This is a genomic window from Rhodococcus sp. A14 (assembly GCF_011603105.1).
In the GTDB taxonomy this organism is placed as follows: Bacteria; Actinomycetota; Actinomycetes; order Mycobacteriales; family Mycobacteriaceae; genus Rhodococcus_F; species Rhodococcus_F opacus.
Window position 1 is genome coordinate 1 of sequence record NZ_JAAOQS010000019.1, and the last position, 103273, is coordinate 103273.

General features: G+C 66.7%; 83 protein-coding genes, 6 pseudogenes and 1 riboswitch. Of the genes and pseudogenes, 48 read left to right on the forward strand and 41 right to left on the reverse strand.

Features of this window, described 5'->3' with window-relative positions; translation table 11 throughout:
• Positions 1–437: 437 nt before the first annotated feature.
• Both G9373_RS12895 and G9373_RS12900 read left to right on the forward strand, forming a co-directional pair.
• Entirely contained in the window at positions 438–1838 is a 1401-nt protein-coding gene (locus G9373_RS12895) for an ammonium transporter (protein ID WP_005566461.1), read from the forward strand.
• A gap of 389 nt (positions 1839–2227) precedes the next feature.
• Positions 2228–2485 (forward strand): annotated as a pseudogene (locus G9373_RS12900) (transposase); the annotation flags it as partial.
• A gap of 191 nt (positions 2486–2676) precedes the next feature.
• Here the strand turns inward: G9373_RS12900 and G9373_RS12905 are convergent.
• Together G9373_RS12905 and G9373_RS12915 are read right to left on the reverse strand one after the other, a co-directional pair.
• The gene (locus tag G9373_RS12905) at positions 2677–5967 is read right to left on the reverse strand and encodes a protein kinase (protein ID WP_054246263.1); all 3291 of its coding nucleotides are present in this window, start codon (positions 5965–5967) and stop codon (positions 2677–2679) included.
• Between the two features lie 713 nt (positions 5968–6680).
• Positions 6681–7052: a hypothetical protein gene (locus G9373_RS12915; RefSeq protein WP_037208140.1), complete on the reverse strand. Its 372-nt coding sequence runs from the start codon at positions 7050–7052 to the stop codon at positions 6681–6683.
• A gap of 211 nt (positions 7053–7263) precedes the next feature.
• Between G9373_RS12915 and G9373_RS12920 the strand changes: the two genes are divergently transcribed.
• Positions 7264–7746 carry an SRPBCC family protein gene (locus G9373_RS12920; protein WP_005265147.1) on the forward strand — a complete coding sequence of 161 codons (483 nt, stop codon included), beginning with the start codon at positions 7264–7266 and terminating at the stop codon, positions 7744–7746.
• A 17-nt stretch (positions 7747–7763) separates the two neighbouring features.
• Here the strand turns inward: G9373_RS12920 and G9373_RS12925 are convergent, their stop codons facing one another.
• The gene (locus G9373_RS12925; RefSeq protein WP_043789763.1) at positions 7764–8306 is read right to left on the reverse strand and encodes a hypothetical protein; all 543 of its coding nucleotides are present in this window, start codon (positions 8304–8306) and stop codon (positions 7764–7766) included.
• A 327-nt stretch (positions 8307–8633) separates the two neighbouring features.
• Between G9373_RS12925 and G9373_RS12930 the strand changes: the two genes are divergently transcribed.
• The 9 genes and pseudogenes from G9373_RS12930 (at position 8634) to G9373_RS12970 (ending at position 16542) form a co-directional block, all read left to right on the forward strand.
• A complete protein-coding gene (locus G9373_RS12930) occupies positions 8634–9251 on the forward strand; it encodes a hypothetical protein (RefSeq protein ID WP_005566469.1) in 618 nt (205 codons plus the stop codon).
• A gap of 128 nt (positions 9252–9379) precedes the next feature.
• Positions 9380–9769: a decarboxylase gene (locus tag G9373_RS12935; protein WP_167115372.1), complete on the forward strand. Its 390-nt coding sequence runs from the start codon at positions 9380–9382 to the stop codon at positions 9767–9769.
• A 48-nt stretch (positions 9770–9817) separates the two neighbouring features.
• Positions 9818–10519 carry a TetR family transcriptional regulator gene (locus tag G9373_RS12940; RefSeq protein ID WP_005563603.1) on the forward strand — a complete coding sequence of 234 codons (702 nt, stop codon included), beginning with the start codon at positions 9818–9820 and terminating at the stop codon, positions 10517–10519.
• Positions 10520–10527: 8 nt separating this feature from the next.
• A pseudogene (locus G9373_RS12945) lies at positions 10528–11454 on the forward strand (ABC transporter ATP-binding protein).
• A complete protein-coding gene (locus G9373_RS12950) occupies positions 11451–13088 on the forward strand; it encodes a hypothetical protein (RefSeq protein ID WP_054246260.1) in 1638 nt (545 codons plus the stop codon). The pseudogene G9373_RS12945 and the gene G9373_RS12950 overlap by 4 nt, the downstream one beginning before the upstream one ends.
• Positions 13089–13115: 27 nt before the next feature.
• Entirely contained in the window at positions 13116–13868 is a 753-nt protein-coding gene (locus tag G9373_RS12955; RefSeq protein WP_005574635.1) for an IclR family transcriptional regulator, read from the forward strand.
• 155 nt (positions 13869–14023) lie between these two features.
• A complete protein-coding gene (locus G9373_RS12960; RefSeq protein ID WP_005256569.1) occupies positions 14024–14176 on the forward strand; it encodes a hypothetical protein in 153 nt (50 codons plus the stop codon).
• A 155-nt stretch (positions 14177–14331) separates the two neighbouring features.
• Positions 14332–15309: a PDR/VanB family oxidoreductase gene (locus G9373_RS12965; protein WP_005574634.1), complete on the forward strand. Its 978-nt coding sequence runs from the start codon at positions 14332–14334 to the stop codon at positions 15307–15309.
• A 30-nt stretch (positions 15310–15339) separates the two neighbouring features.
• A complete protein-coding gene (locus G9373_RS12970; protein ID WP_054246267.1) occupies positions 15340–16542 on the forward strand; it encodes a cytochrome P450 in 1203 nt (400 codons plus the stop codon).
• A gap of 112 nt (positions 16543–16654) precedes the next feature.
• Here the strand turns inward: G9373_RS12970 and G9373_RS12975 are convergent, their stop codons facing one another.
• Complete coding sequence (locus G9373_RS12975; RefSeq protein WP_005250515.1) at positions 16655–17338, reverse strand: GntR family transcriptional regulator; 684 nt, start codon at positions 17336–17338, stop codon at positions 16655–16657.
• Between the two features lie 118 nt (positions 17339–17456).
• A complete protein-coding gene (locus tag G9373_RS12980) occupies positions 17457–18851 on the reverse strand; it encodes a dicarboxylate/amino acid:cation symporter (RefSeq protein WP_167115375.1) in 1395 nt (464 codons plus the stop codon).
• Positions 18852–18968: 117 nt separating this feature from the next.
• Here G9373_RS12980 and G9373_RS12985 point away from each other — a divergent pair, with 117 nt between their 5' ends.
• Together G9373_RS12985 and G9373_RS12990 are read left to right on the forward strand one after the other, a co-directional pair.
• Positions 18969–20417, forward strand: coding sequence for an aspartate ammonia-lyase (locus tag G9373_RS12985; protein WP_133986759.1), 1449 nt, complete (start codon positions 18969–18971; stop codon positions 20415–20417).
• Positions 20418–20504: 87 nt separating this feature from the next.
• The gene (locus G9373_RS12990; RefSeq protein ID WP_167115378.1) at positions 20505–21344 is read left to right on the forward strand and encodes an aldolase/citrate lyase family protein; all 840 of its coding nucleotides are present in this window, start codon (positions 20505–20507) and stop codon (positions 21342–21344) included.
• Positions 21345–21363: 19 nt separating this feature from the next.
• Here G9373_RS12990 and G9373_RS12995 read toward each other — a convergent pair whose 3' ends face one another.
• Positions 21364–22254, reverse strand: coding sequence for a LysR substrate-binding domain-containing protein (locus tag G9373_RS12995; RefSeq protein WP_005250530.1), 891 nt, complete (start codon positions 22252–22254; stop codon positions 21364–21366).
• A 141-nt stretch (positions 22255–22395) separates the two neighbouring features.
• Between G9373_RS12995 and G9373_RS13000 the strand changes: the two genes are divergently transcribed.
• From G9373_RS13000 to G9373_RS13010, 3 genes are read left to right on the forward strand one after another with little or no spacing between them, the layout of a single operon-like run.
• Complete coding sequence (locus tag G9373_RS13000; RefSeq protein WP_167115381.1) at positions 22396–23763, forward strand: MFS transporter; 1368 nt, start codon at positions 22396–22398, stop codon at positions 23761–23763.
• The gene (locus tag G9373_RS13005) at positions 23760–25475 is read left to right on the forward strand and encodes an acyl-CoA dehydrogenase family protein (protein WP_167115384.1); all 1716 of its coding nucleotides are present in this window, start codon (positions 23760–23762) and stop codon (positions 25473–25475) included. Before G9373_RS13000 ends, G9373_RS13005 begins: the two co-directional genes overlap by 4 nt.
• Positions 25472–26653 (forward strand): CoA transferase, encoded by a 1182-nt coding sequence (locus G9373_RS13010; RefSeq protein ID WP_167115387.1) that lies wholly within the window; start codon positions 25472–25474, stop codon positions 26651–26653. The genes G9373_RS13005 and G9373_RS13010 overlap by 4 nt, the downstream gene beginning before the upstream one ends.
• A 6-nt stretch (positions 26654–26659) precedes the next feature.
• Here the strand turns inward: G9373_RS13010 and G9373_RS13015 are convergent, their stop codons facing one another.
• Positions 26660–27355, reverse strand: a complete 696-nt coding sequence (locus G9373_RS13015) for a FadR/GntR family transcriptional regulator (protein WP_005574626.1) — start codon at positions 27353–27355, stop codon at positions 26660–26662.
• A gap of 197 nt (positions 27356–27552) precedes the next feature.
• Between G9373_RS13015 and G9373_RS13020 the strand changes: the two genes are divergently transcribed.
• The 3 genes from G9373_RS13020 (at position 27553) to G9373_RS13030 (ending at position 31790) form a co-directional block, all read left to right on the forward strand.
• Entirely contained in the window at positions 27553–28917 is a 1365-nt protein-coding gene (locus G9373_RS13020; RefSeq protein ID WP_005574625.1) for an SLC13 family permease, read from the forward strand.
• A 168-nt stretch (positions 28918–29085) separates the two neighbouring features.
• The gene (locus G9373_RS13025; RefSeq protein WP_167115390.1) at positions 29086–30282 is read left to right on the forward strand and encodes a CoA transferase; all 1197 of its coding nucleotides are present in this window, start codon (positions 29086–29088) and stop codon (positions 30280–30282) included.
• Positions 30282–31790 carry a carboxyl transferase domain-containing protein gene (locus G9373_RS13030; protein WP_043793979.1) on the forward strand — a complete coding sequence of 503 codons (1509 nt, stop codon included), beginning with the start codon at positions 30282–30284 and terminating at the stop codon, positions 31788–31790. The genes G9373_RS13025 and G9373_RS13030 overlap by 1 nt, the downstream gene beginning before the upstream one ends.
• A gap of 68 nt (positions 31791–31858) precedes the next feature.
• Here G9373_RS13030 and G9373_RS13035 read toward each other — a convergent pair whose 3' ends face one another.
• From G9373_RS13035 to G9373_RS48170, 3 genes and pseudogenes are all read right to left on the reverse strand, one after another.
• Entirely contained in the window at positions 31859–33241 is a 1383-nt protein-coding gene (locus G9373_RS13035) for an L-serine ammonia-lyase (RefSeq protein WP_167115393.1), read from the reverse strand.
• 99 nt (positions 33242–33340) lie between these two features.
• Positions 33341–34609, reverse strand: coding sequence for a serine hydroxymethyltransferase (gene glyA, locus G9373_RS13040; RefSeq protein ID WP_167115396.1), 1269 nt, complete (start codon positions 34607–34609; stop codon positions 33341–33343).
• Positions 34606–34785 (reverse strand): annotated as a pseudogene (locus G9373_RS48170) (hypothetical protein); the annotation flags it as partial. The pseudogene G9373_RS48170 and the gene glyA, both read right to left, overlap by 4 nt.
• A gap of 78 nt (positions 34786–34863) precedes the next feature.
• Here G9373_RS48170 and G9373_RS13045 point away from each other — a divergent pair.
• Positions 34864–36114, forward strand: coding sequence for an IS110 family transposase (locus G9373_RS13045; RefSeq protein ID WP_167115399.1), 1251 nt, complete (start codon positions 34864–34866; stop codon positions 36112–36114).
• 11 nt (positions 36115–36125) lie between these two features.
• Here G9373_RS13045 and gcvH read toward each other — a convergent pair whose 3' ends face one another.
• The 3 genes from gcvH to gcvP are packed head-to-tail and all read right to left on the reverse strand — an operon-like array spanning position 36126 to position 40592.
• Positions 36126–36530, reverse strand: coding sequence for a glycine cleavage system protein GcvH (gcvH, locus tag G9373_RS13050; protein WP_005256602.1), 405 nt, complete (start codon positions 36528–36530; stop codon positions 36126–36128).
• A gap of 37 nt (positions 36531–36567) precedes the next feature.
• Positions 36568–37683 carry a glycine cleavage system aminomethyltransferase GcvT gene (gene gcvT, locus G9373_RS13055; RefSeq protein ID WP_167115402.1) on the reverse strand — a complete coding sequence of 372 codons (1116 nt, stop codon included), beginning with the start codon at positions 37681–37683 and terminating at the stop codon, positions 36568–36570.
• The gene (gcvP, locus tag G9373_RS13060) at positions 37680–40592 is read right to left on the reverse strand and encodes an aminomethyl-transferring glycine dehydrogenase (protein ID WP_167115405.1); all 2913 of its coding nucleotides are present in this window, start codon (positions 40590–40592) and stop codon (positions 37680–37682) included. Before gcvP ends, gcvT begins: the two co-directional genes overlap by 4 nt.
• A 164-nt stretch (positions 40593–40756) precedes the next feature.
• Positions 40757–40848, reverse strand: a riboswitch (glycine riboswitch).
• 285 nt (positions 40849–41133) lie between these two features.
• On the opposite strand from gcvP, the gene lipA reads away from it, so the two are divergent.
• From lipA to G9373_RS13075, 3 genes and pseudogenes are all read left to right on the forward strand, one after another.
• On the forward strand, positions 41134–42081 hold the full coding sequence (gene lipA, locus G9373_RS13065; RefSeq protein WP_167115407.1) for a lipoyl synthase: 948 nt from the start codon (positions 41134–41136) through the stop codon (positions 42079–42081).
• A 34-nt stretch (positions 42082–42115) separates the two neighbouring features.
• Positions 42116–43489 carry a dihydrolipoyl dehydrogenase gene (gene lpdA / locus G9373_RS13070; protein ID WP_167115409.1) on the forward strand — a complete coding sequence of 458 codons (1374 nt, stop codon included), beginning with the start codon at positions 42116–42118 and terminating at the stop codon, positions 43487–43489.
• A 146-nt stretch (positions 43490–43635) separates the two neighbouring features.
• Positions 43636–44370 (forward strand): annotated as a pseudogene (locus G9373_RS13075) (amidohydrolase); the annotation flags it as partial.
• Positions 44371–44589: 219 nt separating this feature from the next.
• On the opposite strand, the gene G9373_RS13080 reads toward G9373_RS13075, so the two are convergent.
• Entirely contained in the window at positions 44590–45945 is a 1356-nt protein-coding gene (locus G9373_RS13080) for an MFS transporter (protein ID WP_005574522.1), read from the reverse strand.
• 197 nt (positions 45946–46142) lie between these two features.
• On the opposite strand from G9373_RS13080, the gene G9373_RS13085 reads away from it, so the two are divergent.
• Positions 46143–48584: a response regulator gene (locus G9373_RS13085; RefSeq protein ID WP_167115412.1), complete on the forward strand. Its 2442-nt coding sequence runs from the start codon at positions 46143–46145 to the stop codon at positions 48582–48584.
• A 54-nt stretch (positions 48585–48638) separates the two neighbouring features.
• Positions 48639–49682, forward strand: coding sequence for a YihY/virulence factor BrkB family protein (locus tag G9373_RS13090; protein ID WP_133985356.1), 1044 nt, complete (start codon positions 48639–48641; stop codon positions 49680–49682).
• A 32-nt stretch (positions 49683–49714) separates the two neighbouring features.
• Here G9373_RS13090 and G9373_RS13095 read toward each other — a convergent pair whose 3' ends face one another.
• Together G9373_RS13095 and G9373_RS13100 are read right to left on the reverse strand one after the other, a co-directional pair.
• Entirely contained in the window at positions 49715–51208 is a 1494-nt protein-coding gene (locus G9373_RS13095) for an NAD(P)/FAD-dependent oxidoreductase (RefSeq protein ID WP_064080357.1), read from the reverse strand.
• A gap of 40 nt (positions 51209–51248) precedes the next feature.
• Positions 51249–52142, reverse strand: a complete 894-nt coding sequence (locus G9373_RS13100) for an SDR family oxidoreductase (protein ID WP_005575361.1) — start codon at positions 52140–52142, stop codon at positions 51249–51251.
• A 76-nt stretch (positions 52143–52218) separates the two neighbouring features.
• Between G9373_RS13100 and G9373_RS13105 the strand changes: the two genes are divergently transcribed.
• The 7 genes from G9373_RS13105 to G9373_RS13135 all read left to right on the forward strand — a co-directional run bounded on the left by G9373_RS13105 (position 52219) and on the right by G9373_RS13135 (position 59487).
• A complete protein-coding gene (locus G9373_RS13105; RefSeq protein ID WP_005575360.1) occupies positions 52219–52872 on the forward strand; it encodes a TetR/AcrR family transcriptional regulator in 654 nt (217 codons plus the stop codon).
• Positions 52873–52992: 120 nt separating this feature from the next.
• Positions 52993–54270 (forward strand): hypothetical protein, encoded by a 1278-nt coding sequence (locus tag G9373_RS13110; protein ID WP_043794390.1) that lies wholly within the window; start codon positions 52993–52995, stop codon positions 54268–54270.
• 119 nt (positions 54271–54389) lie between these two features.
• A complete protein-coding gene (locus G9373_RS13115) occupies positions 54390–55742 on the forward strand; it encodes an MFS transporter (RefSeq protein WP_167115415.1) in 1353 nt (450 codons plus the stop codon).
• 18 nt (positions 55743–55760) lie between these two features.
• Positions 55761–56522 carry an IclR family transcriptional regulator gene (locus G9373_RS13120; RefSeq protein WP_005575358.1) on the forward strand — a complete coding sequence of 254 codons (762 nt, stop codon included), beginning with the start codon at positions 55761–55763 and terminating at the stop codon, positions 56520–56522.
• Positions 56523–56694: 172 nt separating this feature from the next.
• Positions 56695–58428, forward strand: a complete 1734-nt coding sequence (locus G9373_RS13125) for an FAD-dependent oxidoreductase (protein ID WP_064080352.1) — start codon at positions 56695–56697, stop codon at positions 58426–58428.
• Between the two features lies 1 nt (position 58429).
• Positions 58430–58738, forward strand: coding sequence for a YciI family protein (locus G9373_RS13130; protein WP_005563107.1), 309 nt, complete (start codon positions 58430–58432; stop codon positions 58736–58738).
• The gene (locus tag G9373_RS13135) at positions 58735–59487 is read left to right on the forward strand and encodes an SDR family oxidoreductase (protein WP_005563106.1); all 753 of its coding nucleotides are present in this window, start codon (positions 58735–58737) and stop codon (positions 59485–59487) included. Before G9373_RS13130 ends, G9373_RS13135 begins: the two co-directional genes overlap by 4 nt.
• 67 nt (positions 59488–59554) lie before the next feature.
• On the opposite strand, the gene G9373_RS13140 is transcribed toward G9373_RS13135, so the two are convergent.
• A complete protein-coding gene (locus G9373_RS13140; protein WP_005563105.1) occupies positions 59555–60013 on the reverse strand; it encodes a hypothetical protein in 459 nt (152 codons plus the stop codon).
• A gap of 405 nt (positions 60014–60418) precedes the next feature.
• Between G9373_RS13140 and G9373_RS13145 the strand changes: the two genes are divergently transcribed.
• The 3 genes and pseudogenes from G9373_RS13145 to G9373_RS13155 all read left to right on the forward strand — a co-directional run bounded on the left by G9373_RS13145 (position 60419) and on the right by G9373_RS13155 (position 64449).
• Entirely contained in the window at positions 60419–61651 is a 1233-nt protein-coding gene (locus tag G9373_RS13145) for an acyl-CoA dehydrogenase family protein (protein WP_167115418.1), read from the forward strand.
• Positions 61648–63062 (forward strand): annotated as a pseudogene (locus G9373_RS13150) (LLM class flavin-dependent oxidoreductase). Before G9373_RS13145 ends, G9373_RS13150 begins: the two are co-directional and overlap by 4 nt.
• A 28-nt stretch (positions 63063–63090) precedes the next feature.
• Positions 63091–64449, forward strand: coding sequence for a styrene monooxygenase/indole monooxygenase family protein (locus G9373_RS13155; protein WP_005563102.1), 1359 nt, complete (start codon positions 63091–63093; stop codon positions 64447–64449).
• A 67-nt stretch (positions 64450–64516) separates the two neighbouring features.
• On the opposite strand, the gene G9373_RS13160 is transcribed toward G9373_RS13155, so the two are convergent.
• Positions 64517–65119 (reverse strand): CGNR zinc finger domain-containing protein, encoded by a 603-nt coding sequence (locus tag G9373_RS13160; protein ID WP_005563101.1) that lies wholly within the window; start codon positions 65117–65119, stop codon positions 64517–64519.
• 69 nt (positions 65120–65188) lie between these two features.
• On the opposite strand from G9373_RS13160, the gene G9373_RS13165 reads away from it, so the two are divergent.
• Positions 65189–66043, forward strand: coding sequence for an alpha/beta hydrolase (locus G9373_RS13165; protein ID WP_043788017.1), 855 nt, complete (start codon positions 65189–65191; stop codon positions 66041–66043).
• Between the two features lie 9 nt (positions 66044–66052).
• On the opposite strand, the gene G9373_RS13170 is transcribed toward G9373_RS13165, so the two are convergent.
• Complete coding sequence (locus G9373_RS13170) at positions 66053–66664, reverse strand: LysR family transcriptional regulator substrate-binding protein (protein ID WP_005563098.1); 612 nt, start codon at positions 66662–66664, stop codon at positions 66053–66055.
• Between the two features lie 151 nt (positions 66665–66815).
• Between G9373_RS13170 and G9373_RS13175 the strand changes: the two genes are divergently transcribed.
• The 3 genes from G9373_RS13175 to G9373_RS13185 all read left to right on the forward strand — a co-directional run bounded on the left by G9373_RS13175 (position 66816) and on the right by G9373_RS13185 (position 70336).
• Entirely contained in the window at positions 66816–68342 is a 1527-nt protein-coding gene (locus G9373_RS13175; RefSeq protein WP_167115421.1) for an AMP-binding protein, read from the forward strand.
• Between the two features lie 108 nt (positions 68343–68450).
• Entirely contained in the window at positions 68451–69062 is a 612-nt protein-coding gene (locus tag G9373_RS13180) for a TetR/AcrR family transcriptional regulator (RefSeq protein WP_248949798.1), read from the forward strand.
• 431 nt (positions 69063–69493) lie between these two features.
• The gene (locus G9373_RS13185) at positions 69494–70336 is read left to right on the forward strand and encodes a mycofactocin-coupled SDR family oxidoreductase (protein ID WP_005250628.1); all 843 of its coding nucleotides are present in this window, start codon (positions 69494–69496) and stop codon (positions 70334–70336) included.
• Between the two features lie 376 nt (positions 70337–70712).
• On the opposite strand, the pseudogene G9373_RS13190 reads toward G9373_RS13185, so the two are convergent.
• The 5 genes and pseudogenes from G9373_RS13190 to G9373_RS13210 all read right to left on the reverse strand — a co-directional run.
• A pseudogene (locus G9373_RS13190) lies at positions 70713–71003 on the reverse strand (WhiB family transcriptional regulator); the annotation flags it as partial.
• Positions 71004–71125: 122 nt separating this feature from the next.
• Positions 71126–71884 carry an SDR family oxidoreductase gene (locus G9373_RS13195; RefSeq protein WP_167115424.1) on the reverse strand — a complete coding sequence of 253 codons (759 nt, stop codon included), beginning with the start codon at positions 71882–71884 and terminating at the stop codon, positions 71126–71128.
• Entirely contained in the window at positions 71881–73446 is a 1566-nt protein-coding gene (locus G9373_RS13200; protein WP_064080349.1) for an acyl-CoA carboxylase subunit beta, read from the reverse strand. The genes G9373_RS13195 and G9373_RS13200 overlap by 4 nt, the downstream gene beginning before the upstream one ends.
• Before the next feature lie 53 nt (positions 73447–73499).
• Positions 73500–74249 (reverse strand): SDR family oxidoreductase, encoded by a 750-nt coding sequence (locus tag G9373_RS13205; RefSeq protein WP_064080348.1) that lies wholly within the window; start codon positions 74247–74249, stop codon positions 73500–73502.
• A gap of 1 nt (position 74250) precedes the next feature.
• Positions 74251–76041 (reverse strand): acetyl-CoA carboxylase biotin carboxylase subunit, encoded by a 1791-nt coding sequence (locus G9373_RS13210; protein ID WP_064080347.1) that lies wholly within the window; start codon positions 76039–76041, stop codon positions 74251–74253.
• A gap of 188 nt (positions 76042–76229) precedes the next feature.
• Here G9373_RS13210 and G9373_RS13215 point away from each other — a divergent pair, with 188 nt between their 5' ends.
• Entirely contained in the window at positions 76230–77093 is an 864-nt protein-coding gene (locus tag G9373_RS13215; RefSeq protein ID WP_064080346.1) for an acyl-CoA thioesterase domain-containing protein, read from the forward strand.
• A 15-nt stretch (positions 77094–77108) separates the two neighbouring features.
• On the opposite strand, the gene G9373_RS13220 is transcribed toward G9373_RS13215, so the two are convergent.
• From G9373_RS13220 to G9373_RS13230, 3 genes are all read right to left on the reverse strand, one after another.
• A complete protein-coding gene (locus tag G9373_RS13220; protein ID WP_005565859.1) occupies positions 77109–77426 on the reverse strand; it encodes an EthD family reductase in 318 nt (105 codons plus the stop codon).
• 114 nt (positions 77427–77540) lie between these two features.
• Positions 77541–79127 (reverse strand): cation acetate symporter, encoded by a 1587-nt coding sequence (locus G9373_RS13225; protein WP_005565857.1) that lies wholly within the window; start codon positions 79125–79127, stop codon positions 77541–77543.
• Complete coding sequence (locus G9373_RS13230; protein WP_005565855.1) at positions 79120–79461, reverse strand: DUF485 domain-containing protein; 342 nt, start codon at positions 79459–79461, stop codon at positions 79120–79122. Before G9373_RS13230 ends, G9373_RS13225 begins: the two co-directional genes overlap by 8 nt.
• A gap of 294 nt (positions 79462–79755) precedes the next feature.
• On the opposite strand from G9373_RS13230, the gene G9373_RS13235 reads away from it, so the two are divergent.
• The 5 genes from G9373_RS13235 (at position 79756) to G9373_RS13255 (ending at position 85777) form a co-directional block, all read left to right on the forward strand.
• Positions 79756–80928, forward strand: coding sequence for an acyl-CoA dehydrogenase family protein (locus G9373_RS13235; protein WP_005565854.1), 1173 nt, complete (start codon positions 79756–79758; stop codon positions 80926–80928).
• A 41-nt stretch (positions 80929–80969) separates the two neighbouring features.
• Entirely contained in the window at positions 80970–81371 is a 402-nt protein-coding gene (locus G9373_RS13240; protein WP_005250650.1) for a cupin domain-containing protein, read from the forward strand.
• Positions 81372–81399: 28 nt separating this feature from the next.
• Complete coding sequence (locus G9373_RS13245; RefSeq protein WP_064080356.1) at positions 81400–82503, forward strand: NADH:flavin oxidoreductase/NADH oxidase; 1104 nt, start codon at positions 81400–81402, stop codon at positions 82501–82503.
• Between the two features lie 187 nt (positions 82504–82690).
• Positions 82691–84154: an aldehyde dehydrogenase family protein gene (locus G9373_RS13250; RefSeq protein ID WP_005565851.1), complete on the forward strand. Its 1464-nt coding sequence runs from the start codon at positions 82691–82693 to the stop codon at positions 84152–84154.
• 339 nt (positions 84155–84493) lie between these two features.
• Positions 84494–85777, forward strand: coding sequence for an MFS transporter (locus G9373_RS13255; RefSeq protein WP_167115427.1), 1284 nt, complete (start codon positions 84494–84496; stop codon positions 85775–85777).
• 269 nt (positions 85778–86046) lie between these two features.
• Here G9373_RS13255 and G9373_RS47665 read toward each other — a convergent pair whose 3' ends face one another.
• The 11 genes from G9373_RS47665 to G9373_RS13310 all read right to left on the reverse strand — a co-directional run bounded on the left by G9373_RS47665 (position 86047) and on the right by G9373_RS13310 (position 96503).
• On the reverse strand, positions 86047–86328 hold the full coding sequence (locus G9373_RS47665; protein WP_275948820.1) for an SDR family NAD(P)-dependent oxidoreductase: 282 nt from the start codon (positions 86326–86328) through the stop codon (positions 86047–86049).
• 80 nt (positions 86329–86408) lie between these two features.
• Positions 86409–86921, reverse strand: a complete 513-nt coding sequence (locus tag G9373_RS13265; RefSeq protein WP_169694588.1) for a nuclear transport factor 2 family protein — start codon at positions 86919–86921, stop codon at positions 86409–86411.
• Between the two features lie 44 nt (positions 86922–86965).
• Positions 86966–87826, reverse strand: a complete 861-nt coding sequence (locus G9373_RS13270) for an LLM class F420-dependent oxidoreductase (RefSeq protein WP_005565846.1) — start codon at positions 87824–87826, stop codon at positions 86966–86968.
• Positions 87827–87873: 47 nt separating this feature from the next.
• The gene (locus G9373_RS13275; protein ID WP_005565844.1) at positions 87874–88227 is read right to left on the reverse strand and encodes an EthD family reductase; all 354 of its coding nucleotides are present in this window, start codon (positions 88225–88227) and stop codon (positions 87874–87876) included.
• A gap of 46 nt (positions 88228–88273) precedes the next feature.
• On the reverse strand, positions 88274–89125 hold the full coding sequence (locus tag G9373_RS13280; RefSeq protein ID WP_005565841.1) for a mycofactocin-coupled SDR family oxidoreductase: 852 nt from the start codon (positions 89123–89125) through the stop codon (positions 88274–88276).
• Entirely contained in the window at positions 89122–90147 is a 1026-nt protein-coding gene (locus G9373_RS13285; RefSeq protein ID WP_005565840.1) for an ABC transporter permease, read from the reverse strand. The genes G9373_RS13280 and G9373_RS13285 overlap by 4 nt, the downstream gene beginning before the upstream one ends.
• 3 nt (positions 90148–90150) lie before the next feature.
• Positions 90151–92691, reverse strand: a complete 2541-nt coding sequence (locus tag G9373_RS13290; protein WP_005565839.1) for an ATP-binding cassette domain-containing protein — start codon at positions 92689–92691, stop codon at positions 90151–90153.
• A gap of 63 nt (positions 92692–92754) precedes the next feature.
• Positions 92755–93879, reverse strand: coding sequence for a substrate-binding domain-containing protein (locus G9373_RS13295; protein WP_005565836.1), 1125 nt, complete (start codon positions 93877–93879; stop codon positions 92755–92757).
• Between the two features lie 393 nt (positions 93880–94272).
• On the reverse strand, positions 94273–95109 hold the full coding sequence (locus G9373_RS13300; RefSeq protein ID WP_005565832.1) for a fumarylacetoacetate hydrolase family protein: 837 nt from the start codon (positions 95107–95109) through the stop codon (positions 94273–94275).
• Positions 95106–95573 (reverse strand): MaoC family dehydratase, encoded by a 468-nt coding sequence (locus tag G9373_RS13305; RefSeq protein WP_005565830.1) that lies wholly within the window; start codon positions 95571–95573, stop codon positions 95106–95108. The genes G9373_RS13300 and G9373_RS13305 overlap by 4 nt, the downstream gene beginning before the upstream one ends.
• A 39-nt stretch (positions 95574–95612) precedes the next feature.
• Positions 95613–96503 carry a CoA ester lyase gene (locus G9373_RS13310; protein WP_043789338.1) on the reverse strand — a complete coding sequence of 297 codons (891 nt, stop codon included), beginning with the start codon at positions 96501–96503 and terminating at the stop codon, positions 95613–95615.
• A 283-nt stretch (positions 96504–96786) separates the two neighbouring features.
• Here G9373_RS13310 and G9373_RS13315 point away from each other — a divergent pair, with 283 nt between their 5' ends.
• Positions 96787–97284, forward strand: a complete 498-nt coding sequence (locus G9373_RS13315; protein WP_052023967.1) for a MaoC/PaaZ C-terminal domain-containing protein — start codon at positions 96787–96789, stop codon at positions 97282–97284.
• Between the two features lie 105 nt (positions 97285–97389).
• The gene (locus tag G9373_RS13320) at positions 97390–97836 is read left to right on the forward strand and encodes a cupin domain-containing protein (RefSeq protein ID WP_005565825.1); all 447 of its coding nucleotides are present in this window, start codon (positions 97390–97392) and stop codon (positions 97834–97836) included.
• 166 nt (positions 97837–98002) lie between these two features.
• Here G9373_RS13320 and G9373_RS47670 read toward each other — a convergent pair whose 3' ends face one another.
• The 3 genes from G9373_RS47670 to G9373_RS13335 form a co-directional block, all read right to left on the reverse strand.
• A complete protein-coding gene (locus G9373_RS47670; RefSeq protein ID WP_346842823.1) occupies positions 98003–98332 on the reverse strand; it encodes a helix-turn-helix transcriptional regulator in 330 nt (109 codons plus the stop codon).
• 382 nt (positions 98333–98714) lie between these two features.
• Positions 98715–99788 (reverse strand): alkene reductase, encoded by a 1074-nt coding sequence (locus G9373_RS13330; RefSeq protein ID WP_005565823.1) that lies wholly within the window; start codon positions 99786–99788, stop codon positions 98715–98717.
• Between the two features lie 1016 nt (positions 99789–100804).
• The coding region (locus G9373_RS13335) for an AAA family ATPase (RefSeq protein ID WP_167115430.1) at positions 100805–103273 on the reverse strand (2469 nt) is incomplete at its 5' end.

A 103273-nucleotide genomic window follows, 5' to 3' on the forward strand; every position in this document is an offset into this window, starting at 1 on the left:
CGAATGTGACGATGGGCGGGTACGGTGCCTCGTTCTACGGTGACCTGCATGTGTGTGGTGCTGCGCCGTTGGATTTCTTCACCGATCAGAAGCTGGTCGTCACACGATGGTGAGCACTATGCGGCGAACCAGTGGGAACGCGACATGAACTCCGCAGTCGTCATCGAAACAGATCTCTAAGGTCGAGGACGAAACTCACTCGAAAAATCGCTCTATCCAAGATCAAACGAAGTTGCGCGGTAATCGTTGCACTCGAGGTCACCGCGCATCCAGTGGGGGAACAGACTCAGAAACGTCTCACACATCGTGAGAAATTTGAGCGGCACGCCGTACAGGGCTGGCCTGATTCGTATAGATGGTTCCTTTGGCAAGGAATCTCTTATGGAATCACGAGGCAACCGCGTCTTACCGCTCCACTCTCAGGTAGAAGGATGCCAATGTACCTTGATCAAGTTTCTATGGCGGCGCAGTTTCCGACGGTGGTCTACATTATCGGGCTGATCGCCATCTTGCTGGCCATAGCCGGGATACTTCTATTCGACGCAGGCCTCAGTCGTGCAGGAAACGTGATGCACACGTTGACGCAAAAGCTTGTCGCTGCATTCGTTGCTGCGGCGGGTATGTCACTGATCGGATTCGCCATCTGGGTCACGCAGTTCAACCAGGCTTTCGGTGTTGCAAATCCGCTCGGCCAGGCGATCAAGTCGTGGTGGCTCGGAGGAACGGGCATCAACACCCTACCCCAGGATCTCGACCCAGCGGTCGTGCCGAATGCTGACTCCTTCCAGGCCTTTTACGCGCTCTTCATTCTCTTCGCCGCCTTCTTCGCGGCGCTGTTGGCCGGGTCTGTGATCGAACGGGTCAAAACAAGTTCCTTGGCGTTGATCGCATTACTCTTCGGGGCTGTAGTCATCCCGGTCGCTGGGTACCTGGTCTACGGCTCTGTCGGGCCGCTGTCCAACGCCGGTACCCACGACTTCGGCGGTGCATTCTTCTATATATTGCTTGGGTGTTGGGCGTTCATATTGGTGTGGCGAGCCAGGCCAAGGGTGGGTGTTTTCGACGGCACCACGACCGAGCCTGCGATTCCGCACAACATGTTGTACGTAGTGGTCGGAATGGTACTCTTCCTTGCCGGAATCTGCGGCTACGCGCTTACCAACGGGTACCTGGTACCCGGATCGGGATACTTCGGGATCACCCTCAACGAGAGCGGCATGGGGCTGATTGTCACGAATCTCATGATGGCATTCGCGGCCTCGGCGATCGGCGGCCTGCTGGTCTGGAAGATAGGGAAACACCCGTACTTCTTCTTGGTGTCACCGGTGGCCGGCTGGATTTCGGTGTCGGGGCTGATCGACGTCGTCAAGCCCTGGCAGGCAGGTCTGACCGCCGTGTTTGCGCCCTTCATCCTGCTCGGCGGTTACAAACTGATGATCAGGCTCCGGCTGGACGACGTCAAAGTTGTACCACTTACGCTGGGCCCGGGCATCTACAGCGCTTTGATGACCGCGGTGTTGGCAGGTGGCGTCAAGCAGGGTGGCTACTTTGGAATTACCCAGGGTGAGTATGCCTTCCAGCACGCCTCGATCAACATCGGACATCAATTGTACGGAGTTATCGTTTTCCTGGCGTTCGGTCTCGCGTCGGCGCTTCTCGTGGTCTTCGTGGTCGAGAAGACCATCGGGCTGCGTGACGGGCGAGTCGATGAAGGCCTGGAGGCGAAACTGGATCGCGCAGTCATTGGCGAGGTCGCATATCCTGACCGGACACCTGCAGGGCTACAACAAGCTGACGTATCCGACGAACCGGCTGCCGAGGTCAGCTTAGTGCCTTGACGGCACGCTAGAACTATCCATTCGCCTGAGCTGAATGAACGCGTCACCAGGATGCGAGGTTGGGATCGCCAACAGATCGCCAACACGACGCGTTCATCGCCGATCCGGTGCTGTTCAGCGCACCTGATGGAAGTCGATCAACGAGCCTTCGACAGGTCACGGATTGTCCCGGGAAAGGTGATCACTGAGCCGCCGGCCGGTGAGCACTGTTTGCGCCCGGAGTGAGCGTCGATTGCCAGGGTTGGATCGTGCCCTGGCCGGTCGGTGAGGTCGCCTGTAGCGCTGATGGGGTGTGGTGTCGTGTGAGCTTTGATCCGTTAGGTTGTCGCCGGGTGCCTCTGGGCTCGAACAGCTTTCACCCATCCTAGGAGAACTGAAAGAGGCGATCGATGATCTTCGTCGGAGACGACTGGGCGAAGACCATCACGACGTTCACCTGATGGATGACGTCGACCGGCGGCCGTCGTCGCGTTCGGCTGCCGGAAGGGCTGGCCGGCAGCCGTGAACTGCACGAACTGGTAGCCACCCGTCCCGAAGAGACAGGGCAGGTCGTGGTCGGCTTCGAAACCGACCGCGGCCTGCGGGTGCAGGCGCTGACGGCGGCCGGATACCAGGTGTACGCGGTCAACCCACTCGCGGTCGCTCGTCGAGTGACTCGAGACGGTCTCTCGAATAGTCACGCAATGGCCGCCTTCGTGGGCTACGAGGCGCTGGTGAGACTTGGATCCAGTTCGTCGCACCATCCGCGTGATGCTGCGACGAGGAACGCTTCCGGTGCCAGCCTCGTCGTCATGGGCGACCTCGGGGGCGGAGACCGAACCTTCCCCCTACAACACGCTCACGCGTTCTCGGTCACGAACCATGCCGCGATCTGGGCGCGCGAGTTGAATCCGAGTTTGGTGAGGAGGTGTTCCACATGACCCTGTGCGGTCCGCGGCGATATGGTCAGTCTGGTCGCGATCTGGCGATTGGTTAGCCCTTCGGCGACGAGCGCAGCGACTTCGCGTTCACGTTTGGTCAACCGGACAGACGGCTGGCCGGATTGTGACGAGTGCGGTCGTTGCGTTGACTCCACAGCCTCCTCCTCGAGCGCGTAGGTGATTGCGCCATCCGCGTCGAACTGGCTGCCCTTGCTACGAGCTGCGCTGAAGGTGCTGGAGCCGAGTTCGCGAGAGGCGTCGGTCACACATCGATCGTGTTGCTCGTTGAGGGCGGTGAACAGCAGTGGGCTACTCCCGACGGAATGCGCGAAGTTCTCCGCGGCGCCCAAAAGTGTGGCGGATCGTTGAAACTGTCGCTCCTCGCCCGCTGTCCACGCGAGCGCCTCGAGGCACACCGCCGCGGCCAAGCGGTCGTCCACACGTCGAACCAGTACCAACGCTTCTTTCAGAAGTCTGCTCGCCAGTTCCAACTCGCCTCGGCGAATGATGGCCACGCCCATCGCCCACAGGGTGTACGACCGGTACATGGTCTCGTCGTGAGCTTCCGTAATGGAAAGAGCATCGTTGAAACACGCGATCGCCTGATTAGACTCTCCGAGTAGATCGTAACCCACACCTAGCATCACGAGGATCCAAACATGTTGTGTGAGATCATGATCGGTGGACAATGCGGCGCGCGCCTTTTCGAGTTCGGCGCACGCAGGCGTGAGGTCGCCCTTGTAGACTCCGACCACGCCTTCGGCGCGGGCGAGAAAAATGTCGGCAACGGGGTTTGTCGTTTCCTCGGCCAGCGAGCGTGCCTCCTCCAATACGGTCGACGCAGTGTCGAAGTCTCGCTGTACCGCGGCGAGCGAGCTCGCAGCGTAGAGCGCTTTGATCCTGGTGGCGGGATACTGCCCTGTCTCGCACGCCAGTAGACGGTCGAGCCAGTATCTGCCCTCGTTGAACAGGCTGTGGGAGAACCAGAACGCGAATAGAGAAGACGCGATATCGAGACCCTTTTCGGGGGCGTCGCCCACGGAAAACTCCATTGCCTCACGTAGGTTCGACTGCTCACGGGTCAGTTGCGTGATCCACTCGAGTTGACGAGGGCTGATCCAATCGGCTGCCGCGCCAGCGGACAGCTGCCGACACCATTCTCGATGCTCACGGCGCAGTTGCTGAAGTTCGCCCGACGCCTGCGCCTTCTCTTTGCCGTAGACGCGCAGGATCTCGAGCATCCGGAATCGCACATCCCGGCCTACCTCTTCCCGCATCAGGATCGACTTGTCCACCAGAGAGGTAAGCGTGTCCAGGAACTCGTCGGACGAGATGTCGCGGCTGCAGATAGTCTCGGCCGCGGTGAGTTCGAAGTGACCAGCGAACACCGACAACCGGGACCACACCAGTCGTTCCTGCGGTGAGCACAGCTCGTAGCTCCAGTCGATACACAATCGCATCGTTCGCTGTCTCGGCGGTCCGGCCCAGTGCCCGCGGGACAACACTTCGTAGCGGTCCCTCAGCCGATCCCGAATCTGCTCGGGGGACATCGCCCGCAATCGTGCGGCCGCCAACTCGATCGGTAGGGGCAGACCGTCCAGTTGCCGGCAGATCTGCGCGATCGTGCTCGTGTTGTCTTCGGTCAGAGCGAAGGTGGGAACGGCAGCAGCGGCCCGGTCGGCGAACAGCCTTACGGCGTCGAACTGGGGAAGGCCTTCCGGTGTCGTCGGGCGGCTGTCGATGGGGACGCTGAGTGGTGGAACGCGAAGAACGGCTTCCCCGCTGATTCCCAGTGGCTCGCGGCTGGTGGTGAGGACATAGAGGTTGGGACAGAAGTGCAAAAGTTGGTCGACGACTTCTGCCGTCTTCTCCAGCACTTGCTCACAATTATCGAGCACCAAAAGCAACTTCTGCGAGCCCAGAAACTCTTGAAGAATCTCGATGAGCGGTCGCGCCGTCTGATTGCGTAGCCCGAGTTCGGATGCGACGACGACCACGACGAGCGAGTCGTCCTCGACGGCACCGAGCTTGACGATCCGCACACCGTCAGTGAACGCTGCCTGTACCTTCGCCGCCACACGCAGCGCCAGCCGAGTCTTGCCGACCCCACCGATACCGGTGAGGGTGACAAGGCGCGACACCCCGAGCAGTCGTCGTGCCTGAGCGAGTTCGTGACGACGACCGACGAAGCTGGTCAACTCCAGAGGAAGATCACCCTGCGCGGACTTGCCGACACCGGGCATGGAGTGCGATCGATGCTCTCTCGTGCCGGCGTGCGACCCGGCGGACCCACCTCCCGCTTCGACGCGGACCGCCATCACATCCATCGGAAATCCGTAGCGTGCCTGGATGCCCCGAAGTTCGTCACCGAACGCAGCAGCAGTGGGCTGGCGCTGGTGTGGCTCGGCAGACATTGCACGTTCGATAATGGTGCTGACGTCATCGGGGATTCCGGCGATCCGTGGGTCTGGGACCGGATCGGTCGTGACCCGCAGAAACTGCGCGATCATGTTCTCTCCGCTGCGACGTTCGAATGCGGCATGACCAGTGAGGGCGCAGAATACGGTGGCGCCGAGACCGTAGATGTCGGACGCCGCGCTCGGCTCGTCCCCCCGCAACACTTCAGGTGCGGTGAAGGCGGGCGATCCGGTGATTACACGCTTGGTGGTGGTGAATCCGCCAGGTATATGTGCAATGCCGAAATCGGTTAATGCAGGCTCGGCATAGTCGGTGAGCAGGATGTTCGCAGGTTTGACGTCGCGGTGAATGATCCCGAGGCGGTGGGCGCTCTCCAATGCTCCGGCGATACGTATCCCGATCCGGAGAGCCTCGTCCAGTGGAAGTGAACCCTGACGGCTAATCCATGCTTGCAGTGAGCCCTGGGCATGGAATTGCATCACCAGGTACGGCCGCCCACTTCCCGTGGTGCCCACCTGCAGCACGTTCACGATGTTGGGGTTGCCGGTGAGTCGTCCCATCGCCCGCTGTTCCCGGAAAAACCGGGCGCGGTTCTCGTCGTCCAGTTCCGAGGTCATCACCTTCACGGCAATCGTGCGATCGAGGGAACGCTGCCGGCACCGGAACACGACACCGAACCCGCCGCGGCCGATCTCTCGGGGGTCGTCGAATCCGGCGTCTCGGAGCTCCGTAGCGACGACGTGCACTTCGTCGCGTTGGGTCGATAACGGATCGTTCTCAGCCGGCGGCATGGTTCACTCCGTCGGCATATCTATCACGTAACGCCCGAACGTACCTGCCACCTCAATCACCTCTGCAGAGTCCTCCAAGGATATCGCGCATGATCGGAACCTTTGAGCGAACAATCACCGATTCCTCGCAGCATCTCGGTCACGCATCGCCGCGTCACGAACAATCGCGGTGGCCGGACGCCGCGGCGTTGCGGAACCTCCTCAGCGACTTCCTGGACAGCATCCGGGACAATTTCCGAACCTCGCCCCGAACCGGTCTTACTCCACCGATCGAAAACGGCATTTGCCGTATTGTCTGGACAAGCGAGGCGGTGCCCGGTGTAGAGGCTAGGACGAGTGGGTCGGCCTCGGTGGTAGGCCACATCCAGGGCACTTCGGGATCGAGTGGGTGGGAGATCACTCCGTCGTCGGGCTCGAAGGGGTAGTTGACCTGGTGGATGGTGGCGACCTGCTGGGAGCTGACGGTTGCGGGGGCGGGACCGTAGAGGGTTGTGCCGCCGGGCTCGACCAGGGTGGTGCCAGGTTCGACGCGGGTGACTGGTCGGGAACGTCCTCGTCTGGCGCGTCGCAGGCGACCATGGGCCATGCGTTTGCGCAGCCGATACGGTCTCTGACCTCGATCTTGTACGGGGGGAGCCCGGATTCAGGGGAGACATCCGCGGCTTCCGGGAGCTGACCAGGCCGTGGGCCCACGCTCCCGGCGACCCCGGCGCTCAGAGTTCGATGTACAGGAAGTTGTCGGCCCAATTCGTTTCGCCGCTCGTCGTCGCGAAGTAGAAGATGCGCTCCGAGAATCCGCAATCGAAGTATTCGGCGATCTTCGATTCGCCGGGGGCGAGCGTGCCGAGGTTCCTGCTCTCGTAAACGAGCGGAGTGTGGACCGTGACTCCGGTGGCGGTCCGGTCGCCCTCGTTCGTGACACGCACGGCGCATGCGTTGACACCCTCGGCGTTCGCCTGCGTGATCACGAGGTCGGGTCCGTCGCCGAGGGAGCCGAACGGAGCGGCGGACGCCGTTGCCGCCCCGGCAGTCATCAGTCCCGCGATCATGGCTCCCGCCACTGCCGTACGTCGAAAATTGCCCATGGTTGTGCCCTTTCCCTGGTTGTCTGGACTGTCCCGATCGGCGACGCTACTGTCGCCCACCCGCACGAAGCGTGCAGCCGAATGAAACCGCACTGCCGTGTCGTCTCGTCGAGGCCGGCCGGCACGAGTCCGCTGATCGACATCGACTTGCCGAGTGCGCAACGAGGCATGGTGCTCGAGATCTGGCGACTCGTCATGGTTTGATCGAGTTATGACCGAGGAGAATGGGATTCCCACCGTCGTGACTGCCAGCCGCATCATCGCGGCCCCGGCGCGGACGGTCTTCGAACTGATTGCCGACCCGGCGCAACAGCCGCGGTGGGACGGCAACGACAATCTGGCCGAGGCCGCGGCCGGGCAGCGGGTGCGCGCCGTCGGTGACGTGTTCACCATGACGCTCACGAACGGCGGCATCCGCGACAACCACGTGGTGGAATTCGCGGAGGGGCAACTGATTGCCTGGCTGCCCTCGGTGCAGGGCGATCAGCCACCGGGGCATCTGTGGCGCTGGGAACTCGACCGAGTCGACGAGGCGCACGTCCGTGTCACGCATACCTACGAATGGTCGCGATTGACCGACGAGAAACGCCTCGCGCGGGCCCGGGCCACCACGTCGGACAAGCTTCTGGCCTCTGTCGAGAGGCTCGCCGAACTCGCCGAGGCGAACGGTGAACGTCCCTCGCCTGACCTGTAGCCGAGGGACGTCCGATGTCACCGACCGGGCACGACGGAAATCGTTCCCTGGCAAACGGCGTTTTGCGAATTGACGAACCACCATCCCGCGCCGGTCTGGACGGTGACGGTGAACGCCACCGTCCCGGTTCCCGTCCAGGTTCGGTTGATCGGGATGCCGGGCTTCTGCTGCCAGGCCGCCTCATCGCTGACGCTGTGTCCGGTCGCGCCGGTTGTCGTGTTGTGCCAGTCGACCGACACCCGCGTGCCGTACCAGTTGACGCCGATGCTCGGGATGAGGCCGCCGGGCGGCGTCGGAAGTTCGTTGCCGCCGCTGAGCAGGATTGCCGGCTCCAGTGCAGACCCACCCGGTCGCAGCGACTCCCCGGACGCGGCGTTGATGGTCCACGTGAACGGCGGTGCCCAGACGAGGGGATTCGCGCTCGAGCACGTCATTGTCGTCGATGTCGGTGGCGCGGGCTGAGCACTCGCGACAGCGCCTCCTCCGGTCGCCACTGCGGTTCCCAGTCCGACAGCAGTCAGTGCCGCAGCACAGACCCGTCGTCCCAGCTGCTTGTTCATGAGCGCTCCATTCCTTCGTGACCGCGAGAATTGAGACGTCTGTCGCCCCCCAACTCCATTTCGGAAGTGGGACGGGATCTGTTACAGACGGTGCGAGCTGGACGCCACTCACACAGCCGTATTCGGCCGTCACCGATTACCGCGGCGTCTGGATCTACAACCCGTTCTGACATCGACCCCGGTGAGCTTGCGGAACGGCCGAACGTAGCGAGGTGATTGTCCACGGCATCCGGATCGGCGAGAATTGGTGCCGTGCGAGTTCCGGTCGGTCAGCTACCAATTGGCCACACGACGAGGCATTGTCCCGAGCAACAGGGGGTATCGAGCATGGTGCAATCAGCGGAGCGGTACCGCGTGGAAAGGATCGGCAGTAGCGCCCCTCTCGCCATCCTCGTGACCATCCTGGCCGGAGTCCTGTTCGCGGGTGGGTGTGGGCAGCAGGACACGCAGTCTGATGCCGAATCGCAGCCGGAGGCGTCGACATCCGAGGCGATCCTGTTGCCTCAGGAGGCTCTGGTGGGATTGGACGTCGTACAGACGTACTTCCCGGAGATAGAACAGCAGACGGCGACGAGCGAGAACTCCACTGCGTCCGGCACCCCCGACGCGACGAGAATGGTGATCTACGAAGGGGGCGACGGCAGAAGGGTAACCGTCTCCGTCGATCGATATCCCAGCCCCGACGCGGCCGCGACCGCATTCGAGCAGGCGATCGACAACAGTGAAGTCGTCCCGGGTTTCGCGGCGCTACCGGCGCCGGCCGACGTCGGCGACAAGGCATTCGCCGGTTCCGTGACGCAGGGAGACGACACGCACATCGGGTACGGCGCGCTCGCCGGCGAGTACGTCATCGGGGTCACTTCGGCCGGCTATCCGGCTACCACCGAGAATGTCGAGAAGCTGGCCGGCCTCACGCGCGACGCGGTCGAGAAGGCAACGGCATAGGGACGGCGACCCCCGCGGCGCCAACACCGCGTCAGGATCGCGGCCCGCGGAGTCATGGTGCCGTCAAGAACGGCCGCGACCTCGCGTGTCGGGGGTAGATCTGGAACTGAATCCCCGAGGAGGTTCCGATGACGCTTCATCTTCCCCACCGGTTCGTGCACGAGCAGCCACGGCAGAACACGGTGCTCGACCTCTCGGCACTCGGCACGGATAACTCGAGCATCGAGGACGCGCTGCGTGCGGTGTTGGAGCAGCCGCAACTGCGGCTGATCGGTTTCCGCTGCTCTGCCGGTTCCGGGGCCATCGACGACGCGATCGGGCTGATGGAACAGGTCCGGCGCGACTACGGGGTGATCCTGACGGAACTGGTCCTGCAGGACGACGATCGGGCCGATCTGAGGGAGGTCGTCGACGAGGCGCTGGACGAGGCCTGTGCCCGCAACCGGTATCCCCGCCCGAGCGTCGCGTTCACCGGGCGCCCGGCCGAGCCGGGTCTTCCCGCCTTGACGAAATCTTGACGCCCTCACCCCTTGCGTGCGGTTGAACGCGCGTTTAGCGTATTAAACATGCGTTCAACCAGTGCTGGTTCCGAGGTCCCGCAACCCGATCTGACCACGCGCGCCCGAGTGCGCGACGCGGCCATCACGGTGTTCGGCAATCACGGCTTCAGCACCGGGGTACGGGCGATCGCCACCGCAGCCGGAGTGTCACCTGGTCTGGTGATCCACCATTTCGGTTCGAAGGACGGCCTGCGCGCCGAATGCGACGAGCACGTCCTGCGGATCATCCGGGAGCAGAAGACGGAGGCGATTTCGACGCCCGGGCCGGCGGGCGCAATGCACGCCCTCGCCGAGATCGAGCAGTACGCCCCGCTCGTCGCGTACATCGTGCGGAGTTTTCAGGCGGGCGGAGGCCTCGGCGAATCCCTCTTCGAGCACATGGTGGAGGACACCGAGCAGTATCTCGCGTTGGGAGTGGCAGCCGGAACTGTCCGGCCCAGCCGCAACCCGAAGGCGCGGGCGCGCTACCTCACCCTCTACAACGTGGGCGCCATGCTGCTCTACCTGCAGATGCGCGCCGACAAGGAAGCTCCGCTCGACTACGCCACGGCCATCCGCGACCTCGCCACCGACGTCACGCTGCCCGCCCTCGAGATGTACACCGAAGGCCTGCTGCCGGATTCGTCGACGCTCGAGGCGTACCTGGCCACCGAAGACGGTGCCGCGCAGGCGGCGGCTCCCGCAGAACATACCGACTCCCCGAACTAGGAGCAGCTATGAGTGCGATCATCGAAGTGCGCAACCTGGTGAAGACGTTCGGACGAACCCGGGCGTTGGACGGACTCGACCTCGAGGTCGGCGAAGGGGAGGTGCACGGGTTCCTCGGGCCGAACGGCGCCGGAAAATCCACCACCATCCGCGTCCTCCTCGGCAGCCTCCATTCCGACAGCGGTGAGGCGGCCGTCTTCGGACGCGATCCCTGGCGCGATGCCGTCGCCCTGCATCTCGAGATGGCGTACGTCCCGGGCGACGTGACGCTGTGGCCGTCGTTGTCCGGCGGCGAGACCATCGACCTCCTCGCCCGGATGCGCGGCGGGCTGGACGAAACCCGCAAACAGGAGTTGATCGAGCGTTTCGACCTCGACCCCCGGAAGAAAGGCCGCGCGTACTCGAAGGGCAATCGTCAGAAGGTGGCGTTGGTGTCGGCGTTCTCCTCGAACGCGCGCCTGCTGCTGCTCGACGAACCCACGTCGGGCCTGGACCCGTTGATGGAACAGGTCTTCCGGGAATGCGTCGCCGAGGCCCGCGACCGCGGGGTGACGGTGCTGCTGTCCAGCCACATCCTGTCCGAGGTGGAGGCGCTGTGTGAGCGGGTCACCATCATCAGGTCGGGACGTACGGTCGAATCCGGGACACTGGCGTCGATGCGGCATCTCAGCCGTACGTCGATCACTGCCGAACTTCTCGGTGACCCCGGCGATCTGAGCCGCATCGACGGCGTGGCGGACATCGAGTTCGACGGGTCGACGCTGCACTGCCAGGTCGACAGCGAACATCTCGGCGAGCTCATCCGGGTGCTCGGCGACACCTGAGTACGCAGCCTCGTCAGTCAGCCGCCGACCCTCGAAGAACTCTTCCTGCGGCACTACGAGATCGACGACGGTACGACGTCGTCCGACACGGTGGAGAAGGTGCGGGCATGAGTACCGCCACGGTGTCCCGGTACCGGCCCGTGGAGCCGGCGCCGGTGTCTTCCTCGGATTTCACGGGGACACGGCACTTTCTGCGGTTGTTCCTGCGCCGGGATCGGATCGCGCTGCCGCTGTGGATCCTGATCTTCGCGTTCGCGCCCGCGCTGTACGTCGCGAGCATCGCCGACATCTACACCTCCGACGCTCAGCTGGCAGAGTTCGCGGCCACCACGGCGGCCAGCCCCGCGCAGATCGCCATGTACGGCCCGATCTTCAACTCCAGCCTCGGCTCGGTGGGGGTCTGGAAGGCCGGTATCTACTACACGCTGATCGGGCTGGTGGTGATTTTGACGGTCATCCGGCACACCCGCGCGGAGGAGGAGACCGGCCGGGCGGAGCTTCTCGACTCGACCTCCGTCGGACGGTACTCGGGCCTGACCGCGGCGCTGCTCCTCGCCGGCGGCGCCTCCGTCGTCACCGGGATTCTCTGTGCGGCAGCGTTGCTCGCCCGGGACCTTCCGGTGGGCGGCTCGGTCGCGTTCGGGACGTCACTGGCCTGCTCCGGTCTGGTGTTCACGGCGGTCGCAGCCGTTGCGGCGCAGGTGAGTACCGGCGCCCGCGTCGCGCGCGGCGTCGCGTTGACGGTGCTCGGGGTCGCGTTCGCGTTGCGCGCGGTCGGTGACGCCGGGTCCGGCACCCTGTCGTGGTTGTCACCGCTCGGCTGGGACCTGCAGATCCGTCCGTATGCCGACGAACGCTGGTGGGTGGTCGTCCCCAGCCTCGTCACGGCAGTCGTACTCACCTGGGCGGCATACGCTCTCCTGCGCCGACGCGATGTCGGCGCCGGCCTGATCGCCGAACGCCCCGGCCCCACGGACGCGTCGCCGGCGCTCGCCGGAACTCTGGGACTGGCGTGGCGGATGCACCGCGGCACGCTCGCGGCCTGGACCGCCGGGCTCGGACTGTACGGCCTGCTGATCGGCAGCGCCGCGAAGGGGATCGGTGGCCAGGTCGGCGACAGCCAGACGATCCGGGACATCATCACGCGGATGGGCGGTTCGCAGTCGCTGGAGGAATCGTTCATCGGTTACGCGTTCACGATGCTCGCGGTCGCCGCCGCGGCCTACGCGATCTCCGCGTCGTTGCGGCTGTATTCCGAGGAGAACGCCCAGCGCCTCGAACCCGTGACGGCCGGTTCCGTCGGCCGCGTCCGGTGGGCGTCGAGCCACATCCTGTTCGCGTTGCTCGGGCCTGCGGTCGCGATGATCGTGGCCGGAGTGGCCGCCGGACTCACATACGGCGCATCCATCGGCGACGTGGGGGGAGCCCTGCCCGACGTGATCGGGGCGGCGCTCGTGCAGCTTCCCGCGATCTGGATGCTCGCCGGAGTGACGGTCCTGCTGTTCGGTGTGGTCCCGCGGTTCACGCCGGTGGCGTGGGGCGTGCTCGTCGCGTTCCTCCTGATCTTCATGGTCGGGTCGATCGCGCAGTTCCCGCAGACGGTGCTGAATCTGGAGCCGTTCAGCCACGCCCCGAAGCTGCCGGGCGGGCAGTTCGAGGCGACGCCGATCGTGTGGCTGCTCCTGATCACGGTCGTGCTGATCGGGGTGGGCGTCGCGGCGTTCCGGCGGCGCGACCTACGGTGAGCGCCGGCCGGTGTGCACACTGAAGGCATGGCACGTGTGCACACCGGTGAGTCCGTCCTGGCCCGGACGGTGCGGATAGTCGAATCGTTCCGTTCGGACGATTCGTTGCTCACGGTGTCCGAGATCGCGCGACGGTCGGGTCTCCACATCTCCACGACGTCGCGGTTGATCGACGAACTGGTGGGGTGCGGCTGGCTCGAGCGTGAGGAACGCAAGGTGCGGATCGGGGTCCGCCTGTGGGAGGTCGCGTCGCGGGCGTCCCCGACTCTCGGGCTCAGGGAAGCGGCGATGCCGTTCATGGAGGACCTGCACGCCGTCGTCGGGCAGCACACCCAGCTCGGTGTCCTCGAAGGTGACGAGGTGTTGTTCATCGAGCGGCTCACGGCACCGGGTGCCGTGGTCAATTACACGCGCATCGCGGGCCGGATGCCGCTCCACGTGTCTTCGTCCGGGCTGGTCCTGCTCGCGCACGGACCGTCGGAGCTTCAGGAGCGCATCCTGAACGAGCCGTTGAAGGTGTACACCGACAACACGATTCGCACTGCACGGCAGCTGCGAGGAGTCCTGGCCGACGTGCGTCGGCACGGCTACATCCTCTGCGCCGGCCACCTCTACCCGGACACCACGGGCGTCGCGGTCCCGGTGCGGGACGGCCACGGCAAGGTGGTCGCCGCGCTGTCGGTCATCGTGCCGAACGACGAGAAGGCGTACGCGCAGATCCCCGTACTTCAGGCGGCGGCGAAGGGCATCACCCGCGTGATGGCGGCGGCGCCGCAATGAGGCATGCCCAGGTGGCAGACGCCCACGGATTTGCCGGAATCCGGCGCAATTGCGCGGGCGGCTGACCAATGTCTGTGAGGCTGTGCGCGGTGGACTATCCGCCCCGGCCGTGCCACGGTGGAATCGGAACCACTTCTCCCAGAAAGCGCAGCATCATGGAAAGCACCTCGCAACCCAGCCCCCGGGAATGCCCGGACTGCCACGCGCTCACCGCGGACCTCGAGGCACACAAACTCTGGCACTCCCGGCTCGTCCACGACATCGCCACTGCCGTCGACAAGGACATCAGCCGGAGGGCGCACACCTGATAACTCAGCCTCGGCGGCGTCCGGGCGGGCAGCGAACAGCTTCCGCCCAGTTGAGTGACCCCGGTAACATCCCGACTTTCAACTATTGAAAATGATCTGGCGGCTCACCCCCGGCTCGGAAGATCCTCGAACAAACGCGAGATCGAGGAGTCGAGATGCCACAGAACCCGGTTTCTTCCGGTGCGCCAGCAGACGCGGCGCTGCGAGTTGTCGCCAAAGAGCTTGTCGCGGACGGTGTTGTCGCACTGACCCTGCGCCACCCCGACGGGCGGCGCCTGCCGGACTGGGCACCGGGGGCCCATATCGACCTGCTGCTCCCGAACGGGCTGACGCGGCAGTACTCGCTGTGCGGCGACCGGTGGGACGCGTACAGCTACCGCGTCGGGGTGCTGCGGGAACCGGCGGGCCGGGGCGGGTCGGCGTACGTCCACGACGTACTCGCGGAGGGTGATCTCGTCGGGGTCGGCGGTCCGCGCAACAACTTCCCGCTCGTCCCCGCACCGAGGTACCTGTTCATCGCCGGTGGTATCGGGATCACCCCGCTGTTGCCGATGGTCCGCCAGGCGGAGCTGATGGGCATCGACTGGCAGCTTCTGTACGGCGGCCGCACCCGCACGTCCATGGCGTTCCGGGACGAACTCGCCACCTACGGCGACCGGGTGTCCGTCGTGCCGCGGGACGAGCAGGGCCACCTCGACCTGTCGGCGCATCTCGCCGCTGCCGCCGCCGGCGACGACACGAAGGTCTACGTGTGCGGGCCCGGGCCACTGCTCTCCGCCGTCGAAAAGTGTTGCGCGGACAGGCCAGTCGGCACGCTGAGGACCGAACGATTCGTCCCGAAGGACCATGGCGAGCCGCTGCGCGACGAACCGTTCGAGGTCGAACTCGCGCGCTCCGGCCTCGCGGTGACGGTGACACCCGGCGCCAGCGTCCTCGACGCCGTGCAGGCGGCCGGGGTCAACATCCTGTCCTCGTGCCGCGAGGGCACGTGCGGGACCTGTGAGACCACCGTCCTCGCCGGCACCCCCGACCACCGCGATTCCGTCCTCGACGACGAGGAGCGGTCCGCCGGCGACTGCATGCTCATCTGCGTCTCCCGGTCCTGCTCCGACCGCCTCGTGCTCGACCTCTGACACCCCCACCCGAAGGGACACACCGTGACGATGTTCGCCCCCGCTCCCGCGTTGCCCGTCAGCGACGCCGACCCGTTCGCCCTCGACGTCCTGCAGGACCCGTTACCGTTCCAGGCCGACCTGCGGGACGCCGGACCAGTCGTGTACCTGCGGCGATACGACGTCTTTGCGCTGGGGCGCTACGAGCAGGTCCATGCCGCGCTGACCGACTGGCAGTCGTTCCAATCCGCTGCCGGGGTAGGCCTGAGCAATTTCCGGGACGAAACGCCGTGGCGTCCCCCGAGTGTCCTGCTCGAGGCCGACCCGCCGCACCACGACGCTCCGCGGGCGGTGCTGAGCAAGATTCTGGGCCCCCGCGCGCTGCAGAAACTGCGGGCAGCGTGGATCCAGGACGCGGAGGCCCTCGTCGACCAGTTACTCGCGAACACAACCGAATTCGACGCGGTCACCGCCCTCGCCGCCGCGTTCCCGCTGCGGGTCTTCCCGGACGCCGTCGGCATTCCCGATGCCGGACGCGAGAACCTGCTGCCGTACGGGGACCACGCATTCAACAGTTTCGGTCCTGTCAACAGTCTGGTGGAGAAGGGGGCGCCGCGGGTGGCCGAACTGGTGGGCTGGGTCAACGCGCAATGCGCTCGCAACGCGCTCACCGGCGACGGGTTCGGCGCGCAGATCTGGGCGGCGGCGGACCGCGGCGACATCACGTACGAGCAGGCGCCGCTCGTCGTGCGCTCGCTGCTGACGGCGGGGGTGGACACCACGGTCAACGGGCTCGCGGCCGTGCTCTACGCGTTCGCGACGCATCCGGACCAGTGGGCGAGGCTGCGGGAGAACCGCACGCTGGCCCGGACCGCATTCGACGAGGCGGTCCGGTGGGAGTCGCCGGTCCAGACGTTCTTCCGCACCGCCACCCGCGACACCGAGATCGGCGGCACGACCATCCCGGACGGCAAGAAGATCCTGATGTTTCTCGGCGCCGCGAATCGGGACCCTCGCAGGTGGGAGAACCCGGACGCGTTCGACCTGGGCCGCAACCCGTCCGGGCACGTGGGGTACGGGATGGGAATTCACCAGTGCGTCGGCCAGCACGTCGCCCGGCTCGAATCGGAGGCACTGCTGACGGCACTGGCATCCCGAGTGGACTCGCTGGAGATCGCCGGGCCGGTGCACCGACACCTCAACAACACGTTGCGGTCCTGGGAATCCGTGCCGGTCACGGTGCGGTTGGCGTAGGCGAGACAACCATACGTACGTATGTATTGACCGTCGCACCGACGGTCCCGCCGACACGATGCTCCCCCCGGCCGCCGCGGTGATCACCGCGGCGGCCGGGAGGAGCAGCTGGTTACGACGTGGCGGAGGTGGACTCGTCGATGTCGAAGAGTTCGCCGATCAGGCCGCCGAGGAATCGTCGGTGTTGTGACGATATTTCGGCGGCCGCTGCTTCGTCCCGGGCCGCGCACAGTGTGATCAGGTTGTCGTGGTGTTCGATGGCGTCCTGCCAGCCGCGGAGGCTGGAGAACTTGCGGTAGTAGATCCGGTGAATCTGCGGGTGCACCTGGTGCATGAGGCGCTTGAGCAGTGGGTTGCCGGCAGCGTCGACGATGACGCCGTGGAAGGTGTCGTCCGCAGCGAGGGCCGCACCGATGTTGTCGGTCTTGATCGCCTGCGCGAGGTCGTCGTTGGCGGTGCGCATCACGTCGATCATGTCGTCGGTGAGGTTGGGCACCCCCGTTTTCACGGCCAGCTGATCCAAGACCTCCATCACCGCCAGCGTCGCCTCGACATCGGCGCGGTTCAGCGGGGTGATCCGGGTGAAGGCGGCGGGTTTGGCCTCGACGAGTCCGGTGTCGATCAGCCGGGTCAGAGCCTCGCGCACCGGGGTGCGGCTCAGGCCCAGATGTTCGGCAAGCTCGCTGTCCTTGACCTTGGATCCGGGCGCGAGCTCACCGGTGACGATCGCGTCGCAGATCCGCTCGAACGCGACGTCGCTCATGCGGGGGCGCTCCACCGGATTATCACGCAACATACTGGATACTGTACTCTGCACGCCGCACGCTCCCGGGGGCCGCGTGGGTGAGTGCCGGGCGCCTTGTCGCGACGATACCGAGTGTGTCTTCGTCGACTGTTCATGGTCCGGGCCCCGACTACCCATCCGCGCTGCGTCGCCCGGCGAGAACCGTGTCGCCGAGTTCGTCGCCAGGCTCGCCCCCGGCCGTAGCCGGCACGGAGCTGGGCGTTGCCGCAGACCGACCGGCCTTCGCCTCGGCTTTCTCTTCTGACTTGTCGATCACCGTCGCGGCGAGGGAGTTTCCGACGACGTTGACCGCGGTGCGGGCCATGTCGGCGATGAAGTCCACCCCCAGCAGGAGTGCGACGGCTTCGGCCGGAAGGCCGATGGTGTTACCTGCGGCGATGAGCACCACGATCGAGGCGGAGGCAACGCCGGCCATGCCCTTGGACAGGATGACCAGCACGCCGACCATCAGCAGCAGGGTGGGGATCGAGGTGTCGACGCCGTAGGCGTTGGCGAGGAAGACCAGGGCGACTGCCTGGTAGAGGACGGAGCCGTCGGTGTTGAACGAGTAGCCGAGCGGCACGACGAACGAGGTCGTCGAGCGGCTGACGCCGAGCCCCTCGAGCTTGAGCAGCAGTGGCGCGAGCACTGCCTCGGAGCTGCGGGTGACGAACGCAAGTCCGACCAGATTTCCGATGGCCTTGAGCATGGTGACGTACTCGACGCGGAAGATCGCGGCGATGATCGGAAAGATGATGCCGAGGATGATCGCCATCCCGACGTAGACGACGGCGAGGAAGCCGAGCAGGCTCGACAGGTTCCCGAACCCGTAGTGCGCGACGTCGTAGCTGATGAAGCCCAGCACCCCGAGGGGAGCGAGGCGAATGACGTAGCCGACCACCTTGAACATCGCGTTGGCGAGCGAGTCGAGCACGGACGTCATCGGTTTCGACTGCTCACCGATCGCGGCGAGTGCGACGCCGACGAACCCGGCGAACACGATCACTGCCAGCAGATTCCCCTCCGCGAAGGCGGCGAAGACGTTCTTCGGGACAGCGTGCAGGAGTAGTTCGTGGAAGTCGATGCCCTGCTCGAGGGTCTCGACGGAGGCTTCGTCGGCGCCGGCGACGGGGGCGCCGGAACCGATGTCGAGCAGCTTCGCCAGCGCGACGGCCATCAGCAGGATGATCGTGGTGACGATCTCGAAGTACAGGATCGCCTTGGCGGCCATGCGCCCGACCTTCTTCGCCGAATCCATGCGCGCGATTCCGAGCACGATGAGCGGGAAGACCAAGGGGACGACGATCATCTGAACCAGGTTGAGGAACACGTCGCCGGCCAGTTTGAGTTGCTCGCCGACGGCGGGGGCGAACGTGCCGATGAGTGCGCCGACGCCGACGGCGATCAGTGACTGCACACCGATCGGCAGCTTCCAGAACTTCCACCACTTGCGTGGTGTGCGAGACGTATCGGCGTCCTCGGGCGCTGTCGCCGAGTCGGCAGGGATGGCGGGGGATGTCGTCATTCAACGGCTCCAATATATTGGATGTGGTGTACTGTGCGACAACAGTGATCGACGTCATAGGCCCTGTCAAGTAGAACGGCGAATTAGGTGTTGGTGGAAAAGTTGAGCGACAGCGATGTGCGGATCGAGCACGACTCGATCGGAGATCTGGCGGTACCGGCGGCGGCGTACTACGGCGTCCACACCGCCCGGGCGATGGAGAATTTCGCGATCACCGGGTCCACCATCGGTCAGTACCCGGCACTGGTCGCGGCGTTGGCGACGGTGAAACAGGCTGCCTGCCTGGCGAACCGGGACCTGGGCCTCCTCGATGACCGGCGGGCCGATGCGATTGTGGCCGCGTGCACGGAGATTCGTAATGGGGCACTGCTCGACCAGTTTCCGATCGATCCGATCCAGGGCGGAGCGGGCACCTCGTCGAACATGAACGTCAACGAGGTCATCGCGAACCGCGCACTCGAGATCCTGGGGTTCGGACGCGGCGCCTACACCGAACTCGACCCCCTCACTCACGTGAACCTGGGGCAGTCCACCAACGATGTGTATCCGACCGCGATCAAACTCGCGCTGGTCGAGCATCTCCGACTGTTGATCGCCTCGCTCGGTCGGCTCGCGGAGTCATTCGAGCGCAAGTCGATCGAATTCGACGACATCGTCAAAATGGGTCGCACCCAGCTGCAGGACGCGGTACCGATGACCCTGGGGCAGGAGTTCGCCGCCTACTCGATCATGCTGAACGAGGACTGCGCCCGGCTCTCCGAGGGAGCGCTTCTGCTGCTGGAATCGAACCTCGGCGGCACCGCCATCGGCACCGGGATCAACGGCCATCCCGAGTACTCCGCGCTCGCCTGCAACTACCTACGCGAGCTGACCGGTGAACCGGTCGTCCCGGCCGGCAATCTGATCGAGGCAACCCAGGACTGCGGAGCATTCGTGCAGGTCTCCGGCATCCTCAAACGGGTCGCCGTCAAGTTGTCCAAGACGTGCAACGATCTGCGGCTCACCTCCTCCGGGCCGACCGCCGGGCTCGGTGAGATCAATCTGCCTCCGGCCCAGGCGGGTTCGTCGATCATGCCCGGCAAGGTCAACCCGGTCATCCCCGAAATGGTCAACCAGGTCGCGTTCGAGGTGATCGGCAACGATCTGACGGTCACGATGGCCGCCGAGGGCGGGCAACTCCAGCTCAACGCGTTCGAACCCGTCATCGTCTACAGTTTGCTGCGCTCCACGACGCACCTGGCCGCGGCATCGGACACCCTGGCTGTGAAGTGCGTCGACGGGATCACCGCCAACCGCGACCGCCTCGAGCAGGGTGTTCGGCGCTCGATCGGCATCGTCACCGCGCTCTCGCCGTTCATCGGATATGCCGCCAGCGCGGATATCGCCAAGAGGGCCCTGGCGACCGGCGCCTACGTCGGCGACCTCGCCGTCGACGACGGTCTGCTCACGCGCGCGCAGGTCGACGACATCCTGTCCCCCCGTAGACTCGCCGGCCTGCTCACCGCACCCACGGTGGACCGCGAATTCGCCGCACTCGATCATCTCACCGGTGTCGCCGCGCACTGATCGACGCATCACACCCAGCACCTCGAATGCAGGACAGCGCAGTCCTCGCCCGAGTAGAAGTTCACATCGAGAGGAAACGAGAATCGGATGACCCTCACATCGTCGGCACAAGCCGCCATTGTCCCCGCGACACATGCGCGCTCCTGGCTTCTGGTCGCGGGCTCACGTCCGGACGAGTTCGCCGCAGCCGCGGACTCGGCGGCAGACGCGGTGATCTTCGACCTCGAGGATGGTGTCGTTCCGTCCTCGAAAACACAAGCCCGCGACGCCGTCAGACAGTTCCTCGCCGGTGGGGGCACCGGGTGGGTGCGCATCAACGACGTCACCACCGCGGACTGGACCGCTGATCTGGACGCGATCCGGGGGCTCCCGGGACTGAGTGGTGTGATGCTCGCCAAGACCGAATCCGCGGACGACATCGATCGCACGGCTGCCGAGCTGCCCCACACCCCGATCCTCGCGCTGGTCGAATCGGCGCGTGGCGTCGAATTCGCCTTCGACATCGCCTCGGCCGACGCCATGACCCGAATTGCCTTCGGCACCGGAGACTTCCGTCGGGACACCGATGCGGGCGCCGAACCCGGCGCGCTGGCCTACGCGCGGGGACGGCTCGTCGTCGCCAGTCGGGCGGCCGGCCTCCCCGGTCCCATCGACGGCCCGTGCCTGACCGGCGAACCCGATCTGTCCGAGGCCTTGGCCGTCACCAGGTCGATGGGCATGACCGGCAAGCTGTGCATGCACGTCGGTCACACAGCGATCGTCAATCGCGAACTGTCCCCGCTACAGAGCGATGTGGCATGGGCTGCCGAGGTCATCGCACACCTCGGCGCGCAGGGCGAGAACATCGCCGACGGCAGCGATCGCCCGAAACTCGCCCGTGCCCTGCGAATCACCCACCTGGCCCACGTCTTCTCGGTGTCGGTCTGAGCGTGCCGGCGTGCACCGGCTACCCGACCTCCCCGATCACGTCGCGCAGTACCCGCGTGACCGTCTGCACCGCAGGTGAGGGATTTGAGTCCTGCCAGGCCATGGCGATGGGGAGGGTGGGGGCGTCGCCGGCGATGGGCAGGTATTCGACGCCGTCCATCGTGAGGTGCGCCGTCGAATCCACCACGACGGCCACGCCGACACCGGCGCCGACCATTGCGAGCAGGCTGTACGGGTCGGGCGCCTCGTGCGCAACGACGGGGGCGAATCCCGCTGCCGCGCACAGGGCGAGCGTGGCGTCGCGGACCACGGAACCGTGTTCGGCGGGGTAGATCACGAACCGTTCGCTCGCCAATTCCTGCGGCACGACGGCGCCCGCGTCGACGAGACGGTGCCCGGCCGGGACCGCCACCATCAGTGCCTCCTCGAGCACGGTGTGGGTGGCGAAGCCCCGCGGGACCGGCAACCCCACGATGCCCATGTCCAGGGTTCCGCGGGTGAGGGCGTCGAGCACCTCACCCGAGTACATCTGCGGGCGTAGGTCGAGTTCGATGCCGGGGTAGGCGTCGGCGAGGGAACGGGCGAGAACGGACAGCACCGTGTAGCCGCCTGCACCGCCGAAGCCGACGGTGACGCGGCCGGTCTCCCCGGCGGCCGCCGCCTGCGCGATGCCCCGCACGATCCCGACCTGCGCCTCGATGGTCCGCGCCGGACCCACCAGCGCCTCGCCGGCGGCAGTGAGCCGCACGGAGCGGGTGGTGCGGACGAACAGGTCGGTGCCGAGCTCCCGTTCGAGGGCCCGCACGGTCTGGCTGAGCGGGGATTGCGCCACATGGAGACGCTCGGCGGCCCGGCCGAAATGCAGTTCTTCCGCGACCGCGAGAAAGGCGTGCAGGTGACGGAGTTCCACGACCCCTCCTCGGAACTATGTGTCTGAATCACCTAAACAAGCTGAATTAAGTCTTGGACTCTACACGGAATCCCGGCCATAGTGATGCACACCACCCCTACCTCGGTGTGACGCCCAAGAGCACGAAAGTCAGGGAGAACCGTGAACCCGATTCCCGGCCGCGACGCGGCACCACCCGAATACAGCACCCGGCAGGCCCGCAAGGCCGGTGTCACCGCGTTCGTCGGCACCACCATCGAGTGGTTCGACTTCTACATCTACGGCACCGCCTCCGCGCTGGTACTGGGCAGGCTGTTCTTCCCCGACGCCTCGCCCGCGGTGGGCACCCTCGCCGCCTTCGCGACGTTCGCGATCGGCTTCGTGGCCCGCCCGCTCGGCGGGATCGTGTTCGGTCACTTCGGCGACAAGTTCGGCCGCAAGAACGCCGTGATCATCACGCTGATCCTGATGGGGATCGGAACGGTCGGCGTCGGCTGTCTCCCCACCTACTCGCAGATCGGAATCTGGGCGCCGATCCTCCTCGTCGCGCTCCGCGTGGTCCAGGGCATCGCGATGGGCGGTGAGTGGGGTGGCGCCGTGCTCATCGCCACCGAATTCGCGCCGCCGAACAAGAAGGTGCTGTACGGCGCGTTCGCGCAGCAGGGATCGCCCGTCGGCAATCTGCTCGCGACCCTGGCGTTCCTGGCGCTGACATTGTTGTCGGACAGCGTGTTCGAGTCCTGGGGCTGGCGTCTGCCGTTCCTCGCGTCCGCCGCGCTCGTCGTCGTCGCACTGTACATCCGGCTGCGGATCTCGGAGACACCGGAGATGAAGAAGGCCGTCGTCGCCCAGGAGCGCACCCGGATGCCACTCGTGGAGGTGCTGCGCTCGCACCCGGCCGAACTCGTCCTCGGCGTCGGTGCCGTGGTCGCGGGTGTCGCCATCACCTACGTGAAGACCACGTTCGCACTCGCCTGGGCCACCGCCGACCTCGGATTCGACCGCGGGGACTTCCTACTCGTCATCACGATCGCGCTCGTCGCACAGGTACTCGTGCAGCCGTTCGGCGCCGTGCTGGCCACGAAAATCGATCCGTCGCGGGCGATCCGGTGGATGCTGCTGCCCGAACTCGTGTTGCTGCCGTTGATGTTCCTCCTCGTGCAGACCGGATCGGTGCCCCTGGCCATGCTCGGCATGGTGCTGGCCACCGCACCGCACGCGATGTACTACGCCGCGCTCGCCGGCATCCTCGCCCAGGTCTTCCCGACCAACGTCCGCTACACCGGGATCTCGCTGTCGTATCAGCTGTCGACGGCAATCTTCGCCGGAACAGCTCCGATGCTCTGCCAGTTCCTGCTCACCCACACCGACTCGATCTGGCCGGTCGTCGCCCTCGGACTCGGCTACGTCGTGCTCTCGCTCGCCTGCATGACCCTGCTGCTCCGCCGCGGGAAAGCCCGGTCGGGCAGGACCGCCGCCGAGTCCCGTCCCGAACAGTCCTCGACCCGGAAAGATGTTGCTCACTCATGAATTTCGCTCACACCGATCCCGCCCTGCGCGCCGTCGTCGACCGGTGGACCGCACCGTCCGACCGCGACAAGCTGAACACCCTGCTCGACCGGCTGGGCGCCGACGCCGGCGGGCGACTCGACGCCCTCGCCGCCACCGCCGACAAGAATCCGCCGGTGCTGCAGCAGTTCGACCGTGACGGCGAACGCATCGACCGGATCGCCTACCACCCCTCCTACCAGGAACTGTGCCGAGCCGCATACAGCGAATACGGACTGTCGGCACTGTCGCACCGCGGCGGCCTGCACGGCTGGGACGACGTCCCGCCGCACCTGGTGAAGTACCTCGCGTCGTACGTCTTCGTGCAGGCCGAGTTCGGGTTGGCGTGTCCGGTGTCGATGACGGATGCCGCCGCCCGCACGCTGCGCATGTTCGGCGACCCGGACGTGTTCGGACCGTGGATCGACGCACTGACCTCGACGGACCCCGACGGCGCGATGACCGGCGCGATGTTCATGACCGAACCGCAGGCCGGCACCGACATCGCCCGCACGGAGACCCGGGCCGAGCGTGACGGCGACGCGTGGCGGCTGACCGGGAAGAAGTGGTTCGCGTCCAATCCCGACGCCGACGTCATCGTGACCCTGGCCCGGTTCCCCGGCGGCGACGACCAGTCCACCCGCGGCGTCGGAATGTTCATGGTGCCCAAGGTTTTGGCGAACGGCGAGCGGAACAGCTACACGATCGACAGGCTGAAGGACAAGCTCGGCACCCGCTCGATGCCCAGCGGCGAGGTGTCGCTGACCGGTGCGTACGCCCTTCAGGTGGGCGAACTCGACCGCGGGTTCCGGCAGATGGCCGAGATGGTGAACACGTCGCGGCTGTCGAACGCGATGCGGTCGAGCGCGCTGATGCGACGAGCCGTGCGGGACGCCGTCGACCACACCCGGGAGCGGGTCGTGTTCGGCAAGGCCCTGTTCGACCAGCCCCTGATGCGCGCAACCCTGCTGCCGCTCGCGCTGGACGCCGAGGCGGCGCTCGCCCTGGTGGCGTACAGCGCGCAGTGCCTGCAGGCGGCGGACGCGGGCGACGACTCCGCACGTGCCCTGATCCGGGTCCTCACCCCGCTCGCGAAGCATTACATCTGCAAACGGGCGCGCGTGGTCACCGGCGAGGCCATGGAGGTGCGGGGCGGCAACGGCTACATCGAGGAATGGGCTCACGCCCGCCTGATCCGCGACGCCCACCTGGGGTCGATCTGGGAAGGCTCGAGCAACGTCATCGCCCTGGACGTGTTGCGGTGCATGCGCAAGCTGGATGCGCATCACCGGCTGGCGGACACGATGCGCGGCGTCCTCGCCGGACTCGGACCCGACTGTGGCCCCGGCGCCGACGTTCTCCGCCGACGCTGGGACGACCTGGTCGCGGAAGGCGACCTGCTGGTCGCCGGAGACGACGACACCGCGCAGGCCGGGTGCGCGCGCTACGCGAACGAACTGGCCCGAGCGGCGATGGCCACCCTGCTCTACGACCTCGCCGACTTCGCGATCACCGCGGGCAGCGGCTACCGGTCGCTGCTCGTCGCGAACGCCTACCTGTCCGGCGACACCGGGCACCTCTGTGGGGCGGCCCTCGACCACCTCGGGGCCGTCGTCCACGGCATCGATGTCGCCGCGGAGGCCGCGCAGGCCGCCGCACCCCGATCCGACTCTGCGACAGGAGTTCTCCTGTGACCACGACCCACACCGGACCGGCGCCCCTCGCGGGGGTGCGGGTGCTGGACCTCTCCAAGATCCTCGCCGGACCGTACGCCACCATGTCGCTCGCGGACCTCGGCGCCGACGTCACCAAGGTCGAACACCCCGACGGCGGCGACCCGACACGGTCGTGGGGTCCGCCGTTCGTCGGCCCCGACGCTACGTACTACCTCGCGATCAACCGGGGCAAGAAGTCGGTGACCGTCGACCTCAAATCGGAAGAGGGACAGGACGTCATCCACCGCATCCTGGAGGAGACCGACGTCGTCGTCGAGAACTTCAAGCCCGGCAGCGGATTGCAGCGGATCTTCGACTACCGGACGCTGTCCGAGCGGTACCCGCATCTGGTCGTGCTGCACATCTCCGCGTTTGGGGAGGACGGTCCGCTGCGCGACGAACCGGGTTACGACATGATCGCGCAGGCCGCAGGCGGACTGATGTCGCTGACCGGTGAGCCGGGCGGGGCGCCGATGAAGGCCGGATTCGCGATGGGGGATCTGGGGGCGGCGCTCTTCGGTCTGATCGGCGTGCTCGCTGCCCTGGTGGAGCGGTCGCGGACCGGCCGAGGGCAGTACGTGACGACGTCGCTGTTCGAGTGCCAGCTCGCCCTGCACGTGAACTGGGCGACCAATTACTTCGCGACCGGCGAGCGTCCCGGCGCGCTGGGCTCCGGTCATCCCAATCTCGCTCCGTATCAAGCGTTTCCCGCCAGCGACGGATACTTCGTCGTCGCGGTGGGCAACGACAGCCAGTGGGGGAGCCTGTGCTCGGCGATCGCACGCGAAGACCTGACAACCGACCCGCGATTCGAGCGCAACCGTGACCGCGTGGCGAATCGCGGCGATCTCGAGCGGGAATTGTCGACGGCCTTCGCGTCGGGCACCGTGGAGCACTGGTGCGACACGCTCACCGCACACGCCGTGCCCGTGTCACCGATCCGGCATCTCGACGAGATCTACGCCGACCCGCACACTGCGGCACTCGGGATGATCGGCACGGTCGACCACCCGACGCTGGGCAGCCTGCAGCAGATCGCGTTCCCGGTCAGTTTCTCCGGCGAACGCCCGCATCTTACGTCCGCGCCGCCGGTGCTCGGCGCCGACACCGACGCGATCCTCGGTGCCCACCGGCCGCAGTCGGTGGTCGGCGGGTAGACCCGGTTACCCGCCCTCGCGCAGCAGCGCGACGTCGGACACCATCCGGATGTGATCGGCCATCGCACGGGAAGCGCCCGCGGAGTCCTGGTCTCGAATCGCCGTCGCAATGCGCCGGTGCCCTTCGAGCGAGGCCCGCGGGCGTTCGGCTTGTGACAGGGATTCGATCCGGGTCTCCCGGATCAGCCCGGAAATCTCGTGCATCAGCTTGGCCAGCAGTGACGAGTGCGCTGCGACAGTGATGGCCTCGTGGAACTGCTCGTCGCCGACGACGCCGCGATCTCCCGCGGCGATCTCGGCTTCCATCGTCGCGAGGGCGGAATCGATCGCCACCATTTCCGCGTCGGTCCGGCGCTCGGCGGCGAGCCCGGCAAGTTTGACCTCGAGTGCCTCGCGGGCCTCGATCACCTCGGGGAGACGGTCGGCGTGTTCCCGGAGCGCCTTGACCGCTCGTTCCTCGATGGGGCGGCGGACGAGCACGGCACCGTCCCCGTGCCGCACCGACACCACACCCTGCACCTCGAGGGCGACGAGCGCCTGACTCAGCGAAGCGCGACTCACGCCCAGTTGAGCGGCGAGTTCACGCTCGGCGGGGAGGCGGTCGCCCGGCGTCATCTCGTGGTCGGCGATATGGGCGCAGAGCTGTTCGACGATCACCTCGTACAGCCGCGGTCGTGCTACCGGACGCAGTTGCTCAGCCACTGGGCCACCCACTCTCCATTCCACTGAAACTACTCCACGGTATCTCGCACAGGCATGTAACCGCACCCATAGTTCCTATTGACAGTGATCCATGACACTGCTTTTATGAAGTGGCTAGGCCAATCTGCCACTGAGTCAATTTGCTCGCGGGCGGCGGTCGAGACCAGTTGCCACTGCCACAGAACCGGAGACTTTTCATGTCGACCGAGTTGATTCCCATACTTGCGCTCGCTGTCATGTTCCTGGCGGCGACCGTGCTGCCCGTGAACATGGGCGCTCTCGGCTTCGTTGCCGCCTTCTTCGTCGGAACCCTGTCACTGCACATGAGCAGCGACGACATCATCGCCGGATTCCCCAGCAGCCTGTTCCTGACGCTGGTCGGCATCACTTACCTCTTCGCGATCGCCCAGAACAACGGGACCGTCGACCTCATGGTCCGCGGGGCGGTCCGGCTGGTCCGCGGACGTGTCGCGCTGATCCCCTGGGTGATGTTCGGGATCACGGCGGTACTCACCGCTATCGGCGCGCTCGGCCCCGCCGCCGTCGCGATCGTCGCGCCGATCGCTCTCGGCTTCGCCGCCCGCTACAAGATCAACGCCCTCCTGATGGGCATGATGGTCGTCCACGGGGCGCAGGCAGGCGGGTTCTCGCCGATCAGCATCTACGGCGTCACGGTCAACGACATCGCGTCCAAGGCGGGATTGACCAACAGCCCGCTCACTCTGTTCCTCGGAAGCCTCCTGTTCAACGCCGCTATCGGGGTACTGCTATTCGTCTTCCTGGGCGGACGGGACCTGATCGGGCGCAGCGTGCACGACGACGCCGCCGGGGACACGGGAGGAAGCGGCGCCGGTGGGTCGGGCGGAGGAGTGCCCGCGACCGGAGGCGACTCGGGATCGGGAGGGGCCACCGCGACCAAGGTGCGCCCGACAGCGACCCTCGCGGGCGCACCCGCACGCTCCGGAGTCACATTCGATCAGGCCCTCACTCTGGTCGGTCTCGCCGCGCTCGCCGTGTTCTCGCTGATCCTCGACCTGGACGTGGGATTCATCTCGATGACGGTGGCCGTCATCCTGGCGCTCGCCTCGCCGAAGGCGCAGAAGGGTGCGATCGCGCAGATCAGCTGGTCGACGGTTCTGCTCATCGGCGGCGTGCTCACCTTCGTGGGGGTCCTGCAGGAGGCGGGCACCGTCGAGTACGTCGGAAACGCGGTCGCGAGCCTGGGGATGCCGCTTCTCGTCGCCCTGCTGCTCTGCTACATCGGGGCCATCGTCTCGGCGTTCGCGTCGTCCACGGCGATTCTGGGAGCGACCATTCCGCTCGCCGTCCCGTTCCTCCTCGCCGGTGAGGTGGGCGCGGTGGGAGTCATCGTCGCGCTCGCCATCTCCTCGACCATCGTGGACGTCAGTCCGTTCTCGACCAACGGAGCGCTGGTCCTCGCGAACGCACAGAATGTCGATCGAGACCGCTTCTACAAGCAGATCCTGAAGTACAGCGCCCTCGTCGTCGCCATCGGGCCACTCGTGGCCTGGGCGATTCTCGTGGTGCCCGGCTGGCTCTGACGGTCGGCGGGGAGGCGACCCGGCCCGCCTCCCCGCGTCCTTGCGTCGATTCTCAACCTCTTGACATCGGTCGGATCAAATGTTTCATTTAATTGGCTAGTCCACTAGGTCACTGCACCAACAGTCCAGCTCTCGCGGCTCTCGCCAGGAAGTAACGGGTGGTTTCACATGTCCACGAACACGATGGAGCGCACAGGTCCGCTGCAAGGAGTGGTCGTCGTCGATCTGACCCGCGCACTTGCGGGCCCCCACGCCGCGATGATGCTCGGCGACCTCGGCGCCGACGTCATCAAGATCGAGACCCCGCACCGCGGCGACGACACCCGCGGATGGGGGCCGCCCTTCGTGGAGCCGGCGGACGCAGAGCGGGAATCGACGTACTTCCTGTCCGCGAATCGGAACAAGAAGTCGATCACCCTCGACCTCAAGGCCGACGACGGACGGGCCACCCTCGAATCCCTCGTCCGGCGCGCCGACGTCCTCATGGAGAACTTCCGCACCGGCGTCCTCGACCGCCTGGGATTCACCACCGAACGGCTCGCGGAGCTGAACCCGCGCCTGGTCGTCCTGTCCATCAGCGGATTCGGTCACGACGGACCCGAAGGCGGACGCGCGGGGTACGACCAGATCGCGCAGGGCGAGGCCGGGCTGATGTCGCTGACCGGCCCCAATCCCGACGACGTCCAGCGCGTCGGAGTGCCCATCGCGGACCTGCTCGCCGGCATGTACGGGGCGTTCGGCGTCGTCGCCGCCCTGCAGGAACGTGAGCGCACCGGACGGGGCCGCGTCGTGCGAACGTCGTTGCTGGCCAGCGTCGTCGGCGTGCACGCCTTCCAGGGGACGAAGTGGACCGTCGCCGGCGAGGTCGGCGAGGCGCAGGGCAACCACCATCCCTCGATCTCGCCCTACGGGCTGTTCCGCACCGCCGACGGCGCCGTCCAGATCTCCGTCGGCAGCGAAGGACTGTGGAAGCGGTTCTGCGCGGGCTTCCACCTCGATCCGGACACCCCCGGAATGGCCACGAATCCCGAACGCGTCGAGAACCACAAGCAGGTCCTGGAACTGGTCGAGGATGCGTTCGGCGCGTACACCAGCGACGAACTTCTCATCGAACTCGACCGCATCGGGGTGCCCGCCGGACGCGTCCGGACGATCTCCGAAGTCTACGAATGGGAGCAGACCAAGTCGCAGGGACTGCTCGTCGACGTCGACCACCGCACACTCGGCAACATCACGCTGCCCGGCCCGCCCCTGCGGTTCTTCGAACCGGACGGCACCGAGGTGACCGAGACCCGGCACACCGCACCGCCGGTGCTCGGCGCGGACAACGACACCGTGTTGTCGTGGCTGAAAGAGTGCAGCTGATGGCTCGCCTGACCGCTCCCGAACTGCTCGACCTCGTGGTCGACGCCGGCACCTGGGAATCGTGGGACACGCCTCCGATCCAGGTCGCGGCGGACTCCGAGTACGCCGACGAACTTCTTCGCGCACAGGAGAAGACCGGCCTCGACGAGGCGGTGCTGACCGGGGTGGCCACCATCCGCGGCCGCCGAACGGCAATCCTCGTCTGCGAATTCGGCTTTCTGGGCGGCTCCATCGGCGTTGCCGCAGGCGAGCGTCTGGTCGCCGGGATCCGGCGCGCCACGCGCGAACGCCTTCCGCTGCTCGCCCTGCCCACGTCGGGTGGCACGCGAATGCAGGAGGGAACGACCGCGTTCCTGCAGATGGTCAAAATCACGGCGGCGGTGATCAAGCACAAGGAGGCGCACCTGCCGTATCTCGTCTACCTGCGGAGCCCCACGACCGGCGGTGTCTTCGCATCCTGGGGGTCGCTGGGGCACGTCACCATCGCTGAACCGGGAGCGCTCGTCGGCTTCCTCGGACCGCGCGTGTTCGAGGCGCTGTACGAGTCGCCGTTCCCGGCGGGCGTCCAGACCGCCGAGAACCTCCACGCGCACGGACTCATCGACGCGGTGCGGCCGCCGGACCAACTCGCCGAGATCGTCGACCGCGCGCTGCGCATCATCACCTCCGGCCGTGGTGGCCGGCCGTCGCTCGCGGACGCCCCCGTGCACGAGAGTCTGCCGGACGTCCCCGCCTGGGATTCGGTGGTCGCCTCGCGCCGCGAGGACCGGCCGGGTGTGCGTGAGGTGATGTTCCACTCCGCGTCGGATGTTCTTCCGCTCAACGGAACCGGTCAGGGTGAGGTCGATCCGGGTTTGATCCTCGCTCTCGTCCGGTTCGGTGACATGCCGTGCGTCCTACTCGGACAGGACCGTCGAGGGCAGACCACGCGGTCGCCGCTCGGCCCGGGCGCGCTGCGGGAGGCCCGCCGGGGAATGCGGCTGGCGGCGGAACTGAACCTGCCGTTGGTGACGGTCATCGACACCGCGGGCGCGGCATTGTCGAAGGAGGCGGAGGAAGGCGGTCTGGCCGGTGAGATCGCCCGCTGCATCGCCGACATGGTCTCGCTCGACGTCCCCACCATCTCTCTGCTGCTCGGGCAGGGCACCGGTGGCGGCGCGCTCGCGTTGATCCCGGCCGATCGGGTGCTCGCGGCCCAGCACGGCTGGCTGTCGCCCCTGCCACCCGAAGGTGCGAGCGCGATCCTGCACCACGACATCGCGCACGCGCCGGACATGGCCGCCCGCCAGGGAATCCGGTCGTCCGATCTCCTTGCGACCGGCATCGTGGACGAGGTGATCCCCGAATTCCCCGATGCGGCAGAAGAATCCACGGCGTTCTGCACCCGGGTGGGTGCGGTGCTCCACCGCGAGCTGTCGCTCCTCGATGCGGCAGACACCACCCAGCGACTCTCCGACCGTGCGGAGCGATTCGACCGGATCGGTCTGTTGCAGCCCGCACACGCATGACCGCGGCGCCGGGGATCCCGATCGGATCCCCGGCGCCGCGTCCATTCACTGGTCCTCGAGGACTTGCGTCAGCATTCGACGAGATTCACCGACACGTTCACGGCGAGACCGCCGGTGGACGTCTCCTTGTACTTCGAGCTCATGTCGGCGCCGGTGGCCCGCATCGTCTCGATCACCTGATCCAGACTGACTCGGTGCGTGCCGTCGCCGCGCAGCGCCATCCGGGCGGCGTTGATCGCCTTGCCCGCCGAGATGGCGTTGCGCTCGATGCACGGAATCTGCACCAGGCCGCCGATGGGATCACACGTCAGACCGAGACTGTGTTCCATCGCGATCTCCGCCGAGTTCTCCACCTGCTCCGGGCTGCCGCCGAGGATCTCGGCGAGCCCGGCAGCGGCCATGGACGCCGCGGAACCCACCTCGCCCTGACAGCCCACCTCGGCCCCGGAGATCGAGGCCCGTTCCTTGTACAGGGATCCGATTGCGCCGGCCGCCAACAGGAATCGCACCGTTGTTCCGTTCGGGTCGGCCTTCCCGGCGGGGGTGTAGTGCAGCGTGTAGTGCAGGACCGCCGGGATGATGCCGGCCGCGCCGTTGGTGGGGGCGGTGACGATCCGTCCACCGGACGCGTTCTCCTCGTTGACGGCGAGCGCCACCAGGTTCACCCAGTCCTCGGCGAACGCGGGATCACGACCGGGATCCTCCACGTTCAGCCGCTCGTACCAGCCGCGGGCGCGTCGGCGCACCCGCAGACTTCCGGGCAGATACCCGTCCCGGCCGATTCCGCGTCGCTGACACTCGACCATCACGTCGCGGATGTGCAGGAGCCGCGCCCGGACCTCCGGCTCGGGCCGGAGGGCGCGTTCGTGCTCGAGCATGACCTCGCTGATCGTGAGACCGTAGTGCTCGCTGAGGGCGAGCAGTTCACGCGCGGACCCGAACGACAGCGAATTCGCGCCGGCGGCGACGGACACCTCCGGTTCGGTGTCGGTGACGACGAATCCGCCGCCGATCGAATAGTACGTCTGCGCGTGCAGTTCACGACCGGTGACGCTAGTCGCGGTGAGGGTCATGCCGTTGGGGTGAAAGTCCAGAACCGTCAACGGGTGCAACACCATCTCGTCCTCGGCGAGCGGAATGTCGACCGTCCCGCCGAGGCGGATCCGCCGACTCGCCCGCACCGCTGCGAGCCGCGTCTCCATCTCCTCGGTGGCGATGGTCTCCGGTCGGTACCCCTCGAGACCGAGGAGGATCGCCGACATCGTGCCGTGGCCGGCGCCGGTGGCCGCGAGCGATCCGTACAGATCGACACGGACACCGGCGACGTCCCCGAGAACGCCGAGTGTGTCGAGGTCGTCGACGAACGTGCCCGCCGCCCGCATCGGGCCGACGGTATGCGAACTCGACGGTCCGATACCGACCGAGAACAGGTCGAACACACTGATCGTCATGCGAGGTCCTTCCGGAGCATCGCAACGAGTACCGCAGCACAGCGAGGAACGGAGTGAGGAGCGGATGGAAGGGTCGAGGCGGGAAACATTGTCACCGACTTACAGACCCGGATAGAGGGGGTGCTTGTCCGCGAGCGCCCGGACCTGGGCGGCCAACCCGGACGTGTCCGCGTCGGCGGGCGCGACGAGGGCCTGGGCGATCAGGTCGGCGACCGACACGAAGTCGTCCCTGCCGAAGCCGCGGGCGGCGAGTGCCGGTGTGCCGATGCGCAGACCGGACGTCACCATCGGCGGCCGTGGATCGAACGGGACGGCGTTGCGGTTGACGGTGATTCCGATCGCGTCGAGGCGATCCTCGGCCTGCTGCCCGTCGATGGCGGCATCCCGCAGGTCGACGAGGACGAGGTGCACGTCCGTGCCGCCGGTGAGGACGCTGATTCCGGCTTCCTTGACGTCGGGTCGGCTGAGCCGTTCGGCGAGTACCTTCGCACCGTCCAGGCAGCGCTCCTGACGCTCCGCGAATTCGGGTTCGGCCGCCATCTTGAATGCCGTTGCCTTGCCCGCGATCACGTGTTCCAATGGGCCGCCCTGCTGGCCGGGGAACACCGCGGAGTTGATCTTCTTCGCGATGGCCGCGTCGTTGGTCAGGATGATGCCGCCGCGGGGTCCGCCCAGCGTCTTGTGCGTCGTCGACGTGACGACGTGCGCGTGCGGGACGGGGGACGGGTGGAACCCGGTGGCGACCAGGCCTGCGAAGTGGGCCATGTCGACCATCAGGTACGCGCCGACTTCGTCGGCGATCTCCCGGAAGCGGGCGAAGTCCAGGTGCCGGGGGTAGGCCGACCAGCCGGCGATGATCAGTTGCGGCCGGTGCTCGCGTGCCGCCTTCGCCACCTCGTCCATGTCGATGAGGTAGTCCTGCTCGGACACCCCGTACGCGGCGACGTTGTAGAGCTTGCCGGAGAAGTTGAGGCGCATGCCGTGCGTGAGGTGGCCGCCGTCCGCGAGGGACAGTCCGAGGATCGTGTCACCCGGTTCGATCAGCGCATGCATCACCGACGCGTTCGCGGTGGCGCCCGAATGCGGTTGCACGTTGGCGTATTCGGTGGCGAAGAGGGCCTTGACGCGGTCGATGGCGAGCTGCTCGATGGAGTCGACGTGCTCGCAGCCGCCGTAGTAGCGGCGTCCGGGGTACCCCTCGGCGTACTTGTTGGTCAGCACGGAACCCTGCGCCTGCATCACCGAAAGCGGTGCGTGGTTCTCCGACGCGATCATCTCGAGGCCGGTGCGCTGACGCTCGAGTTCCTTGCCGATGAGTGCGGCGACGTCCGGGTCGAAATCCGCGAGGTCGCGGTTCAGGACGCTCACTGGTGCACCATCCTTGTGTCGGTGGTTTCAGATGGACTGCCGATGCACCCGAGGTGCCGCCGGGTCACTGCCCTGCTCGCTTGACACGATCGATGTCCGGCATGAGTTCTGCAGGACCCGGCGGTCGCCCGGGCCGCGCCGACCGTCGACAGGGCTGAGCGCCACCGAGCGCCGAACAGTGAGCGAACCGGCTGCCGCGTCCCGGCACCGCACGAGGGTGCCTCCCCACTGGGTCTAGCAGCGAGGAGGCTGACATGAAGTCTGCCAGAAACACCCTTCCCGATGAACCACCCAACGCCCTGACCTGCGGCATCGACTGGGCCCGCGACGATCACGACGTGTCCGTCGTCGATGCCCGCGGCCGTGAGGTCCACCGCTGCACCGTCGAACACAGCGCCGCCGGGCTGCGCGAACTGCTCACAGTCCTCGCCCGCACCGGCGTCTGCGAGGTCGCGATCGAACGCCCGGACGGACCGGTGATCGACACCCTGCTCGGCGCCGGGATCACCGTGGTGGTGATCAGCCCCAACCAGGTCAAGAACCTGCGCGGCCGCTACGGATCGGCCGGCAACAAGGACGACCGCTTCGACGCCTTCGTCCTCGCCGACACCCTGCGCACCGACCGCGCCCGACTGGCGCCGTTGACCCCCGACCACCCGGCCACCGTCGCGCTGCGCCGCGTCTGCCGGGCCCGCAAGGACCTCGTCGCCCACCGCGTCGCCCTCGCCAACCAGCTGCGGGCGCACCTGCGCAACGTCTTCCCCGGCGCGGTCGGCCTGTTCGCCGATCTCGACTCCCCGATCAGCCTGATGTTCCTGACCCGCTTCGACTGTCAGGACCGGGCCGACTGGCTCACCCCCAAGCGCCTGGCCACGTGGCTCTCCGGCGTCAGCTACAGCGGCCGCACCGACCCCGCGGTCCTGCACGCCCGCCTGACCGCCGCACCCCGCGGCGCCGTCGGTGACGACGGATCCGCGCACGCCCACATCACCCGCGCCTTGCTCGCCGCCCTGCGCACCCTCGTCGAACAGATCAAGTTGCTCACCGAACAGATCGGCGAGCAACTCGCCGGGCACGCCGACGCCCATATCTTCACCAGCCTGCCCCGCTCCGGCACCGTCCGTGCCGCCCGGCTGCTCGCCGAGATCGGCGACTGCCGGGCACGATTCCCAACCCCCGAGTCGCTGGCCTGCCTCGCCGGCGTCGCCCCCTCCACACGCCAGTCCGGCAAGGCCAGAAGCGTCGGATTCCGTTGGGCCACAGACAAACAACTCCGCGATGCCGTCACCGACTTCGCGGGCGACTCCCGCCACTCGAACCTCTGGGCCGCCGACCTCTACCGCCGAGCCGTCGCCCGCGGACACGACCACCCCCATGCCGTCCGCATCCTCGCCCGCGCCTGGCTGTTCGTCATCTGGCACTGCTGGCAGGACAACCTCGCCTACGAACCGGACAAACACGGCGCCCTCCAACGACTGATCGCCCACCAACAACCGGCGGCTTGACACAGGGCAACTCATGCCTGCACCCCGTTCTTCGCGGCGTACTCGGCCGCGGTGAGGAGCTCGCCGGCGGCGGACGGCTGGACGGCGAACAGCCAGCCCTCGCCGTAGGGGTCGGAAGTGACCAGGCCGGGGTCGTCGACTGCGGCGGTGTTGATCAGGGTGACCCGGCCGCTCACCGGCGGATACAGCTCGGACACGGTCTTGGTCGACTCGACCTCGCCGCACGATTCGCCGGCGACGATGGTCGCACCGACCTCCGGCAGGTCGACGAAGACGAGTTCGCCGAGCGAGTTGACGGCGACCGACGTGATGCCGACGCGGACCGGTTCGTCGGGGAGCGTGGCGCCCGGCTCGATCAGGACCCACTCGTGGTCGTCGGTGTAGCTGCGGTCGTCAGGGAAGGCGTGCGAAGACATGTGTGACCCTTTCGGGGCTGAAGTGGGTGGGAACGGCTCAGGAGCGGCGGTAGAACGGCGACGGCGTGACCACGAACGGCTCCTTCTTGCCGCGGATGTCCACGGTGAGTTCGGTGCCGGGTTCGCGGAACGCGACGTCCACGAACGCGAGCGCGATCGGATGCCCGAGCGTCGGAGACAACGCCCCGGACGTGATGATGCCGACCGCCGACTCGCCGGCCGCGTCCAACACGGTGTACTCGGCGCGGGCCGCCCGGCGCCCGCTTCCGGCGAGGCCGACGAGCACCCGCTGCGGGGCCTGCTCCGACAACGTCTGCAGGGCATCGCGGCCGACGAACTCCTTGTTCAGCCGGACCACCTTGCCGAGCCCGGCCTCGTACGGATTCGTGCCGAGGGTCAGTTCTTGGCCGTACAGCGCCATTCCGGCCTCGAGTCGGAGGGTGTCGCGGCACGCGAGGCCGGCGGGGACGCCGCCGCGGGCCGTGGTGGCGTCGAGCAATGCGCGCCACAACGGCACGGACAGCTCGTTCGGCACGTACAGCTCGAAGCCGTCCTCCCCGGTGTACCCGGTGCGGGCGAGGAGGACGTCGATGCCGGCGACCACCGCGCGCGTGACCGCGTAGTACTTCAACTCCGCCACCGTCTCGACCTGTTTGTCGGGAACGAGGGACTGCATGACGTCCTGGGCGGCCGGTCCCTGCACCGCGATCAGCGCGGTCTCCGAGGACTGATCGTCGACGTTCGCGGAGAAGCCCCGGACGCGTGCCGCCAGTTCGCGGTGCACCGTCGGCGCGTTGGCCGCATTGGCCACCACGAGGAAATGCTCGTTGGCGAGACGGTAGACGACCAGATCGTCGATGACCCCGCCGGCCGCGTTGCACAGGAGGGAGTACTTGGCCCGGCCGACGCCGATCCTCGAGAGTTCGCCGGCCAGAGCGTAATCCAAGACAGCTCCGGATTCGGGTCCGGTGACCGCGATCTCGCCCATGTGCGAGAGGTCGAACAGTCCGGCGGTCTTGCGGACGGCGTGGTGCTCGGCGAGTTCGCTGTCGTACTTCAGCGGCATTTGCCAGCCCGCGAAGTCGGTGAAATGGGCTTCCAGCGCGCCGTGCTCGCCGAGCAGCGGGGACGCGGGCGTGGTGGTGAGGGTCATGCGAAGGCCTCCTCGGGGGTCTCGGCGATGGCCGAAGCGTCGATGTCGGTGGGGTTCTCGAAGGCCTCGGGCGCGGGGCACGAGCAGACGAGGTTGCGGTCGCCGTGGACGCCGTCGATGCGACGCACCGGGGGCCAGTACTTGGCGGCGCGAAGCGACGCGACGGGGTAGGCGGCGAGGTGGCGCGGGTAGGGCAGATTCCACTCGTCCGCGGTCACCTGTTCGGCGGTGTGCGGGGCCTGACGCAGCGGGCTGCGTTCGAGCGGCCACACACCGTCACCGATCAGGTCGATCTCGCGGCGGATCGAACTCATCGCCTCGATGAAGCGGTCGAGTTCGGCCAGATCCTCGGACTCGGTCGGTTCCACCATGAGCGTGCCGTTGACGGGGAACGACAGGGTGGGCGCGTGGAAGCCGTAGTCGATCAATCGCTTCGCGACATCCTCGGCGGTGACGCCGGTCGCCTTGGTGACCGGGCGGAGGTCGAGGATGCACTCGTGCGCCACCAGACCGGACGGCCCCGTGTACAGGACCGGGAAGTGCCGATCCAGTGACCTGGCGACGTAATTGGCGGCGAGCACCGCGGTCTCGGTGGCGCTCGTCAGCCCGTCGGGTCCCATCAGTGCGATGTACGCCCAGGTGATGGGCAGGATCCCGGCGGACCCGTAATTCGCCGCCGACACCGGAGTGCCGAGCTGATCGCCGCCCAGCGGGTTGCCGGGCAGGAACGGCGCCAGGTGCTTGCGCACCGCGACCGGCCCGACGCCGGGACCGCCGCCGCCGTGCGGGATGCAGAACGTCTTGTGCAGGTTCAGGTGTGAGACGTCGCCGCCGAACTTGCCGGGCTGCGCGAGACCGACGAGAGCGTTGAGGTTGGCGCCGTCGACGTACACCTGGCCGCCGGCCTCGTGCACCAGATCGCAGACCGTCCGCACGTCGTTCTCGTACACGCCGTGCGTGGACGGGTAGGTCAACATGATCGCGGCCACCGTGCCCTCGTGCGCCGCGATCTTCGCGCGCAGGTCGCCCAAGTCGATGTTGCCGTTCTCCGCGGTCGCGACGACTACGACCTTCATGCCCGCGAGAACCGCGGATGCGGCGTTCGTGCCATGCGCGGACTGGGGGATGAGGCAGACGTTGCGTCCGAAGTCGCCGCGGGATTCGTGATAGCCGTGGATCGCGAGCAGCCCGGCCAGCTCGCCCTGGGATCCGGCGTTGGGCTGCAACGACACCCGGTCGTAGCCGGTGATCTCGCCGAGCCACCGCTCCAGGTCGGCGACGAGCTCGAGGTAGCCGGCCGTCTGCGCGACCGGTGCGTACGGGTGGATGGACGCGAACCCGGGCCAGCTGATGGGTTCCATCTCGACAGCGGAGTTGAGTTTCATCGTGCACGATCCGAGCGGGATCATGGTGCGGTCGAGGGCGAGGTCCTTGTCGGACAGCGTGCGCAGGAAGCGGAGCATCGCGGTTTCCGAGCGGTGATCGTGGAACATGGCGTGCTGCAGGTAGTTCGACGTCCTGGCGAGTGCCGACGGCAGTTCGGGCACCGCGACGGTCGTCGGCTGCGCACCGAACACGGCGACCACCCGCCGGACGATGTCGTCGGTGGTGCACTCGTCGCAGGCGATCGCGACGTGATCGGCGTCGACGAGACGGAGGTTGATGCCGTCCCGATCGGCCGACTCCACGATCGCCCCGGCGCCCGCCGGGACCCGCACGAGAACCGTGTCGAAGAAGCTGTCGTGCACGATCGTGTGACCGGCGGCGCGCAGGGTTCCGGCGATGGTCGTCGCGTGGGCGTGCACCCGGTTCGCGATGGCGCGCAACCCTTCCGGTCCGTGGTAGGCGGCGTACATCGCGGCGACATTGGCGAGCAGTGCCTGCGCCGTGCAGATGTTGCTGGTCGCCTTGTCACGCCGGATGTGCTGTTCGCGGGTCTGCAGTGCCAGCCGGTAGGCCGTCTTCCCGTCGACGTCGACGGACACTCCGACGAGGCGGCCGGGCAGCAAGCGCTCGAGTCCGCCGCGCACGGCCATGTAGCCGGCGTGCGGTCCGCCGAAGAACAGCGGCACACCGAATCGCTGCGCCGACCCGACCGCGATGTCGGCACCCTGCTCGCCGGGCGGCGTCAGGATCGTCAGCGACAGCAGGTCCGCCGCGACCGTGGTCAGCGCGCCGCGCGCCTTCGCCGCGGCGATCATCGGAGCGAGGTCGCGCACCGCGCCGCTCGCACCGGGCGCCTGGAAGACCACCCCGAACATGTCACCGTCCGGCAGTTCCCCGGACAGTTCCGCGACCACCACCTCGATTCCCACCGCCTTCGCTCGTCCCCGGACGACGGCCAGTGTCTGCGGCAGGGAGTCCGCGTCGAGGACGACGCGGTTGGTGGCGGACTTCGACTTGTTCGCGCGCCGCATCAGCAGCACCGCCTCCATCACGGCGGTGGCCTCGTCGAGCAGCGAGGCGCCGGCCAGGGGCAGGGCGGTGAGATCCTCGATGACGGTCTGGAACGTCAGCAGCGCCTCCAGCCGGCCCTGGGAGATCTCCGGCTGGTACGGGGTGTAGGCGGTGTACCAGGCGGGGGACTCGAGCATGTTCCGTCGCAACACCGCGGGCGTGATGGTGTCGGAGTATCCGAGACCGATCATCTGGACGCGGGTCTCGTTGCGCTCCGACAGTGCCCGAAGGTCGGCGAGCACCTGCTGCTCGGACTTTGCCGCGGGCAGATTCAAGGGCTGTGAGCTGCGGATCTGGTCCGGCACCGCGCTGTCGATCAGGTTCGCGAGGGCGTCGTAACCGAGGGCGTCGAGCATCCGCCGCGACGAGGAGGCGTCAGGACCGATGTGGCGGGACGGAAAGTCGCTGTTGAGGGGCACGCCGGGGGCGGCGGTGCGGGGTTCTGCTGGCACGAGGTGACTCCGGTTTCGTTGAGTCCGGACCGCACCGGACTTCGACAAGGGGGCACCTCCCCGCTCTGTCCTGAAACCTGAGAGTTTGGGCGCACCGCAACTGCGGCGTGCTCTTCACCTTCGGTAAGTTCCGGCCATACGGCCGATTCTTTCTCCAGAGTTGCCTCTGCGCTGCGGTACTGGGGCCTGAGAGATTCCCGGGGAGGAAGTTGCTCCTACGGCGCCTCCGAAACGGAGGTTCTCCCGCTGCGCGTCAACGGCGTCTTCAGTTGTGATTGGCCAAACAGTACACAGACGCCGCGGGTTTGTCTCCTCGGACCGACGGTCTTGCCAAAAGTCCTCGTCATTTGGCATCCTCGATGCATCTTCGCTCGGACGTGACCGCACACGCCGAGAGATGAGAGCCCAGATGCCCGCAGCCGCAACGGTTGTCGATGTGTGCTCGCTCTCCCCGCTCACCCTTCCCCGGTGCCGCGCTGTCCACCGCCCGGCACGGACGTCGCATACCGACCGGTTTCGACCGGTACTAGGAGTTCCTCACATGACTGCGCCTGAGTCACCCCACGTCGCTGCGGATGGCCGCCGACTGCTCCGCCTCGAAGTCCGCAACGCTCAGACCCCGGTCGAACGCAAACCGTCGTGGATGAAGGTGCAGATGCGGACGGGCCCCGAATACCGGGACCTCGCCGCCCTCGTCGACCGTGAGAACCTGCACACCGTGTGTCAAGAAGCGGGATGTCCCAACATCTTCGAATGCTGGGAGGACCGTGAGGCGACGTTCCTCATCGGCGGAAGCCAGTGCACCCGGCGGTGCGACTTCTGCCAGATCGACACAGGCCGCCCCGCCGCACTCGATCGGGACGAACCCAGGAGGGTCGCGGAGTCGGTGCAGACCATGGGCCTGCGGTACGCCACCGTCACCGGCGTGGCCCGTGACGATCTGCCGGACGGCGGCGCCTGGCTGTACGCCGAGACGGTCCGGCAGATTCACGAACTGTGCCCGGGCACCGGCGTCGAACTGCTGATCCCCGATTTCAATGCCGACGCCGCGCAACTACGCGAGGTGTTCGACACCCGCCCGGAAGTACTCGCACACAATGTGGAGACCGTTCCCCGGATCTTCCGTCGTATCCGCCCTGCCTTCACGTACGAGCGGTCCCTCGAGGTGATCACGCGGGCTCGGGAGGACGGCCTGATCACCAAGTCGAACCTGATCCTCGGGATGGGGGAGACCACCGACGAGGTGATCCATGCCCTCCGGGACCTGCACACCGCCGGCTGCCAGTTGATCACCATCACGCAGTATCTGCGGCCGTCGGCCCGGCACCATCCGGTGGCACGTTGGGCGACGCCGGACGAGTTCGTCATGCTCGACGGGATCGCCCGCGAGATCGGCTTCCTCGGCGTCCTGTCGGGTCCGCTCGTGCGCTCCTCCTATCGGGCCGGCCGCCTCCACGCGGAGGCCGTCGCCGCGACCGCAGTTCACTGAACCCCATCCTCTTCCGTTCCAGCAAGGAGTTCCCATGTCCCACCGATCTGCAGATGTCGTCATCCTCGGCGGCGGTTCCGGCGGCTACGCGGCCGCCATCCGCTCGGCCGAACTGGGCCGTTCGGTGATCCTCGTCGAGGAGAACGAACTCGGCGGCACGTGTCTGCATCAGGGGTGCATCCCGACGAAGGCGCTGCTGCACTCCGCCGAGGTCGCGGACAGTGCCCGCACCGCCTCGCAGTTCGGTATCGACGTCACGTTCGACGGTGTCGACCTAGAGAAGGTGCTGAGCTACCAGAACACGATCGTCACCCGACTGCACAAGGGACTGCAGGGCCTCGTCGACTCGTACGGCATCACCGTCGTCAACGGCCGCGGACGGTTGGTCGGACCCAACGGAGTGGAGGTCGACGACGAGTTGATCACGGGCGGCGCCGTCGTCCTGGCAACGGGGTCGTCGCCGAAAACGCTGCCCGGCATCGGCATCGGTGGCCGGGTCGTCACCAGCGACCAGGCGCTCGTGTTGCCGTCGGTCCCGAAGAAGGCGATCATTCTCGGCGGTGGCGTCATCGGCGTCGAATTCGCCAGTGTCTGGGCGTCGTTCGGTGCGTCGGTGACGATCGTCGAGGCGACTCCACGGCTGGTGCCGAACGAGGACGAGACGATCTCCAAGTACCTCGAGCGGGCATTCCGTCGCCGCAAGATCACCGCGAAGACAGGTGTGCGGGTGACGGAGGTGACGCAGGACGAGGACGCAGTGTCGGTCACCCTCGGCTCCGGCGACGTACTCGACGCCGACGTCCTGCTGGTCGCGGTGGGGCGCGGACCCAACACCGCGTCCATGGGGTACGAGGAGACCGGAGTGATGCTCGACAAGGGCTTCGTGGTGACCAGTGATCGACTGCGCACCACGGTGCCGAACGTCTTCGCGGTCGGCGACATCGTCCCCGGGCTCCAGCTGGCCCACCGCGGGTTCCAACAGGGCATCTTCGTGGCCGAGGAAATCGCCGGGCTCCGTCCGGACGTCATCGACGAGACCGGCATCCCTCGTGTCACCTACTCCCACCCCGAGGTCGCGTCCGTCGGGTTGACCGAGACCGCGGCCCGGGAGAAGTTCGGCGAGAACGTCGAGACCGTCACCTACGACCTCGCCGGCAACGGCAAGAGCCAGATCCTGAAGACGTCGGGGGCGGTCAAACTCGTGGTGGCGCCGACCGGGGTCGTGGTCGGCGTGCACATGGTCGGCGACCGAGTCGGTGAGCTGATCGGTGAGGCGCAGCTGCTCTACAACTTCGAGGTCGACGCCGCGCAGGCGGCGAAGTTCGTGCACGCCCACCCCACCCAGGGCGAGGCGCTCGGGGAGGCGCTGATGGCAGTGGCCGGCAAACCACTCCACGTCCACGGCTGACCCCCATGTGAGTGGCAAAGTGTGCTGGCGCACGCTTTGCCACTCACATGGGGTTTTCGGTATGCGAACGCGCACTGGCGATTTCCGCCTCGTGTCGATGAAGCAGCCCCGGGCCACGGTGGTCGCGCTGCCGCTGCGGCCACGACACGCACGTCGCCACCCTCCTCACCGTCGCCGAACTGCTCGCCGGTGCGCGGGAGGCGTGGGCGGGAACGATCGTGTTCCTCTTCCAGCCGGGCGAGGAAACGGCGGCCGGGGCGAAGGCGATGGTCGAGGACGGTCTGTGGGACCGGGAACCCAAGCCGGAGATCATCTTCGGGCAGCACGTCGGGCCGATGCTGGCCGGCACCGTGCACGTCACGAGTGGCGACGCGATGGCCATGGCCGATTCGCTGAAGGTCACCGTCTACGGCCAGGGGTCGCACGGCTCCCAGCCCCAGGATTCGATCGACCCGATCATCCAGGGTGTCAACATGATCAACCGCATCCAGGCCATCGTGTCCCGCGAAGTGCACCCCCTGAAGCCGGCGGTGGTCACGGTCGCCACGTTCCACGCGGGGTTGAAGGAAAACATCATCGCGGACCGGGCCGAGTTCACGATCAACGTGCGCACCCTCGACCCCGAGGTGCGCGAGCAGGTCAACGCCGCGCTGCGCCGCATCATCTACGCCGAGGCCGCCGCATCCGGGGCGCCGAAGCCGCTGATCGAGGAGCTGTACACGTTCCCGCGCAACTACAACGATCCCGATGCCACCGCAGAACTCGTCGCCGAACTCCAGAAGGTGCTGGGCGAGAACAACGTCACGCCGTCGTCCCCGATGATGGGTTCGGAGGACTTCGGTCTGCTCGCCGAGGTGATCGGCGTGTCGTCGGTGTTCTGGATGTTCGGTGGCCACACCGCGGAGACCCTCGAGAGCGGAAAGCCTGTGCCGGTGAACCACTCACCGTTCTTCGCCCCCGTCGCGGAGCCCACCCTGTCCACCGGCGTCCAGACGGCGATGACGGCGATCCTGTCGAAGGTCGGGCTCGAGGCCCTCCGGGCCCGTGCGCCTTTCTGGTTGTTCCGGCAACCAGAAAGGCACACGGGTGGCGGAGCCGCCTCAGTGGGTAGGCAGCGGTGCGTCCGCGGTGGCGTCGCCGGTGTCCACGCCGGTCTTCTCGAATCGCAGTCTCGACACGGCGAGTCCGGCGAGGACGAAGGACGCGGCGACGAGGATGTACAGCTGGGTGGGCGACCAGTCGCGGTCGAGGAGGGCGCCCGCGACGATCGGGGACGCGATGGCGCCGACGCGGCCGATGCCGATGCCCCAGCCGACGCCGGTGGCCCGAACGGCCGGTGAGTAGACCGACGGCGTGATCGCGTACAGCCCGGCGATGCAGCCGTTGGCGAAGACGCCGATCAGGGCGCCGAGCCCGAACGCGATGACGATGGACGCGGTGGCGGGCACGAAAACGACGAGCAGTACGCCCGCGATCGCCATGTAGGCGATGAGCACACGCTTCAGCGCGAAACGTGCGGACAGCGCCCCGAGCAGGGTGGCGCCGAAGATGCCGCCGAGGTTGAGGAGCACTCCGCCGGTGACGCCCTGGTTCGCGGACATACCCGCCTCGACCAGCAGTTTCGGGGTCCAGCTGGTGACGAAGTAGAAGCCGAACATCGCCATGAAGAACGCGAACCACACCAGGAGTGTGCTGCGGCGGCGCTGCGGGGACAGCAGGACGCGCATCGCGAATCCGGCGTCGGCGGTGGCGGCGGCACGCGGTGCGGGCAGCTCGTCGAGTCGCGGCTGACCGACCCGCTGGGCGAAGGCGTTGATCCGGTCGAGGGCGTTGGCCGGTCGCCGGACGAGCAGGAAGTCGATCGATTCGGGGAGCCGGGCGTAGACGACGGGGATGATCGCCGCCGTGCACAGTCCACCGAACAGGAACACCGAACGCCAGCCGAGTGAGTTCTGCAGGACGACGGCGATGATTCCGCCGAGGGTGGCGCCGACGGCGTAACCGGTGGAATTGAGACTCACCGCGAGCCCGCGCCAGCGGTTCGACGCGTACTCACTGGCGATGACGTTGCTGCTGGCGAGGATTCCGCCGATGCCGACGCCGGTGAGGGCGCGGAGCAGGCCGAGTTGCATCGCGTTCTGGCTGACCGCCGACAGCAGCATGCCCGTCGACGCGAGTGCCAGGCACAGCAGGATCATGGCGCGGCGGCCGATGGTGTCAGCCCACGGTGCCAGGAACAGCGATCCCGCGGCCATGCCGAACAGTCCGGCGCTGAGCAACAAGCCGACGACGGAGCCGGACAGATCCCACTCCTGCGACACCGACTGTGCGGTGAACGCCATGACGAGGACGTCGAAGCCGTCGAGCACGTTGAGTAGACCGCAGATGGCGATGGCGCCCCATTGGTAGCGCGTCATCGGGCTGCTGTCGATGCGTTCGCGTAGGTCGAATTGCATGCTCGGAACCTGCTCTTCCTCGGAGGTGGGCTGTGATATGGCTCACGACTCACCTACCGTGGCGGAGAGATCACTCGTTTCCAACTTCACTTCCGAATGTTGGAATACAGAAGTGGCGGTGGGATGCGGTGCTGGGTGATCATTTCAGTGATGACAACTGGATGGGGACCGGGCGACCGGCAGTGGGCGAAAGGTCCATGGATGTGACTGGCTCGGGTTTCGGTAACTCCTGGTCGGCGGATCGATTGTTCGCCGGGCCGGGCGAGACACGGGAGCGGCTACGCCGCACCGATTGGGCGGCCACGCCGCTGGGCCCGGTCGAGACCTGGTCTGTCGAACTGCGGGCGGCAGTACGGACCGTGCTGCCCTCCGAGGTCCCGATGCTGCTCTGGTGGGGGCCTGAGCTCGTGCAGATCTTCAACGACGCGTACACCCGGGTCCTCGGTGCCAAGTACCCCGCGGCGATCGGTGAACCCGGGGCGCAGTGCTGGGCGGAGATCTGGGACGAGGTCGGACCGCTCGCCGAGCAGGTGATGTCGGGCGGCGCAGCGACCTACACGGAGAATCAGCCGCTGTACCTGCTGCGGCACGGGTACCTCGAGGAGACTTACTGGACGTTCTCCTACAGTCCGGTGCAGGACGAGGACGGGAACGTCGCCGGGATCTTCGTGGCGACGACCGATGTGACCGCGACCGTGCTCGGCGAGCGCCGACTCGAGACTCTGCGGCAACTGGGCACGGTCTCCACCGCAGGCGGCGACGATCCGCTCGTCGATGCCTGTCGTGCGGTCGTGCGGGTACTAGGCGACAACGGACAGGACGTTCCGCTGGCCGCGATCCATCTTCGCCGCGAGGTCGTCGGCGGCACGGGTGACGACGAGCCCGAGGACCTCGTGCTCGTCGGTGCCGCCGGGGTGGACGACGACGGCGAGTTCAGGCCCGCCCGGATCCCGGCGACCGACGTCACCCGCCACCGTGTCCGGGCGTCGGGCGTGGCGTTCGAGCCTGCCGGGTCGAAGGCGGTGACGGAGGTGAGGCTGTGCCCGTTGATCGTGACGGGTCACGCGGAGCCGGTAGGTGTGCTGGTGCTCGGGATCAGTCCGTATCGCGCCTTCGACGACGCGTATCGGGGCTTCGTCGAGCTGGTCACGGCGAAGGTGTCGACCCTGGTCACGGACGCCCTGGCCTACGAGTTCGAGCGGGACCGCGCCGCTGCACTGGCGGAACTCGACGCTGCGAAGACGCGGTTCTTCCAGAACGTCAGTCACGAGTTCCGTACCCCGCTGACCCTGTTGCTCGGACCCCTCGAGGCTGTGCGCGAGCAGCCCGAGGACGAGTCTCCCGCAGATCGGCGCGAAGCGATCGCGGCCGCTTATCGTGCGGCGGTCCGGCTGCAGCAGCTCGTCGACGGCCTTCTCGATCTGTCCAAGGCGGAAGCCGGCCAGCTTCTGCCACACACGGAGCCGACCGATATCGGCCAATTGACGGCCGACTGCGTGAGCATGTTCGATTCCGCCGCCGCGCAGGCGGGACTCGCGCTCCGGACCGATCTCGACGAAGCCTCCGGCCTGGTCGAGTTGGACCGCGAGATGTGGGTGAAGATCGTGCTGAATCTCGTGTCGAACGCGGTCAAGTACACCCGGTCCGGATCCGTGTCCATAGCGCTCCGCCAGGACGCCGGCCAGTTGGTGCTGAGCGTGACCGACACGGGTGTGGGGATTCCCGCCGAAGAACGGGAACGCGTATTCGACAGGTTCCATCGCGTCGAGGCCGGCGGGTCGGGCAGCGGTGGGGGCGTCGGCATCGGGCTTTCCCTGGTGTCCGATCTCGCCGCGGCGCTCGGCGGTTCCGTCGACCTCGACAGCGCCCCGGGCCGGGGCAGCACCTTCACCGTCCGCGTACCGCGGATCCCGGCACCGGACGGCGCGACCCCGCGGGCAGACGACCGGCCCATCGGCGCGGTAACGTCCTTCGGCGATGTCGAACGGCGGGAACCGTCCGTCGAGGTCGACGGTTCGAACGAACGCGGAGCGGACGGCCACCGCATCCTGCTCGTCGAAGATCACCCGGACCTGCGGGCGTACCTCACCCGATTGCTGCAGGAGCAGGGATGGGACGTCGACGCCGTCGCCGACGTGGAGTCCGCGCTGAAGCATGTCGCCGCCCGCACACCGAATCTCGTGCTCAGCGACGTCATGCTTCCCGGTCGCGACGGCATTGACTTCCTTCGCGAGCTGCGGTCGGAGCAATCGACGGCGCGGCTGCCGGTCATTCTGCTCACCGCCCGCGCGGGAACGGAGTCGACCGTCGACGGGCTGAACCAGGGAGCCGACGACTACATCGTCAAGCCCTTCCAGCCGAGCGAGCTCGTCGCGCGGGTACGTGTTCATCTCGAAATGTCCTGGCTTCGTGAAACTCTGATCACGGACAGTGAGCTCGAGTCGACACATCTGCGCACGGCACTGGATACCCGCACCACCCTCAGCCAAGCTGTCGGGCTGACCATGGCCGCGTTCCAGTGCGACGCCGACACCGCCTTCGACAGGCTCGCGTCCTATTCGCAGAATCGCAACGTCAAACTTCGGGACATCGCGGCGGAGGTCGTCGCGAACTTCACCGCAGGCACCGATCGCGAGTAGAGCCGAAGGAAAGGCCACAGTTTCCGCGAGCCGGGTTCCGGGTAGGCGTCACCGATGAACGACGATCAGCACGCCGAACCGGACCCCGACGATCCGCGGAAGCCGGATTCGCCTGCGGACCTGACGAAACCTTCCTGGTGGTACGTCATCAGGAAGACGGCGCACGAATTCACGCGCGATCAGTGCACCGACCTGGCCGCCGCACTGACGTATTACGCGGTCCTCTCGCTCTTCCCTGCGCTGCTGGCGCTGGTCTCGTTGCTGGGAGTGTTCGGTCAGGGGCAGCGCACCACCGATGCGGTCCTGCAGATGGTCGACGACCTCGGGCCGTCCTCCGCCGTGGACACGTTGCGTGACCCCATCGCGCAGTTGGTCGAGACTCCGACCGCGGGCATGGCACTGGTCCTCGGCCTGCTGGGTGCGGTGTGGTCGGCGTCCGGCTACATCGGGGCGTTCGGACGCGCCATGAACCGCATGTACGAAGTCGAGGAGGGGCGTCCCGTGTGGAAGCTCCGGCCGCTGATGCTGGCCGTCACCATCGTCGGTCTGGTCCTGGTGGCCGCCGCTGCGGCAATGCTCGCGCTGAGCGGCCCCGTCGCACGCTCGGTGGGTGACGCGATCGGATTCGGTGACACCGCCCTGACCGTCTGGAACATCGCCCGCTGGCCGTTCGTCCTCGGCGTCGTCGTGGTCGCCGTGGCCATCCTCTATTACGTCACGCCCAACGTGAAGCAACCGAAGTTCCGCTGGGTGAGCGCCGGTGCGTTCCTCGCCATCGTGACGTGGATCCTGGCGTCGGTCCTGTTCGGTCTGTACGTCGCCAACTTCGGCAGCTACAACAAGACGTACGGCTCCCTGGCCGGCGTGGTCGTGTTCCTGCTGTGGCTCTGGATCACCAATCTGGCGTTGCTCTTCGGCGCCGAACTGGATGCCGAACTCGAACGCGGACGCGAATTGCAGGCCGGCATGCCGGCCGAGGACGAACTGCAATTGCCGCCCCGCGACACGCGGGTCTCCGACAAGAACGCCGAGAAGTACGAGCAATACGTGCAGGAGGGCAGGGCCCTACGTGAGACCGAGTGCCCTCCGGGCCCGTGAGTACTTGTTAACCTCCCGCGGTTAATAAGTACTCACGGGCGGAACGCCATCGCGTCGTCCACGACCTTGCCGTGCCGCAATGTCAGAAGGTCGCGGAAGTAGTTCATCCGCAGCCGCCAGGGCGCTTCGGACCCCTGCTTCGGGAACGACTCCACCGACCGCAGGACGTAGCCGGCGGCGAAGTCGAGGAACGGCTCCTCCTCGACCGAACTGTCACGCGCCGGGGCACACTGGGCGAAGCCGTTCGCGTCCATGTGCGCGAGCAGACGGCAGACGTACTCGCACACCAGGTCGGCCTTGAGCGTCCAGGACGCGTTGGTGTACCCGATGACGAACGCGAAGTTGGGCACCCCGCTGAGCATCATTCCCTTGTACGCCATGGTGTCGGCGAGGTCGATGTCGCGGCCGTCGACGGCGAGCGTCGTTCCGCCGAACGCGAGCAGGTTCAGGCCGGTCGCGGTGACGACGACATCGGCGTGCAATTCCTCACCGGACTTCAGCGTGATACCGGTTTCGGTGAAGGTGTCGATGTGGTCGGTCACGATCGACACCTCGTCGTTCCGGATGGACCGGAACAGATCCCCGTTGGGCACGAGGCACAGTCGCTGATCCCACGGGTTGTACCGGGGCGTGAAGTGGGTGTCGATGTCGTAGCCCTTCGGCAGCCACTTCTCCTGCATCTGCCGGATGCGCCCCTTCATGAAGTCCGGATAGCGCTGGCACAGTTGGTAGATCGCCGTTGCGACCGAAGCGTTCTTCAGGCGGGTGAGGCCGTAGGCGAGTTTGGCGGGAAGGTGCCGGCGGAGCCGGTTCGCCAGCTTGTCCTTGGCCGGCATCGAGATGATGTAGGTGGGCGAGCGCTGCAACATGGTCACGTGCGCGGCCTCGGCGGCCATCGACGGCGCCAGCGTCACGGCGGTGGCCCCACTGCCGATGATGACCACCCGCTTACCCGCGTAGTCGAGGTCCTCGGGCCACTTCTGCGGGTGCACGACCTGCCCGGCGAACCGGTCGAGGCCCGGGAACTCGGGGGTGTAGCCCTCGTCGTAGCGGTAGTAGCCGCTGCAGGACATCAGGAAGTTGGCGGTGAACCGGACCGTCTCGCCGGTATCGGTGCGCTCGGCGTCGACCGTCCACTGGGCGTCCGGGGTCGACCACTCGGCACGAACGACCTTGTGCTGGAACCGGATGTTCCGGTCGATCCCGTGCTCGGCGGCGGTCGTGCGGACGTACTCGAGGATCGACGGCCCGTCGGCGATGGACTTCTCACCCGACCACGGCTTGAACCGGTAGCCGAGGGTGTACATGTCGGAGTCGGAGCGAATACCGGGGTAGCGGAACAGGTCCCAGGTGCCGCCGATCGATTCGCGGCTCTCCAGGATCGCGTAGGTCCGTCGGGGAAAGTTGTCCTGCAGGTGGTACGCGGCACCGATCCCGGACAGTCCGGCCCCGATGATCAGCACGTCGACGTGTTCGACGGGCGCCTTCGCGCCGGTGGTCTCGGCGGCGGAATCGGTGGGTGGCATGAACACTCTCTCGCTGGCGGTGACTGGCGGTGACTGGCGGTTACTTCGGGTCTACGGCGACGTCGCCGAGAGCGACATTACGTGCGCTGGTGGACCGGCCGAGCTTCGCGACCTCCTCGTCCATCAGCGGAAGGATGCGGGGGACGTGGGGCAGCAGGCTGCGATCCCCGATCGGCGACGTCACCACCGCCTTCAGCCAGCCGACGAGCTCGACCCACCGCGGCACGTAGACCCGGCGCTTCCGCCCGGCCAGGCCGTCCACGAACGCGTCGACGCACGAGTCCACCGACGTCGTCTTGCCCAGAGGTCCCGGCAGCACGGCGAGAAGTTGGTTGAACGCGGTGAGGTCGGCTTTCGCATCCTGAACGAGCGGTGTGTCGATCCACGACATGTGGGCCGAGCCCACGGTGACGCCGTGGTGCGCGACTTCGAGACGAAGGGTGTTGGCGAAATGCTCGATGCCGGCCTTGCTCGTGTTGTACGCGGCCAGCCCGGGTGCGGGCGCGAACGCGGCGAGCGACGACACCACCAGGATGTAGCCCTTGCGGTCGATCACGGACGGAAGCGCAGCTCGGACGGTGTGGAAGACGCCGAGGATGTTGATGTCGATGACCCGCTTGAACGTGGCCGGGTCGACGTGCATGACCGACCCGTAGCTGGCGATACCGGCATTCGCGAGCACGAGGTCGATGCCGCCGAACTTCGCGACACCGGCGTCGACCGCCTTCTGCACGGCGGCCAGATCGCAGACGTCGGCGGCCGCGGCGAGCGCGACGTCGTCGCCGAGTTCGGCGGCGAGGGCCTTCAGTGGCTCGGCGTCCAGATCGATCAGAACCAGTTTGACGCCCTTGCGGGCGAGGGCGCGGGACGTTTCCGCGCCGATGCCACGCGCGGCTCCGGTGACGAGTGCGACTTTGTTCCTGAGCGTGGGCATGGGATCTCCTGGCGTGTGATCTGGCACCGTTCGGTGTCAGTTTGTATCTGGAACTGTGCGGTGTCAATATGGGGGCGTGAGTTCGCCCAAGCTCGACGAAACGGGCCGCACCTACCGCGGTGCGGGTCCGCGTCAGCGTCAGGAAGAGCGCCGCGTGCGCCTCGTGGATGCGGCCGTCGAAGTGTTCGGGACCAGCGGATACCGGTCCGCGACGGTCGGCAAGATCTGCGAGACCGCCGGGCTCACCAAGCGCTACTTCTACGAGTCCTTCGACGACAGCGAGGCCCTGCTCCTGGCCGCGTACGCGAGCGTGACCGACCGCCTGCGGGGCAGCGTCCTGCGCGGTGCGGGGGAGGGCGGCACCGATCTCGACGCGCGGGTTCGCGGCGCGCTGACCGCGTTCTTCCGATCCGTCGCCGACGACCCGCGGATCCCGCGGATCGCATTCCAGGAGGTCCTCGGCGTCGGGCCGGAGGTCGACAATGCCTACCGCCGCGTCACCGTGTCGTTCGTGGACGCCGTTCTCGTCGTTATCGACCCTGCCGTCGACCGAACGGCATTTCCCGACTTCCACCTGCGCACCCTCGCAACCGGCCTGGTGGGAGCCGTGCTGATGATCGCCCAGCAATGGGTGCTGTCGGAGAACCCGCAGCCGATCGAGTCCGTCATCGGCAGCGCGCACACCATTCTCTCGGCCGTCCTGGGGCAGCTCGGCCCCCAGACCACGTGAGTGGCGCGGCGTCCGGGCGCACGCTTTGCCACTCACATGCGCTGACCTGGGATTGCATGCGCCGGAGGCAATCCGGGCAAACCTCTGACGCCATCACATATATGTTGTTAAATACCTGACATGCCCGGTGCTGTGCACTGCCAATCGCCATCGGTCCACAACACGACGATCCGCGCGGTGCTCGTCGCGCTGCTCGGGATGGTCGCGCTCGCGGTACCGACGCCGATCGTCGCGCACGCCGCCGGCTACGAGGGCCTGATCGATATCACGCCGGCGAACGCGGCAGCGGAGTCGATCGGCGGACTCGACCCCCGGCTGCCCACTGATTCCGTAGCCCTCGGCGCCGCGCTGGCGGCCGCCCGCTCCGACGGTGTCGCTCCGACGCGGTATTCCGCTCTTCTGCAACAGTATTGGCTCGCTCGTGGATCGGAGGCGTCCGGCATCGACCTGGCCGCGTGGGATCCGAACGCGGGGCTGATCGCCAACGCTGCGGTGGTCGACCGGGTCTACGAGAACTACGGCCGCTACCAACTCCAACGCACCGAGCTCTACTGGTCCGGGATGGCCGGGCTGGCGGGAGGTTCGTTCGCCGCCGGCTTCTGGGACCTCGACCTCGGCCGGACCGTGCTCGGAGTCGACGCCGTCCACACGCTCGGCAACGCTGTCGCGTCCACGGTCCGTGGGTTGCCCGGCGAGGCGATGACGCTCCTGCCCGCGGACCCGAGAACGCTCGCCGCCGTCGGCCCGGCGATGACCGCCGACGACCTGGACTGGTACCAGAAGCGCCTGCTGATGATGCAGAAGCACATCTACTTCGACATGGTGCCCATGCACGAGGCGTATGTGACCGAAGGCAGGGCGGCTGTCGAGGAGATGGCCGCCGCCGGACTGCTCGACGAGAATGCCGAGATCGCCTGGAACGGCATCTTCGCCGGCACCCCGTCCGGATACGCGGACGCCCTGTTCCGGATGGCGTCGCGTGAACAGAATCAGATCATCGCCGATCAGTGGGACGTCACCGCGGCAGCCCGCGACGGCGTCGGCCGCGCGCTCACCTACGCCACCACCCTCGCGGCGCAACCCTCGGTCCCCGGCTCACGCGCACCGGGAAAGGTCGCGCCGATGTCGGTCAACGGCGACGTCAACGGCTCGGCCTACCGTTTCCGCACGCCCCTGCCCGGCTTCAACTGGGCCGATCGCGAACCGCGCTGGCAGTACATCGTCAGTGACATCGCCTCGTCCTACCAGCGGCTCGCCGAGGGCCGTCCGGGAGAGTTGCGGGCTCTGCTCGCCATCCCGTTCCGCGACTTCGTCGAGAGCCAGCGGGTGCTGCGGCGGGTGCCCGACCTCGCCCGCGACTTGAGCACCGGCTGGGAGTTGTCCCCGGCGCATCCGTAGCGGTAGCCGTGTCCGGGGCACGAGGCAGGGTTTCCAATGGATGGATGTGACGTTGTGCACGCGCAGGCGTGATTGGCACGTTGTGTCACACCACGCCAGGCCCGATCGCAGGAGAGTCGATGAACGTATCCGCCGTCACGCACGACAGCCCGACGACCGCGACACCCACCGAGGTCGCGAAGACGCCGAAGAAGGCGGCGCTCGCGTCGTTCCTCGGAAGTGCGCTCGAGTACTACGACTTCTTCATCTACGGATCCGCCGCCGCCCTCGTCTTCGGGCACACGTTCTTCCCGGCCGGCAACGACGCGATCGGCACGGTCGCCGCGCTCGCAACGTTCGGAGTCGGCTACGTGGCCCGGCCCGTCGGCGGAATCGTGCTGGGTCACTTCGGAGACAAGCTGGGCCGCAAGAAGATTCTGCTGCTGACGCTGCTCATCATGGGTCTGTCCAGTTTGGCGATCGGGTTCCTGCCCACGTACGAGCAGATCGGCATCGCCGCCCCGATTCTCCTCGTGCTGTGCCGCCTCGCGCAGGGATTCTCCGCGGGCGGTGAGGCCGCCGGAGCCAGCACTCTCACGCTCGAGCACTCACCGGAGGGGCGGCGGGCGTTCTTCACCAGCTTCACCATGACGGGATATGCCGCGGGGATGGTCCTCGCGACCCTCGTGTTCATCCCCGTCGCCGCGCTGCCGAAAGACCAACTCGACAGCTGGGGTTGGCGAATCCCGTTCTGGTGCAGCGCCGTGATGCTCGTGGTCGCCTACTTCGTGCGCACCAAGCTCGACGAGACCCCGGTGTTCGAGAAGTCGCGTGAGCATGCGGAAGTGCAGAAGCTGCCCGTCGTCACCGTCGTGACCACCCAGTGGCGGGACGTGCTGCGGATCGCGCTGTGCTCGCTGTTCGCGGTCGGGCAGACGGTGTTCACGGTCTTCGGGCTCGCCTACGCCACCGGACCCGACGTCGGCATCGACCGCACCACGATGCTGTGGGCGTCGTCGGTGTCGATCGCGGGCTCCATCGTCGCGATCCCGCTGCTCGCCAAGCTGTCGGACCGCGTCGGACGCCGCCCCGTCTGGATCACCGGTGCCCTCGGGTGCGCCGTGACGATCTTCGGGTACTTCTGGGCCATCTCGGTCGGCTCCATTCCGCTGATCTTCGTCGCCGCACTGCTCACGATGACGCTGTTCTACTCGATGGTGAACGGCCTGTGGCCCAGCTTCTTCACCGAGATGTTCGCGGCGCCCGTGCGCTACTCCGGTTTCGCGGTCGGTACGCAGATCGGCTTCCTCATCGCCGGCTTCGCCCCGGCGATCGGCTGGGCACTACTGGGCATCGGGGTGAACGCGTGGGTCCCCGTCGCGGTGTTCACTGCCCTCTGCATGCTGGTCTCGTCCGTCGCCGCCTTCACCGCCCGCGAGACGTACCGGGTGCCGCTGGCCGAACTCGGGCGTCCGTCGACCCCGCAGGAGTAGCCGGAGGACAATAGGGCGATGTCACGGACACCGACAGGCGAATCGGTCACTGCCCGCGTCGTGAGGGTCTTGTCCTCCTTCGACGCGGACACACCGTCCCTGTCGGTGTCCGACATCGCGCGTCGGTCCGACCTCCCCGTAGCGACGGCGCACCGCATCGTGGGGGAACTCGTGAAGTACCGACTCCTCGAACGCAATGACACCCGCATCAGCATCGGCGTGCGGATGTGGGAACTGGGGTCCCGCGGCTCGCATACCCTGAGCCTGCGCGAAGCCGCGATGCCGTTCATGGAAGACGTGAACGCGGCGATCAAGCAACACACCCAGCTGGGCATCCTCGACGGCAACGAGGTGCTGTTCGTCGAACGGCTCTCCACGCGCGGGTCCGTCGTCAACGTCACCAAGATCGCCGGGCGTCTGCCGGTGCATGCCTGCTCGTCCGGTCTGGTTCTGATGGCGAACGCCTCCCGCGACGTGCAGGACGAACTGCTGTCGCAGCCGCTCGAACGCTACACCGACGCCACGGTCACCGATCCCGAGCAGATGCGACGTCTTCTCGCCGAGGTCCGGCACCAGCACTTCGCGGTGGCTGCAGGTCTCATCACACCCGGAGCGACGGGAGTCGCTGTGCCCGTGCGGGACACCGACGGCGGGAGGGTGATCGCCGCCCTGTCCGTCGTCATACCGCACGATCAGGCCAACCCGCAGTCGGTGGTCGCGGCGCTGACGACGGCGTCGCGCGGCATCACCCGGGCGATGACGCGCGGATCGCGGCACTGACAGAAACCCTTTCCATCCATTGGAGTCGCACTGTGACTCGGGTCTCGGGTCGGTCAGAGTGGTTGTCACGAACACACTGCCACCGATCACGCATCGCGATCCGAAAGTCACTGCACACCAGCGCTTTCGCCGATTCCTGATCGAGTGCCGACTCTCCAGGGAAGGTCCAAGCATGAGCTCGAAAACTGTTAAATGCGACCTGTTGGTCATCGGATCCGGGGCCGCAGGCATGGCCGCAGCACTCAAGGCGGCGAGCGAAGGGCACAGCGTCATCGTCGCAGAGAAGTCGCAGTGGCTCGGCGGCACCACCGCGATCTCGGGCGGCTGGGCATGGGTGCCGGGCAACAAGCAGGGCGTCGCGCAGGGTGACACCCGTCGGGAGATCGAAACCTACATCCGCGCACTCGCCAAGGACTGCTACAAGGCCGAGATGGTCGACACGTTCCTCGACGAGGTGCCCGAGGCCATCGACTGGCTCGAGCGTGACACCGACGTCGAATTCGTCTATCCGGAAATGGCTCCCGACTACCAGATGGACGCGCCGGGCGCGAAGCCATCGGGACGCGCGATCTCGGGCAAGGTGGTCGACGCGCGCACCCTCGGTGAGAATCGGTTGCGGTTGCGCCCCTACCTCGACACCTACACCGTCTTCGGTTACATGCCCGAGGTCGGACCCGACATCGCCCAGTTCCTCCACGCCAATCAGTCGTGGAAATCGTTTGCCTACGTGTCGAAGAAGCTCCTCGAGACGTGGGTCGAGACGGTGCTCTGCCGCCGATCGTTCGACCGGACCAACGGCAATTCGCTGATGGTGCGGATGGTATCGTCCGCCGCGAAGCTCGGCATCCGGATGTGGACCGAGACGCCCGTGACGAAGATTCTGCAGTCGGAGAACGGCGTCGTCACCGGGGCGGTACTCGGGGGAGTGCACGCGGGAACCGTGGAGGCGCGACTCGGCGTCGTCATCGCGGCCGGCGGTTACTCCTCGGATCCGGCGCTGCGAGCCGAGTACTGGGGTCATGACCCGCACGGCGACAACCACTTCACTCCCACGGTCGGACACGACGGCGACAACGTGCGCCTGGCCGCGCCGCTCGGCGGGCACGTCGACACCGACGTCCACGAGCCCGCCGCGTGGGCTCCCGTGACGGTGTTCACAGGCTTGCGCGGGCAACAGCGGATCTTCCCGCACCTGCGGGCATTCGGGCTCCCCGGGCTGATCGCCGTGAACCGCAAGGGCGAACGTTTTGCCAACGAGTCGAGCTCCTACCACGACTTCGGCATGGCGATGATTCAGGAGAACGCCGGCCAGGACGAGACGTTCGGCTACATCATCGCCGACGCGAAAGCCATGAAGAAGTACGGCATCGGCTACGCGAAGCCCTGGCCGATCCCGCAGGGCTATTTCAAGAAGACCGGTTTCCTCCACAAGGCCGACACGGTCGAGGAACTCGCCCGCGAGATCGGTGTCGACATCGCCGGGCTGAAGAAGACCCTGACCGAGTTCAACACGGGAGCCGCGAAGGGAGAGGACCCGAAGTTCAATCGCGGATCCAACTGGTTCCACCACTTCAAGGGCGACATGGAACACCAGCCCAACCCGAACCTCGAGCCGCTCGACAAGGGACCGTACTACGCCGCGAAGATCGAGATGGGTGACCTCGGAGCCTATTCCGGCCTGGCCGTCGACCGGCACAGCCAGGTCCTCGACGACGACAACCAGCCGATCCCCGGCCTGTTCGCCGCCGGCTCCGCGGCCGTCAGCATCTTCGGTGGCGGCTACCCCGGTTACGGCGCCAACATCGGGCCCGCCCTCGTCTTCGGATACACGATCGGCAGGGACGCCGAGATCCTCGCGTCGCTGCGCACCGAATCCGTCGAGCCGACCGTCCTGGAAGAGGTCTGACGTGCCGTTCTTCCTCGTCCGCTACGTATACACCGGCGACACGGCCGGCCGGGACGAGCACCGTCCCGAACACAAGAGCCACCTGCAGGCTGCCGCCGATCGCGGGCTGATCCTCGGGTCCGGACCGTTCGCGGCAGGAGAAGACTCCGGCGCGGCGATGATCTACGAGGCCGCGGGCAAGCAGGTCGTCGTCGACGTCGTCGAGGGCGACCCGTTCCGCACGCACGGATTCGTCGCGTCGTACGACATCACCGAGTGGATTCCGATGATCGGCCCGTGGGCCGTCGCAGCAGCGGGAGGTCGGTCATGACGGGTCGAGTGGCAGGGAAGGTCGCCGTCGTCACGGGGGCGAACGGTGATCTGGGTGGCGCGACCGCGCGGATGCTCGCACGAGAGGGGGCGTTTGTTGCGGCCCTCGACCTCAAAGTGCCGGATGCGCCGTGGGATTCGGCGACGATCACGTCGTTCGCGGTCGACGTCACCGACGAGGCCAGCGTCGCCGAGGCCGTTGCTGCAGTGGTGGATACCGTGGGTGTTCCCGACGTCCTGGTCAACTGCGCCGGCATCATCGGCAGGCCCGCGCCGTCGCACGAGGCGTCGGTCGCCGAGTTCGACCAGATCTTCGACGTCAACGTCAAGGGTGTCTGGTTGACCACCAAGTACGTCGTGCCCCACATGATCGGTCGGAAGAAGGGCAGCATCGTGAACTTCTCGTCGATCCACGGGTTGACGGGAGGCTCCAACGTCCCGCTGTACCACGCGTCGAAAGGTGCTGTGCGACTGCTCAGCAAGGCGGACGCCGTCACCTACGGGCCGCACGGAATTCGCGTCAACTCGATCCACCCCGGGTCCATGCGGACGGCGATGAGTCAGCGGTCGGCCGTGGGCAGCGCGATCGGCCCAGAGGAGTACTACCGCCAGCTCGTCTCGGGCAACCCCCTCCCGCGGCAGGGGGAACCCGACGAGATCGCGTACGGGGTGCTCTACCTCGCCTCGGACGAGTCCGGCTTCACCACCGGCACTGAACTCGTCGTCGACGGTGGGTACACGGCGCACTGATCTTTCGTGTCGCCCAATGTCGCATTGGTTCAGTCCGACTGCACCGGTGTGACATTGGGCGAGGCCGTCAGCCGAAGTGCCGCACCAGACGGTGATGCCGGTGCGCGAAGAACGCGCCCAGGACGCGGGCGAGCACCGGCGTCAGCGGCACCAGCGGCAGCCTCGGCTCGAACGTGATCCGGTCGTGGACGCCGGTGCTCCCGTCGTCGAAGGGCCGCAGCGTGCGTTCGTGCTCCCACCGGCGCATGCTGAGCATTGTCGACTTCTCGTGGAACCGCCGACACGGTTCGAGTTCGGCGATGGTCAGATCGTCGTATTCGAACGGGACGAGCCCGAACAGCCGCAGCCACGCTCGCCCGAGCGGTTCGCCGATCGGGACCGAGTCGATGGTGATCGACTCCCGGCCCCGCGGGATGCTCATCGTCATCCACGGACGCATTTCGTCGTTGATCCCCTCCGGGTCGACGACCCTCGCCCACACCTGCCCGATCGGTGCGCCGACGACGGAGCTGCGTTCGATGATCACCGTTCCATCTTCGTTCGATCACCTGAGGGCGCGCAACGGCTTCCTTTCCGTCTGCCGTCATCCGGACGACGCTAGGGGAACGAGGATTGTCAGCTGGGAAACTTCTTCGTTCAGCGCCGTGTTGTTCGCCTCCGGGAATGATCTGCGATCGCGTGGGTGGAGTCGACGAAAGAACATCGACACGTGATCACCGTTCGGCGCCTCGTGTGCCGATCGACGTCGGGTCGGGAAGCTAGCGTAGCTGCGGGCGAGCCGTGCCGCGGCGGGACGGCCTATGACCCCATCCTCGTCTACGTGTAGCGGCCCCAGGCGCGTTCGACTCTGTGCGATCGTAAGTAGTGCCCCCACGCGCTTGCTTCGCCCATGGTGGTGTCGACATCGTCGACGCACCGAGGAGCAGGGCACGTGAGCAGTTCAACGATCGAGGCCGTGACCGACCGCGAACTGGAAGATCGGTTCCATCCGATCTTCGACCGGATCGCCGAGGGCGCGCTGGGCCGGGAACGGGATCGCCGGCTGCCTTTCGACGAGGTGGGTCTGCTTCGCGACGCCCGGTTCGGTGCCCTGCGCGTCCCGGTCGAGTTCGGTGGGTTCGGCGCGTCGGTCCGACAGCTGTTCGGTCTGCTGATCGATCTGGCCGCCGCGGAATCCAATCTGCCCCAGGCGCTTCGGGTGCACTGGAGCTTCGTCGAGGACCAGCGTCTCGCCGCCCCGACGGTCAACCGCGAGCGGTGGCTGCGCGCGGCGGCGGAGGGGACACTGATCGGCAACGCCATCACCGAACCCGGGGTGGGAGCCGCCGACCGGTACCAGACGACGCTGCGCCGCGGCGACGACGGCACCTGGGTTCTGGACGGCGTGAAGTACTACAGGACGGGCAGTCTCTACGCCGATCACATCCTCGTCGCGGCCGACCGCGACGGCGAGCGGGTGTCGGTGCTGGTGGACGCCGACGCTCCGGGCGTAGCCCAGACCGACGACTGGGACGGTTTCGGACAGCGGCTCACTGCAAGCGGCACGACCACGTTCTCGGGTGTCGTGGTGCCCGAGGACCGGATCCTCGGGCCCGGATACGGCGCGCCCGGCCGCACCTATGCGACGTCCTACCTGCAACTCGTGCAATTGGCCGTCCTCGCCGGGATCGCCCGCCGTGCGGAAACGGACACGGCGGAATGGGTTCGTGCCCGTACCCGCACGTTCACCCACGCCGCCGCCGACCTGCCCCGGCACGACCCGCTCGTGCAGCAGGTGATCGGCAAGCTGTCCGCCGCCGCATACGGCGCCCGCGCGACCGTGCTCGCCGTCGCCGACGAACTCGACCGCCTGCTCGACGCCGGTGGTGAGGACCCTGAACTTCTGGACCGTGCCGAGGCCGCCGCGGCCCGCGCACAGTCCGTGGTGATCGGCCTCGTCCTCGACGCGACCGCGCAGGTGTTCGAGGTGGGGGGCGCGTCGATCACCTCGTCGGAACTCGGCCTCGACCGGCACTGGCGCAACGCACGCACGATTTCGGCCCACAACCCTCTGATCTACAAGCAGCAGTCGGTGGGGGCGTACGTTCTGAACGGTGATCCGCTGCCGTACGCCTGGAGCGCCGGGCAGCGGCAGAGCGTGCGCGACGCGGACGCGCCGGCATGACCCGGCAGATCCGCTTCAACGCCTTCGACATGAATTGCGTCGCCCACCAGTCGCCGGGGCTGTGGCGGCACCCGGACGACCAGTCGCACCGCTAACCGACCTCGGCTACTGGACCGACCTCGCCCGGCTCCTCGAACGCGGGCTGTTCGACGGACTGTTCATCGCCGACGTGCTCGGCACCTACGACGTCTACGGCGGAACCGACGAGGCCGCGCTGCGGCAGGGCGCCCAGATCCCGGTCGCGGACCCGTTGCTGCTCGTCTCGGCCATGGCAGCGGTCACCGAACACCTCGGGTTCGGCATCACCACGGGGACGGGATTCGAGCACCCGTATCCGTTCGCGCGCCGACTCTCCACCCTCGACCACCTCACCGGGGGACGGATCGGGTGGAACGTCGTGACGGGGTACCTGCCGTCCGCGGCCCGGAACTTCGGTGACGCCGACCAACTCGACCACGACACCCGGTACGACCACGCCGACGAGTACCTCGAGGTGCTCTACAAGCTGTGGGAAGGTTCGTGGGAGGACGACGCCGTCGTCCGCGACACCGAGCGCGGCGTGTACGTCGATCCGGAGAAGGTGCACCACATCGGCCACCGCGGAACGCATTTCACGGTCCCGGGCATCCACCTGTCGGAACCGTCGCCGCAGCGGTCGCCGGTGATCTACCAGGCGGGGGCGTCGCCGCGCGGTGTCCGGTTCGCCGCCGAGAACGCCGAGGCGATCTTCGTGGGGCCGCCGTCGAAGCGGGTGCTGAAGGACACCGTCGCACGGATCCGCCAGGCCCTCGTCGACGCCGGCCGCGACCCCTATTCGGCGCGGATCTACGCGCTGTCCACCGTCATCACGGGCAGCACCGACGAGGCCGCGGCCGCGAAGCAGGAGGAGTACCGGCGATACGCGGACCTCGAGGGCGCACTGGTCTTCACGTCCGGCTGGATGGGGATCGACCTGTCGCGGTACGACCTCGACGACCCGATCGGAAACGTCGAGAGCAACGCCATCCAGTCGGCCGTCGCCGCATTCCAGGAGGCCGCGGACGACGGTCGCGAGTGGACCGTGCGCGATATCGCGGAGTGGGCGAGCATCGGCGGTCTCGGGCCGCGGTTCGTCGGCTCCGGCGAGACCGTCGCAACGCAGTTGCAGGAGTGGGTGGCCGACACCGACGTCGACGGGTTCAACCTGGCGTACGCGATCACGCCGGGTTCGTTCGAGGACGTCGTCACCCACGTCGTGCCGGCGCTGCAGGCCCGGGGTGCCTACCCGACGGGCTACACCGACGGGACCCTGCGCCACAAGCTGTTCGACAAGGGCGACCGGCTTCCCGCCGACCACCGGGGCGCGCGGTACCGCCTCGGCGGCGACCTCTCGACGCGGACCGACCGCTACCGCGCGTACACGAACACCTGAACGACCACCACAACCACCGGGAGGACCCATGAGTACACCCCGCACCGCCGCCGTCGTCGGAGCCGGACTGGCCGGCACCACTGCCGCGCTCGGCCTCGTCGACGCCGGTTTCGCCGTCACCCTCTACAGTGACCGCGACCGCGACGCCTTGCGCAACGACGTCCCGGCCACCGGCACCGCCGTCTACTTCGGCAAATCCCGCGAGGCCGACGCCCGCATCATCGAGGACCTCTACGCCGACGGTCCGCACTCGACCGGGATGAGCACCCGTCTGCACACAGGGGAGGGTGACACCCGCGCCGATGTCCTCGAATTCGACCCCGACTTCCGGTACGTCGCGCAGGGTGTCGACGTGCGACTGCGGGCCGATGACCGACTTGGCCGGTTCCTCGACCGCGGCGGCCGCTTCGAGGTCCGGGCCGTCAACCTCGACGACCTCGACGCGATCGCCGCCGACCACGACCTGACGCTCGTGGCGACCGGAAAGGGCGGGCTGTCCACGCTGTTCCCGGTGGACACCGAACGGACCGTGTACAGCGAACCGCAGCGCCGACTGCTGCTGGTGACGTTGCAGGGCCTGGGACACGGCCCGGACACCTTCGGCTACCGGTCCGCGGCGGGCGGCGCGCACAATCTCTTCAACCTGCACACCGATTTCGGTGAGGCCTGGCTCGGCCCGTACCTGCACAAGGATGCCGGCGCCACATGGAGTTTCCTGGGCTTCGCGAAACCGGGCAGCCCGTGGGAGGAGCGGTTCGCCGCGGTCACCGACGTGCAGTCCGCGCGGCAGACCGTCGTCGACTTCTACCGCGACTACTTCCCGCACGACGCCCCCGAGATCGAGCGGTTGCAGGTGATCGAGTCCGACCCGCACTCGTGGCTGAGTGGGGCGGTCACCCCGACGGTGCGGCGCGCGGTCGGGACGACCAGGAGCGGCCACGTGGTCGCGGCGATCGGCGACACCGCGATCGCGTTCGATCCCCTCGCCGGACAGGGAGCCCAGAACACCGCCGTGCAGGTGGCCGCGCTCGTCGAGGCGGCACGCGGGCACGACGGCGAGTTCACCGCCGACTGGTTGTCCGAGCAGTTCGAGAAGCACTGGAACACACGGGGCCACGCGGCCGCCGAGGTCACCCGGCTGTTCCTCGGCGACCCGAAGTACGCGGTCCACGCCGAATTGCTGTTCCCGGCGGCGACCGTGAGCGAACCCGTTGCCGCGGCCCTGTTCGGGTTCCTCTCCGAACCCGACACGCTGATCGGTATCGACACCCGGGAGGACGTTCTCGCGTTCATCGCCGCCGCGGCCGGGGAACCTGCCGAGGACGTGCTGGCACGGTTCGCGCCGAGCGCTGGGTTCACCGCGTCACCTGCGGCGGCCCGAGCCTAGGCAACTCCTCGCTGTTCCCACACGATGACCCGGCGCCGGTGGTGGTGGTCGTATCGGCATCGACTCCTCACCCGGCGCCTGTGGGGCCCGTTCCGGGGCGGTCCTGCTGTTCGCGACGGCGTCGGGCGCGAAAGTTCGCCACGTTGACGCGGTTTCCGCACACCTGGGGCATGCAGAACCGGCGCCGGCCCGCCCGGCTGGTGTCGACGAAAATTCCGTTGCACGAAGGGGATTCGCACGACCGGAACCGGTTCGGTCCTAGCGAAGCCACGGTTCCGAGCAGGCCCGTTCCGATGACGACGGCCAGGTCGTCGGCGAGGGCCGACTCGGGTGCGGTCTCGAGGTGCCACGTCCATGTGCCGTCGTGGCGCCCGAGGAAGGGGGCGGTGCGGGCCACGCGCAGGAGTTGGTTGGCCCCGTCGACGATCGCCTCTTCGTTCGGCGCGGCCACGATGTCGCGCACGCGTGTTCGCAACGCACGAACCTCGTCCAGATCGGCGCCGGTCGCCGGCCGGTCGCCGGGGACGATGCCGTGCTCGGTGAGGAAAGCATGCAGCGACTCGCCGTCGGTGAGGGCGTCACCGGTCGCGACGAGCACCTCCGGGGCGGTGAGGACGAGCGCCGTCGCCACCGATGCCCCGAAAGTGTAATCGGTGAAAGTCAGTTGCATCGCTTACGTCCTCCGTCTAGCGTAATGGTTACCAAGCCAGTTTAACCATTACGTCTCGGGAGGATGATCATGACTCGACAGCAGATCGCCAACACGGTCGACACCGACCGGTGGCGCCTGCCCGACCGGCTCACGGTGGACGGCGCCACCGTCGCGGCCGGAGTCTTCGGCGACGGCCCGCCCGTCGTTCTCGTGCACGGCACGCCCTCGTCGTCGTATCTGTGGCGCGCGGTGATTCCCCGCCTCGCCGAGCAGAACACGGTATACGTCTGGGACCTTCCGGGCTACGGTGACTCGCCACCGGTTCCCGGCGAGCCGGTGGCGATCCGCACGCACGCGCGCGTGCTCGCCCGGCTGGTCGAGCATTGGGGACTCGAGCGGCCTGTGCTGGTCGGCCACGACATCGGTGCGGCAACGGTGCTCCGGGCACACCTCGTCGAGGGAGTCCCGGTCCGGCGCATCGCCCTCCTCGACGCGGCGGTGCTCTCACCGTGGGTGACGCCGGTGGCGCAGCACATGCAACGCCACCTCGACGTGTACCGCACGATGCCGACGCACATCTTCCAGCGGATCACCGAGGCCCACCTCGACACCGCGACCCGTCGTCGGCTGCCGGCGTCCGTCGCGGAGGCCTACCTCGGTCCTTTCGCGGGCGCGAGCGGGCAGCAGCGTTACCTCGACCAGGTCCAATATTTCGACGAACGCGACACCGCCGACGTCGTCGAGAAACTCGGCACCGTGAAGGTGCCGGTGCAGATCGTGTGGGGTGCGGACGACGAATGGCTGGACCGGTCGTTCGCCGACGATCTCGCGCGCCGCATCCCCGGGGCGCGAGCGACGCTCGTGCCCGGTGCCGGGCACTTCCTCACCGAGGACGAGCCCGCCCTCGTGGCGCAGGCTCTCGCCGACTTCCTCGCGCAGTGAACGCCGGTGTCACGGTCGGTCGGGCGTGTGCAGTGGGTCGGCGATCGTGATCTCCGCCGTCGGCGTCAGGACGTTTCGGTGGTAGTCGGAGATCGAATCGACGAGTGCCGACACTGCGGGCGCGGCGAAGTGTTCGGGATCCCAGCCCGCATAGAGGGTGACGGCGAGGATGCCTTCGGGGATCTGAATCGGCACGCGGATGAGGTTGAAGAGGGGTTGATCGGTCAGTACAGCAACCCCCTGGCCCGATGCGGCGAGTGCTCTGGCCACAGATGTCACTGACACAACCCGGGGGTCGACGTAGGCGAGGCCTTGGCCGGCGGTGGCGGTGTCGAATGCGAGTCGGGCAGCGTTGTTGCGGTGCATCAGGATGAGCGATTCTCGAACGAGGTCGGCTAAGGCGACTTGGGTCTGTCCGGCCAGGGGATGTTCCGGTGATGCCAGCGCGCACACCGGGGCGCGGCCGATGACTCGGGTCTCCATCGACCCGGGTGGAGGGAACGTCGAGATGCCGATGTCGGCATCTCCGCGCTGGACCACGTCGTACACGGTGCGGGTGTCCCGCTCGATGATGTCGTTCAGTCCTGACCTCAGGTATCGACGTCGCGGTACGCGAGCCATTAGCTGTCTTGCCCCAGAGGGCGGTCATTCGGCATTCGCTGCAAGTCGGCGGGAATTCCAGAACCGTAGGACTAGCGAACGTACGTACGCCTAACGTAGTGTTGAAGACCACAGCAACACTTGTACGGCTCTTGTACGGCTAAGGAGAACGATGTTTACTCTCGTCGACGCTATTCGTCGCAACGAGCGGCTGGTGCCCCAACGCGAAGCGATCTTCGACGGTACGCGCCGGCTCACCCATGGAGAACTCGCAGACCGGGCGTGGCGGATTGCCGCCGGCCTTCGGGCGCAGGGTGTCAAACCCGGTGACACCGTCGGCGTGCTGGCGGGCAACACCGCCTTCGGCATCGAAACCTTCCTGGGAATCGTCGCCGCCGGCGCCGCCTTTGTCCCATACAACTGGCGATGGGCAACCGAGGAGCTGGCCCACGGCATCAACGAGACCGGCGCCCGTGTCGTACTCGTCGGCGATGGCTTCGACGCCGCCATCGCGGAGGTCCTGGCCGGTGATGACCTCGAAGCGCCGGTCGCCGTGGTGCACGAGGGGGACGAATTCGATCACCTGCTGCGATCGGAACCGATCAAGGATGTGCCGGTTCAAGCATCGGATGCTGCCTGCATCCTGTTCACCGGCGGCACCACCGGCTTCTCCAAGGGGGTCGTGCTCTCGCACTCGGCGATCCTGACCAACGCAGTCAACGAAATCGCCGACTGCCGGATCGGTGGCCGCCCGAACGATCGCGGCCTGGTCGTCACCCCGCTCTTCCACTCCGCCGCACTGCTGTGCTGGTTCCTGCCCCATTACGTCACGGGGAACAGCTCGGTCCTCGTCCACAAATTCGTGGAAGAGGAGATCGCGGACCTCGTCGCCCGCGAGTCGATCACCAACATGTTCCTCGTGCCCAACATGATCCGGCGCATGCTCAAGTCGAGCACGTTCGACACCGATGGGTTCCGCAACAATTTCAAGGCTCTCCACACCGGTGCCGGGTTGCTGCGCATGCCGGACAAGCTGGCAGTGTCGGCACTGATCCCGGACGTCGACCTGTTCTTCCGCTACGGCCTCACCGAAGCCGGGCCGATGGTCACCCGTTTGCTCCCGCAGGACATGCTCCGGCCGGAGATCGACGGCTCGATCGGCACCGAATACCTCCTCACCGAGGTCGAGTTGCGTGATCTCTACGACGGTGCCCCGACCGCGGTGGGAGAGATCGGAGAGATCTGCGTCCGCGGCCCCAATCTGATGACCGGATACTTCGGTCGACCGGAGGCCACCAAGGAGGTGCTCGACAACGGGTGGCTGCGTACCGGTGACCTGGCGGTTCGCGACGAAAATGGCTACCTGTACTTCCGCGACCGGGCCAAGGACATGATCAAGACAGGTGGCGAGAACGTGTACAGCTCGGAGATCGAGCAGTTGCTCCACACGCACCCGGCTGTCATGGAAGCCGCCGTCCTCGGCGTGCCGAGTGAGGAGTGGGACGAGGAAGTGCGAGCGGTGATCGCCGTTCGGCCGGGTCAGACCGTCACGGAGACGGAGATCGCCACGTTCCTGCGCAAGCACTTGGCTGGATACAAGGTCCCGAAGATGATCGCGCTCGTGGGCCCGAACGCCCTGCCGATGAATCCCAGCGGCAAGATTGTCAAAACCAACATCCGGGCGACGATGGGCTGGTGACAACCGTGCCGACAATCAGCGAGAATACGATCGACTAACGTACGATTGTTCCTGAGACCGCTTGCCGGCCCCTTCGGGGACCGTCCAATTTACCTCGGAGGGGGCACAGTGACGCGAGCAACCCGGGTGACGCGCGGCGGCGCGCGCACCAACGTCGCTATACGGGAGGCCGCGGCCAGCCTGTTCTACGAGCACGGCTACGAGGCCACGTCGCTGCGCACCGTTGCGAGCGAGGTCGGCATCCAGGTCGGCAGCCTCTACAACCACATCAGCGGCAAAGAAGAATTGCTGACCGACATCATGGTGTCGGTCATGGACGAACTCCTCGAAGCCGTGAACAAAGCGCTCGTCAGCGTCGATGGGAGTGCGCTGGACCGGTTCAAGGCGGCGGTCGACTGCCACATCCGCTATCACGCGGAGCATGCGCGGGAGACGTTCATCGGCAATACCGAGCTCCGGGCACTGAGCGACGGAGACTTGGAGTTGGTCCTCGCCAAGCGTGCCGAGTACGAGCGCCTGCTGCAGAAACTCATCAAGGATGTGGCCAAGGAAACCGGCGCGGACATCCTCGATGCCAAATTGCAGACGTACTCGATACTGGCTCAGGGTGCGCACGTCTCGTCCTGGTACAAGCCTGGCGGCCCGAAGTCGCTCGACAAGGTCGTCAACACCTACATCAAGATGGCGCTGCGCCAGCTCGGCGTCGAGAACGCCGCCTGACCCGACCGTATATCCGTTCAGCCCGCGCCCGGGGCGCCAGCCCGGGGTGCGGGCTGACAACTTTGGTGACACACCCAACGAATGCCCCGGAGCGGTGGGTGGCGAGGATATCGCTGGATGCACGGCAGCGCGGTGCGTGGTTGCGGGCGTCCCCGATCGATGGCTACGGCCGCGCACGCACGTGGGATCGCTGCGCTGTTCGTCCCGTTGTCTCGGTAATGTTTTCGCGGAGAATGCTTCCCGGACTCTGTTGATCTTTTTGTGGTGCCCGTCTGCCGCAATGGTGCATGCAGCGGGCCCTCGTCTCACCCGGCACGCATGGTTGACATTTGCTGTCGCTCACATCACACTCTAATTAAACAAACGCACGTACGTTTGTTGGTTGCTCCGCCGACATCGGCAGGGTCGTACATCGAGAGATTGGAAACTCAATGAGCCGCTTGGAGGGCAAGGTCGCCCTGATTACCGGGGCCGCACGCGGCCAGGGCCGTTCACACGCACTGGGGCTGGCCAAAGAGGGCGCTGACATCATCGCCATCGACATCGCCGACCAGATCGGCAGTGTGCCGTACCCGATGGCGTCGCTCGACGACCTGAAGGAAACGGCGCGACTGGTCGAGGAGCTGGGCCGCCGCGTCGTCATCGCGCAGGCCGACGTGCGCAACCTGAAGCAGATGGAGGCTGCGGTCGCCGACGGCCTCGCCGAGTTCGGCCGTATCGACATCGTCTGCGCCAACGCAGGCATCATCTCGGCCAACAAGGTCCTGGACCTGACCGAAGAGCAGTGGAACGACATGATCGACACCAACCTGACCGGTGTCTTCCACACCGTCAAGGCCGCGGTGCCGAACATGGTCGAGCGGGGCGAAGGTGGCTCGGTCATCTTTACCGGATCGACGTCGAGCTTGAATGGTTACCCGAACGTCGGCCACTACGTCACCGCCAAGCACGGCATCGTCGGACTGATGCACACCCTCGCGAACGAGCTGGGCCCCAAGGGGATCCGTGTCAATGCGGTCCATCCGACGAACGTCAACACCAAGCTCTTGCAGAACGAAACCTTCTACGGACTCTTCCGTCCGGACCTCGCGCACCCGACGCTCGAGGACTCCCGCGACGCGTTCGCCACGATGCACTCGCTCCCGAACATCCCGTGGGTCGAACCCATCGACATCACCAACGCTGTGCTCTTCCTGGCCTCGGACGAGTCGCGGTACATCACCGGAATCAACCTGCCCATCGACGCCGGCGCAAGTCAGAAGGTCGGCGGCTAGAAGCCGTCGGATTCCGTGGCCGATCCAAGTCTGGCCGCGGGACCATCCCCACTGCCCCTTCACCCGAGACGTTTCCGTCGCGGGTGAAGGGGCAGTGGTTTTGCGCTGCGTGTCTTCTCGCCTCTGCTCAGTGAGGGTGCCTCATACGTGCCCGATGGCCGGTGCAGGTGATTCGTCGGACTGTGTCGGGATCACGCACGTCCTCGACGTACACGGCGGGCGACCGCGCGTCCTCCCTGCTGGCCGACCTCTGTTCGAGAGACGTTCCTGCGGACTCGCCGGATTCGATGACTCTCGGTGCGTCGTAGTGGGTGGCCGTGACCGTTCTACCTCGTGACGTGCTCGGGTCCGGCGCGGTTCGAGGGTCCGGTGGCGCGACGCACTCCCCGGGCCGGGACGCGAGGCGGGTACGTCTGGTCTGGCGGGCGCGCTCGTTTTCGGACATGCCACCCCAGATGCCGTAAGCCTCGGTGGCGGTGAGGGCGTGGGTGCGGCATTCGGCGAGCACGGGGCAGTCCTGGCAGATCGGTTTGGCGGCGTGCTCACGCTGGGCGCGGACGTTGCCGCGTTCACCGTCGGGGGAGAAGAACCTCTCGGTGTCGGTGCCGAGACAGGAGGCGCGGTGCTGCCAGTCCCGGTCGATGTGGTGGTTCGAATGATCAGGCACTGCGGGGTAGGTCGCTTTCGGAGTCGAAGGTTGACTTGACCGACGGAAGGCACCCGGATCCCGGGCCCTCGTCGTGAGGGCCCGGGATCCGGGTGCTGAAAGTGAATGGCGAGGACGCGGCGTCAGAGCGCCATTCCACCATCCACCGGAAGAACGACGCCGGTCGTCCAGTCGTCCTCGAGCGCGAACCGTGCGATCCACCGGGCGGTGTCGACGGGATCGCCGACCCGGCGCAGTGGAATAGCCTCAGCCCGCTCGCGGAGTAGCGTCGACTCTTGCTCCGCACTCATCCCGGCGGTCCGGTAGATCTCGGTCGGCGTCGGTCCGGGAGCGACGGAATTGACCCGAACCCCCTCAGGCCCCAACTCGAGGGCCCAGCACCGGGTCAGGTGCGCGACCGCCGCTTTGGAAGCCGCGTAGTGAGCGTTACTGGCGGTCGGTTTGAGGGCAACCGAGCTGGCCACGTTCACGATGGACCCCCGGCTGCTCTTGAGCGCCGGGAGCAACGCCTGCGTGACCACCGTCGTCCCGAGTACGTTCACCTCGAACAGTGCACGCACCGACGCGGCACTGACGTCGGCCAGCGGACCGACCAAAAACGCGCCTGCGCAGTTGATCACGAAGTCAATGCGGCCCCAGTGCTTCAACGCCGCCGACGCTGCGGATGCGACCACCGCCGCATCGGTGACATCGACGGTACGGGCAGCGACCTCCTCACGCCCGGCAAGATCTGCCAGCGCCTCGTCGCTGCGATCCCACGCGTCGACGCGGGCGCCGTGGTCGACCAGCACTTCGAGGCAGGCCCGGCCGATCCCGGTGCCCGCACCGGTGACGACACCGGTGAGACGTTCCCGCCGCGGAGCGAGCACCGGCGCGCTCATACCGGGGTGACGCCATTTCGGCGGGCGGGCGCGGTGCGGTCCCGCTTCCGGTAGAGCGCCAGACGCTGGGTGAGCTCGTTGCGCAGCTCGTTCGCGGGCACGACCGCTTCGACGGCGTTCTCGTTGGCGATCTTGAACACGTCGATCCCGGCGGCGTACTCGGCCTGCTTCTCGGCGATGAACGCGGCCCGCTCCTCCGGATCCTCGATGGCCTGGATGCGGTTGTAGTGGATGCCGTTCACGGCGGCGTCCGGGCCCATCAGGGCGGGCTTGGCCGTCGGCAGCGCGATCAGGGCGTCCGGCTGCATCGGGGCACCGGACATCGCGAGGTACCCGCCGCCGTATGCCTTGCGCAGCAGCACCGTAATGCGGGGCACGCGGGCCTCGGAGACGGCGAAGATCATCTTCGCGCCGTGCCGGATGATGCCCTGGCGTTCGACCTCGGAGCCGATCATGTAGCCGGCGATGTCGACCAGGAACAGGATCGGAATGTTGTAGGCGTTGCAGATCCAGATGAACCGGGCGGCCTTGTCGGAAGAGTCGGGGAAGATCACCCCGCCCTTCACGGTGGGCTGGTTGGCGACGATGCCGACGCTTTGGCCGTTCAGGCGCGCGAATCCGGTGACCAGTTCCGGGGCGAACAAATCCTTGTACGGGAAGAAGCTGGCGTCGTCGACGAGGGAGTCGATCAGCTCGTGGATGTCGAAGATCTCGGATTCGACCTCGGGGACGATCTCCTTGATGGTCCGGGCACCGGACGGGTCGGCCGGAGCGGTGATCGGGGGCTCCTGCTGCCAGTTCGACGGCAGGAACGACAGCCACACACGCACGGCGGCAATGGCTTCCGCGTCGTCCTCGACGAGGACGTCGGACAGGCCCGAGACGGTCGAGTGCATCTCCGCCCCACCCATCTCTTCGAGGGTGACGTCCTCGCCGGTCACCATCTGAGCCAGGCGGGGGGAGCCGAGGTAGGCGGTGGCGTGACCGCGGACCATGATCGTCAGATCGCACAGCGCGGGCACGTAGGCCGAGCCGGCGGGGGAGGGCCCGAAGAGGGCGCAGACCTGGGGGACGCGGCCGGAGATCTGGACCTGGTTGTAGAAGATGTTGCCCCAGGCACGGCGGCCGACGAAGCTTTCGAACTGTTCGTCGATGCGGGCGCCCGCGGAGTCGAACAGGTACACGATCGGGGTGCCGGTGGAGTCGGCGAGTTCCTGGGCGCGGACGATCTTCTCGAAGGTGCGCTTGCCCCAGGTGCCGGCCTTGACGGTGTAGTCGTTGGCGATGACGACGACATCGCGGCCGTCGACCTTGCCGACCGCGGTGACGACGGCGTCGCCGGGCAGCCCTTCGTCGTAGCGGGCGAGCAGGCCGTCCTCGAAGGACCAGCTGTTGTCGAACAGGAGTTCCAACCGGTCGCGCACGAGCATCTTGCCGGCATCGATCTGCTTCTGGCGTTGCTTCTCCGAGCCACCGAGCCGAGCCTTGGCCAGCCGCGTCTCGAGCTCTTCATGCGGGCCTACCGGGGCCGCTGTGGTCTTCTCGTCGAGAGTGTCAGTCATGATCTTTCCAAACTGTTTCGGAGGTAGTGGATTACGAATCGTCGGTGGGGGCGCTACTTGTAGCTGAACAGCAGTGAGGCGCCACCGTCGATCACGGTGGTGGTGCCGTTGACCCCGCGTGAGGTGCGGCCCGCGAGGAAACCGATGACTGCGGCGACGTCGTCGGGGTCGAGGATGCGCCCGGTCGGTGTCTTGGCCGCCATCCGCTCTGCTGCGGGGCGGTCGAGCATGGGGGTGACCATTGCGCCGGGGGCGACGGCGTTCACGGTGACCGCCGTGCCCCAGAAGTCGAACATCAGGGAGCTGGTCAGGTTGATCAGTGCGGCCTTGGAGGCGGCGTAGGCGGGGTACTCGTAGCCGCGGGTGCCGGCGAAGGACGCGCAGTTGATCACTCGCCCGTACTCGGCGGCCTTCAGATCGTCCGCGAAGGCCTGGGTGAGCAGGAACGGGGCGGTGACGTTGACGTCCATGACCTGCCGCCAGGAGTCGGCGGTGGTGTCGGCGAGATGGGTGCGGCGCAGGATGCCGGCGATGTTGACCAGATGGGATACCTGGCCGAGGTCGACGTGCACCGCGTCGACCAACGAGCCGGCCGCCGATTCGGAGGTGATGTCCACGCCGTACGCGGCGCTGGTGACCCCGTTGTTGCCCAGTTCGGTGGCGGTGCGCTTGGCAGCGACTTCGTCGATGTCGACGCAGGCCACCGCCAGGCCGAGTTCGCCGAGCACCGTGGCGGTGACGGCTCCGAGTCCGCCTCCGGCGCCGGTGACGACCGCGACCGGCGGCCCTGCGGGTGTGGTCATCTCACTCACCTGCCGCCGCGACGGTGGCCAGGGATGCTCCGGCCGCCACGACCTGCCCGACCTCGACGTGCAACGACTCGACGACACCGTTAACGGCGGCGCGGATCGGGTTTTGCATCTTCATCGCCTCCAGCACCATCAGCACCTGCCCCGCCTCGACCTGGGCGCCGACCTCGACGTCGATCTGCGCGACCGTGCCCTGCATGGGGCTCTTGGCCTCACCGCTCGCGGCGGCGCCGCCGCCCCGCTTCTTCCGTGGTCCGCCGGTCGCGGCGCGGCGCGCCTGCGGCTCGGCGACGGGCGCGGCAGCGGCCGGGCCGGCGGGGGTGAAGAACGGGATGACGTAGCGGCGGTCACCGACCCACCCCTCGTTGCGGGGCAGCATCTCCTCGGTGTCCTCGGCATCGGTGTCGGACAGGTCCTCGACCGGCGGCAGCAGCGAGGCGAAGTCGATGTCGCGCTCGAGCCAGTTGGTGTGCATGGCGACGTTGCGGAAGTCCTTGTGCGCAATGACCTGTCGTGCGGCAGGGACGGTGGTGGGTACGCCGTCGATGATCAGCTCGTCGAGGGCGAGGGTCAGCCGGTCCAGGGCGCGGTCCCGGGTCGGCGCCCACACGATGAGCTTGCCGACCAGGCTGTCGTAGTACGGCTGGACCTCGTCGCCGGATTCGTAGCCCCCATCCCAGCGGACGCCGGCCCGTGTGGGTGCCTGCACGGTGGCGATCGGGCCGGGGCTGGGCATGAACAGGGCGCCGCGGGTGTCCTCGGCGTTGACGCGGACCTCGATCGCGTGCCCTCGCGGGGCGGCGCCGGACTCGGTGATCGACAGCGGTTCGCCGGCGGCGACGGCGAGTTGCTCGGCGACCAGATCCAGGCCCAGGGTCATTTCGGTGACCGGGTGCTCGACCTGGATGCGGGTGTTCATCTCCAGGAAGTAGAAGGCCTCCCGGTCGGCCTCGACGAGGAACTCGACGGTGCCGGCGCCGACGTAGCGGACCTGCTTGGCCAGGCGGACCGACGCCTCGCCCATGGCGCGGCGCAGCTCGTCCGACAGGCCGGGGGCGGGTGCTTCCTCGATCAGCTTCTGATGGCGGCGCTGCACCGAGCAGTCGCGGTCGCCGATCCACACGGCATTGCCGTGGGTGTCGGCGAATACCTGGACCTCGACGTGGCGAGCGCTGGACAGGTACCGCTCGAGGTAGACGTCGTCACGACCGAACGCGGCAGCGGATTCCTGCTTGGCCGAGGCGAACGCGGATTCGGCGTCCGAGGCCGAGGCGACCGTCCGCATGCCGCGGCCGCCACCGCCGTAGGTGGCCTTGATCGCCACCGGGTAGCCGTGCTCGTCACCGAACGCGATCACGTCCGCCACGGAGGCGATGGTGCCCTGCGAGCCGGGGACCTGCGGGACGTCGGCCTTCGCGGCGAGATCACGGGCGGCGATCTTCGAACCCATCACCTCGATCGCCGAGGAGGGCGGCCCGATGAAGATCAATCCCGCGTCTTCCACGGCCTTGGCGAACGCCGCGTTCTCGGCCAGGAAGCCGTAGCCGGGGTGCACGGCCTGCGCACCGGTGCTCTTGGCGGCCTCGATGATCTTGTCGATCGCCAGGTACGACTCCGACGCGGAGGCCGCGCCGAGCAGGACCGCCTCGTCGGCCAGCCGCACATGCAGTGCCTTCTCATCCGCCTCCGAGTACACGGCGACGCTGGCTACACCGGCCTCTGCACACGTGCGAATGATGCGGACCGCGATTTCGCCGCGGTTGGCGACGAGGACCTTGGACAACATGCCCGGACTCCTTGGGGTTTCGAAATACCTGTGCGATGGACGCCCCGGTGTGGGGTCGCCTTCGTAAGACCATGTCGCTTAGACAAACAATCGTACGTTCGCTTACGGTACCGTCAGATGTGGTAACGGTCAACGATGGTCCCCGCCGCATCCGTGAGGTGGGGTCGACGACAGAGAGGGCGCGGACGGTGATTGCCTCTGCCGAAGAACTCGAGTCCCTGGTCGACGCTCTGCGAGTGACCCCCGCGGGGGTGAACCGGTTCGATGGTCCGACCTCGGTGCGCAAACTTCCCCGGCTCTTCGGCGGACAGGTTCTCGCGCAGGCCGTGATGGCGGCCGGTGCGACCGTGCCCGCCGACCGGTATCCGCACTCGCTGCATACGCTGTTCCTGCGGGGTGGAGACCCTGGTGCGCCCGTCGCCTATCAGGTGACGATCCTGCGAGACGGCCGCTCCTACAGCGCTCGCGCCGTCACCGCGACCCAGGGCGATGATGTGCTGGCGACACTGCAGCTCTCGTTCGCCACCGAGCAGGACGGCCCTGAGCACGAATGGTCCCCGCCCCTGACCGAGACTGCACCGGACGAACTGTTGCCGCTGCACGAGCAACTCGAGGGCGAGAGTGCGATGCTGCCGGAGTGGTGGTCGCAACCCCACCCCTTCGATTTCCGCTTTCTCGAACATCCCGAGGCGCTGGCCGCGGCCGGCACCCGGAATCCCGAGCAGCAATTCTGGGTGCGCGCGGCCACCACGGTCCCGGACGAGCCGCTGCTGCACACTGCCCTGTTGGCATATGTCAGCGACCTGACCCTGCTCGACCCGGCGCTGATGCCGCACGGGCGCTCCTGGTACGGCAACCGGGTGATCGCCGGTGCCAGCATCGACCACGCGATGTGGTTTCACCGCCGGTTCTCGATGAACGACTGGATGCTGTGTCGGCAGGTCAGCCCGATCGCCACCGGTGGCCGGTGCCTGTGCACCTGCGACTTCACCACCGAGGCGGGTGCGCGCATCGCGTCGGCCTCCCAGGAGGGCGTTCTGCGCGAACCCTGACCTCGACGGCGCCGTTCAGACCGGCACGATCTCCGACTCGGAGGCGAGGAACCAGGTGATGTTCCCGATGAACTCTTCCTCGTGCTCGCGGACGGCGTCCGCCTCCGGCGAGGAGAACGCCTGGGCCACCGCGGCGACGGAGGGGAACCACAGCTCCGCCATCCCGTCGTACGCCCATTCCGTGCGATGCTCGATCGCCGGATTCTGCACGTAGCGCTCGAGTTCCGGGAGCTTCCATACGTACTGGGGGTGCTCGACGTTCCAGTACCGGAGGAACTCGTCGCGAGAAAGCTCGGACTTCGACGTGATCAGCGCAACGATCTTGACGGACATACAATTCTCCTTCAGTCGGGGTCGGCGACGGTAGAAGTTCGGCGACCATTCGGGAATGCACGGCGGCGTTCGGCCGGAGATGACAGCTTCCGGTCGAACGCCGCCGTGAGGGGATCAGTGCGCGAGGGTCTTCGTCTTGTCCAGACCTGCCCCGGTCAGGGCACGCACTTGAAGTTCGTCGAAGGCGGCGTCATTTGCGGGCTCACGACTGAGGTAGCTGCCCACGATGCACCCGAGGAATCCGGCGGGCACCGACAGCAGGATCGGGAATGCCAGCGGGAAGGGCGCTGTGGTCGACAGTGAATCCGACAGCAGCGGAGCCAGACTCGGCCACACCAGCGGACCGGTCAGAATCAGCGCCAGCGCCGTCAGCAGACCCGACAGCGCCCCGACTACGGCCCCGAGGGTGCGCATCCGCCGCCACAGCAGCGTCATGATCAGGACGGGGAAGTTCGCGCTGGCCGCGGTGGAGGTCGCCAGCGTGGCCAGGAAGGTCACGTTCTGGGTGCCGCCGATGGCCAGGGTGGCACCGACGGTGACGATCACCAACGCCACCGCGGCGATCCGGCCGACCGTCATCTCCTCCCGCTCGGGCCGGTGGAAGGTCTTGGCCCACAGGTCGTGGGCGATCGTGCTCGACGCGCTGAGCACCAGGCCGGCCGATACCGCCAGCAGCGTGGCGATCGAGACCGCGACCACCAGCGCCAGCAGCAGGTCGGACGCGAAGCCGTCCCCGCCGCCGAGCCAGACGGTCAAGGCGGGCAGGGCGAGATTGCCGCCCTTGCCGGCGATTTCCTCCCCGCCGGCACCGAGGGCGGCGCGTGCCGAGATGCCGAGGAACGCGATCAGGACGTTGAATCCGCCGATCAGGCTGATCGCCCAGATCGCGGACTTGCGGGCCTCGATGGCGTCGGGGACGGTGAAGAACCGCATCAGCACATGGGGCAGGCCCACCGCGGACAACGTCACGGCCACTGCCATGGACATGATGTTCCAGGGCCCCTGGAAGGAGTTGCCGGTGGCCAGGTAGTGATCGCCGAATTTACTCTGCGAGACCGCCTGCTCGATGATGTTGAGCGGGTTGGGATCGATCCGGATGAGAACCAGGATCACCAGCAGCGCGACGACGCTCATCAGGGCCACGGCCTTGATGATCTGCAGCCACGTCGTGGCGAGCATGCCGCCGAAGAGCACATAGGTCAGCATGAGGACCGCGGCAATCACCACGCCCCAGGAGAAGTCGATCCCGGCGAGTGCCTCCATCAGCACACCGCCGGCAACCATCTGGGCGAGGAGGTAGAAGACACAGATGAAGAGCGTCGAGATCGCCGAGACGATGCGGACCGGACCGGACCGGAGCCGGGTGGCGAGCGCGTCGGCGAACGTGAAACGCCCTAGATTACGCAGCTTTTCGGCGATCAGGAACATCACCATCAGGAAGATCCCGCAGGCGAAGATCGCGTAGACGATGCCGTCCATGCCGTAGAGGTAGGCCAACCCGGCGTAACCCAGCAGGGAGGCCGAGGACAGGAAGTCGCCGGCGATGGCGGTGCCGTTCTTGCGTCCGGTCATACCGCCCCCGGCCGTCCAGAACTCCGCCGACGTCTTCGTGCGGCGCGAGGCGAAGTAGGTCGCCACGAAGGTGGTCGCCAGCAGCAGGATCGTGACGACGACGGCCGTGGTGTTGAATCCGTCAGACATTGCCCGCGACCTCTCGCTCTCGGGTGGCGGGCACGCTCAGCACGGCCGCGGCCAGGATGTCCCAGTGGCGTGCGCGGCGCACGTACCAGGCACCGAGGCTCATCACCGTCGCGACGTAGGCCAGGGACAGGATCAGCCCGACGCTCAGACCCGGGACGGGACGTTTCGCGATGATCTCCGGGGCGAATGCGGCGAAGCCGACGAGCGCGCAGAACGCCACCGCGAAAACGCCCCAGGCAACGGTGAAGAAACTTCGGCGGTCACGTCGCAGGCGGAGCATCGACGGATCCGACCAGAGCCGGCTCCAGTCGACAGCGGTCTCGGTGGGAGGCATGGTCACCCTTTCTCGTGCTGGTCGGTGCCGTCTTTCGCGGGTGAAACGCGAGTTCACGACGAGTGAGGGCGGGGCCGGTTGCGTTGTGGGACCGCGCGGCCTGCGCGCCCTCTGTAATGGGCATCACACACGCTATACGAACGGGTGTTTGTTTGTCTAGGTGGAAGGAGTGGTCGCCTGACCCTTGGAAAAACGTGCGTTCGTTTGTATCGTGGGGTGGGTGACCAGGTCACAGCGCGACGGCCGCACCTTTGTACCCCGAAGGGCGCGGTCACCCCGAGTTGGAGGAGTCTCATGATCGGAAGCGGCACCCTGCCGGACACTACGGAGCAAGCGGATCTGCGCGAGATGGTGCGTGAGATCATCGAACGGTATGCACCCCCGCAGCGGGTCCGGGAACTCGACGACGCCAACGCGTTCGACCTCGAGCTGTACCGGGCGCTCGGCGAAGCCGGGCTGATCGGACTCGACGCCCAGGCCGACGGCACGACCGGCGCCGACCCTCGACATCAGATCATCGTCCTCGAAGAGCTCGCCGCCGGCCCGACCTCGATGGCGGTGTGCCTGGTCGTGCAGTACATGGGCGTCGGACTGCTCACCGAGTACGGCAGCGACCAGCAGCGCAGTGCCGTCCTGGCCCCGCTCCTCGACGGCAGCGATCGGGTCGCCTTCGCACTGACCGAACCCGACGGCGGCACCGACGTCGCCCGAGTCATGCGCACCCGGGCGAAGCAGGCCGGCGACGGCCGGTGGATTCTCAACGGCGCCAAAACCTGGATCTCGGGTCCGCAGCACGCGAGGAATCTCATCGTCCTGGCCCGGACCTCGACGCATGAGTCTTCGCCGATCGACGGCATCACCATGTTCGTGGTCCCGACCGACACTCCCGGCATCACCGTGCGCGAACTCGACACCTTCGCCATCCACAGCCTCGACACCTGCGAGGTCACTTTCGGCAACGTCGAAATCGATGCCTCCGCCGTCCTCGGGCACGTCGACCAGGGGTTCCGGCAGGTGCTGGGCACTCTCAACGGGGAACGACTCAACGCCGCCGCCGCCGCACTCGGGATCGCGCGGGGCGCGCTGGAAGCCGCCGTCGACTACGGCCGCCAGCGTCAGGTGTTCGGGCGCCCGGTCGGCAGCTTCCAGGCCGGCCAGCACCGGCTCGTCGACGGCGCCATCGCGATCGAGTCCGCCCGGGCCCTGATGCTCCAGGCCGCCGCGGCCACCGCCACCGGCAAGCGCGCCGACATCCTCAGCGCCATGGCCAAGGTCGCTGCCTCCGATGCGGCGGTCGCCGTCACCGACGCCGGCATGCGTCTGATGGGCGGATCCGGGTTCAGCAAGGAGTACCCGATGGAGCGGTTGTTCCGCGACGCCCGCCTCTACACCTTCGCCCCACTGACCAACGAGATGCTCCGCAACCACATCGGTGAGAAGTACCTGGGATTGCCGCGGTCGTTCTGACTCGCGTACCCGCACAACACAACACAGAAAGAAACACCATCATGCCCGCCATTACCCCCTTCGCCGACGAACTCAACGCACTTCCGCCGCTGGCCTCGCGCTACGTCGACGTCGACGCCCTGCCCTGGCGCCCTTCCGGGTACGAAGGCATCGATATCAAGGTGCTGCTCAAGGATGAGGAGAGCGGTCTGCTCACCGCCCTGTTCCGCTGGCAGCCCGGATCGGTTCTGCCGCTGCACGAGCATGTCCGGATCGAGCAGACCTGGGTGCTCGAAGGCAGCATCGTCGACGAGGAAGGCGAGACCACCGTCGGGAACTTCTCGTGGCGACCGCAGGGCAACCAGCACCGCGCCTCTGCGCCGAACGGGGCACTGGTGCTGTGTTTCTTCCTGACCCCCAACAAGTTCCTCGAGGGACCGAACGCCGGCTCGACGCTGGAATAGCCGCACCACCCCGACCTAGGAGTTCGTGTTGTCTCAACCCACTATTCATCGCACGCGGCTGTTCTCACCGCTGACCCTGCGCGGTGTGACCTTCCGAAATCGCCTCTGGGTGGCGCCGATGTGTCAATTCTCCGCCGACGACGGCGTACCCGACGACTGGCATCTGGTGCACCTCGGCTCGTTCGCCAAGGGGAAGGCCGGCCTGGTGCTGACCGAGGCGACCGGGGTCAGCCCGGAAGGGCGGATCAGCCCCAAGTGCACCGGGCTGTGGAACGACACGCAGCTCGAGGCGTTCGCCCGCATCAACCGGTTCGTCACGGAGCACGGATCGATCCCCGGTATCCAACTCGCGCACGCCGGCCGCAAGGCCTCCGCGCAGGTTCCCTGGGAGGGCGACGGCACCGTCCCGATCAGCGAGGGCGGCTGGGAGACGGTCGGTCCCTCGGCGACCGCCTGGGGAGACCAGGCGGTGCCACGCGAGATGACCGTCGCCGACATCGCGAAGGTGGTCGCCGACTTCGCCGAAGCCGCCACCCGTGCGCTGGCCGCAGGATTCCGGGTCGTCGAGATCCACGCCGCACACGGATACCTGCTCCACCAGTTCCTGTCGCCGATCACCAACCAGCGCACCGACGACTACGGCGGAGACCCCCACCGCCGCGCCCGGCTGCTGCGGGAGATCATCGCCGCGGTTCGCGCGGTCTGGCCGGAGGAGTTGCCGCTGTTGCTGCGGATCTCCGCCACCGACTGGGCTGAGGACGGCTGGGACGTCGACGGCAGCGTCGCACTGATCCGCTCGCTCGAGGGTTCCGGGATCGACCTCGTCGACGTCTCCAGCGGTGGCCTGACCCCGGAGCAGAAGATCACCGTGGGACCGGGATACCAGGTGCCGTTCGCTCGCCGGATTCGCAACGACACATCCCTGCCGGTCGCGGCCGTCGGGCTGATCACCGACTCCTCTCAGGCCGAGCAAGTCCTCGTCGACGGAGCCGCGGACGCTGTTTTCGTCGGACGGAACCTGCTGCGCGAGCCGATGTGGCCGCTCAAGGCGGCAAAGGAACTCGGCGTCGAGGACACGCTCGACTGGCCGACCCCGTACCGGTCGGCCCGCTACCGCGGCAACATCCCCTGATCTCCCGGTGGGCGCCGATCGTTGACATGGATGGGTGCCCACCCGGTACCGTAAGAAAACAATCGTTCGTATGTGGTAAGCGCGCCGGGTCCCGAGGACTTCCGCGCGCGCCGGGCGGCACCCGCGGCCGCATCATCGCCGCCAGCGTTCGTGTGTTCGCCGAGCAGCTCTACCTGAAGGAGAAAAGATGTCCGAGACCAGCCCGAGCCGTCATCAACTGCTGATCGACGGTAAGTGGGTGGATCCGGTCGAAGGCGGCACTGTCGACGTCTTCAACCCGTCGACCGGAGAAAAGCTCGCCGAGATCGCCGCAGGCGGCCCGCGCGATGTCGAACTGGCGGTGCAGGCTGCCCGCCGCGCATTCGACGACGGCTCGTGGCGGCGGATGCCGGCCGAGTCCCGCGCCCGGATCCTGCACCGCTTCGCGGACCTCATCGAGGCCAACGCGGACGAGATCGCCCTCATCGACACCCAGGACTGCGGAAAGCCCTACGCGTTCATCCGCGACATCGACCTGCCGAACATGGCCGACCTGCTGCGCTACATGGCCGGGTGGACCACCAAGCTCGAGGGACGCACCATCCCGCTGTCGCGGCAGAACCCCGGAGACTTCTTCTCCTACACCCGGCGGCAGCCGGTCGGCGTGGTCGCCCAGATCATCCCCTGGAACGGCGCCGCGCTCGCCGCGGTCTGGAAGCTGGCCCCGGCGCTGGCCGCCGGATGCACCGTGGTGCTCAAACCCGCCGAACTCGCCTCCCTGGCCCCGCTGCGCCTGGCGGAGTTGGCCGTCGAAGCCGGTGTGCCCGACGGAGTGGTCAACGTGATCACCGGAACGGGCGCAGACGCCGGAGCTCCGCTGGCCGGTCACCCGCAGGTCGACAAGGTCGCGTTCACCGGCTCGGTCGAGACCGGCAAGAGGATCGTCGTCGCGGCGGCATCGAACCTGAGCAAGCTGACCCTCGAACTCGGCGGCAAATCCCCCAATGTCATCTACGACGACGCCGATCTCGACATCGCCGTCGACGGAGTGCTCGGTGCCGTCCTCTATGCCCAGGGTGAGGCCTGCACGGCCGGGTCGCGGCTGTATGTGCAGCGCAACGTCTACGACGAGGTCCAGGCCCGTATCGCCGCCAAGGTGCCGGAGATCAAGATCGGCCCCAGCGCCGAGCGCGGCGTCCTGGTCGGCCCGATGATCTCCGACCAGCACCGCTCCAAGGTCAAGACCTTCGTCGAGGGCGCGCTCAGTGACGGAGCGGAGATCATCGCCGGTGGTGCCCAGACCCGCGAGCCCGGTTACTACCTCGAGCCGACCGTGCTCGGCGGGGTCGACGACGACATGACCATCGCCCGGGAGGAGATCTTCGGTCCGGTTGTTTCGCTGATGCCGTTCGACGACGAAGCCGAGGTGTTGCGCCGCGCGAACGACACCACCTACGGTCTGGCGGCCGGTGTGTGGACGAGCAACGTCGGTCGCGCCCACCGCTTCGCCGAGGCGGTCAACGCCGGCGCGGTATGGGTCAACTGCTACAACGTCTTCGACGCCGCGCTGCCGTTCGGCGGCTTCAAGCAGTCCGGCTGGGGTAAGGAGATGGGCGGCGAAGCCCTCGACGGTTACCTGCAGAGCAAGGCGGTTACCGTCTCGCTCGCCTGACCACTGTTCGTCGACCCTCCCCTAAACGCCCGGCTGGTGCACCAGCCGGGCGTTTTGCGCGTTCCGTGGGCGAATTCCGGTGGGTCATCTCACCACTCGATCGCGTTGGGCGCGTCCGGTCCTGAATCCTCGTTGTGACCGTTGACACGACAGGTGATGCAGCACTAACATACGTACGTTCGTTTTTCTGGTGCGGTTCCGTTCCGAGCTACCGCACCTTCCGTTCCGGGTGCGATTCACGGTCGAATTCACTACGCGCCGTGTGCACTCCGGTCCGTCGCGCTCGTCCCGACTGCGCCTCCTGCCTTGCGGGCGGCGCCCCAGACACAGGAGCACGTCATGACAACCTCGACGCTCACCGGCGCGCGTGTGACATCCACGCGCGCGCCCCTCTACAGCTGGTGGGTCCTGCTGGTCAGCCTGCTGTGCTTCATGTGTTGCTTCATCGGTCTGAACACCGTGGCCGTGTTCGGCACGGTCATCCAGGACGACTGGGGGATCAACGCCACCCAGCTGTCCTCGCTCACCACCGCATCGATGCTCACGTTCTGCGTGGTTCCGGTCTTCGCCGGCAAGTGGGCCGCCCGTATCGGGGTGAAGAAGATCATCGTCATCGGCCTGCTCTGCAATGTCGTTTCGGGGCTGTTGATCCCGGTCGTCGGTGAGTCCTACACCGGCATGCTCGTGCTGCGTCTGCTCCTGGGCTGCTGCGGCGGCGTGATGAATGCCTCGCTGGCCACCCATGCATCCTTGTGGTTCCCCAAGAACCGGCGCGGTTTCGCGACCGGCCTCCTGATGGGCTTCCTCGGCGTCGGCTTCTCGATCACCTCGTTCGCCGGACCGCTGCTGACCGACAGCGGCATGTCGTGGGAGGTCGCCTCGATGTGGCTGACCGTGGTCCCGAGCATCGCCTGCGGTGCGTTGTTCGTGCTCACCGTCAAGGACTTCCACAAGTCCCACCCCGGTGTGCCCTCGATGGACGCCCTCGTTGCCGAACCCGTCGGACTCCGGCGCCCGCACTCGACCCGTTTCGACGCGCTCCCCAAACCGGGATCACTCGCCGAGGCGCTGCGCAGCTCCCGAGTGTGGTGGTCCTCGCTGTACGGTGCAGGCACTGCGATCACCCTTTACGGGCTTTCCTACGCCCTGCCCTTGTTCCTCGAACAAGACCGCAGCATGACGCTGCTCGAAGCCTCGGCGATCATCGGCGTCACCTTCATGTTCAAACTCGTCGCGGCTCCCATCGGCGGGCTGATGTCGGACCGGCTCTTCCGCGGCGAGCGATTCCAGACGAACATGATCGGTGCCGGTCTGGCCGGCATCATGGTGGTCGCCCTGCCCGGGATTCCCGCGAGCACTCTCGGGATCTACCTGTGCATGATGTTCCTGGCAGCCTCGTTGTACGGTGGCACATACTGGGCGTGGGCGGCGGAACTGTCTCAGCCGCAGGCGAACTACCAGACGAGCGGACTCATCGTCACCGTCAGCAACGTCGGAGCAGTCCTCGCCGCGCCGATGCTCGGATTGATCATCGACGCCACCGGCAGCGCCACCTACGCCATGGTCACCATCGGAGTCGTCGGCCTGCTGAGCGTGGAGTGCGCCCGCCGCTCACGATTGTGAGCCGCACTCCTTCCACCCCCTGATCGCCGACCCACTTGGCCCGCTATCCCAGCCTCTGCGCCCTCGCGGGTCGGCCTCCACACGCTCTCCGGTTCCGGGCGGTTCACACACTATCGGCGCGCGAGCCCGGATCCGGAGAGCTTCAGCTGTGCACACCCCGCGCAGTACTGCATCGTCCGCAGCGCGTCACAACCGTGACGCCGAGTGGACGGACGTCGAACGGCTCGGACCGGGAACCGGTCCGAGCCGTTCGGCTACGAGGGCACATCTCAGCGGATGGTCCAGCCGCCGTCCGCGACGTAGACCGCGCCGTGCACGAAGCTCGCCTCGTCGCTGATCAGGAACACCACCCCGTGAGCCCGTCCGCCCGCCTGGCGGATCTCGGTGACCACGGCATCGATCCCGACCGGATCGAGGTCCCACACGACGACCTCGGCGCCCTCGGAGGCGAACCGTAGAGCGCTCGCGCGGCCGATACCCGACGCGCCGCCGGTGATCACCGCCGTCCGATCGGCAAGTCGAGTTCCCGTAGCGCTAGCCGTTTCGATCATTACTTCCTCCCCTGAATATGAAATGGCGGAACAGAATTGAGCTCCTTGCTACCCTGCCCACCCGCGATGGGGTATGTGGCTCAGTCGCGGAACGGCTGCTTGACCCAACCCTGATCCCAGTTGGACACCTGGTGTGTGCGTCCGCGCAGTTCCTGGAAGTACCAGGTGCCGTCGCGCTTTACGAACTGATCGGTGTAGTTGATGGTCAGGATGACCGGGTCCTTCTCGGTGGCGTCCCGACTGTTCTCGATGGTGCACAGGCACAGCAGGTAGAAGTATCCAACTGCGCTCTGGCCGTCGTCGGCGAGTTCCACACGTGGGGCGATCATGTAGTGCAGAGCCCAGGTGATCTTGTCCGACAACGCCCGGAAGTGCGCCTTGATCTCCTCGTGGCCGGTCATGGACCCACCCTCGCCGTCCACGACCCACCGGCCGTCTTCGACGAAGAGACTGGCGATGCCTTGCGGGTCGTAGCCGTTGTCGCAGAAGCCGGCGTAGCGATACTTGAGCTGTTCGATTGCGCGGACGTCCTCGAGTCGTGTCAGTCGCTCGGCGAGCTCGGTGACGCTCACATCCGCGGTAGTAGCGTTCATGATAACGGGTCCTCCTGTGAGGGTTGATTTCTGGGAAATTTTGGTCAGGAGATCTGTGCGAGAACCTTGGAGATAGTCTCGAGGTTGCGCATGCCCTCGCCCGGGTTGTCTGCCGGGTCGACCCACAGCACCGCCCGTTCGATCCCCAATTCTCGATAGCTCTCGAGCAGTGCGGGATCCGGTGGCGCCGAGGCCACCGCGATGCCGACCGACTCGGGGTCGCGGCCGGACTCCTCCACGACTCTGCGAAACTCGGGCACCGTCTTCGACAGACTCGGATCTTCCGCGGAGGGCACGACGTACCAAGCGTCGGCCCACTCGGCGGCATGCCGCATCGTGGTGGGACCGGCGCCGCCGAGGTAGGTGCGCGGGCCGTTCGGCTGCGCGGGCTTCGGCCAGGCCCACGAGGGGGCGAGCGACGCACGGGGGCCGTCGAAGCTCGCCACCTCCTCGGTCCACAGTGCCTGCATGACTTTGAGTTTGTCCCGCACGGTGGAGTAGCGCTGCTTCCACACGACGCCGTGCGCTTCCGCTTCCTCGACGTTCCACCCCATTCCGACACCGCAGATGACGCGTCCGCCGGATAGGTGGTCGAGGGTGGCGATCTGCTTGGCCTTCGCGATCGGATCATGTTGGGCCAGAAGGCAGATACCGGTGCCGAGCATGATCGTCTGCGTATGTGCAGCGATCATCGACATCGTGACGATCTGGTCGTAGGTGCGTAGGTAGAACTCGGGTAGTCCGGGTCCCCCGTAGGGGATCGGGTAGTCGGTTTTCCGGGATACCGGAAAATGCGTGTGCTCGGGCACGAACAGGGACTCGAATCCGTACCCTTCCGCGGCCTGCCCGAACTCCACGGGGTCCGGACCCTGATCGGTGAAGAAATAAACTACGCCCACATCCATGACGGGATCCTTAACTCATTGTCATTCTTTGAGGTGACGCCGAGGGTTCAGGCGTCGTCGACCACGACGTGGTCCTCGAGGACCACTACGTAGTGCTTGCCGATGAAGTTCTCGACGTCCGCGAGGGCTGCCTGGCCGGCCTCGGACGCCCAACCGGCCTCCATCGCCTCGGCGCTCTCGTAATCGAGGACGGCGAGACCGTCGATGCCGAATCCGTTGTCGGGTTCGGTGGCACCTTCTTGCGGAACGACGTGCCGCTGCACGTAGCGGATCACACCGGGCACCTGCGCGGCGAGCGGGGCGTGCTTCTCACGCCAGTACTCGTCGAACTGGGCGAACGACATACCCGGCTTGCGTCCGATCAGTGCGATCGTGCGGACCGGTCCACCATTGACTGTCATTGATTTTCCTTCTCTGTTGGGGTCGGTTGAAGGGGAGTAGGGGTTGTCAGCCGGGGTACTTCGCGAGCATTCCGGCATCGACGGGCAGCGCGGTGCCGGTCACATAACGCGACTCGTCGCTGGCCAGCCACAGGACGGCCTCGGAGATGTCGGCAGAGTCCACCCATGGCACCGGCAGCAGGTTGATCCGCCCGAGAACGTCGATCCCGTCGTCGAGGGTCGGGTTCTCGAGGTCGGGCCGGAAGATCTTCGCCGCCGTCGGATTGTCGATCATGTCCGTGCGGACATTGGTCGGATGCACGGTATTCACCCGGATGCTGTGCGGAGCAACCTCGTTCGCGACCGAGCCGACCAGTCCGACCAGCGCGTGCTTGGCGGCGCTGTAGTGCGCCACGTGCGGCACTCCGCGAATGCCCGCGATGGAACTGATCGCGATGATCGACCCGCCTCGGCCGCCGGCGATGATGTGCGGCAGCGCCGCCTTCATCGTCTGCCAGACGCCTGTGAGGTTGATGTCGATCAGGGTGTCCCATTCGGCACGGGTCAGCTCCCAGGAGGGCTTGGCTGCTCCGAGTACGCCCGCGTTGGCGACGACGATGTCGAGTCGACCGAGTTCGGCGGCGGCCTCGGCGACCGCGGCGATGATCGACTCGTCACGGACGTCGGCTTCGATCATCACCACCCTGCGGCCCCGCTCCTCCACCAGGCGTGCGGTTTCCTTCAGGTCCGCGTGGTCAGGCATTGCGTAGCTCACCTGGTCGATCGGGCGTACCGAGTCGAGCAGGATGAGATCCGCGCCTTCGTCCGCGAGGGTGAGAGCGTGCGATCGACCTTGGCCGCGGGCGGCGCCGGTCACGAAGGCCACCTTCTCGTGCAGTCGCTGACCGATGTTCGTCATGCAGATTCCTTTCGGGGAGTCAGACGTTGGATGACGTGACGCAGGTCCAGTTGCTGTGCTCCCACCGCGACGGCGATGACCACTGCCTGGACGAGGAACTGTGTGGAAGAGGGCGCTCCGAGGGAGAGCACGAGCTGGGTCAGCTGGCTCAGAAACAGGGCCCCAACCGCCGTGCCGATGATGTTGCCGCGACCACCGGTCAGCGCGGTGCCGCCGACGACCACAGCTGCGATGGCCGGCAGGAGGTAGCTGGTGCCGGCATTGGTGTTCGGTGTGCTCACGTACCCGGCCAGCAGGACACCGGCGCCGCTGTAACACAGTGCCGCGGCGACGTATCCGCTGATCTTGACTCGGGAGGTGCGCACACCCGCGGCGCGGGCGGTCCGCTCGTTGGACCCGACGGCGACTACCCGGCGCCCCCAGGCGGTGCGCCCTGTCGCGAATACCGTCACGATCATCAGCAACACTGCAAGCCACACCGTGTTGGAAACACCGACCGTTTTTTCCAGAGCGAAGTCGGACACACTTTGCGGTGCGCGGGTCGGGGTTCCTCCGGAGTATGCGAGGGCGGCTCCCATCAGGACGGCGTTGACTGCCAAAGTGGCCACCAGCGGGGTCACCGAGAATGCCGAGACGACGATGCCGTTGACCAGTCCGACGACGACGGCGATGGCGGCGACGACCAGCAGAGCGGCGAGGATACTGCCGTGATCCTGGGCGTACTGGCTGCTGACCAGCGCGGCGAGGGTCATCATGCCGGGCAGCGACAGGTCGATGCCCTTGAGCATGACCACGATGGTCTGCCCGATCGCCGCGATCGCCAGGATTCCGGCGAAGGGCAGTAGCGAGTCGATAGCGCTGCCCGAGATGCTGCCGGGGGCGATCAGCCAGCTGAACAGGAACAGTGCCACAGTGATCGCGATGACCGAGCTGGTGCCGTTCCAGGTCGGGGTCCAACGGCGACCGCCGGTGGACTCGTTCCCGGACTTCTGGGGGAGTTGTTGTTCTTGTGTTGCGCTCACGGGTCAGCTCCGCTCTGCGAGGGTTCGGGACTTCGAGTAGAAGGCGGCCGCGGCGATGGTCAGACCGCCGAGAAGCCACTGCTGCCAATACAGCGGCAGCCCGATGAACTGGACGACCGTGTTGATCTGGATCACCAGCACTGCGCCGAGGCAGGCTCCGATGAACGAGCCGCGCCCGCCGAAGATGGAGGCGCCGCCGAGGACCGCGGCACCGATGCTGGCGAGGGTGTAGCTGTCACCGATACTGGCGTTGCCGGTACCGGCCTGCGCCATGAGCAGCACGGCTGCCGGGACGATCAGCACCGAGCAGCTCACGTAGGCGGCCAGAGTGATCCACTTGGTGCGGACTCCGATGCGGTCAGCCGTGGCGTGCTGGGATCCGGTGGCTCGCAGTCGGACACCGAACATGGTGCGGTACATGGCGACTTCGAGAAGCACCGCCACGACGATTGCCACAACCAGCATGATCGGTACGAATCCGAGCTTGGTCGATGCGTACGAGGTGAAGACTGGATCGATCTTGCCCGCGGGCAGCGGACGCAGGAGGTAGGCGATGCCCTGGATCGCGGTGTAGGTCACCAGTGTTGCGATCAACGGGTTGATCTTGACGACGACCGCCAGTGTCCAGTTCACCAGGCCGACAACCGCGGCGACGATCGCGAGGACGACCAGGCCGATGATCATGCCGATGGGTGTCTTGTACGCCGACAGCACGAATGAGCCGACAACGACGAGCAGACCGGCCAGTGGGCCCACCGACAGGTCGATGCCCCCGATCATCATCACCACCTGCTGTGCCATCGCGAAGAACGCGAGGGTGGCCAGCAGCGGCAGGATCAGACCAAAGTTGCGTGACGTGAGGTAGAACTCGCTCTGGAGGATCGCGACGATCGCCAGCAGCACGGTGGCGAGCGCGAGAATCGCGGCGGGCGTCAGGTCGCTGCGGGAGATCTTCCGGCCGAGCGTGACCTTCCGCAGTGCCGTACCGACCCGGCTACGACTACCGGTTGCGCTGAGCGCGGCCTGGGCGATGCCGTGCTCGGTCAGTTCGTCGCCGACGAGCTCCTTCGCGGCCTTCCCCCGGGAGAAGACGATGACCCGGTCACAGAGCTGCTCGAGTTCCGCCGCCGACGAGGAGAGCACGATGATCGCCGCCCCGCGCGCCGCCGCCTCTCGGAGGATGGTGTAGATCTCCTCCCGCGCACCGATGTCGACACCCTGGGTGGGCTCATCGGCGAGAATCACCGTGGACTCGGTCATCAGCACCCGGCTGAGCACGACCTTCTGCTGGTTTCCGCCCGAGAGGGTGGTGATGTCGACCTCGGGGGAGGGAGCCTTGACCCGCATCGACGCGAACGTCTCGGAAGTGGCCTTGCGCTCGCGCAGGCGTGAGAGGGCACCAAAGCGGGTGAACCGCCCCAGCGAGGCCAGCGAGGCGTTCTCCCGAAGGCTCAGTCCCGGCAGGATGCCCTCGTTGTGCCGGTCGTGGGGGAGATAGGCGATCCCACCGGCCAGTGCGGTGGTCGGGCTCGACGTCCTGACCGGGCGGCCGTCGATCTCGACGGTGCCGTGGTTGCTGACCAGACCGCCGAGCGCGCGGAGCACCTCACGTTGGCCTTGTCCCTCGACACCGGCGAACCCGACGATTTCGCCGGCGCGTACCTGCAGGTGAAGGTCGTCGAAACCCTCGCCGGAGAAGTCGGTGATCTGTAGCAAGGTGTCACCGAGCCGGCTCGAGCGGGTGTCGGCCCGCGTGTGACCGCGCGTGAGTTCCCGGCCGACGACGAGGTTGACCACGTCCTGCTCGGTGACGTCGGCGCCGGTGAACGTGCCGACCAGCGCGCCGTCGCGCAGCACCGATACGGTGTGGGCGATCTGCTTGACCTCGTTGAGGCGGTGCGAGATGTAGACGACGGCACCGCCGGCCGCGATCAGCTCCGACACCAGCCGGAACAACTCCGCGACTGCAGGCGGTAGGAGGTGCTCGGTGGGCTCGTCGAGAACGATGACCTTCGGCTCCTCGGCCAGAGCCTTGGCGATTTCGACGACGAACCGCGCGTCCGGCTGCAACTCGCGCACCGGAGTGCGTGGATCGATCGACGCCACGTTGCTCCACCGCGCGAGGATGCCTTCTGCCCAGCTGACCTGGTCCCCGACGGATGGGCGTAGTTCCTCGGGCATGCTCAGGCGCATGTTCTCGGCGACCGTCAGGTCCGGAAGGAGGGCTGGTTCCTGGTAGACGATGGCCAACCCCTGTTCGCGGCACCACGCCGGGGACGGGTCGGCGGCGGCGACGCCACCGATCTCCACCGTCCCCGAATCGGCGGTGATCGAACCGGCCGCAATGCCGACGAGCGTGGACTTGCCGGCGCCGTTCTGGCCGACCAGCGCATGAACCTCGCCGCGCCGGACCGTCAGCGAGACGTTCTTGATTGCGTGCACGCCCGGGTACTTCTTGTCCACCGCTTCGAGCCGGAGAACGACGTCCTGATCGGGCACTTCGTGAACGGGACTTTCCTGAACCTGTACGTCACTCACGTACATCACATCCTCGACAATGTCTTGCTGAGTCATAGTTGACCACTCCATATCCCTGGCGCCCAGCCGCTACTGGAAGACGGCCGAGAGCTGCTCGGGCGAGAGCGCCGAGGACAGGTCGGCGTCCGGCGGCAGATCCTCGCGGCAGGTCGGGAGCTTGCCGCCCAGGGTGTCGACGAACGTGGGCAGTTCGAAGTTCTCCGGCTCGTTGTCGGGCCGGCCGTTGAGTGCGGCGAGCGCCTTGCGGGCTGCGATGCGTACGACGGTCGTGGTGCCGTCGAGGGTCAACAACTGAAAGCCGGGGTTGGCCTCGTGGTGCTGCAGCCACATGCACCCGAGTTCGTTGTCGGTAGCGGAGGTGGCCAGCGGCGGGATCGGCCGACCGGCGTTGATGAAGGCGCGCAGTCCACCTTTCGATGCGACACCGTAATCCGATGCCAGGGCGTCGATCTCGGGGTACTTGGTCAATGCGCCGGCCATGGCGCGCTGTTCGTATGCCGCGTCCCAGCTCGAGGGCTGCGGCTCGTTGGTCAGCGGGGTGAAGGGATCACCGAGCTCCTTGGAGGTCTCGTTGATTCCGTCCCACAGGGCGACCGTCGAGGGGCTTCCGCCCGGTAGTCCACCGCTGAAGAGCAGTTTGCTGCCCGGCTGGACCTGGCCGCCCAGCCACTTGGCCATCGTGTCGCCCTCGACGTCGAAGTTGTACTGGACGTAGCCGTCGTAGTCGACACCGACCTCACCGCCGGGATCGGCGATGTAGGGGACGACGACCACGCCGGCGTCATGGGCGTTCTTCAGGGCGCTGAGGGCCTGGCTGCCGAAGTCGTCGTACGTGACGATCGCATCGAAACCCTGTGCGGTGTAAGAATTGATCGCGGTGATGTACTTCTGCAGATCGTTGTCGGCCTGGGTGTACTCGAGGGTCACGTTGGGGCAGGCGGAGAGTTCGTCGGTGAGTTCGGCCTGCGTGATCTTGCGCCACGAGTTGGCGCCGAATCCGGCGACGTGCGCGATCTTGAGTGGCTGGTCACCACAGAGCTGCTCGACCGGCAGGGCCTGGCCGCCGTCGCTCGTCGAACCTCCTGAGCTGCCACCCGATTCTGCCGGAGCACTGGCCGTGCATGCCGCGACGCTGAGGACTGCGCTGAGGGCAACTCCGGCAAGGGCTGCGCGACGACAAGACAGAGCGTTCATGGATTTTCCTTCTTCTGCCAGACACAGACGAACGTTTGCTCGTTTGTTTGTATTGTGGCGTAGAGCACAGCATCCGTCAACGGGTGATCTACGGCATGCCGCTACCTGGACGATTGGGTATTTCGCGGCCGTCGCACGCCGACAGGGCAGTGCCGCACGTGACGCGCCCTCATCGTCGACGCACCAACCCTGTTGCGTCGGTGGGTAACCGCACGTGTGCTCGCTGCCGTGGGGTTCGGTGTCGCGCGAACACTGGGGGTGGGAACCGAGGTGCGCGATCTGGGGCCGCAGGGCTCGAAGGACGCTCGCGAAGCAACGGCCACTAGCCCTTCCGGTCCGTGACGGACTGGAAGGGCTGGGCCGTGCCGTATTCGATTGTGGAGCGCGGAGGGGTCAGCCGACCGGGACCGGGGCGGCAACGCACACGGTGTTGCGCAGCGTGCCCAGGCCGGTGATCTCCGTGGTGAGTGTCTGGCCGTCAGACAGATGCGTTCCGGTCGGGTGGCCGACCCCGCCGGGAGTTCCGGTCAAGATCACGTCCCCGGCCTGCAGGGTGACGATGTGGGAGATGTACTCGATCAACCGGGCCGGGGTGAACACCAGGTCGCCGGTCAAGTCCGACTGGACGGTGGCACCGTCGACGAGAGTGTTCAGGGTGGCACCGAGCGAAAACTCGTCCGGGGTCACCAGCGTCGGACCGAGCGGGCACGTTCCCTCGAACGTCTTGCCCTGCAGCCACTGTTGAGTCCGATATTGGTAGTCGCGCATGGTGACATCGTTGGCGACCGCGAAGCCGGCGATGTACTCGCCGGCGTCGGCGGCCTGCACCGATCTCGCCTTCTTGCCGATGACGACGGCGAGCTCCCCTTCCCAGTCGACCTGCTGATCGGCGTAGGCCGGGACGTGGATGTCGTCGTAGGCGCCGATGAGCGCTTCGGGGAACTTGGCAAACAAGGTCGGGTAGCGGGGGAGTTCGCGTCCCATCTCCTCGATGTGGTTCGCATAGTTCAGGCCCACGCACACGATCTTCGTCGGGTGCGTGACCACGGGGGCGTACTCCACGGCACCGAGGTCGACAACCTGCCCGGAGGCCTCGGTGGCGATGCGGTGCCAGTGCGGGTCGCGTAGCAGATCCGAGAGGCTGGGATAGGGCTCGATCAGCACCGCGTTTCCGCCGTCGATCCGTGCGGCGGCGGTCGATCCCTCCACACGCAGCGTGGCCAGTTTCATGAGACGGCGACCTCGGCGGGCTTCTTGAGCATCAGACCGGATCGCTGGACGCGGCAGACCAGTTTGTCGTTCTGGTTGAAACCGCGGTGCTCGAAGCGCACGATGCCGGTATCCGGGCGGGACTTCGACTCGCGGCGCGACAGAATCTCGGTTTCCACGCGCAGGGTGTCGCCGATCAGTACCGGCGCGGGGAAGGCGATCTCCTCGAACCCGAGGTTGCCCAGCGTCGTTCCGAGAGTCGTTTCCTGCACCGGAATACCGACGACGACGCCGAGGGTGAAGACGCTGTTGACGATGCGCTCGCCGTACATGCTGTCCTTGGCGAACTCGGCATCGAGGTGCAGCGGCTGCACGTTCATCGTGAGCGTCGTGAACAGCAGGTTGTCCGTTTCGGTCACTGTACGGGTCACCGCGTGCTTGATGGTGAGCTCCGGCTCGAGTTCTTCGAAATACAATCCACTCATTTTAGGGTCCTCAAGGGTTCGGTCGGTCGGGTGATGGGGTCAGCGCGACTGGATGGTTTCGGCAAGGGCAACCACGCCGCGAGCGGTCTTGACGTGGGCGATGTCGACGTGTTCGCCCTCGAACAGTGCCGCCGCTTGCCCGTTCGCCTGGGCCTGTTCGAAGGCCTCGATCATGCGGCGAAAGCGGTCGACGATTTTCGGGTCCGGCGCATAGACGTCGTTGACCGTCTCGATGTGCGAGGGATGGATAAGCACCTGCCCGGTAAAGCCCAGTCGCCGGTTGCCTTCGGCGAACCGGCGCAGCCCGTCCAGGTCGGAGATCTCCTGCCACAGTCCCACGATCGGATGGGCCAACCCGGCGGCGCGGCAGGCGAGCACGGCCTTGCTGCGGTAATGCAGGGTTTCCAGGCCCTCGGCGGTCCACTCGAAACCGACCTCACGCGAGACATCGGCATCGCGAGCCGCCGCGACCATCAGCGATGCGACCCGGGGATGGGCCGCCGCGATCGACTCGCAGTTCACCAGCGACTTCGCGGTTTCGAGAGTGGGGATCACCTCGACGCTGCCACGGATCAGGGCGGCCTCGATCTCGAAGTGCTCGAGCAACGCGGCGAAGTCGAGGACCTCACGGGCTCCGTACACCTTCGGCAACAGCAACCCGTCGAGTCCCGCGCGCACCACGGCCGCGAGATCTCGGCCGAAATGGTCTGTGTCGAGTGGGTTCGGGCGCACCAGCACCGTCACATCCGGATGGTCACGGCGCAGGGCGTCGATCGTCTCGGCTGCCATTGCGCGGGCATCCGCCTTGCTCGGCTCGGGAACCGAGTCCTCGAGATCGAGGATCACGGCGTCGGCACCGGCGCGCACAGCTTTCTGTGCCCAGCCCTCACGATGAGCCGGCACGAACTGGAGAGAACGTAGGGGTCGCATTACTTCCTCACTCGATAGGGCACCGCCGGTGCGGCGACGACACAGGCTCCCCGCAAATTCCCGGGGGAGACTGACGGTCGCCGCCTCGGCCACTCGGCCGTATCCGAACCCGCCGCGGACGCGGCGCGATATTTCGTGGTGTGCGGCATTTCGTAACATCCAGACTTCGTGGTGCAAGGCTTTGACCAAATGATTGACCAGCGGGTTGGTGGCCCGTACTGTTAAACGAACAATCGCTCGTACGTTAACACGGCCGGCGGCGCCGGCGCTATGAGGAGTTTCGATGACAATCAACGACGTCAGTACTGCCACACGAGTGATCGGGCAGCCTGATCGCTGGTGGGAGGACCTCGACCTGGGGGACGTACTCCGGGGTCCCGGTATGACCGTCACCGATGCGCACCTGGTGCAGTGGGCCGGCCTGACCTGCGACATCGTCTCGCTGCACCTCGACGAGGAGTACGCCGCCGGCACCCAGTTCGGGCAGCGGATCGCGCACGGGCCGTTCACGCTCTCGCTCGCCCTGGGGCTGGCGACTCAGACCGGCTACTTCAACAACGTCGTCGCCTGGCTCGGCCTCGACGAGGTGCGCGCCTTGCGTCCCGTGCTCATCGGCGACACCCTGCATCCCGAAGCCGAGCTCATTGCCGCCCGCCCGACGAAGAAGCCCGACCAGGGCATCTGGTCCTTCGCCTACAGCGCTCTCAATCAGCGAGGCGAAGCCGTGATGACCTTCCGGAGCAGCTTCATGATCCGCCGGCGCCCCGAGCCGCTTCGCTGACGCGTGCAGTCGTCGGAGCGTGACCGTCGCGCACTCTTGTGCGATCGAGGGTGCGCTCGTACCCTCGCCTACAGGCGAACGTTTGTTCTTTGAAAGGAATCGAGCATGGCTGAGCACGACAAGCCGGTAGTAACTCGCAAGGGAGAGGAAGCGCAGAACACGGGCCAATCCGGTGGTGCCGTGCGTGTCTCCGGGGTCAGCGTCCAGCACACGCCGGCGACGAAGATCTGGTTCGGGAAGGTCTTCAACGAGCCCGGATATCGGTCACTGCCGCATCATCACGGTGAGGCCGAAACCGGCGGCTACGTTCTCACCGGCAAGGCGCGAATCTACTTCGGCGAGAACTTCAGCGAGTACATCGACATGTCCGAAGGGGACTTCGTCTTCGTCCCACCCTTCATGCCGCACGTCGAAGCCAACATGAGCACCACCGACGAACTCATCTGGCTCACCACCCGCACGCCCGAGAACATCGTCGTCAACCTGCCCGAGGTCGACGACACCACCCTCGCCGGATATGTCCGGGTCGGTACTCACGCCGAGGCGCACTGACTTTCCCGTCATCGCCTCATCCGCAGGCATCTTTCGCTGCGGCTCAATCTTTCCACCCACGGAAGTCCTCCGGTCGAATCACGGCTGGGGGGCTTCGGTGTGTCGGGAGGCGGAACGCATATCGGCCGTTCGGTGTGCCGAGACGGGGGCAACCTGGGGAGAAGTGTCAGCGCGCGGCGGTGCCGGTTGTCATCTTCCCGACCGCCGCAGTGCGATTGTTCACCGACATCTTGCGCAGGATATTGCTGACGTGAAACCGGACCGTGTTCCTCGAAATGTACAGGTCACGACCGATTTCGGCGTTCGACGCACCATCGGCGATCATGCCCAATATCTCGTGCTCGCGACCGGTCAACGGCTGGTCGTGATCCGAAGGGCATGCGGTATCCGCGCGGGCCGTGAGACCGGCGTGAACACACGGATTAGCGTGGACGTCGGAGAGGAGGACCCTCTCCAGCGCCGATGCGGCGCGAAGACGTGCCGCCCGGTCGGTCACGTGCTGAGAGCGAAGCACGTCGAGGATTCGGCCCAGCTCGGCGTACATCGTCATCGATTCCCCAACCTCCGGGTCCCACCGAGCCATGGACGTCCCGACGCGGATTTCGAGACCTGCTGAAACTCGGCCTGAAATGGTTGGCCGGCAGGGGATCTTTGCCAACCGCCAGGTAGGGTCATAGGCTAAAGCGAACAAACACTCGTAAGTGTAAGCGAGTGTCGGGCACCGTAGCAACTTCACTGAAAGAAGCGGTTCCGAGGACGGGTTCGAGCGCGACGCCGCCGAAGCAGTTGCGCCGATTTCACCACCTCAGTCGAGCTACTCGCCGAGACCCGGAATCCGGCCGGGCCGGAGGAACTCCGGCCCGGCCCGCCCAAGGGTGTCAGCCCACGGCGCTGTCCGACCACTCCGGGTAGTCGATGTAACCCTTGTCGCCGCCCGAGTAGAAGGTGTCGAGATCGGGCATGGTCAGTTCGAGACCATCGCGCAGGCGACGCACCAAGTCCGGATTGGAGATGAAGTACCGACCGAATGCGATCAGGTCGCCGCCGCGTGCCAACCATCGATCGGCATTCGCCTTGTCGACGAAGTCTGCACTTCCGACAATTGCCGGGTTCACGATCAGCGGGCCGGTCCAGATTTCCCGGATCCGGTCGTTGACGTCGTCCGATGCAGTCTCGAGGATGTGAAGGTACGCCAATCCCAGCGGATTCAGGGCGTTGAGAAGGGTTGTGTACAGGCCTTCGGGATCGCTTTCGTTCATGTCGTGGAACTTTCCGCCGGGCGAGAATCTGATCCCCACCCGGTCGGCGCCGATGGCGGTACTGACGGCGGTAGCGACCTCGACCGCGAAGCGTACCCGGTTCTCGTGCGACCCGCCGTACTGGTCGGTGCGCTGATTGCTGTTGTCGGACAGGAACTGCTGGATCAGGTAGCCGTTGGCGCCGTGGATCTCGACGCCGTCGAAGCCGGCAGCGATCGCGCGCTCGGCCGCCGCGACAAACACGTTGATCTGCTCTTGAATCTGCTCGACGGTCATCTCGACGGGAGTGACGAACGCGAGCCGACCACCGGAGTTGAAGATGGTGCCGTGGGCGGCGATGGGCGAGGCTCCGAGCGGCTGCATTCCGTTGATCTCCGGGTGCCCCACGCGGCCGCCGTGCATGAGCTGGGCGAAGATCCGGCCGCCGGCATCGTGAACAGACTGGGTGATCGGGCGCCAGGCCGCCTCCTGCTCATCGTTGTAGAGACCAGGAATGTTCGGCTCGGACTGTCCCTGCTTCGACGGCGAGATTCCCTCGCTCACAATGAGCCCCGCGCTGGCGCGTTGCGCGTAGTAGAGCGCGGCACTCTGGGATGGCAGTCCCGTCTCGGAGGCGCGAACCCGCGTCATGGGTGCCATGACGACTCGATTCGACAGCTCGAGTGGACCCAATTTGTATGTCTCGAACAACATGACCTGAGAACTCCTTAGGGTGGAAATGTTTGTCGGCCCGGTCACCGCCTGGCTTGCATCGGCACCAGTAGTGCCCTTTGCGTGGCTAGGTGTCGACCGCGTTATCGGTGTTTGTCTGGTGCGCGTGAAATTCGGGTGTGTAATCGTCGGTCGAGCCCCGGGAGCTCAGTCTCATCGACGCAGTAAGACGAATCGACAGATATCGTTAATGCTCAGGTGGGGTTGATGTCTCGACTGAACTCTTCTGGTGCCACCGCGTGTGATCGTCTCCGATCGAAGTCCCTCTCCCGTGCAACAAACGTACGGACGTTCGTAAGTATTAGCGGGAGAGTCCGATGTGTCAACCCTCACAGGGGGGCGCGCCGCCGGGTTCGTGTCACGGCCCGTGGCGATGTGGCGCGATCGGCGCCGACGGGTGCGCGTTCGGCGTCCGCAACTCTTGCGCCCACCTGAACTATGATCTACGTTTCATCCATCGAACGAGCGTTTGTAGGCTTTACTACGTTCGTCGCATCTACTTGGTCGTTCCCGACGCGCCGGTCGAATCGTCGGCCGCCCTTCTGGCTGCGCGACGTATCCGTAGCAAACACGGACGGCTCGCAGTAGATCCAGCCCAGCGCTCCCACCGGACCGGATAGGTATCCCTAGGCGAGGAGGATCCGTGATCGTTTCAGAGTCAACAACTGCGGACACGCGAGAAGTGACGAGTCACCATGTTCCAGACCCTATCGACAAGCTGTGCGCCCTCGAGGAGATTCGCAGCTGAAGTCACGAGTCGGATACCGCCGCAACATCCAACATCACGATCCGCTCGAAGATCGACCCTTCGCGCACATCTCAGCGTCCGAGGCCACAGCCCGGTGGGACCGCCTCCCCATCCCATCGGCAGTGCCCCGTCCAGTTCCCAAACAGGAGTCAACATGTCACGGTGAGGGCTCGTGCCGTGATCAGCGATAACGCTTCCCTGCCGAAGCGTGCCTGGGTAGCGGCCAGAGCGCGTCGCTGGCGGTAACTCATCAGATCCTGTGCGGCGCCTCTGCAGTCACCAGGTCCGCGAGGAAAGTGGCAGGGACCGATGCCCAGTCTCTACGCCACCGCCCGGCGACCTGATCGTCCCGCAGCGCCGCGATGAGCGAGACGATGTGTGGTCCACCATCGGGAAGATGACGTACGAGGCCCAGCTCGGCGCATTGTGCTGCGATCGAGGTGAGCAGTTCCTTGGCTTCGTCGACGCGGCCCGAGGCGGACAAACAGGCCACGAGTAACCTTCTGGCCTGCATCAACAGCCTGTGTGCGCCGCGGCCTTCGAGTCGGTTCGTCCACTCCTGTGCCCATGTGCAGGCGAGGTCGGCCTGGTCCGGTGAATGCTCGTCGAGCAGCCGTCTGGTGGCTGTTGCCTCTTCGACCTGCGCCGTCAGTGCCTCGATTCCGTCCACCGGTCGTCGACGAGAGCAATATTCTGCGGGCGGCGAGACCGCGATATCGGAGCTCAGGGGAAGCCCCAGCCTGATCCGTTCATTCTCGACGTTTGCTCGCAATCGCGGAAGAGACAGTGTCACAGCGATCCTCGCCCCCTCATCGAGTCGCTGCGCTGCCGCTATTCGGTCGCCCCGCAGGGCCTTGATACGCGCCCCGAGGACATACCGAGGGATCTTGAACTCCACGAGACCGCCCTCGCCCCCAAGCTCATAGCCTTCGTCGAGCAACTGTTCGGCTTCGTCGATCTCGCCCTGTTCGTACAACAACGCGCCGAGGAGAGAATCGGCCAGGCGCGCGGCCTCCGAGTGCGTACCACCCATCTTCCTTGCCACACGGACGCCAGCCCGGAAGCTGCTTTCCGCCGCGGCGACATCGAGTTGCTCGTAGGCGGCGAGGCCGGCGAAACAGTGCCCGTGCATCACCAGGTACGGACCGTTGGTTCGCGCATGAAATGCGAAGGCCCATTCCTGCAATCGGCGTGCTTCGTCGAAATCGAACTGGTATGTCGCGCGGTAGGTTGCCATGTTCGCGGCGCTCGACACAACCCACGGCCGCAACGTGTCCAGCCGCGGCAGGCATGCCTGGACCAACTCGTCCGCGCCGTCGATTCGGTCCGCCCGGAACCGAATAACGCCCCGCATCACGGCGACCTCTACTCTCAGATCGGCGACCTCGTCGGTGGAGGGAACACGATCGAGCGTTGATTCGACGAGGTCGAGTGCTCTCTGTGCAGGTTCGGCCCGGTGCAGCATGATATTGGCCCAGGCTACGGCGAGTTGCAACCACGGACGTGACTCCGTCAGCGCGGGAGGGAGTTTCGCGACCATCCCGAGGAGGGTCGTCATGTGCGAGTACTCGATCAGGTGCATCCCATCGCGCTCGACGAGCTCGACCGCCCGGACCTGATCCCCAGCCATGAGTGCGTGATCGACGGCCTCGCCGAGCAACTCGTGATCGGCGAACCAGGTCGATGCCGTGCGGTGAAGTTCGTCGATCCGCTCGGGTTGATCACGCTCGAGTCGTCGTTGCAGGAACTCGGCGAACACGTGGTTGTACCGGAACCACACTCCGTCCTCGTCCACCCGTCGCAGGAACAGATCCCGCTCCTCGATTATTTCGAGTAGCGCCTGCCCGCGTGACACGTGCGCCAGCGCGCCCGCAAGGCTCCCGCTGATCCGTTCGGTAACCGACGTCGCCAGCAGAAAATCGAGGATCTCCGGTTCCAACGTGTCGAGCACGTTCTCGGCGAGGAACTCGCCGATGGCGTGATGCCGACCCGACATGTGCCCGATCAGTTCGGTGGGGTCGTCGCGTCCGCGCAGTGACAGGTACGCCAATTGCAGCGCCGCCACCCACCCGTCGGTCGAGTCCCGCAGGTCCGCGATATCCTCTTGCTCCAGCTCCAGTCCGCCCAGGTCGACCAGGAAGGATCGTGTCTCATTCTCATCGAAACGTAATGCTGTGTAGTCGATTTCGACGAGTTCATCACGCACGCGCATTCTACTCATCGGAAGGCCGGACCGGGTGCGGCTTGCCACGACGACCTGGAGGTGGTGGCAGCCGTTGTCGAGTAGGAATCCCATGGCTCCGCGTGTCCCGGCGTCGGTGACCCGGTGCCAGTCGTCGATCACGATCGCCACCCGCTCACCGCGGGCGTGGATCTCGTTGATCAGTGAAGACAGGACGTACTGCTCGGCCTCGTCGCCGTGCTCGTCGAGCGCCTGCCCGAGGTCGCGCGCCAGGGTCGGGCGGACCCGTCTGATCGCCTCGACCAGATGCGAGAGAAACCACACCACGTTGTTGTCATCGTGATCGACCGTCAGCCATGCGACCGCCACACTCTCCTCTGTCAGCACTTCACCCCATTGGGCGGCGAGGGTGCTCTTGCCGAATCCGGCCGGCGCGTGAATGACCGTCAACCGGCGCCGCTGTCCAGCGCGTAGGGAGTCGATGAGTTGTCTACGCTCGACCAGTTGCCGGGTCGGCGTGGGCGGGCGGAATCGGGT

What these genes read in the sequence shown, in the direction of transcription:
- G9373_RS13330 (WP_005565823.1), bottom strand. Translation starts at nt 99,788, where the DNA reads ATGTTGTTCGAGACATACAAATTGGGTCCACTCGAGCTGTCGAATCGA.
- G9373_RS12975 (WP_005250515.1), bottom strand. Translation starts at nt 17,338, where the DNA reads ATGTTGCGTGATAATCCGGTGGAGCGCCCCCGCATGAGCGACGTCGCG.
- G9373_RS12980 (WP_167115375.1), bottom strand. Translation starts at nt 18,851, where the DNA reads ATGACGACATCCCCCGCCATCCCTGCCGACTCGGCGACAGCGCCCGAG.
- gcvH (WP_005256602.1), bottom strand. Translation starts at nt 36,530, where the DNA reads ATGTCTTCGCACGCCTTCCCTGACGACCGCAGCTACACCGACGACCAC.
- G9373_RS12920 (WP_005265147.1), top strand. Translation starts at nt 7,264, where the DNA reads ATGACCGAGGAGAATGGGATTCCCACCGTCGTGACTGCCAGCCGCATC.
- G9373_RS13220 (WP_005565859.1), bottom strand. Translation starts at nt 77,426, where the DNA reads ATGTCCGTCAAGATCGTTGCGCTGATCACGTCGAAGTCCGAGCTTTCT.
- G9373_RS13135 (WP_005563106.1), top strand. Translation starts at nt 58,735, where the DNA reads ATGACGGGTCGAGTGGCAGGGAAGGTCGCCGTCGTCACGGGGGCGAAC.
- G9373_RS12965 (WP_005574634.1), top strand. Translation starts at nt 14,332, where the DNA reads ATGCCACAGAACCCGGTTTCTTCCGGTGCGCCAGCAGACGCGGCGCTG.
- G9373_RS12895 (WP_005566461.1), top strand. Translation starts at nt 438, where the DNA reads ATGTACCTTGATCAAGTTTCTATGGCGGCGCAGTTTCCGACGGTGGTC.
- lipA (WP_167115407.1), top strand. Translation starts at nt 41,134, where the DNA reads ATGACTGCGCCTGAGTCACCCCACGTCGCTGCGGATGGCCGCCGACTG.
- G9373_RS13275 (WP_005565844.1), bottom strand. Translation starts at nt 88,227, where the DNA reads ATGACAGTCAATGGTGGACCGGTCCGCACGATCGCACTGATCGGACGC.
- G9373_RS13175 (WP_167115421.1), top strand. Translation starts at nt 66,816, where the DNA reads ATGTTTACTCTCGTCGACGCTATTCGTCGCAACGAGCGGCTGGTGCCC.
- G9373_RS13300 (WP_005565832.1), bottom strand. Translation starts at nt 95,109, where the DNA reads ATGAAACTGGCCACGCTGCGTGTGGAGGGATCGACCGCCGCCGCACGG.
- G9373_RS13125 (WP_064080352.1), top strand. Translation starts at nt 56,695, where the DNA reads ATGAGCTCGAAAACTGTTAAATGCGACCTGTTGGTCATCGGATCCGGG.
- G9373_RS13170 (WP_005563098.1), bottom strand. Translation starts at nt 66,664, where the DNA reads ATGGCTCGCGTACCGCGACGTCGATACCTGAGGTCAGGACTGAACGAC.
- G9373_RS12915 (WP_037208140.1), bottom strand. Translation starts at nt 7,052, where the DNA reads ATGGGCAATTTTCGACGTACGGCAGTGGCGGGAGCCATGATCGCGGGA.
- G9373_RS13320 (WP_005565825.1), top strand. Translation starts at nt 97,390, where the DNA reads ATGGCTGAGCACGACAAGCCGGTAGTAACTCGCAAGGGAGAGGAAGCG.
- G9373_RS12960 (WP_005256569.1), top strand. Translation starts at nt 14,024, where the DNA reads ATGGAAAGCACCTCGCAACCCAGCCCCCGGGAATGCCCGGACTGCCAC.
- G9373_RS13020 (WP_005574625.1), top strand. Translation starts at nt 27,553, where the DNA reads ATGTCGACCGAGTTGATTCCCATACTTGCGCTCGCTGTCATGTTCCTG.
- G9373_RS13210 (WP_064080347.1), bottom strand. Translation starts at nt 76,041, where the DNA reads ATGTTGTCCAAGGTCCTCGTCGCCAACCGCGGCGAAATCGCGGTCCGC.
- G9373_RS12930 (WP_005566469.1), top strand. Translation starts at nt 8,634, where the DNA reads ATGGTGCAATCAGCGGAGCGGTACCGCGTGGAAAGGATCGGCAGTAGC.
- G9373_RS13165 (WP_043788017.1), top strand. Translation starts at nt 65,189, where the DNA reads ATGACTCGACAGCAGATCGCCAACACGGTCGACACCGACCGGTGGCGC.
- G9373_RS13305 (WP_005565830.1), bottom strand. Translation starts at nt 95,573, where the DNA reads ATGAGTGGATTGTATTTCGAAGAACTCGAGCCGGAGCTCACCATCAAG.
- G9373_RS13155 (WP_005563102.1), top strand. Translation starts at nt 63,091, where the DNA reads ATGAGTACACCCCGCACCGCCGCCGTCGTCGGAGCCGGACTGGCCGGC.
- G9373_RS13085 (WP_167115412.1), top strand. Translation starts at nt 46,143, where the DNA reads ATGGATGTGACTGGCTCGGGTTTCGGTAACTCCTGGTCGGCGGATCGA.
- G9373_RS13200 (WP_064080349.1), bottom strand. Translation starts at nt 73,446, where the DNA reads ATGACTGACACTCTCGACGAGAAGACCACAGCGGCCCCGGTAGGCCCG.
- G9373_RS13035 (WP_167115393.1), bottom strand. Translation starts at nt 33,241, where the DNA reads ATGACGATCAGTGTGTTCGACCTGTTCTCGGTCGGTATCGGACCGTCG.
- G9373_RS12925 (WP_043789763.1), bottom strand. Translation starts at nt 8,306, where the DNA reads ATGAACAAGCAGCTGGGACGACGGGTCTGTGCTGCGGCACTGACTGCT.
- G9373_RS13030 (WP_043793979.1), top strand. Translation starts at nt 30,282, where the DNA reads ATGGCTCGCCTGACCGCTCCCGAACTGCTCGACCTCGTGGTCGACGCC.
- G9373_RS12905 (WP_054246263.1), bottom strand. Translation starts at nt 5,967, where the DNA reads ATGCCGCCGGCTGAGAACGATCCGTTATCGACCCAACGCGACGAAGTG.
- G9373_RS13240 (WP_005250650.1), top strand. Translation starts at nt 80,970, where the DNA reads ATGCCCGCCATTACCCCCTTCGCCGACGAACTCAACGCACTTCCGCCG.
- G9373_RS13255 (WP_167115427.1), top strand. Translation starts at nt 84,494, where the DNA reads ATGACAACCTCGACGCTCACCGGCGCGCGTGTGACATCCACGCGCGCG.
- G9373_RS13280 (WP_005565841.1), bottom strand. Translation starts at nt 89,125, where the DNA reads ATGACGAACATCGGTCAGCGACTGCACGAGAAGGTGGCCTTCGTGACC.
- G9373_RS13225 (WP_005565857.1), bottom strand. Translation starts at nt 79,127, where the DNA reads ATGTCTGACGGATTCAACACCACGGCCGTCGTCGTCACGATCCTGCTG.
- G9373_RS13230 (WP_005565855.1), bottom strand. Translation starts at nt 79,461, where the DNA reads ATGCCTCCCACCGAGACCGCTGTCGACTGGAGCCGGCTCTGGTCGGAT.
- G9373_RS13045 (WP_167115399.1), top strand. Translation starts at nt 34,864, where the DNA reads ATGAAGTCTGCCAGAAACACCCTTCCCGATGAACCACCCAACGCCCTG.
- gcvT (WP_167115402.1), bottom strand. Translation starts at nt 37,683, where the DNA reads ATGACCCTCACCACCACGCCCGCGTCCCCGCTGCTCGGCGAGCACGGC.
- G9373_RS13310 (WP_043789338.1), bottom strand. Translation starts at nt 96,503, where the DNA reads ATGCGACCCCTACGTTCTCTCCAGTTCGTGCCGGCTCATCGTGAGGGC.
- G9373_RS13270 (WP_005565846.1), bottom strand. Translation starts at nt 87,826, where the DNA reads ATGGATGTGGGCGTAGTTTATTTCTTCACCGATCAGGGTCCGGACCCC.
- G9373_RS13295 (WP_005565836.1), bottom strand. Translation starts at nt 93,879, where the DNA reads ATGAACGCTCTGTCTTGTCGTCGCGCAGCCCTTGCCGGAGTTGCCCTC.
- G9373_RS13110 (WP_043794390.1), top strand. Translation starts at nt 52,993, where the DNA reads ATGCCCGGTGCTGTGCACTGCCAATCGCCATCGGTCCACAACACGACG.
- G9373_RS13205 (WP_064080348.1), bottom strand. Translation starts at nt 74,249, where the DNA reads ATGACCACACCCGCAGGGCCGCCGGTCGCGGTCGTCACCGGCGCCGGA.
- G9373_RS12970 (WP_054246267.1), top strand. Translation starts at nt 15,340, where the DNA reads ATGTTCGCCCCCGCTCCCGCGTTGCCCGTCAGCGACGCCGACCCGTTC.
- G9373_RS13080 (WP_005574522.1), bottom strand. Translation starts at nt 45,945, where the DNA reads ATGCAATTCGACCTACGCGAACGCATCGACAGCAGCCCGATGACGCGC.
- G9373_RS13250 (WP_005565851.1), top strand. Translation starts at nt 82,691, where the DNA reads ATGTCCGAGACCAGCCCGAGCCGTCATCAACTGCTGATCGACGGTAAG.
- G9373_RS13195 (WP_167115424.1), bottom strand. Translation starts at nt 71,884, where the DNA reads ATGAGCGCGCCGGTGCTCGCTCCGCGGCGGGAACGTCTCACCGGTGTC.
- G9373_RS13265 (WP_169694588.1), bottom strand. Translation starts at nt 86,921, where the DNA reads ATGAACGCTACTACCGCGGATGTGAGCGTCACCGAGCTCGCCGAGCGA.
- G9373_RS13185 (WP_005250628.1), top strand. Translation starts at nt 69,494, where the DNA reads ATGAGCCGCTTGGAGGGCAAGGTCGCCCTGATTACCGGGGCCGCACGC.
- G9373_RS13095 (WP_064080357.1), bottom strand. Translation starts at nt 51,208, where the DNA reads ATGCCACCCACCGATTCCGCCGCCGAGACCACCGGCGCGAAGGCGCCC.
- G9373_RS12950 (WP_054246260.1), top strand. Translation starts at nt 11,451, where the DNA reads ATGAGTACCGCCACGGTGTCCCGGTACCGGCCCGTGGAGCCGGCGCCG.
- G9373_RS13315 (WP_052023967.1), top strand. Translation starts at nt 96,787, where the DNA reads ATGACAATCAACGACGTCAGTACTGCCACACGAGTGATCGGGCAGCCT.
- G9373_RS13005 (WP_167115384.1), top strand. Translation starts at nt 23,760, where the DNA reads ATGAATTTCGCTCACACCGATCCCGCCCTGCGCGCCGTCGTCGACCGG.
- lpdA (WP_167115409.1), top strand. Translation starts at nt 42,116, where the DNA reads ATGTCCCACCGATCTGCAGATGTCGTCATCCTCGGCGGCGGTTCCGGC.
- G9373_RS13160 (WP_005563101.1), bottom strand. Translation starts at nt 65,119, where the DNA reads ATGCAACTGACTTTCACCGATTACACTTTCGGGGCATCGGTGGCGACG.
- G9373_RS13290 (WP_005565839.1), bottom strand. Translation starts at nt 92,691, where the DNA reads ATGTACGTGAGTGACGTACAGGTTCAGGAAAGTCCCGTTCACGAAGTG.
- G9373_RS12935 (WP_167115372.1), top strand. Translation starts at nt 9,380, where the DNA reads ATGACGCTTCATCTTCCCCACCGGTTCGTGCACGAGCAGCCACGGCAG.
- G9373_RS13115 (WP_167115415.1), top strand. Translation starts at nt 54,390, where the DNA reads ATGAACGTATCCGCCGTCACGCACGACAGCCCGACGACCGCGACACCC.
- G9373_RS13235 (WP_005565854.1), top strand. Translation starts at nt 79,756, where the DNA reads ATGATCGGAAGCGGCACCCTGCCGGACACTACGGAGCAAGCGGATCTG.
- G9373_RS13100 (WP_005575361.1), bottom strand. Translation starts at nt 52,142, where the DNA reads ATGCCCACGCTCAGGAACAAAGTCGCACTCGTCACCGGAGCCGCGCGT.
- G9373_RS12990 (WP_167115378.1), top strand. Translation starts at nt 20,505, where the DNA reads ATGACCCTCACATCGTCGGCACAAGCCGCCATTGTCCCCGCGACACAT.
- G9373_RS13025 (WP_167115390.1), top strand. Translation starts at nt 29,086, where the DNA reads ATGTCCACGAACACGATGGAGCGCACAGGTCCGCTGCAAGGAGTGGTC.
- G9373_RS47665 (WP_275948820.1), bottom strand. Translation starts at nt 86,328, where the DNA reads ATGATCGAAACGGCTAGCGCTACGGGAACTCGACTTGCCGATCGGACG.
- G9373_RS13120 (WP_005575358.1), top strand. Translation starts at nt 55,761, where the DNA reads ATGTCACGGACACCGACAGGCGAATCGGTCACTGCCCGCGTCGTGAGG.
- G9373_RS12955 (WP_005574635.1), top strand. Translation starts at nt 13,116, where the DNA reads ATGGCACGTGTGCACACCGGTGAGTCCGTCCTGGCCCGGACGGTGCGG.
- G9373_RS12940 (WP_005563603.1), top strand. Translation starts at nt 9,818, where the DNA reads ATGCGTTCAACCAGTGCTGGTTCCGAGGTCCCGCAACCCGATCTGACC.
- G9373_RS13090 (WP_133985356.1), top strand. Translation starts at nt 48,639, where the DNA reads ATGAACGACGATCAGCACGCCGAACCGGACCCCGACGATCCGCGGAAG.